At 61.2% G+C, this 114,004-nt stretch carries 103 protein-coding genes and 1 tRNA gene (1 of these 104 cut by a window edge); 58 read left to right on the forward strand and 46 right to left on the reverse strand.

Annotated elements, in window-relative coordinates; all coding sequences use genetic code 11:
• A protein-coding gene (locus tag ACQY1L_RS01435; RefSeq protein ID WP_430242288.1) for a hypothetical protein crosses the window boundary here: on the forward strand, nt 1-389 show its 3' portion. 1,060 nt of this gene lie to the left of the window's left edge; 389 of the gene's 1,449 nt are visible here — the last part of the coding sequence; its start codon lies off the left edge, out of view; it ends in the stop codon at nt 387-389.
• 440 nt (nt 390-829) lie between these two features.
• On the opposite strand, the gene lysS is transcribed toward ACQY1L_RS01435, so the two are convergent.
• The 3 genes from lysS to ACQY1L_RS01450 all read right to left on the reverse strand — a co-directional run bounded on the left by lysS (nt 830) and on the right by ACQY1L_RS01450 (nt 5,912).
• Entirely contained in the window at nt 830-2,329 is a 1,500-nt protein-coding gene (gene lysS / locus ACQY1L_RS01440) for a lysine--tRNA ligase (protein WP_430242290.1), read from the reverse strand.
• 175 nt (nt 2,330-2,504) lie between these two features.
• Nucleotides 2,505-3,962, reverse strand: a complete 1,458-nt coding sequence (gene gltX, locus ACQY1L_RS01445; RefSeq protein ID WP_113167020.1) for a glutamate--tRNA ligase — start codon at nt 3,960-3,962, stop codon at nt 2,505-2,507.
• A gap of 177 nt (nt 3,963-4,139) precedes the next feature.
• Nucleotides 4,140-5,912: an SLC13 family permease gene (locus ACQY1L_RS01450; protein WP_113111912.1), complete on the reverse strand. Its 1,773-nt coding sequence runs from the start codon at nt 5,910-5,912 to the stop codon at nt 4,140-4,142.
• Nucleotides 5,913-6,152: 240 nt separating this feature from the next.
• Here ACQY1L_RS01450 and ACQY1L_RS01455 point away from each other — a divergent pair, with 240 nt between their 5' ends.
• Nucleotides 6,153-6,695, forward strand: coding sequence for a glutathione peroxidase (locus ACQY1L_RS01455; RefSeq protein WP_430242293.1), 543 nt, complete (start codon nt 6,153-6,155; stop codon nt 6,693-6,695).
• A gap of 82 nt (nt 6,696-6,777) precedes the next feature.
• Here the strand turns inward: ACQY1L_RS01455 and ACQY1L_RS01460 are convergent, their stop codons facing one another.
• Together ACQY1L_RS01460 and ACQY1L_RS01465 are read right to left on the reverse strand one after the other, a co-directional pair.
• On the reverse strand, nt 6,778-7,539 hold the full coding sequence (locus tag ACQY1L_RS01460; protein WP_062461215.1) for a TerC family protein: 762 nt from the start codon (nt 7,537-7,539) through the stop codon (nt 6,778-6,780).
• Nucleotides 7,540-7,637: 98 nt separating this feature from the next.
• Nucleotides 7,638-8,342: a TetR/AcrR family transcriptional regulator gene (locus ACQY1L_RS01465; RefSeq protein WP_430242296.1), complete on the reverse strand. Its 705-nt coding sequence runs from the start codon at nt 8,340-8,342 to the stop codon at nt 7,638-7,640.
• Between the two features lie 134 nt (nt 8,343-8,476).
• Here ACQY1L_RS01465 and ACQY1L_RS01470 point away from each other — a divergent pair, with 134 nt between their 5' ends.
• The 22 genes from ACQY1L_RS01470 to ACQY1L_RS01575 all read left to right on the forward strand — a co-directional run bounded on the left by ACQY1L_RS01470 (nt 8,477) and on the right by ACQY1L_RS01575 (nt 33,057).
• Nucleotides 8,477-9,676, forward strand: a complete 1,200-nt coding sequence (locus ACQY1L_RS01470; RefSeq protein WP_062582076.1) for an HlyD family secretion protein — start codon at nt 8,477-8,479, stop codon at nt 9,674-9,676.
• A 58-nt stretch (nt 9,677-9,734) separates the two neighbouring features.
• Nucleotides 9,735-11,348, forward strand: a complete 1,614-nt coding sequence (locus ACQY1L_RS01475) for a DHA2 family efflux MFS transporter permease subunit (RefSeq protein ID WP_174196080.1) — start codon at nt 9,735-9,737, stop codon at nt 11,346-11,348.
• Nucleotides 11,349-11,506: 158 nt separating this feature from the next.
• Nucleotides 11,507-12,532 (forward strand): LacI family DNA-binding transcriptional regulator, encoded by a 1,026-nt coding sequence (locus ACQY1L_RS01480; RefSeq protein ID WP_430242299.1) that lies wholly within the window; start codon nt 11,507-11,509, stop codon nt 12,530-12,532.
• Nucleotides 12,533-12,630: 98 nt separating this feature from the next.
• On the forward strand, nt 12,631-14,085 hold the full coding sequence (gene xylB / locus ACQY1L_RS01485; protein WP_430244034.1) for a xylulokinase: 1,455 nt from the start codon (nt 12,631-12,633) through the stop codon (nt 14,083-14,085).
• Between the two features lie 132 nt (nt 14,086-14,217).
• A complete protein-coding gene (xylA, locus tag ACQY1L_RS01490) occupies nt 14,218-15,528 on the forward strand; it encodes a xylose isomerase (RefSeq protein ID WP_062461195.1) in 1,311 nt (436 codons plus the stop codon).
• Nucleotides 15,529-15,744: 216 nt separating this feature from the next.
• Nucleotides 15,745-15,840 carry a pyrroloquinoline quinone precursor peptide PqqA gene (pqqA, locus tag ACQY1L_RS01495; protein WP_062461193.1) on the forward strand — a complete coding sequence of 32 codons (96 nt, stop codon included), beginning with the start codon at nt 15,745-15,747 and terminating at the stop codon, nt 15,838-15,840.
• A 20-nt stretch (nt 15,841-15,860) separates the two neighbouring features.
• Nucleotides 15,861-16,778, forward strand: a complete 918-nt coding sequence (pqqB, locus tag ACQY1L_RS01500) for a pyrroloquinoline quinone biosynthesis protein PqqB (protein WP_430242303.1) — start codon at nt 15,861-15,863, stop codon at nt 16,776-16,778.
• On the forward strand, nt 16,750-17,574 hold the full coding sequence (pqqC, locus tag ACQY1L_RS01505) for a pyrroloquinoline-quinone synthase PqqC (RefSeq protein WP_430242305.1): 825 nt from the start codon (nt 16,750-16,752) through the stop codon (nt 17,572-17,574). The genes pqqB and pqqC overlap by 29 nt, the downstream gene beginning before the upstream one ends.
• The gene (gene pqqD / locus ACQY1L_RS01510) at nt 17,571-17,870 is read left to right on the forward strand and encodes a pyrroloquinoline quinone biosynthesis peptide chaperone PqqD (RefSeq protein WP_062461184.1); all 300 of its coding nucleotides are present in this window, start codon (nt 17,571-17,573) and stop codon (nt 17,868-17,870) included. Before pqqC ends, pqqD begins: the two co-directional genes overlap by 4 nt.
• A 74-nt stretch (nt 17,871-17,944) precedes the next feature.
• A complete protein-coding gene (pqqE, locus tag ACQY1L_RS01515) occupies nt 17,945-19,036 on the forward strand; it encodes a pyrroloquinoline quinone biosynthesis protein PqqE (protein WP_325263582.1) in 1,092 nt (363 codons plus the stop codon).
• A 191-nt stretch (nt 19,037-19,227) separates the two neighbouring features.
• Nucleotides 19,228-20,757: a sugar ABC transporter ATP-binding protein gene (locus ACQY1L_RS01520; protein WP_430242307.1), complete on the forward strand. Its 1,530-nt coding sequence runs from the start codon at nt 19,228-19,230 to the stop codon at nt 20,755-20,757.
• A complete protein-coding gene (locus ACQY1L_RS01525; RefSeq protein WP_062461179.1) occupies nt 20,754-21,752 on the forward strand; it encodes an ABC transporter permease in 999 nt (332 codons plus the stop codon). Before ACQY1L_RS01520 ends, ACQY1L_RS01525 begins: the two co-directional genes overlap by 4 nt.
• Nucleotides 21,753-21,986: 234 nt before the next feature.
• A complete protein-coding gene (locus ACQY1L_RS01530) occupies nt 21,987-22,952 on the forward strand; it encodes a substrate-binding domain-containing protein (protein WP_430242309.1) in 966 nt (321 codons plus the stop codon).
• 201 nt (nt 22,953-23,153) lie between these two features.
• On the forward strand, nt 23,154-24,209 hold the full coding sequence (locus tag ACQY1L_RS01535; protein ID WP_430242311.1) for a sugar phosphate isomerase/epimerase family protein: 1,056 nt from the start codon (nt 23,154-23,156) through the stop codon (nt 24,207-24,209).
• Between the two features lie 160 nt (nt 24,210-24,369).
• Nucleotides 24,370-25,557, forward strand: coding sequence for a Gfo/Idh/MocA family protein (locus ACQY1L_RS01540; protein ID WP_430242313.1), 1,188 nt, complete (start codon nt 24,370-24,372; stop codon nt 25,555-25,557).
• 290 nt (nt 25,558-25,847) lie between these two features.
• The gene (locus ACQY1L_RS01545) at nt 25,848-26,099 is read left to right on the forward strand and encodes a type II toxin-antitoxin system Phd/YefM family antitoxin (RefSeq protein ID WP_092659709.1); all 252 of its coding nucleotides are present in this window, start codon (nt 25,848-25,850) and stop codon (nt 26,097-26,099) included.
• A 1-nt stretch (nt 26,100) separates the two neighbouring features.
• Nucleotides 26,101-26,373: a Txe/YoeB family addiction module toxin gene (locus ACQY1L_RS01550; protein WP_430242316.1), complete on the forward strand. Its 273-nt coding sequence runs from the start codon at nt 26,101-26,103 to the stop codon at nt 26,371-26,373.
• Nucleotides 26,374-26,532: 159 nt separating this feature from the next.
• Nucleotides 26,533-27,909 (forward strand): GH1 family beta-glucosidase, encoded by a 1,377-nt coding sequence (locus ACQY1L_RS01555; protein ID WP_430242318.1) that lies wholly within the window; start codon nt 26,533-26,535, stop codon nt 27,907-27,909.
• Between the two features lie 295 nt (nt 27,910-28,204).
• A complete protein-coding gene (locus ACQY1L_RS01560) occupies nt 28,205-29,239 on the forward strand; it encodes a methionine ABC transporter ATP-binding protein (protein WP_113167550.1) in 1,035 nt (344 codons plus the stop codon).
• Complete coding sequence (locus ACQY1L_RS01565) at nt 29,229-29,897, forward strand: methionine ABC transporter permease (protein WP_430242320.1); 669 nt, start codon at nt 29,229-29,231, stop codon at nt 29,895-29,897. Before ACQY1L_RS01560 ends, ACQY1L_RS01565 begins: the two co-directional genes overlap by 11 nt.
• A 43-nt stretch (nt 29,898-29,940) precedes the next feature.
• The gene (locus ACQY1L_RS01570; RefSeq protein WP_062461166.1) at nt 29,941-30,717 is read left to right on the forward strand and encodes a MetQ/NlpA family ABC transporter substrate-binding protein; all 777 of its coding nucleotides are present in this window, start codon (nt 29,941-29,943) and stop codon (nt 30,715-30,717) included.
• Nucleotides 30,718-30,867: 150 nt separating this feature from the next.
• Nucleotides 30,868-33,057, forward strand: a complete 2,190-nt coding sequence (locus tag ACQY1L_RS01575; protein WP_430242322.1) for a bifunctional diguanylate cyclase/phosphodiesterase — start codon at nt 30,868-30,870, stop codon at nt 33,055-33,057.
• 12 nt (nt 33,058-33,069) lie between these two features.
• Here the strand turns inward: ACQY1L_RS01575 and ACQY1L_RS01580 are convergent, their stop codons facing one another.
• The 4 genes from ACQY1L_RS01580 to ACQY1L_RS01595 are packed head-to-tail and all read right to left on the reverse strand — an operon-like array spanning nt 33,070 to nt 35,797.
• Nucleotides 33,070-33,390: a low molecular weight protein tyrosine phosphatase family protein gene (locus ACQY1L_RS01580; RefSeq protein WP_113167549.1), complete on the reverse strand. Its 321-nt coding sequence runs from the start codon at nt 33,388-33,390 to the stop codon at nt 33,070-33,072.
• 26 nt (nt 33,391-33,416) lie between these two features.
• Complete coding sequence (locus tag ACQY1L_RS01585; RefSeq protein WP_113167548.1) at nt 33,417-34,361, reverse strand: rhodanese-related sulfurtransferase; 945 nt, start codon at nt 34,359-34,361, stop codon at nt 33,417-33,419.
• A gap of 55 nt (nt 34,362-34,416) precedes the next feature.
• Nucleotides 34,417-35,325 (reverse strand): CHAD domain-containing protein, encoded by a 909-nt coding sequence (locus ACQY1L_RS01590; protein ID WP_430242324.1) that lies wholly within the window; start codon nt 35,323-35,325, stop codon nt 34,417-34,419.
• Complete coding sequence (locus tag ACQY1L_RS01595) at nt 35,300-35,797, reverse strand: CYTH domain-containing protein (RefSeq protein ID WP_430242326.1); 498 nt, start codon at nt 35,795-35,797, stop codon at nt 35,300-35,302. Before ACQY1L_RS01595 ends, ACQY1L_RS01590 begins: the two co-directional genes overlap by 26 nt.
• A gap of 217 nt (nt 35,798-36,014) precedes the next feature.
• On the opposite strand from ACQY1L_RS01595, the gene ACQY1L_RS01600 reads away from it, so the two are divergent.
• From ACQY1L_RS01600 to ACQY1L_RS01620, 5 genes are all read left to right on the forward strand, one after another.
• Nucleotides 36,015-36,677 carry a 2-dehydro-3-deoxy-phosphogluconate aldolase gene (locus ACQY1L_RS01600; protein WP_062582114.1) on the forward strand — a complete coding sequence of 221 codons (663 nt, stop codon included), beginning with the start codon at nt 36,015-36,017 and terminating at the stop codon, nt 36,675-36,677.
• A gap of 98 nt (nt 36,678-36,775) precedes the next feature.
• The gene (locus tag ACQY1L_RS01605; protein WP_113167542.1) at nt 36,776-37,489 is read left to right on the forward strand and encodes a tellurite resistance TerB family protein; all 714 of its coding nucleotides are present in this window, start codon (nt 36,776-36,778) and stop codon (nt 37,487-37,489) included.
• An 11-nt stretch (nt 37,490-37,500) separates the two neighbouring features.
• Complete coding sequence (locus ACQY1L_RS01610) at nt 37,501-37,884, forward strand: ester cyclase (protein ID WP_430242329.1); 384 nt, start codon at nt 37,501-37,503, stop codon at nt 37,882-37,884.
• A gap of 113 nt (nt 37,885-37,997) precedes the next feature.
• Nucleotides 37,998-38,693: a GNAT family N-acetyltransferase gene (locus ACQY1L_RS01615; protein ID WP_430242331.1), complete on the forward strand. Its 696-nt coding sequence runs from the start codon at nt 37,998-38,000 to the stop codon at nt 38,691-38,693.
• The gene (locus ACQY1L_RS01620; RefSeq protein WP_184654425.1) at nt 38,690-38,890 is read left to right on the forward strand and encodes a hypothetical protein; all 201 of its coding nucleotides are present in this window, start codon (nt 38,690-38,692) and stop codon (nt 38,888-38,890) included. Before ACQY1L_RS01615 ends, ACQY1L_RS01620 begins: the two co-directional genes overlap by 4 nt.
• A gap of 88 nt (nt 38,891-38,978) precedes the next feature.
• Here ACQY1L_RS01620 and ACQY1L_RS01625 read toward each other — a convergent pair whose 3' ends face one another.
• Nucleotides 38,979-39,854, reverse strand: a complete 876-nt coding sequence (locus ACQY1L_RS01625; protein ID WP_430242333.1) for an aldo/keto reductase family oxidoreductase — start codon at nt 39,852-39,854, stop codon at nt 38,979-38,981.
• Nucleotides 39,855-39,947: 93 nt separating this feature from the next.
• Here ACQY1L_RS01625 and ACQY1L_RS01630 point away from each other — a divergent pair, with 93 nt between their 5' ends.
• Nucleotides 39,948-40,856, forward strand: coding sequence for a LysR family transcriptional regulator (locus ACQY1L_RS01630; RefSeq protein ID WP_430242335.1), 909 nt, complete (start codon nt 39,948-39,950; stop codon nt 40,854-40,856).
• A 4-nt stretch (nt 40,857-40,860) separates the two neighbouring features.
• Here ACQY1L_RS01630 and ACQY1L_RS01635 read toward each other — a convergent pair whose 3' ends face one another.
• From ACQY1L_RS01635 to ACQY1L_RS01655, 5 genes are all read right to left on the reverse strand, one after another.
• Nucleotides 40,861-41,946: a nickel/cobalt transporter gene (locus ACQY1L_RS01635; RefSeq protein ID WP_430242338.1), complete on the reverse strand. Its 1,086-nt coding sequence runs from the start codon at nt 41,944-41,946 to the stop codon at nt 40,861-40,863.
• Nucleotides 41,940-42,596 carry a DUF1007 family protein gene (locus ACQY1L_RS01640; RefSeq protein WP_062582132.1) on the reverse strand — a complete coding sequence of 219 codons (657 nt, stop codon included), beginning with the start codon at nt 42,594-42,596 and terminating at the stop codon, nt 41,940-41,942. Before ACQY1L_RS01640 ends, ACQY1L_RS01635 begins: the two co-directional genes overlap by 7 nt.
• Before the next feature lie 145 nt (nt 42,597-42,741).
• A complete protein-coding gene (locus ACQY1L_RS01645) occupies nt 42,742-43,635 on the reverse strand; it encodes a LysR family transcriptional regulator (protein ID WP_062461123.1) in 894 nt (297 codons plus the stop codon).
• A 157-nt stretch (nt 43,636-43,792) separates the two neighbouring features.
• Entirely contained in the window at nt 43,793-43,993 is a 201-nt protein-coding gene (locus tag ACQY1L_RS01650; protein WP_430242341.1) for a type II toxin-antitoxin system PemK/MazF family toxin, read from the reverse strand.
• On the reverse strand, nt 43,990-44,214 hold the full coding sequence (locus ACQY1L_RS01655) for a hypothetical protein (protein ID WP_430242343.1): 225 nt from the start codon (nt 44,212-44,214) through the stop codon (nt 43,990-43,992). Before ACQY1L_RS01655 ends, ACQY1L_RS01650 begins: the two co-directional genes overlap by 4 nt.
• 553 nt (nt 44,215-44,767) lie before the next feature.
• On the opposite strand from ACQY1L_RS01655, the gene odc2 reads away from it, so the two are divergent.
• The 3 genes from odc2 (at nt 44,768) to ACQY1L_RS01670 (ending at nt 47,782) form a co-directional block, all read left to right on the forward strand.
• Nucleotides 44,768-45,901 (forward strand): ornithine/lysine decarboxylase, encoded by a 1,134-nt coding sequence (gene odc2, locus ACQY1L_RS01660; RefSeq protein ID WP_062461910.1) that lies wholly within the window; start codon nt 44,768-44,770, stop codon nt 45,899-45,901.
• A gap of 110 nt (nt 45,902-46,011) precedes the next feature.
• On the forward strand, nt 46,012-46,581 hold the full coding sequence (locus ACQY1L_RS01665) for a GNAT family N-acetyltransferase (RefSeq protein WP_062461118.1): 570 nt from the start codon (nt 46,012-46,014) through the stop codon (nt 46,579-46,581).
• A 169-nt stretch (nt 46,582-46,750) separates the two neighbouring features.
• On the forward strand, nt 46,751-47,782 hold the full coding sequence (locus ACQY1L_RS01670; RefSeq protein WP_430242346.1) for a serine hydrolase domain-containing protein: 1,032 nt from the start codon (nt 46,751-46,753) through the stop codon (nt 47,780-47,782).
• A gap of 79 nt (nt 47,783-47,861) precedes the next feature.
• On the opposite strand, the gene ACQY1L_RS01675 is transcribed toward ACQY1L_RS01670, so the two are convergent.
• The 5 genes from ACQY1L_RS01675 to ACQY1L_RS01695 form a co-directional block, all read right to left on the reverse strand.
• Nucleotides 47,862-48,848, reverse strand: a complete 987-nt coding sequence (locus ACQY1L_RS01675; RefSeq protein WP_430242349.1) for a WD40 repeat domain-containing protein — start codon at nt 48,846-48,848, stop codon at nt 47,862-47,864.
• Nucleotides 48,848-49,990: a CobW family GTP-binding protein gene (locus ACQY1L_RS01680; protein WP_430242352.1), complete on the reverse strand. Its 1,143-nt coding sequence runs from the start codon at nt 49,988-49,990 to the stop codon at nt 48,848-48,850. The genes ACQY1L_RS01675 and ACQY1L_RS01680 overlap by 1 nt, the downstream gene beginning before the upstream one ends.
• A 111-nt stretch (nt 49,991-50,101) precedes the next feature.
• Nucleotides 50,102-50,506 (reverse strand): type II toxin-antitoxin system VapC family toxin, encoded by a 405-nt coding sequence (locus tag ACQY1L_RS01685; protein WP_430242354.1) that lies wholly within the window; start codon nt 50,504-50,506, stop codon nt 50,102-50,104.
• 6 nt (nt 50,507-50,512) lie between these two features.
• Nucleotides 50,513-50,758: a type II toxin-antitoxin system VapB family antitoxin gene (locus ACQY1L_RS01690; RefSeq protein WP_062461108.1), complete on the reverse strand. Its 246-nt coding sequence runs from the start codon at nt 50,756-50,758 to the stop codon at nt 50,513-50,515.
• Nucleotides 50,759-50,807: 49 nt separating this feature from the next.
• Nucleotides 50,808-51,608: a creatininase family protein gene (locus ACQY1L_RS01695; RefSeq protein ID WP_430242357.1), complete on the reverse strand. Its 801-nt coding sequence runs from the start codon at nt 51,606-51,608 to the stop codon at nt 50,808-50,810.
• Between the two features lie 83 nt (nt 51,609-51,691).
• On the opposite strand from ACQY1L_RS01695, the gene ACQY1L_RS01700 reads away from it, so the two are divergent.
• The 3 genes from ACQY1L_RS01700 (at nt 51,692) to ACQY1L_RS01710 (ending at nt 54,329) form a co-directional block, all read left to right on the forward strand.
• A complete protein-coding gene (locus ACQY1L_RS01700; RefSeq protein WP_062461102.1) occupies nt 51,692-52,189 on the forward strand; it encodes a MarR family winged helix-turn-helix transcriptional regulator in 498 nt (165 codons plus the stop codon).
• Nucleotides 52,190-52,321: 132 nt separating this feature from the next.
• Nucleotides 52,322-53,341 carry a LacI family DNA-binding transcriptional regulator gene (locus ACQY1L_RS01705; RefSeq protein WP_062461099.1) on the forward strand — a complete coding sequence of 340 codons (1,020 nt, stop codon included), beginning with the start codon at nt 52,322-52,324 and terminating at the stop codon, nt 53,339-53,341.
• Nucleotides 53,342-53,366: 25 nt separating this feature from the next.
• Nucleotides 53,367-54,329, forward strand: a complete 963-nt coding sequence (locus tag ACQY1L_RS01710; RefSeq protein ID WP_430242360.1) for a 2-hydroxyacid dehydrogenase — start codon at nt 53,367-53,369, stop codon at nt 54,327-54,329.
• Between the two features lie 27 nt (nt 54,330-54,356).
• Here the strand turns inward: ACQY1L_RS01710 and ACQY1L_RS01715 are convergent, their stop codons facing one another.
• Complete coding sequence (locus ACQY1L_RS01715) at nt 54,357-55,157, reverse strand: gamma-glutamyl-gamma-aminobutyrate hydrolase family protein (protein WP_430242362.1); 801 nt, start codon at nt 55,155-55,157, stop codon at nt 54,357-54,359.
• A 258-nt stretch (nt 55,158-55,415) separates the two neighbouring features.
• Between ACQY1L_RS01715 and ACQY1L_RS01720 the strand changes: the two genes are divergently transcribed.
• On the forward strand, nt 55,416-56,534 hold the full coding sequence (locus ACQY1L_RS01720; protein WP_062461086.1) for a TRAP transporter substrate-binding protein: 1,119 nt from the start codon (nt 55,416-55,418) through the stop codon (nt 56,532-56,534).
• A 436-nt stretch (nt 56,535-56,970) separates the two neighbouring features.
• Here the strand turns inward: ACQY1L_RS01720 and ACQY1L_RS01725 are convergent, their stop codons facing one another.
• Nucleotides 56,971-58,488, reverse strand: coding sequence for a TRAP transporter large permease (locus tag ACQY1L_RS01725; RefSeq protein WP_062461083.1), 1,518 nt, complete (start codon nt 58,486-58,488; stop codon nt 56,971-56,973).
• Nucleotides 58,489-58,519: 31 nt separating this feature from the next.
• The gene (locus tag ACQY1L_RS01730; RefSeq protein WP_062461080.1) at nt 58,520-59,059 is read right to left on the reverse strand and encodes a TRAP transporter small permease subunit; all 540 of its coding nucleotides are present in this window, start codon (nt 59,057-59,059) and stop codon (nt 58,520-58,522) included.
• A gap of 302 nt (nt 59,060-59,361) precedes the next feature.
• Between ACQY1L_RS01730 and ACQY1L_RS01735 the strand changes: the two genes are divergently transcribed.
• The 4 genes from ACQY1L_RS01735 to ACQY1L_RS01750 all read left to right on the forward strand — a co-directional run bounded on the left by ACQY1L_RS01735 (nt 59,362) and on the right by ACQY1L_RS01750 (nt 64,250).
• The gene (locus tag ACQY1L_RS01735) at nt 59,362-61,686 is read left to right on the forward strand and encodes a putative bifunctional diguanylate cyclase/phosphodiesterase (RefSeq protein ID WP_430242365.1); all 2,325 of its coding nucleotides are present in this window, start codon (nt 59,362-59,364) and stop codon (nt 61,684-61,686) included.
• A gap of 165 nt (nt 61,687-61,851) precedes the next feature.
• On the forward strand, nt 61,852-62,610 hold the full coding sequence (locus tag ACQY1L_RS01740) for an N-acyl amino acid synthase FeeM domain-containing protein (protein WP_180215465.1): 759 nt from the start codon (nt 61,852-61,854) through the stop codon (nt 62,608-62,610).
• 171 nt (nt 62,611-62,781) lie between these two features.
• On the forward strand, nt 62,782-63,006 hold the full coding sequence (locus ACQY1L_RS01745; protein WP_062582159.1) for an aa3-type cytochrome c oxidase subunit IV: 225 nt from the start codon (nt 62,782-62,784) through the stop codon (nt 63,004-63,006).
• A gap of 221 nt (nt 63,007-63,227) precedes the next feature.
• The gene (locus tag ACQY1L_RS01750; RefSeq protein ID WP_062461071.1) at nt 63,228-64,250 is read left to right on the forward strand and encodes an LLM class flavin-dependent oxidoreductase; all 1,023 of its coding nucleotides are present in this window, start codon (nt 63,228-63,230) and stop codon (nt 64,248-64,250) included.
• 6 nt (nt 64,251-64,256) lie between these two features.
• On the opposite strand, the gene ACQY1L_RS01755 is transcribed toward ACQY1L_RS01750, so the two are convergent.
• The 3 genes from ACQY1L_RS01755 to rpsU form a co-directional block, all read right to left on the reverse strand.
• Nucleotides 64,257-65,351, reverse strand: a complete 1,095-nt coding sequence (locus tag ACQY1L_RS01755) for an NAD(P)/FAD-dependent oxidoreductase (RefSeq protein ID WP_430242367.1) — start codon at nt 65,349-65,351, stop codon at nt 64,257-64,259.
• Nucleotides 65,352-65,365: 14 nt separating this feature from the next.
• Nucleotides 65,366-66,253: a tetratricopeptide repeat protein gene (locus tag ACQY1L_RS01760; RefSeq protein ID WP_082472031.1), complete on the reverse strand. Its 888-nt coding sequence runs from the start codon at nt 66,251-66,253 to the stop codon at nt 65,366-65,368.
• A 135-nt stretch (nt 66,254-66,388) separates the two neighbouring features.
• Nucleotides 66,389-66,637 carry a 30S ribosomal protein S21 gene (rpsU, locus tag ACQY1L_RS01765; RefSeq protein ID WP_062461068.1) on the reverse strand — a complete coding sequence of 83 codons (249 nt, stop codon included), beginning with the start codon at nt 66,635-66,637 and terminating at the stop codon, nt 66,389-66,391.
• Between the two features lie 310 nt (nt 66,638-66,947).
• On the opposite strand from rpsU, the gene ACQY1L_RS01770 reads away from it, so the two are divergent.
• The 6 genes from ACQY1L_RS01770 to ACQY1L_RS01795 all read left to right on the forward strand — a co-directional run bounded on the left by ACQY1L_RS01770 (nt 66,948) and on the right by ACQY1L_RS01795 (nt 73,766).
• Nucleotides 66,948-67,922 carry a zinc-binding dehydrogenase gene (locus ACQY1L_RS01770; protein ID WP_174196105.1) on the forward strand — a complete coding sequence of 325 codons (975 nt, stop codon included), beginning with the start codon at nt 66,948-66,950 and terminating at the stop codon, nt 67,920-67,922.
• Between the two features lie 299 nt (nt 67,923-68,221).
• On the forward strand, nt 68,222-69,475 hold the full coding sequence (locus tag ACQY1L_RS01775) for a sarcosine oxidase subunit beta family protein (RefSeq protein WP_430242370.1): 1,254 nt from the start codon (nt 68,222-68,224) through the stop codon (nt 69,473-69,475).
• A 19-nt stretch (nt 69,476-69,494) separates the two neighbouring features.
• Entirely contained in the window at nt 69,495-69,851 is a 357-nt protein-coding gene (locus ACQY1L_RS01780) for a sarcosine oxidase subunit delta (protein ID WP_062461058.1), read from the forward strand.
• On the forward strand, nt 69,848-72,823 hold the full coding sequence (locus tag ACQY1L_RS01785; RefSeq protein ID WP_430242372.1) for a sarcosine oxidase subunit alpha: 2,976 nt from the start codon (nt 69,848-69,850) through the stop codon (nt 72,821-72,823). Before ACQY1L_RS01780 ends, ACQY1L_RS01785 begins: the two co-directional genes overlap by 4 nt.
• A complete protein-coding gene (locus ACQY1L_RS01790) occupies nt 72,816-73,370 on the forward strand; it encodes a sarcosine oxidase subunit gamma (RefSeq protein WP_430242374.1) in 555 nt (184 codons plus the stop codon). Before ACQY1L_RS01785 ends, ACQY1L_RS01790 begins: the two co-directional genes overlap by 8 nt.
• A 75-nt stretch (nt 73,371-73,445) precedes the next feature.
• Nucleotides 73,446-73,766 (forward strand): hypothetical protein, encoded by a 321-nt coding sequence (locus ACQY1L_RS01795; protein WP_113109735.1) that lies wholly within the window; start codon nt 73,446-73,448, stop codon nt 73,764-73,766.
• A 27-nt stretch (nt 73,767-73,793) separates the two neighbouring features.
• Here the strand turns inward: ACQY1L_RS01795 and ACQY1L_RS01800 are convergent, their stop codons facing one another.
• The 14 genes from ACQY1L_RS01800 to ACQY1L_RS01865 all read right to left on the reverse strand — a co-directional run bounded on the left by ACQY1L_RS01800 (nt 73,794) and on the right by ACQY1L_RS01865 (nt 97,263).
• Entirely contained in the window at nt 73,794-74,279 is a 486-nt protein-coding gene (locus tag ACQY1L_RS01800) for a MaoC family dehydratase (RefSeq protein WP_062461045.1), read from the reverse strand.
• Between the two features lie 76 nt (nt 74,280-74,355).
• Nucleotides 74,356-76,299, reverse strand: a complete 1,944-nt coding sequence (gene glgX / locus ACQY1L_RS01805) for a glycogen debranching protein GlgX (RefSeq protein ID WP_430242376.1) — start codon at nt 76,297-76,299, stop codon at nt 74,356-74,358.
• Between the two features lie 204 nt (nt 76,300-76,503).
• The gene (locus ACQY1L_RS01810; protein ID WP_184654408.1) at nt 76,504-78,132 is read right to left on the reverse strand and encodes an alpha-D-glucose phosphate-specific phosphoglucomutase; all 1,629 of its coding nucleotides are present in this window, start codon (nt 78,130-78,132) and stop codon (nt 76,504-76,506) included.
• Between the two features lies 1 nt (nt 78,133).
• Nucleotides 78,134-79,579 (reverse strand): glycogen synthase GlgA, encoded by a 1,446-nt coding sequence (glgA, locus tag ACQY1L_RS01815; protein WP_430242378.1) that lies wholly within the window; start codon nt 79,577-79,579, stop codon nt 78,134-78,136.
• 13 nt (nt 79,580-79,592) lie between these two features.
• Complete coding sequence (gene glgC, locus ACQY1L_RS01820; protein WP_062461037.1) at nt 79,593-80,855, reverse strand: glucose-1-phosphate adenylyltransferase; 1,263 nt, start codon at nt 80,853-80,855, stop codon at nt 79,593-79,595.
• 18 nt (nt 80,856-80,873) lie between these two features.
• Complete coding sequence (gene glgB / locus ACQY1L_RS01825) at nt 80,874-83,081, reverse strand: 1,4-alpha-glucan branching protein GlgB (protein ID WP_209901908.1); 2,208 nt, start codon at nt 83,079-83,081, stop codon at nt 80,874-80,876.
• On the reverse strand, nt 83,081-85,543 hold the full coding sequence (locus ACQY1L_RS01830; RefSeq protein ID WP_062461031.1) for a glycogen/starch/alpha-glucan phosphorylase: 2,463 nt from the start codon (nt 85,541-85,543) through the stop codon (nt 83,081-83,083). The genes glgB and ACQY1L_RS01830 overlap by 1 nt, the downstream gene beginning before the upstream one ends.
• 221 nt (nt 85,544-85,764) lie before the next feature.
• Complete coding sequence (locus tag ACQY1L_RS01835; protein WP_062461028.1) at nt 85,765-86,985, reverse strand: vWA domain-containing protein; 1,221 nt, start codon at nt 86,983-86,985, stop codon at nt 85,765-85,767.
• 136 nt (nt 86,986-87,121) lie between these two features.
• Complete coding sequence (locus ACQY1L_RS01840; RefSeq protein ID WP_430242381.1) at nt 87,122-88,000, reverse strand: transglutaminase family protein; 879 nt, start codon at nt 87,998-88,000, stop codon at nt 87,122-87,124.
• A gap of 17 nt (nt 88,001-88,017) precedes the next feature.
• On the reverse strand, nt 88,018-90,474 hold the full coding sequence (locus ACQY1L_RS01845; protein ID WP_113167163.1) for a circularly permuted type 2 ATP-grasp protein: 2,457 nt from the start codon (nt 90,472-90,474) through the stop codon (nt 88,018-88,020).
• A 39-nt stretch (nt 90,475-90,513) separates the two neighbouring features.
• A complete protein-coding gene (locus tag ACQY1L_RS01850) occupies nt 90,514-93,873 on the reverse strand; it encodes a DUF2126 domain-containing protein (protein WP_430242385.1) in 3,360 nt (1,119 codons plus the stop codon).
• 303 nt (nt 93,874-94,176) lie between these two features.
• Nucleotides 94,177-94,968: an ATP-binding cassette domain-containing protein gene (locus tag ACQY1L_RS01855; protein WP_062461891.1), complete on the reverse strand. Its 792-nt coding sequence runs from the start codon at nt 94,966-94,968 to the stop codon at nt 94,177-94,179.
• Complete coding sequence (locus tag ACQY1L_RS01860; protein WP_062461017.1) at nt 94,968-96,047, reverse strand: ABC transporter permease; 1,080 nt, start codon at nt 96,045-96,047, stop codon at nt 94,968-94,970. Before ACQY1L_RS01860 ends, ACQY1L_RS01855 begins: the two co-directional genes overlap by 1 nt.
• Nucleotides 96,048-96,237: 190 nt before the next feature.
• Nucleotides 96,238-97,263: a sugar ABC transporter substrate-binding protein gene (locus ACQY1L_RS01865; RefSeq protein ID WP_430242387.1), complete on the reverse strand. Its 1,026-nt coding sequence runs from the start codon at nt 97,261-97,263 to the stop codon at nt 96,238-96,240.
• Between the two features lie 243 nt (nt 97,264-97,506).
• Between ACQY1L_RS01865 and ACQY1L_RS01870 the strand changes: the two genes are divergently transcribed.
• From ACQY1L_RS01870 to ACQY1L_RS01890, 5 genes are all read left to right on the forward strand, one after another.
• Entirely contained in the window at nt 97,507-98,730 is a 1,224-nt protein-coding gene (locus tag ACQY1L_RS01870; RefSeq protein WP_062461012.1) for an ROK family transcriptional regulator, read from the forward strand.
• A 137-nt stretch (nt 98,731-98,867) separates the two neighbouring features.
• Nucleotides 98,868-100,673, forward strand: a complete 1,806-nt coding sequence (locus ACQY1L_RS01875) for an ABC transporter ATP-binding protein/permease (RefSeq protein ID WP_092659786.1) — start codon at nt 98,868-98,870, stop codon at nt 100,671-100,673.
• Nucleotides 100,666-101,373, forward strand: a complete 708-nt coding sequence (locus ACQY1L_RS01880) for a DUF1003 domain-containing protein (RefSeq protein WP_092659788.1) — start codon at nt 100,666-100,668, stop codon at nt 101,371-101,373. The genes ACQY1L_RS01875 and ACQY1L_RS01880 overlap by 8 nt, the downstream gene beginning before the upstream one ends.
• Before the next feature lie 83 nt (nt 101,374-101,456).
• Complete coding sequence (locus ACQY1L_RS01885) at nt 101,457-101,711, forward strand: type II toxin-antitoxin system ParD family antitoxin (protein ID WP_062461888.1); 255 nt, start codon at nt 101,457-101,459, stop codon at nt 101,709-101,711.
• 21 nt (nt 101,712-101,732) lie between these two features.
• Nucleotides 101,733-101,846: a type II toxin-antitoxin system RelE/ParE family toxin gene (locus ACQY1L_RS01890; protein WP_280136960.1), complete on the forward strand. Its 114-nt coding sequence runs from the start codon at nt 101,733-101,735 to the stop codon at nt 101,844-101,846.
• A gap of 7 nt (nt 101,847-101,853) precedes the next feature.
• On the opposite strand, the gene ACQY1L_RS01895 is transcribed toward ACQY1L_RS01890, so the two are convergent.
• The 3 genes from ACQY1L_RS01895 to ACQY1L_RS01905 form a co-directional block, all read right to left on the reverse strand.
• Complete coding sequence (locus tag ACQY1L_RS01895) at nt 101,854-102,696, reverse strand: DMT family transporter (RefSeq protein ID WP_062461885.1); 843 nt, start codon at nt 102,694-102,696, stop codon at nt 101,854-101,856.
• Between the two features lie 171 nt (nt 102,697-102,867).
• Nucleotides 102,868-103,608: a pentapeptide repeat-containing protein gene (locus ACQY1L_RS01900; protein ID WP_430242390.1), complete on the reverse strand. Its 741-nt coding sequence runs from the start codon at nt 103,606-103,608 to the stop codon at nt 102,868-102,870.
• 52 nt (nt 103,609-103,660) lie between these two features.
• A complete protein-coding gene (locus ACQY1L_RS01905) occupies nt 103,661-105,730 on the reverse strand; it encodes an ATP-dependent helicase (RefSeq protein WP_430242392.1) in 2,070 nt (689 codons plus the stop codon).
• A gap of 221 nt (nt 105,731-105,951) precedes the next feature.
• Here ACQY1L_RS01905 and ACQY1L_RS01910 point away from each other — a divergent pair, with 221 nt between their 5' ends.
• The 4 genes from ACQY1L_RS01910 to ACQY1L_RS01925 all read left to right on the forward strand — a co-directional run bounded on the left by ACQY1L_RS01910 (nt 105,952) and on the right by ACQY1L_RS01925 (nt 109,887).
• Nucleotides 105,952-106,902, forward strand: coding sequence for an iron ABC transporter substrate-binding protein (locus ACQY1L_RS01910; RefSeq protein ID WP_162238006.1), 951 nt, complete (start codon nt 105,952-105,954; stop codon nt 106,900-106,902).
• A 72-nt stretch (nt 106,903-106,974) separates the two neighbouring features.
• Complete coding sequence (locus ACQY1L_RS01915) at nt 106,975-108,555, forward strand: ABC transporter permease (RefSeq protein ID WP_430261938.1); 1,581 nt, start codon at nt 106,975-106,977, stop codon at nt 108,553-108,555.
• Nucleotides 108,552-109,613: an ABC transporter ATP-binding protein gene (locus tag ACQY1L_RS01920; RefSeq protein WP_325263157.1), complete on the forward strand. Its 1,062-nt coding sequence runs from the start codon at nt 108,552-108,554 to the stop codon at nt 109,611-109,613. The genes ACQY1L_RS01915 and ACQY1L_RS01920 overlap by 4 nt, the downstream gene beginning before the upstream one ends.
• Before the next feature lie 100 nt (nt 109,614-109,713).
• Nucleotides 109,714-109,887, forward strand: coding sequence for a DUF1328 domain-containing protein (locus ACQY1L_RS01925; RefSeq protein ID WP_082471987.1), 174 nt, complete (start codon nt 109,714-109,716; stop codon nt 109,885-109,887).
• 314 nt (nt 109,888-110,201) lie between these two features.
• On the opposite strand, the gene ACQY1L_RS01930 is transcribed toward ACQY1L_RS01925, so the two are convergent.
• Together ACQY1L_RS01930 and cpdR1 are read right to left on the reverse strand one after the other, a co-directional pair.
• Nucleotides 110,202-110,276: transfer RNA gene (locus ACQY1L_RS01930), tRNA-Val, on the reverse strand.
• 97 nt (nt 110,277-110,373) lie between these two features.
• Nucleotides 110,374-110,736, reverse strand: coding sequence for a response regulator CpdR1 (cpdR1, locus tag ACQY1L_RS01935; protein WP_062460988.1), 363 nt, complete (start codon nt 110,734-110,736; stop codon nt 110,374-110,376).
• A gap of 180 nt (nt 110,737-110,916) precedes the next feature.
• On the opposite strand from cpdR1, the gene ACQY1L_RS01940 reads away from it, so the two are divergent.
• Together ACQY1L_RS01940 and hisN are read left to right on the forward strand one after the other, a co-directional pair.
• The gene (locus ACQY1L_RS01940) at nt 110,917-111,804 is read left to right on the forward strand and encodes an N-formylglutamate amidohydrolase (protein WP_325263154.1); all 888 of its coding nucleotides are present in this window, start codon (nt 110,917-110,919) and stop codon (nt 111,802-111,804) included.
• Between the two features lie 377 nt (nt 111,805-112,181).
• Complete coding sequence (gene hisN / locus ACQY1L_RS01945) at nt 112,182-112,958, forward strand: histidinol-phosphatase (protein WP_430242397.1); 777 nt, start codon at nt 112,182-112,184, stop codon at nt 112,956-112,958.
• A gap of 6 nt (nt 112,959-112,964) precedes the next feature.
• On the opposite strand, the gene ACQY1L_RS01950 is transcribed toward hisN, so the two are convergent.
• The gene (locus ACQY1L_RS01950) at nt 112,965-113,954 is read right to left on the reverse strand and encodes an alpha/beta fold hydrolase (RefSeq protein WP_430242399.1); all 990 of its coding nucleotides are present in this window, start codon (nt 113,952-113,954) and stop codon (nt 112,965-112,967) included.
• Nucleotides 113,955-114,004 lie beyond the last annotated feature (50 nt).

The raw sequence follows: 114,004 nt of genomic DNA on the forward strand, positions 1-114,004 counted from the left end.
CACCGACCGAACAGAAGAGTTTTGTCTCTTCCATGAAGGAGATGCTCTTCGGTTCCAGTGACAAGGCTCCGGACGCGGCGCCGGATGCCACACATGACGAAGCCTCGGCAGAGCCGGCTTCCCCAAAGACCGAGCCCGCGCCAGAGCCACGCACCTCTGCCGAGGGCGGCAAGCGCTGGTCGAAGCAGGATGGCAGCGACGAGATCCGTTCCGGCGGGCCTTCAGCAAGCGACGCCGCACATGACGACAAGGCCGCTGAACCAGCCGCTACGGTCGCGTCGGATCAGCCGGGCGCGGCAGCAGGCGGGTCCAATGCCGCGGATGCGGCCGGTGCCGCGTGGCTTGAGAAGCTGCGGGCGCAACAGGCTGGTTCGGCCAGCAAGCCCTAAAAAAAGCAACCTGCCGGTTGCTCCATCGTCCAGAGAGGCCCGTGCCATCGAGCCCCGTTGGCGCGGCGGGCCGGGAACAGCATGGTGGCTGTTGCTGCGTATGGTCGGAACTTGCGAGAAGATCCACTAATCCTCTGCCCGTTTTAGGGAGTGGAGTCAGGCTGCTGACAAAGGTTTTATCAAACAACTCTTGATGTCACTTTGGAACCGATGCGGTTCGCAACCTCCCCTCATCCTCGCCCTTGTGGTGGGGATTTAGTCAGCTCAAGTCCTTAAGCTGGGAGGGTCTTTGACCCGACAGACGTCGTGTCGCTGGATCCCCGCCACAAGGGCGGGGATGAGGGAGCGTGGGGTATCGCTCTCGCCAAGCAAGCTTCTTCAGCGTTTGTCGGCAGTCTGACCCTCTCCCTGTTTCAGGGGAGAGGAGCAGGTCTGTCTGATCAATCCGCCTTGGCGCGGCGGGCCGGGAAGAGGATGACGTCGCGGATCGATGGGGCGTTGGTGAGCAGCATGATCAGGCGGTCGACACCGATGCCGAGGCCGCCGGCGGGGGGCATGCCCTGGTCGATGGCGTCAAGGAATTCGTCGTCCAGCTGCTTGTCTTTTTCGCCGCGGGCGTGGGCCTGTTCGAGCTGCTCGACCATGCGCTTGCGCTGTTCTTCAGGATCGTTCAGCTCGGAGAAGGCATTGCCCAGTTCCCAGGCGTTGCAATAGGTCTCGAAACGTTCGACGAGGCGCGGTTCGCCCGGGACTTCCTTGGCAAAGGGCGAGATGTCCTTAGGGAAATGGGTGACGTGGCTCGGCTGGATCAGCGTGGCCTCGACCTTTTCCTCGAAGATGAAGGCGAGGCATTCGCCCCAGGTCCAGTCCTTCTCGACTTCGAAGCCGGCGGCCTTGGCTGCGGTGCGGGCTTCCTCGTCGGTCTTCATGGCGAGGAAGTCGATGCCGGTGACTTCCTTGACGGCGTCTGGCATGGGCACGCGCTTGAACGGGCCCTTGAACGACAGTTCCTTGTCGCCATAGGCGAATTCGGTGGAGCCGTGGATCTTCATGGCAAGGTCGGCGAACAGGCGTTCGACGAGGTCCATGATGTCCTCGTAGTCGGCATAGGCCCAGTAGCATTCCATCATGGTGAATTCAGGATTGTGCCGGGTGGAGACGCCTTCGTTGCGGAAGTTGCGGTTGATCTCGAACACCTTGTCGGTCAGGCCCGACACCAGCGTGCGCTTCAAGAACAGTTCCGGCGCGATGCGCAGGTACATGTCGAGCTTCAGCGTGTTGTGGTGGGTCTTGAAGGGTTCGGCCGTGGCGCCGCCATAGACGGAATGCAGCATCGGCGTTTCGACTTCCATGAAGCCGTCGTCTTCCATGAAGCGGCGGATGCCCGACACGATCTTCGAGCGCTGCTGGAAGCGCAGCTTGCTTTCCTCGTTGCTGAGGATGTCGAGGTGGCGCTTGCGGTAGCGAATCTCGACATCGGCAATGCCGTTCCACTTTTCCGGCATCGGCAAAAGCGACTTGGTCAGCATGGTGATTTCGCGGGCGCTGATCGACAGTTCGCCGCGCTTGGTGCGGCGCACGATGCCGGTGACGCCGATGATGTCGCCAAGATCGATCATCGACAGCATCGACCTTGCTTCCTCGGGCGTCACGTCCTTGTGGGAGAAGATCTGGATCTTGCCGCCGGCGTCATGGATATCCATGAACATGCCGGAATTGCGCGAGGAAAAGACGCGGCCGGCAACCGTGACGACATCGGTGGTTTCGACGTCAGCCTCGAGATCCTTGTACTTTTCCGCCAGTTCCGCATTGGTCATCGTGCGGTGGAAATGGGCCGGATAGACGTCGCCGACGGTTTCGCGCAGCTTTGCCAGTTTCTGGGCGCGCACTTCTGTCGCGTCGGAGGAGAGGGCGGTTTCGGTCTTGGTGTTCTCGGTCATGGTTTTTGCCTTCGAGGCTGGTTGTTCTGGTTCGCCGATGCGGCGGGCTCGGCTAACCCTCCCCCTTGTGGGGAGGGTCGGAGCGCAGCGACGGGGAGGGGTATCCCGGATTGCGAAAGAAAAGGCCCCTCCCTAACCCTCCCCACACGGGGGAGGGAAGCTGTCGCCGCAGGTATTACTTCTGCGCACCCACCATGGACGACACCACGGCGGCGGCGATCTTCAGGCGCTGGCGCACGACCGAGCGGCCGAGGATTGCCATGCTGTCGAACAGCGGCAGCGAACGCTGCGAGCCGGACATGGCGATAAACAGCGGCGGGGTGACGACGCGCAGCTTCTTTTCGAGCTTGTCGGCAACCGAGCGCAGTTCGGCATCGATCGCCTCGACGTTCCATTCGATCATCTTCTCGATGTCGGCCTGGACCATGGTGATGATCGCGAGCGTGTCTTCCGGTGAGGTCTTCAGACCGGCAAACGAGGCCGGTGTCAGGTTGACGTCGGCGGCGAGCAGGAAGCCTGCGAGGTTCGGCAGGTCGCCGAGCTTGGAAACGCGGCTCTGCGAGTGCTTCAGACCCTCGATCAGGCGCTGGTTTTCCATCGCCCATTCCAGCGTGCGTGACACGAACTCTTCCGGCGACAGCTTTTCGCGCAGCCAGCGGCCGTTCAACCAGTCCAGCTTCTGCAGATCGAAGATGGCGCCGGCCTTGGACAGGGCTTCCGGATCGAAGCTGCTGATCATCTCATCCATGGTCAGAAGCTCTTCGCCTTCGGCGATCTGCACGAAGAACAGGCCGAGGAAGTTCATCAGGGCTTCCGGCAGGTAGCCGAGCGCCGAGTAATAGCTGATCGAGGTCGGGTTCTTGCGCTTGGACAGTTTCGACTTGTCGGCATTTCTCATGAGGGAGAGATGCATGAAGACCGGCGCTTCCCAGCCGAAATAGCGATAGAGAAGAATGTGCTTGGGCACCGATGCCAGCCACTCTTCGCCGCGCGCGACGTGGGTGATTTTCATCAGATGGTCGTCGATGACGTTGGCCATATGATAGGTCGGCATGCCGTCGCCCTTGATCAGGACCTGCATGTCGACCGAATCCCACGGGATCGAGACATCGCCATAGACGCCGTCGGTGAAATCGCACGAACCTTCGGTCGGGATTTTCATGCGCACGACGGACTGTTCGCCGGCCGCCATCTTTTCGGTAACTTCCTCGGCCGAGTATTTCAGGCAGAGACCGTCATACTTCGGCGGCTTGCCGGCAGCGCGCTGGCCTTCGCGCATCTGCTCCAGACGTTCCGGCGTGCAGAAGCAGCGGAAGGCATGGCCCTTGTCGAGCAGATCCTGCGCATGCGGCCAGTACATGTCCTTGCGGTCCGACTGGCGGTAGGGGCCGTAGGGACCGCCGATATCTGGACCTTCCGCCCAGGTAAGCCCGGTCCATTTCAGCGCGTCCAGCACCTTCTGCTCGTATTCGAGCGTCGAGCGGGTCGCGTCGGTATCCTCGATGCGCAGGATGAATTCGCCGCCGTGCTTTTTCGCGAACAGGTAGTTGAAGAGGGCGATATAAGCGGTGCCGACATGGGGCTCGCCGGTGGGCGATGGGGCGATGCGGACGCGAGGGGTCGGATTGATCATGGATACTGCTCTTTCCACGGCGCGCATGGCTGCGCAAAGCCTGTGCCTTTGAATAGGGATTGGCGCAGGCTTAGGCCATATTCAGGCGGGAGCGTCAAGGTTTTTGGCGAAAACGGCCGCCACCCCGTCCCTCATTGAGGGGCGGGGTAAGCCTGGGTCCGTTGAGCGCGGGGAGGACTAATTCACCGGCCAGATATAGAGGAGGGCCGGGACGCTGACGACGATGATCAGGAACGACAAAGGCAGGCCAAGCCGCGGATAATCGGAGAACTTGTAGCCCCCCGGGCCGAACACCAGTGTGTTGCACTGGTGGCCGACGGGGGTGAGGAAATCGCAGCCGGCGCCGATCGCCACCGCCATCAGGAAGGGCTCGGGGCGAAAGCCGAGATTGGTGGCAAAGCTTGCGGCGATCGGCCCCATGACCAGCACGGTTGCTGCGTTGTTGAGGAAGGGGGTGACGGCCATGGCGGTGACGAGGATCAGGCCGATCGCGCCCCAGGCGGGCAAGGTCGCCGCCGCTTGGCCGAGCCATCCGGCGATCAGTTCGCTACCGCCGGAGGTTCGCAGAGAATCCGAAACCGGGATGAGCGCCGCCAGCATGACGAGGATCGGGCCATCAACGGATTTGTAGAAATCGGTCAGCGGAATGGCGCGGAAAACCACCATACCGAGAGCGGCCGCGAAGAAAGCGACCGGCACAGGGGCAAGCCCGACGGCCGTCGTGCCCATCGCCAGTGCCAGGATGATCAGTGGAATGAAGGCCTGCCTCCGCGTGCCGAGCAGCACTTCGCGCTGAGCGAGCGGCAAAAGCGAGAAGTCCTGCATCACCGTCGGCATGTTCTTGCGGCTGCCCTGCAACACGATCACGTCGCCCGCCATCAGGGTAATGGTGCCAAGACGCTGCTTGAGGCGTTCGCCATGCCGGCTGATTGCCAGAAGATTGACGCCACGGGTGTAGGAGAGCGCCAGTTCCTTGGCGGAAAGCCCCTTGAGCGGTGAATCCTGGGTGATGATCGCCTCGATGGAGATGACATCGGCCTGGGCCTGTCCGTTTTCCATCAGCGGCTTGCCGGAGAGCTGCAGCCTGCCGCCGGATACCATCCGGTCGAGCGCCTTTGACGGGCCTTCGAGCAGCACGACATCGTTTTCACGCAGGATGAGGTCCGGGAACGGTGCCATGCGCGACGGACCGCGCAGGACGGCATTGGCAATCACCTCGCCATCGCCGATCTTCAACAGCTCGGCGACCGTTTTTTCAAGAACAGTCGACAGCGGGGTAATCATCACCTCGGACGTATAGTTAGTGATCTCGACTGCTTCCTCGAGGGAATCGTTCTGCTTTGTGCGGCTGGGCACCAGCCAGTGGAAGAACAGAAGAAAGGTGATGCCGACAAAGGCGAGAATCGCACCCATCGGGGTGAAGTCGAACATCGTGAAGGATTCGCCGGTCAGTTCCTGGCGGATCCGCGACACGACGATATTGGGCGAGGTGCCGATCTGCGTCATCAGGCCACCGAGCAGAGCGGCGAAAGCCATCGGCATCAGGTATTTCGACGGCGAGGCACCGGATTTGCGGGCGAACTGGAACGCTACCGGCATCATGATGGCAAGCGCGCCGATATTCTTGATGAAGGCCGACAGCACGGCGACGACGATCATCAGCAGTGCCAGCTGGGTATGCAGCGTGTTGAGGTTGGGGAAGAACTTCTTGATCGCCATGTCGACGATGCCGGAGCGGGCAACGCCTGCCGAAACGACCAGCGCGCTGCCGACGATGATGACGATATCATCCGAGAAGCCGGAAAACGCCTGGTCGACCGGAACGATCCCCACCGTCACCGCCACGACGAGCGCACAGCAGGCGACCACATCGTAGCGGAAGCGATCCCAGATGAAGACGGCCATCATCACAGCGATGACGGAAAAGGCAAGGATCTGCTGGGTTGTCATGTGGCTCCGGGGGCGCTGGAAATGGGATGCAGCGAGAGGCGATGATCGGCGTGGTGATAAGATCGTGCCCTAGAATGCCCCAGTGCCACAAATGTTGCAAAGTCTGATGACGTTTCGCAAAAGGCGTCTATCGCCGCTCAGGGCGTGTCTGCTGGACAAACCGTGGTGGACGCATAAGTAGACGATATCAACTGCAGTTGTTTGCGCCAATTCCCCTGCGCCAAAGCCCCCGGAGCCGTCATGACCGATATCCTTGCCATCCCCGTCAAGCTTGCCGACGGCCGGAATACGACGCTTGCCGAATACCGTGGAAAAGTCATGCTGGTGGTCAACGTCGCGTCCAAATGCGGCCTGACCACGCAGTATGAAGGGTTGGAAAAACTCTACGAGCAAAAGCGGGACCGGGGCTTTGTCATCGCAGCCTTTCCGGCCAACGACTTCATGGGGCAGGAGCCCGGCTCGGATACGGAAATCGTCGAATTCTGCCAGCTGACCTATGACGTGAAGTTTCCGATCTTCTCAAAGATTTCCGTCAAGGGCGATGCCAAGCATCCGCTCTACAAGGCGCTGACCGCAGATCCGGTGTCCACCACCGGCGACGGTCCGATGAAGGCGCGCCTGCGCGGCCGCGGCATGGAGGTCAAGGATGGCGAGATCGTCTGGAATTTCGAAAAGTTTCTGATCGGACGCGATGGCCGGATCAAGGCACGCTTCGCGCCTGACGTGACCGCAGACGATAACCGGCTGCTCGAAGCGCTGGACCGGGAACTGTCCGAGCGGTGATCCGCCGGGACCAGGCGTTTGGACTCAACACAAAAAAGGGCGCCTCGCGGGCGCCCTTTGCGTGTCGATGTCTGTAGCAACGTCAATGCAGCGTACCGGAGGCCTTTTTCTTGGCGCGGGCGCCCTTCGCGAACATGTTGAGGGCCTCGACGCCGGCCGAGAAGGCCATGGCGGCGTAGATATAGCCCTTCGGAACGTGCACGCCAAAACCTTCGACGATCAAGGTGCCGCCGATCATCAGCAGGAAGGCGAGAGCCAGCATGACGATGGTCGGGTTTCTCTCGATGAAGTTGGCAAGCGGGGTTGCTGCCAAAAGCATCACGGTGACAGCGGCGACGACGGCCACGATCATGATCGGCAGATGCGGCGTCATGCCGACTGCGGTGATGATGCTGTCGATCGAGAAAACCAGGTCGAGGATCAGGATCTGCACGATGGCGGCGCTGAAGCTCATCTGCACGACTTCCTTGCCGGCGCCGACCATGTCTTCCTTGTTGTCGACCACATCCACGGAATGGTGGATTTCCTTGGTCGCCTTGTAAACGAGGAACAGACCACCGGCGATCAGGATCATGTCCTTCCAGGAGAAGGGGTGACCGAAGGCTTCAAAGACCGGATTGGTAAGCTGTACAATCCAGGCAACGGTGCCGAGCAGACCAAGACGCATGACCAGCGCCAGGCCGATACCGATCTTGCGTGCCTTTTCCCGATGCTCAGGTGGCAGCTTGTTGGTGAGGATGGAGATGAAGATCAGGTTGTCGATGCCAAGCACCACTTCCATGACCACAAGTGTAACGAGCGCTACCCAGGCCGTCGGGTCTGCTACCAGCGCTGCAATGTCCATCCATCTCTCCTGTTTTCAATCAAAGGGCGCAATTTCCCGCCGCATTTGGGGATCGACCCATTAAAAACAAGAGTAGGTTGAATATGGACCGACCAGAATCAGGCGGAATCAGCCCCATTATTGATCACGGGTTTGTTATGACAACCATAGGCCGCCATGAAAACGCGGACTGCACCTTGGATGGTCCGGTGGATTTCCTCGTCTGACGGGGCGTCTTCCATGGACCCGAACAGACGAACCTTGAAATAGCCGCCGCTGACCAGGTCGATATACTGGCCTGCGGCAAGCTCGATATCGTCGATATTCAGCCTGCCGGCCTCGACGTGGAGGGCGAGAAAGTCGCGCATCACGGTGCGCAGATTTTCGGGTCCGCGGAAAAAGCGCCGACACAGGTCCGGCATACGCTCGCGGACGCCAAGCACGGTGCGCATCGCGGTGATGATTTTCTCTTCCGTCATGTGGCTGAGGAACGAGACGCCAAAATCGTAGAGGCTCTTTTCCACGTTGCCGTTGGTCGACAGAACGGACCGAACAGTGGCGAGGAAGGCGGCGCGCTCCTGTTCCACCATGGCGACGAACAGATCTTCCTTGTTCTGGAAGTAGACGTAGATCGTTCCCTTCGAAACGCCGGCCTCGCGCGTGATGTCGTTCATGCTTGCGGCTTCGAAACCAAGCTTCATGAAAACCCGCGTCGCGCCTTCCATGATCTGGCTGCGCTTGGCCGGATCCTCGCCCGCAGCAAAACGCCCTGCAGTGCGGGGGGACGTGTGTCGCGGCGCGGATCTCTTTAACGGTTTCGGCATTATAATTCAGCATTCCGGTTTTTTTCGAACCGATTGGTTCGATGTGGTCTTGATATGTGTGATCGAAGGCTTTATGTCAACGCTCCGAACTGATCGGTTCGATCGGTTTTCGCTTTTCAAAGATGGTTACGACAATGACGGCCTCCAAGAATGCCGGCGCGCTGCGCACCGTAAAAAACGAAGATGTGAATGCCGATGACACGGCGCGCGACGACGCGTCGCCGGCTGCCGAGAAACCTGCGGCACCTGTTGCAACGCCATCGCCCGAAGCCAAGGCCGACGCACCCGCAAAGAAGGGCAAGCGCGGCCTTATCCTGCCGATCATCGTGCTGGCGCTGCTCGCCGGTGGCGGCTGGTATGGATATCAGTGGTGGACGACGGGCCGGTTCATGGTGTCGACGGACGATGCCTATATCGAAGGCGATATTGCCACGATTTCCCCAAAGGTCACGGCTTTCGTTTCGAAAGTGAATGTCGCCGCCAACCAGCAGGTCAAGGCCGGCGATGTGCTGGCGACGCTCGACAATGGCGATTACCAGAACGCGCTTGATCAGGCCAATGCCGCCATCGAAACCGGCAAGCTGTCGCTGACCCGCATCGACGCACAGGTCGAAGGTGCGCAGGCAACCCTTGCCCAGGCGCAGGCCTCCAAGGTTGCACTGCAGGCAGCGGTCCGCGGTGCCGAGATCACGCTCAAGCGCCAGACCGAGCTTGCCGCAAAGTCGGTCGGCACGACCGCCGATCTCGACAGCGCCACGATTGCGCTCGATCAGGCCAAGGCCAACCTTGTCGGCGGCGATGCGTCGATCAAGTCGGCAGAAGCCAACATCACCATTCTTGAAGCGCAGCGCAAGGAAGCCGAAGGCCAGGTCCGGACGCTGGAACTGCAGCGCGACAAAGCGGCCCGCGACTTGTCCTTTACCGTTCTGAAGGCGCCCTATGACGGGATTGTCGGCAATCGCTCGGTGCAGGAAGGCGATCTCGTTTCGCCGGGACAACGGCTGATGGCGCTGGTGCCGACGCGCCAGCTCTATATCGACGCCAATTTCAAGGAAACGCAGATCCAGCATCTGGAGATCGGCTCCAAGGTGGAAGTGCATGTGGATGCCTATAGCGAGGAGCCGATCATCGGCACGGTGGAATCGCTTGCGCCGGCTTCCGGCTCGGTATTCTCGCTGCTGCCGCCGGAAAACGCGACGGGCAACTTCACCAAGATCATCCAGCGCGTTCCGGTCAGGATCGCCCTGCCGCAGGATGCGCTCGACAGCGGTCGTCTCAGGGCGGGTCTGAGCGTTGTCGTCGACGTGGACATCCGCACCGCACCCAAGAAGTAACACCTTAAGACGTAACTGGGCTTTGGCCTAACAGCCCCATCGGGGCGGAGGTGGTCCCATGGCTGGGAGCGCAACGACAACTGCAGGATCGATATCGTCCGCGGCACAGGCATCGTCTGCTCCCAAGGTGGACGAGAAGATGCCGACCGGCCGGCTGATCGCGTTTTTCGCGATGGTCGTCGGCATGTTCATGTCGATCCTCGACATCCAGATCGTGTCTGCGTCGCTGTCTGAAATTCAGGCGGGTCTTTCGGCCGGTTCGGACGAGATCGGCTGGGTGCAGACGTCGTATCTGATCGCCGAAGTCATCATGATCCCGCTTTCTGGCACCTTGGCGCGCATCGTCTCGACGCGCTATCTGTTTGCGTTCTCGGCTGCCGGCTTTACGGCCGCGAGCGCGCTTGCGGCGACGGCATCCAATATCGACCAGATGATCGTCTACCGCGCGATCCAGGGCTTTATCGGCGGCGGTATGATTCCGTCTGTGTTTGCGGCAGCCTTCACCATTTTCCCGCCATCGAAGCGGGCGTTCGTCTCGCCGATCATCGGGCTGATCGCGACGCTTGCGCCCACGATCGGACCAACGGTCGGCGGTTATCTCTCGAACGCGTTTTCGTGGCACTGGCTGTTTCTGGTCAACATCATTCCCGGCATCTTCGTGACGATCCTGACTTGGCGGTTCATCGACTTCGACAAGCCGGAACTGTCGCTGTTCAAGAAGTTCGACTGGTGGGGTCTTGTAGCGATGGGCGTGTTCCTCGGCGGTCTCGAGTATGTGCTGGAAGAGGGCAACTCCAACGACTGGTTCAACGACCACATGATCGTCATCGGTGCCATCGCATCGGGGCTTGGCTGCCTGGTCTTCTTCTATCGCGCCTTTACCTCGGAATTTCCCGTCGTGGACCTGACGGCGTTTACGAACCGGAACTTCGCGTTCGGCTCGATCTTCTCCTTCGTGATGGGTATCGGGCTCTACGGGCTTACCTATATCTACCCGGTCTATCTCAGCCGCATCCGCGGTTACGACAGCCAGATGATCGGCGAGACGATGTTCGTCTCGGGTCTTGCCATGTTCGTCACGGCGCCGATCGCAGGCAAGCTGTCGACCAAGATGGACCTGAGAGCGATGATGGTGATCGGTTTCATCAGCTTTGCCTCCGGCACCTATATCATGACCGGCATCACCGCCGATTGGGACTTCTACGAGCTTCTGATCCCGCAGATCCTGCGCGGTTTTGGCCTGATGATGTGCATGGTGCCGATCAATAATATCGCGCTTGGCACTTTGTCTCCGGCCCGCATCCGAGGGGCGTCCGGCCTGTTCAACCTGACCCGCAACCTCGGCGGCGCGGTGGGGCTTGCGATCATCAGCACGCTTTTGTCCAACCGCCAGGACGTGCATTACGAGCGGCTGCGCGAGCATCTCGACTGGGGCAACCGGATCGCCTCCGACCAGCTCGACTCGATGGCATCCAACCTGAATACCTACGGGCTGGATGGTGCGACCGGCGCGATCCGGCAGATGGTGCAACTGGTGACCAAGCAGGCCGTGGTGATGTCGTTCTCGGACGTTTTTCTGATCCTGACCGTGCTGTTTGCGATGATGATCCTCGGCGTTGCCGCGATCGAAAAGCCGGCGCCCCAAAGCGGCGGCGGTGGCAGCGGCCACTGATCGCGGATTTAGCGCTTAACATTTCAAAGAACCACCGCCTGCAGAGGGGTCGTCGCAAACCGCGGCGGCCCCTTTGCGATTCGTAAGGCGGAGCGTGATGAAATAAATCTGATTTACGTACCTCAAAAACTTCGTTACGAAGATCGGCGGAGGACCGCATGAAGCCAACCGTACACGATATCGCGCGTAGCGCCGGCGTCAGCCTGGCGACCGTCGACCGTGTGCTGAACGGTCGGCCGGGCGTGCGGCGCATCACCCAGGAGAAGGTCGAGGAGGCGATCGCCGTCCTCGGCTACGTGCGCGACGTGGCGGCGGCGAACCTTGCCAAGGGACGGACTTACGCCTTCACCTTCGTGCTGCCTGAGAACGACAACTCGTTTATGATCGGCTTGCGCGAAGAGGTGGAGCAGGCGGTTGGTCGCTCCGGTGCCGAGCGAACTCGTATCCGCGTCGTCGACGTGCCGCCTTTCGACGGGCAGTCCTTGTCGACCATGCTGGACGGCGTGCTTGCCGACAGGCCTGACGGCGTCGCGTTCGTGGCGGTGGAAAGTAGCGACGTGCAGGCCGCAGTCGCAAGGCTGCGGGAGGCGGGCATCGCCGTCGTGACGCTGGTGTCGGACCTGCCGGGCTCGCAGCGGCACCATTTCGCCGGGATCGACAACCACGCGGCCGGGCGCACCGCTGCCAATCTCCTCGGAAGGTTTCTCAGCGGTCGCGACGGGCGGGTGGCGATGGTTGCCGGATCGATGCTGGTGCGCGATCACCGCGAGCGGCTGGAAGGGTTTCTGTCCGTGCTATCGGAGGATTTTCCGCGGCTTGCCATCCTGCCGGTGATCGAAGCGCGCGACGATCCTGCTATTGCCGAGGAATTGGTGACGGGCCTGTTTCGCCGCTATCCGGATGTGATCGGGCTCTACAGCCTCGGCGCTGGCAATCGCGGGATCCTCAAGGCTGTGCGCAGCCTGCCGGAAGCACGCAGACCTGTGATCATCGCGCATGAGCTGACGCGATCGACGCGGGCAGCGCTGGCCGACGGTGTCGTCGATGCGGTGCTGAACCAGGATGCCGGCCATGAAGTGCGCAGCGCCATAAGGGTGCTGAAGGCGAAGGCGGACGGGCTTCCCGTGATCGCCGCGCAGGAGCGCATTCGTATCGACATATTCTTGAAAGATAACCTGCCCTGACGGGCAAATCGCGCTCCGGAACGTGTTAAGCGGCTCGGACACGACGCGTGGCGAAACAAAGATCTGCCGAAACGCGGCAGCAACAGGAGAAGGCAAGCATGTATCTCGGTCTCGATCTGGGCACTTCCGGCGTCAAGGCGATGCTGATCGACGGCGATCAGACGATCATCGGCTCGGGGAACGGGACGCTCGACGTATCGCGCCCGCATTCCGGTTGGTCGGAACAGGAGCCGGCTCACTGGATCCGCGCCTGCGAAGAGGCGATCGACGGGCTGAAGGCGAAGTTTCCCAAGGAGCTTGCCGCAGTAAAGGGTATCGGCCTTTCCGGCCAGATGCATGGTGCGACCTTGCTCGATGCCGACGACAAGGTGCTGCGGCCCTGCATCCTGTGGAACGACACACGCTCGTTTAAGGAGGCAGCGGCGCTCGATGCGGATCCGCGGTTCCGTGCCATCACCGGCAATATCGTGTTTCCGGGCTTTACTGCGCCGAAGCTTGCCTGGGTGAAGAACAACGAGCCCGAGATTTTTGCGAAGGTCGCCAAGGTTCTGCTGCCCAAGGATTACCTGCGGCTGTGGCTGACGGGTGAGCACATTTCCGAAATGTCCGATTCGGCCGGCACGTCCTGGCTCGATACGGGCGCGCGCAAGTGGTCATCGGAACTCCTGGCGGCGACCGATCTTACCGAGGATCAGATGCCGACGCTGGTCGAGGGCACCGAGGAAGCCGGGCGCCTGCGGGGCGAGCTGAAGTCGAAATGGGGAATTGCCGGCGATGTCGTCGTTGCCGGCGGTGCCGGCGACAATGCGGCGTCTGCCTGCGGCATGGGCACCGTCGCCGAAGGGCATGCGTTCGTCTCGCTTGGCACATCCGGCGTGCTGTTTGCCGCCAACGCCTCCTATCTGCCGAAGCCGGAAAGTGCCGTGCATGCGTTCTGCCACGCGCTGCCGAAGACCTGGCACCAGATGGGCGTCATCCTGTCGGCGACCGATGCCCTGAACTGGCATTCGAAAGTGTCCGGCAAGCCTGCCGCCGATCTGGTCGCCGAACTCGGCGAAGGCCTCAAGGCACCGACGGGCGTCACCTTCCTGCCGTACCTTTCCGGCGAGCGCACGCCGCATAACGATGCCGTCATTCGCGGCGCATTTCTCGGGCTCGAGCACGAGAGCAGCCGTGCGGTGCTGACCCAGGCGGTGCTCGAAGGCGTGACCTTTGCGATCCGCGACAATCTGGAAGCGCTGAAATCCGCGGGAACCTCGATCTCCCGCGTGACCGCGATCGGCGGCGGTTCGCGCTCGCGCTACTGGCTGTCGTCGATTGCCACCTCGCTTGGCGTTCCCGTGGATATTCCGGCCGACGGCGATTTCGGTGCAGCGTTTGGCGCGGCCCGGCTCGGGCTGATCGCGGCAACCGGTGCCGATCCGGTTGCGGTATGCTCCGCTCCCAAAACGGAAGCGGTGATCGAACCGGAAGCTGGCCTTCACGACGCCTATGAGGCGGCATACCAGCGCTACCGGGCTGCCTATCCTGCAATTCGCGGCTTGATGAACTAACCGGCAAAGGGGAGGAGACATCTCCTCCCCCAAGTCGGGCAACTCGAACCACGCTTTACCCGCTACAGTGAGGTACGTACCTCACCGTGGCGCACTTACCAGAACCAAGTTTCTACCAAGGAGGAAACCACCATGAGCACAGGCTTTTTCGGCGATATCACCAAGATCAAGTACGAAGGTCCTGACAGCACCAATCCGCTGGCATTCCGGCACTACAACCCGGATGAAATGGTCGGCGGCAAGCGGATGGAAGAGCATCTGCGGTTTGCCGTTGCCTATTGGCACACGTTCACATGGCCGGGGGGCGATCCCTTCGGCGGCCAGACATTCGAGCGTCCCTGGTTCGACGACAGCATGCAGGCAGCCAAGCTAAAGGCCGATGTTGCATTCGAATTCTTCGATCTGCTCGGGTCGCCTTACTACTGCTTCCACGATGCGGATGTGCGTCCTGAAGGCGCAAACTTTGCGGAAAACACGAAGAACCTCAACGAGATCGTCGACTACTTCGAGAAGAAGCAGGCGGACACCGGCGTCAAGCTTCTTTGGGGCACCGCGAACCTGTTTTCGCATCGCCGCTATATGTCGGGCGCTGCCACCAATCCCGATCCTGACGTGTTCGCGTTTTCCGCGGCGACTGTCAAAACGTGCCTTGATGCCACCAAGCGTCTCGGCGGTGCGAACTATGTCCTGTGGGGCGGTCGCGAGGGTTACGAGACGATCCTCAACACCGATTTCACCCGCGAACTCGACCAGATGGGCCGCTTCCTCAACCTGGTCGTCGAATACAAGTACAAGATCGGCTTTGAGGGCACGATCCTGATCGAGCCGAAGCCGCAGGAGCCGACCAAGCACCAGTACGACTACGACGTTTCCACCGTATACGCCTTCCTGCAGAAGCACGGGCTGGACAAGGAAGTGAAGGTCAATATCGAGCAGGGCCACGCGGTTCTTGCCGGCCATTCCTTCGAGCATGAAATCGCCATGGCGAATACGTTCGGCATTTTCGGCTCGATCGACATGAACCGCAACGACTACCAGTCGGGCTGGGATACGGACCAGTTCCCGAACAACGTGCCGGAAATGGCGCTGGCCTATTACCACGTGCTCGCCGGCGGCGGGTTCAAGAACGGCGGCACCAACTTCGACTCCAAGCTGCGCCGCCAGTCGCTCGATCCGGCAGATCTGCTGATCGGTCATATCGGCGGTATGGATTGCTGCGCCCGTGGCCTGAAGGCTGCTGCGAAGATGATCGATGACGGTGCCCTGAAGACGCCGCTCGATGCACGCTACGAAAAGTGGGACAGCCCCGAGGCTCAAAAGATGCTGCGCGGCGAGTACAAGCTCGACGAAATCGCTGCCCGCGTCGAGAAGGAAGGGATCAATCCCGAGCCGAAGTCCGGACGTCAGGAATATCTCGAAAACGTGATAAACCGCTACGTCTGAGACAAGCAGCCTAGTCCCCTTGTGACAAAGGCGTGAACGGCCCCGGAATGGCGAGAAATCGCGCAACATTTCGGGGCTGGAAACGTTTGATCCTGTGCTTATGTTATGGCTTGGCGAACGGGATTATCCTGTGACCCTTTCAAACGTGAGTTCTGCCGGGGCCTCGGTCGCGAAAGCGTTCGGCTTAAGGCCTCCAACGACACGAAGGAGAATGACATGAAGTGGACTGCACCTAAGTTTGTCGAAGTAAGCTGCGGCATGGAAATCAACCGTTACGCACCTGCAGACGGCAGCGAGCCGGTTCTGTTTTAATTATGAAGAGCACGGGACCCATGACCGGTCTCCGGTTTCTGGTGCTCGGCTCTGCAGCCGGCGGCGGATTACCGCAGTGGAACTGCAATTGTTCCAACTGCGCCGCCGCCCGCGATCCGTCTTCGGGGATCCTGCCGCAGACGCAGTCGTCTCTCGCCGTCAGTATTGACGGAGAGACCTGGGCGATCTTCAACGCCTCGCCGGATATTCGCCAGCAAATCCAGCAGACGCCGCAGCTTCACCCGAAAGCCCTCCGCCACAGCCCGATCGCAAGCGTCGTCATCACCAATGCCGATGTGGACCATATCGGCGGTCTCCTGACGATCCGCGAGAAGCAGGCGTTTTCACTGTTTTCGACGGCCGCGATCGGCTCCGTTCTCGATGCGAGCCCGGTCTTCCGAGTCCTGGATCCTGATTTCGTGGCGCGCAAGACGATCCGTCTCGACGAGGATTTTTCACCGCTCGATGGGCTTGAGGCGCGCATCTTTGCAGTGCCCGGAAAGGTCGCCTTGTTTCTCGAGGATGGCGAACCTGAGCTTGGTCTCGAAGGCGAGCAGACAATCGGCGTCGAGTTCGTGGCAAACGGCAAGCGCGCCTACTATATTCCGGGCTGTGCGACGCTTCCGGACTGGCTTTGCGAGCGCATAAGCGGCGCCGACCTCGTGTTCTTCGATGGCACCGTGTTTACCGACGACGAGATGATCCGCGTCGGCACCGGCATCAAGACCGGCCAGCGAATGGGGCACATGCCGATTACTGGCGACGACGCCGGGGGCGGCGGTAGCCTGGAAGCGCTGTCCAAGCTCGGCATAGGCCGCATGGTCTATGTCCATATCAACAATACGAACCCGATCTGGCGCCAAGGCCCGGAGCGGGACGCTGTTACCGAAGCCGGCTTCGAAGTCGGCCATGACGGCATGGAGATCGAACTTGCCTGACGCCCTGAAGCCTGCCCTGAACAGAACCGATTTTGAAGCCCGGCTGCGCGCCATCGGTGCTGCGCGCTATCACGACAAGCATCCGTTTCACGGCATGCTGCATGGCGGCGGATGCTCGATGACGCAGGTGCGCGCCTGGGTGATCAACCGCTTCTACTACCAGAGCCGTATTCCGCTGAAGGATGCCGCCTTCATGTCGCGCTGCGAGGATATCTCGATCCGGCGCGCCTGGCGCAAGCGTATCGAGGATCATGACGGCGGCCGAGAAGAGGGCGGCGGTATCCGGCGCTGGCTGAAGCTTGCCGAGGCGGTTGGGCTCGATCCGGATTACGTTGCGTCCAACCGCGGCGTTTTGCCGGGCACGCGGTTTGCCTGCGATGCCTATGTGCGTTTTGTGCGCGACATGCCGATGCTCGATGCGGTTGCCGCTTCGCTGACCGAACTGTTCGCGCCGAGCATCCACAAGAACCGCATCGCCGGACTGCTCGAGCACTACGCGTTTGCCAATGAAGACGCGCTCTCCTATTTCCGCAAGCGTCTTGACGAGGCGCCGGTCGATGTCGCCTTCGGGCTCAACTACGTGCTCGACCATGCGGATACGCTGGAAAAGCAGGATGCGGCCGCGGCCGCGCTGACGTTCAAGACGGACGTTCTATGGGCTCAGCTTGATGCGTTGCATAGCGCTTATGTATCGCCGGCTCTGTTGCCGCCGGGTGGCTGGGACGGCAGGGACGGCGTCATCGGCGCTCTCGATCAGCCTGCCCTGAGAGAGCCGGTCCGGGGAGCGGCGGAATGAGCGAACCTTCCGCAGTCACCGTGACCGCGCAGACGGTCGCCAAACTTGCCCGCGGCGTGCGGCTTCGGGAGGACCCGGTGCGCGGCCAGACGGTGCTGCTTGCGCCGGAACGGGCGCTGGCGCTCGATGAGATCGCCGTGATGATCGTCAACGCGCTCGACGGTGTGCGTGATCTGGACGCGATCGCGCAGGAATTCTCCGTAAAATTCGAAGCGCCCAAGGAGCAGATCCTGGTCGACGTGATTGCCTTCGTCGACGAGTTTTCCAAGCGGCGCATGCTGGAGTTGAAATCGTGAATGAGCATGTCAGCATTGCGCGGACAAGTGCCAAGACTACCGACAGAACGAGCGAATGGACCGACCGGGACGGCGTGACGGGTCGTATCCGCATCCCGGCACCGATCGCCATGCTTGCGGAGCTGACGCATCGCTGTCCGCTGGCCTGCCCCTATTGCTCAAATCCGCTGGAGCTCGAAGGCATCAGTACCGAGCTTTCCACGCAGGAATGGATCCGGGTGTTTCAGGAGGCAGCAGCACTTGGCGTGCTGCACCTGCATCTCTCGGGTGGCGAACCGGCGTCGCGGCGCGATCTGGTGGAGCTCACGGCGGCGGCCGCCAAGGCCGGGCTTTATACCAATCTGATCACGTCTGGCATCGGCCTCAATGAGAAGCGTATCGCCGAGCTGTCCGCAGCCGGGCTCGATCATCTGCAGCTTTCCATCCAGGGCGCGACGCCTGTTCTGGCCGACAAGGTGGGTGGTTACAAAGGCGGTTACGATCGCAAGATTGCGGTGGCCGAGTGGACGCATGCGGCCGGCATTCCGCTCACCGTCAACGCCGTTTGCCACAAGCAGAACATGGACGAGCTGGGCGCCATGCTGGATCTTGCCGTCGAACTCGGTGCCCGCCGCATCGAGATCGCCACCGTGCAGTTTCACGGCTGGGCCGAGAAGAACCGCAAAGCGCTGATGCCGACCAAGGAACAGGTGCTGCACGCCAACGCGTTCGTGGAGGAAGCCCGCAAGCGGCTGGAAGGCATTATCGTCATCGATTACGTGCCGGCCGATCACCACTCGACCTTTCCGAAGGCCTGCATGGGCGGCTGGGGACGCACGGGCCTCAATGTGACGCCATCGGGCAAGGTTCTGCCCTGCCATGCGGCGGAAAGCATTCCGTCGCTCAACTTCGAGACCGTGCGCGACATGTCGCTGACCGATATCTGGTATGACAGCCAGGCGTTCAACGCCTACAGGGGCGATAGCTGGATGCCGGATCTCTGCCGGTCCTGCGATCGCAAGGGCGTGGATTTTGGCGGTTGCCGTTGCCAGGCGATGGCTTTGGCCGGCGACGCTGCCACCACCGACCCGGTCTGCATCCTGTCGCCGATGCGCCATCTCCTGGTCGAGCAGGCAGAGATCGACAGCCGCGCCGAGCCGCCAGAATTTGTCTATCGCGGCCGCTAACGCCACTTCCGGTGGTGTCGCGAATGTGAACGAAGCTCATGAGCTGAAACTGCTTTACGTACCTCAAATTCTTCGATAGCCTGAAATTCAGGGAGGAATTTCAGTGCATCACACCACTTGCGAGGAGGCAGGTGTTGTGGGCGTGCCGCGTTGCGGCTGCTTCACGACGCTTCTGATTTTGAGGCCGGTGCATGGTTGATGCGCCCGGGCAAACGGCTGCGCCTCTGCTCGATGCGCGCGGCCTTTCAAAGACGTTCGGCATTGTCGAAGTCCTCAAGGATATCGCGCTCACTGTTCGTGCCGGAGAGGTCCACGCGATCATCGGCGAAAACGGCGCCGGCAAATCCACCTTGATGAAGATCCTTGCCGGCAACCATCAGCCGACAAGCGGCGAACTTGCGATCGACGGGCAGGTCGTCAGCTTTTCGGGGCCGGTCGATGCGGAAAAGCATGGCATCGTGCTGGTGCATCAGGAAATCCTTCTCGCACCGGATCTGACGGTGGCGCAGAACATCTATCTCGGTCGCGAGGTTCGAAAGGGCATCGCGCTGGACGACCGTGCGATGAACACGGGCGCCGCAGAGGCGATCCGCGATCTGGGCGCCGATATCGATCCCGAGACCATCGTCTCGCGGCTTTCGATCGCGCAGCGCCAGCTGGTGCAGATCGCCCGGGTGCTGCTGGTGCCGCACCGCATCGTCATCTTCGACGAGCCGACGGCGTCGCTGACGCCGCATGAAACCGAAGCCCTCCTGAAAGTCATCACCGATGTCAGGGCCAAGGGCGTCGGCGTTCTCTACATCTCGCACCGGCTGCCGGAGGTAAAGGAGATCGCCGACCGCGTGACGGTGCTGCGTGACGGGCGACTGGTCGCTTCGCACCCGACAAGCGAGCTGGAACCGGCCGACATGGCGCGGCTGATGGTGGGTCGCGACGTGGCAAAGCTCTATCCGGACCGGCAGGCGGCCATCGCGCCCGAAACGGTGCTCGAGGTTAAAGGCTTCGACGTGCCGGGCTATGCCCGCAATGCCGGTTTCACCCTGCACAAGGGCGAAATCCTCGGCTTTGCCGGACTGATCGGCGCCGGTCGCACGGAGCTCATGGAAGGGCTTGTCGGGCTTCGACCGGCCAAGGGCAAGGTGACGCTGCGGGGCCGGCCGGTTCAGTTTACCGACGTACATTCGAGCCTCAAGGCGGGCGTCGCCTATCTCTCCGAGGATCGCAAGGGCAAGGGCTTGCTCTTGACCAAGGACCTCACCGTAAACCTGACGCTCGCCTCGCTCGGCAAGTTCATCCGCGGCCTGCAGATCGATCGCAAGCGGGAAGCGCAGGCGCTCGACAAGGCGATCGAGGATTTCGACATTCGCACCGGCACGAAGACGATCCTCGCGGGACAGCTTTCCGGCGGCAACCAGCAGAAGCTGCTGCTTGCCAAGATGATGCTGCTCGATCCGCAGGTTGTCATCATCGACGAGCCGACGCGCGGCATCGATATCGGCAACAAGGAACAGATCTACAAATTCATCGCTGCTCTGGCCGCGGAAGGGCGCTCGATCATCGTCGTCTCGTCCGAAATGCCGGAGCTGATCGGCATCTGCGACCGCATCCTGGTGATGCGCGGCGGCCGGATCGTCGGCGAAGTTCAGGGAGACCACATGACGGAAAACGAGATCGTCCAGCTTGCAACCGGTGTCAATGTCGGCGCGGGGGAGGCGGCATGAGTGCGGTCGTAACCGAGACGAAGGCGCCGAAGACTTCGCGCGACTGGGACATGGCGGCCATCGCGCCGTTTGTTGCGCTGGCGCTGCTTCTGGTGCTCGGCTATTTCGCCAACCCGAATTTCGTGTCGCTGGCCAACCTCACCAACGTCATCACCCGCAGCGCCTTTATCGCCGTGATAGCGCTTGGGGCGACCTATGTGATCTCGGCGGGGGGACTGGATCTCTCGGTCGGGGCGATGGTGGCGTTTGTCGCCAGCCTGATGATCCTGTTCATGAACTCAGGCGTGATTGCCGATCCGATGCTGATGCTGATGGCCGGCATGGCGGTGGCGCTGGTTCTGGGGGCAGCCTGCGGGCTGGCGAACGGGCTTATCACCACGCTCGGGCGGATCGAGCCGTTTATCGCGACGCTCGGCACGATGGGCATCTATCGCGGCCTGACGACCTGGCTTTCCCAGGGCGGCGCGATCACGCTCAAGGACCGGCAGTTGCAGCAGCTCTACCGGCCGGTCTATTTCGGCGACGTGTTCGGCGTGCCGATCCCGATCATCGTGATCTTCGTTACGGCGGCGCTCGCTGCCTTCGTGCTCTACCGCACCCGGTATGGCCGTCATGTGATCGCCGTCGGATCGAACGAGGAAGTGGCGCGCTATTCGGGCATCTCCGTCAACAAGGTGCGCACCATCGCCTATGTGGTGCAGGGCCTCTGCGTTGCCGTCGCTGTCATGATCTACGTGCCGCGGCTGGGATCGACCTCCGCGACGACGGGGATCCTGTGGGAGTTGCAGGCGATCACGGCGGTCGTTGTCGGCGGCACCGCACTTCGCGGCGGGGTGGGTCGTATCTGGGGCACGATCTGCGGCGCCTTCATTCTGGAAATCGTCGGCAACATCATGATCCTGTCGAACTTCGTATCGGAATATCTGATCGGAGCGATCCAGGGAGCGATCATCATCATTGCCATGCTGGTGCAGAGGTCGCTGATGCGGAAATGAGAGGTTGTTATGGGACCACCTCTGGCCTGCCGGCCATCTCCCACACGAGGGGGAAGAAGACTTGCCGCAATCGCCTGCCTCGATCGAGTGTTGGCGATAGATGCCGGGTTAAGCCCTCCCCCTTGTGGGGAGGGTGGGGAGGGGTTTCGGGTCACTGAGACCAATGGTTTGGCCGAGCCTCTGGGGCGGGTTCGGTTTCGGGAGGATGACCCCTAAAACTCTGGGAGAGAGAACATGCATAGAAGAACATTCGGTCTCGGCGTTGCAGGACTTGCAGCGTCGGTTGCGGCCGCACCAAGTCTCGCACTTGCACAGGACGCCAAGAAAGTGACGATCGGCGTGTCGATCCCGGCCGCCGACCATGGCTGGACGGCCGGCGTGGTGTTTCATGCCGAACGCGTCGCGAAACTTTTGATGGCCGAGCACAAGGGGCTCACCATCATCGTGAAAACCTCGGCGGATCCGGCAAGCCAGGCAAACGCGGTACAGGATCTGGCGGTCCAGGGCATCGACGCGCTCGTCATTCTGCCGAGCGATCCGGATCAGCTGGTGACTGCGATCCAGCAGGTGAAGGACGACGGCAAGTTCGTGGCGCTGGTCGACCGTGCACCATCGGTCAACGACAACACGATCCGCAACCTCTACGTAGCCGGCAACAACCCGGCGCTTGGCGAAGTGGCCGGCAAGTATATCGCCGAGAAGACGCCCGAAGCGCAGGTCGTCGTGATCCGCGGCCTGCCGATCCCGATCGACCAGCAGCGCCAGGACGGTTTCGACAAGGGGATCGCCGGTTCCAAGGTGAAGGTGCTGGAGCGTCAATACGGCAACTGGAGCCGCGACGACGCCTTCAAGGTGATGCAGGATTTTCTGACCAAGCATCAGAAGATCGATGTGGTCTGGTGCCAGGACGACGACATGGCCGTCGGCGTGCTGGAAGCGATCGAGCAGGCCAAGCGCACCGACATTCAGTATGTCGTGGGTGGTGCCGGTTCCAAGGACATGATCAAGCGCGTCATGGACGGCGACAAGATGATGCCGGTCGACGTGCTCTATCCGCCGGCGATGGTGGCAACCGCCATGCAGCTGACGGCCGCCAACTTCTACGATCAGGTGCCGGTCAGCGGCAGCTACATCCTCGACGCCACACTGGTGACGAAGGAAAATGCGAAGAATTTCTACTTCGCCGACTCGCCGTTCTAAGGACGGCACGGCAGGAGGGGGCGTTTGTCGGAAGACGCCCTCTCTCCTAGCGGCATCCCTGTGCGCGTCACAGGGATGAAAGTTTCTCTGACCCGACGGACATCGGGTCACTGGATTCCTGTGACGAGCACAGGAATGACGGAGAGTTTGCGGAACGCACCGAGCCCGACATCGAGGGCGGCATATCGGAAAGGAAACACCATGAAGACGATCAAGGGTCCAGGCATTTTTCTCGGTCAGTTTGCCGGAGACAAGGCTCCGTTCGACAGCTGGGACGGCATCACCAAATGGGCGGCCGACAAGGGTTATCTCGGCGTTCAGGTGCCGACCTGGGCTGGCCAGCTGATTGACCTCAAGCAGGCTGCCTCGTCGAAGGACTACTGCGACGAGTTCGCCGGTGTCGCCCGCCAGAACGGCGTCGAAGTCACCGAATTGTCCACCCATCTTCAGGGCCAGTTGGTCGCCGTGCATCCGGCCTATGACGACGCCTTCGACGGCTTTGCCGCGCCTGAAGTGCGCGGTAATCCGAAGGCACGTCAGGAATGGGCGGTCGAGCAGGTGAAGATGGCGATCACAGCCTCGAAGCATCTCGGCATCACGGCGCATGCCACCTTTTCCGGCGCGCTTGCCTGGCCCTACATCTATCCGTGGCCGCAGCGGCCGGCCGGTCTGGTGGAAGCCGCCTTCGACGAGCTTGCCCGCCGCTGGACGCCGATCCTCGACCATGCGGACGAAAACGGCGTCGACGTCTGCTACGAGATCCATCCGGGCGAGGACCTGCATGACGGCGTCACGTTCGAGATGTTCCTGGAGCGGGTGAAGAACCATCCGCGCGCCAACATGCTCTACGATCCGTCGCATTACGTGCTGCAATGCCTGGATTATCTCGATAATATCGACATCTACAAAGACCGGATCAAGATGTTCCACGTCAAGGACGCGGAGTTCAATCCGACCGGGCGGCAGGGCGTCTATGGCGGCTTCCAGAGCTGGGTGAACCGGGCCGGACGGTTCCGTTCGCCGGGCGATGGTCAGGTGGATTTCGGGGCGATCTTTTCCAAGATGGCGGCCAACGATTTCGACGGCTGGGCCGTGGTCGAATGGGAATGCGCCCTGAAGCATCCCGAAGACGGAGCCCGCGAAGGCGCGGAATTCGTCAAGCACCACATCATCCGCGTGACGGAACATGCGTTCGACGACTTTGCGGCGGGCGGAACGGACGAGGCGGCCAACCGGCGCATGCTGGGGCTCTCATAGAAAACCCCTCCCCACCCTCCCCACAAGGGGAGGGCTTAACCTGCCGCACCCTTCGGTCATGACCCGAGACGTTGCGGAGGGGTCTCTCCCCCTTGTGGGGGAGATGGCCTGCAGGCCAGAGGGGACTTTCCCCGCAATGAATTTCCAAGGAGACATCATCGTGACCATCGAAGCCAAGGACGAACAGACACGCGCACCCCGTATCCGGCTCGGCATGGTCGGCGGCGGATCAGGTGCCTTTATCGGCGCGGTGCACCGGATGGCGGCGCGGCTGGATGACCGGTTCGAGCTTGTCGCCGGCGCGCTTTCCTCGACGGCGGAGAAATCGGCGGCATCGGGGCGGGAACTCGGGCTTGATACGGACCGAACCTACGGCTCCTATGAGGAGATGGCGAGCCGCGAGGCGGAGCGTGAGGACGGCATCGAGGCGGTGTCGATCGTCACGCCGAACCATGTTCATTTCGATGCCGCCAAAGCTTTTCTCAAGCGCGGTATCCACGTCATCTGCGACAAGCCGCTGACCTCCAACCTTGCCGACGCGAAGGCGCTGAAGCAGGTAGCCGACGAGAGCGGCGCACTGTTCATCCTCACCCACAACTACACCGGCTATCCGATGGTGCGCCAGGCCCGCGAGATGGTCGAGAGTGGCGTGCTCGGCGATATCCGTATCGTCCAGGCGGAATATCCGCAGGACTGGCTGACCGAGGCGGTCGAACAGACCGGCGCCAAGCAGGCGGTGTGGCGTACCGATCCGGCCCAATCGGGTGCCGGCGGCTCGACCGGCGATATCGGCACGCATGCCTATAACCTTGCCTGCTTCATCACCGGCTTGACGCTCGATAGCCTTGCCGCGGATCTAGACAGTTTCGTTGAGGGCCGCCGGCTCGACGACAATGCCCATGTCATGCTGCGCTTCGCGGCAAGACACGGCGAGAAGCCGGCCAAGGGCATGCTCTGGTGCAGCCAGGTGGCGCCGGGCCACGAGAACGGCCTGAAAATCCGCGTCTACGGCACCAAGGGCGGCATCGAATGGGTGCAGGCCGATCCGAACTACCTGTGGTTCACGCCGTTCGGGCAAGAAAAGCGGCTGATCACCCGCAATGGCGCCGGTTCCGGCGCCGCTGCTGCGCGTGTCTCCCGCATTCCATCGGGTCATCCGGAAGGTTATCTCGAAGCCTTTGCAACGATCTACACGGAGGCGGCACTGGCAATTCACGCCCACCGGACGGGCGCGAAACTGGACGAGGCGGTTATCTATCCAACCGTCGACGACGGCGTGAAGGGCGTCGCCTTTGTCGAGGCCTGCGTGGAGTCGTCTCGGAACAATGGTGCTTGGGTGAAGGTGTAAAGACTTGGTGGGCGGCGTCTGCCCCTCACCCTAACCCTCTCCCCGTAGACGGGGAGAGGGGACGTGGCTCGATCGGGGCAAGGCGCGTGCGGCAAAGGACCTTCTCCCCAACTGCGGAGAGAAGGGTCCGCAGGACGCAGCCGGATGAGGGGCCTGGGGAAGAGGTGGCGGCAGCCGGATAGGCGTTGGAACCCTCGCCGCGGCCGGATCTACCTCCAGTGTCAGGAGCCCAATATTGACATTTCCATTCAATCTGTACAGATATATGTACATTCTGAGAGGAGAGCATTGTGGCCCACGTTCGTTTGACCGAGTTTAGGCAGAACATTGCGACCCACTTCGACAACGTGATCGCCTCTCGCGCTCCTTTGCTGGTCACGCGTCAGGGGTCAGAGGCGTTGGTTCTGATTGCTGAGGGCGAATACGAGAGCATGCAGGAAACTCTGCACCTTCTTTCCACTCCAGCGAATTCTGATCGGCTGCGCGAGAGTATTGCGCAGCTTCGCGGAGAAGAGCTGATCGAAAAAGACCCGACTCTCTGACATGAACCTTCTCTGGACGGGAACCGCCTGGGAAGAGTACCAATACTGGCAAAGCGTCGATCAATCGATGGTCGAGAAAATCAACGAGCTGATCAGGGATACGAAGAGATCGCCCTTAAAGGGGCTTGGAAAACCGGAACCGCTGAAGGGCAGTCTCTCCGGGTTTTGGTCGAGGCGCATTCTTGGGGAGCATCGACTGGTGTATTGTGTGTCGGGTAAAGGAAGCACCCAGCAACTTCAAATCATCCAGTGCCGTTTTCACTATGAGAGATAGTATAGAGCGTACTTAAGACGATAATCGCGAACGAGCTCGTCGCGCTGAACGGGTTTTCGCGCTCCAAAACCTGTACAACGGGCGGGCATTTGGGTACACGTCGCTGCTATGACGGCCGGGGTCATTGTCTCGGTCGCACCTCCATATGGCGGCATCCTCATGACTGATCCCAAAATTCTCGCAGCCCGCTTCCCGGGTGACTTCACGTTCGGTGTTGCGACCGCCGCCTACCAGATCGAGGGATCGACCAAGGCGGATGGCAGGAAACCTTCCATCTGGGATGCGTTTTCCAACATGCCGGGGCGGGTGCATAATCGCGATAATGGCGATATTGCCTGCGATCACTACAATCGCTGGGAAGCGGATCTCGATCTGATCGCGGAGATGGGTGTTTCCGCCTACCGGTTCTCGCTGGCCTGGCCGCGGATCATTCCTGAGGGCACCGGCCGGATCAACGAGCAGGGGCTCGATTTCTATGACAAGCTGATCGACGGATTGAAGGCGCGCGGCATCAAGGCATTTGCGACGCTCTATCACTGGGACCTGCCGCTGGCGCTGATGGGCGACGGCGGATGGGCGGCGCGATCGACCGCTTACGCGTTCCAGCGCTATGCCAAGGTGGTGATGGCGCGTCTTGGGGACCGGCTGGATTCGGTTGCGACATTCAACGAACCCTGGTGCTCGGTGTGGCTGAGCCATCTCTACGGCGAGCATGCGCCGGGCGAGCGCAAAATGGAGGCGGCCCTTGCCGCCATGCACCACACCAATCTTGCGCATGGACTGGCGGTGGAAGCGATCCGGCATGTGACGCCGAACGTGCCTGTTGGTCTCGTCCTCAACGCCCATTCCGTCATTGCAGGTTCCGATAGCGCAGATGATAGCGCTGCTGCCGAGCGTGCCTTCGACTTTCACAACGGCGCGTTTTTCGGCCCGGTGTTCAAGGGCGAATATCCGGCGTCGCTGATGTCGGCGCTCGGCGATCGGATGCCGAAAGTGGAAGACGGCGATCTTGCCGTCATCAACCAGAAACTCGACTGGTGGGGCCTCAATTATTACACGCCGATGCGCGTTCTTGCCGATACCGCTGAGGGTGCGGAATTCCCGGCAACGCAGCCTGCGCCCTTCGTCGAAACGGCGGTGACCGATATCGGCTGGGAGATCTATGCGCCCGCCATGAAATTGCTGGTCGAGGATCTCTACCGTCGCTACGACCTGCCGGAATGCTACGTCACGGAAAACGGTGCCTGCGACAATACCGATCTTGGCGCCGACGGCACAATCGATGACACGATGCGGCTTGACTACTATGTCGAACATCTCGGCGTCGTCGCGGATCTCGCCCGCGACGGTTATCCGATGAAGGGCTATTTCGCGTGGAGCCTGATGGACAATTTCGAGTGGGCCAAGGGCTATCAGATGCGGTTCGGCCTCGTCCATGTCGACTATCAGACGCAGGTTCGCACGATCAAGCAGAGCGGCAAATGGTATCGGGATCTGGCTGCAGAGTTCCCCAAGGGTAACCACGCACCGGCTTAATTTTGCGCTGCGTAGAAGATTTTTTCTCGTGTTCGCCGAATTTGAAATCTCATCCCTGTAAAATGTGGCGCAGGCGGGGCATTGATGCGCCATCAATAACGAGGCCTCCCGGCTTCATTGAAAGCCGATCGAATGCTCCGCAAAGTCACCTGTCATCGAATGTGCCGCTTGGCTGCATGAATTGAGACGGCGACCCTTGTCGCCGGGATGACCTGACTGAACGTGTGAGCTTATCATGACACTTGTTACTGCCGTGGCCGATGCCGCTTCGCCTGACGTGGCGAATGCTGCGCCCATGGTGTCGTTCGAAAAGGTGGTGAAGCGGTTCGGCGGTGCGTCCGGGCAGCCCGAATTCACCGCGCTCGACGGTATCGATTTTTCGGTCGCCCGCGGCTCCATCGCCGGTATCATCGGCCGATCCGGGGCCGGAAAGTCGACTCTGATCCGGCTGGTCAACGGGCTTGAAAAGGCGACGTCCGGCACGGTCGTGGTCGATGGCGTCGAAGTGGGCGGGCTCGGCGAAGATGGTTTGCGTTCGCTGCGCCGCCAGGTCGGCATGATCTTCCAGCATTTCAATCTGCTGTCCTCGCGAACCGCGTTCGACAATGTGGCGCTGCCGCTCGAGATTGCCGGTGTGGACAAGGCGGCGATCAAGGCCAAGGTCGGGCCTCTGCTCGATCTCGTCGGTCTCGGCGACAAGGCCGGGCGTTACCCGTCCGAGCTGTCGGGTGGGCAAAAGCAGCGCGTCGGCATTGCCCGCGCGCTGGCGACCGATCCGAAACTGCTGCTCTCAGACGAAGCCACCTCGGCGCTCGATCCGGAGACCACGCATTCGATCCTTGATCTTCTGAAGCGCATCAACGCCGAACTCGGGCTGACGGTGCTTCTGATCACGCACGAAATGGAAGTGGTGAAAACGGTCGCCAGCCATGTGGCGGTGATCGATGCGGGTCGCATCGTCGAGGCCGGGCGCACGTTCGAGGTTTACGCCGACCCCAGGCACGAGACGACGCGCACGCTGCTTGCCTCTTCGCTCAACCTGCCGGAATGGCTGCGCAACGGCATCAAACGTCAACCATCGGCGGGGGACAGGGCGCTGGTGCGGCTGGTGTTTTTCGGCGACACGGCCTTCAAGCCGCTGACGGGACGTCTGGTTGCCGAACTGGGCGCCGACGTCAACATTCTGGCGGGCGCGATCGAGGAGATCGCCGGCGAGCCGTTCGGATCGCTGGTCGTTTCCTATTCCGCCGACCCGGCCGTGATGGCGCGGGCGCAACAATTCTATGCCGAGACCGGCCTGAAGACGGAGGTGCTCGGCTATGTCGCTTGAGATGCTCATCAGCCTTCTCACCAAGGCACTGACCCAGACGCTGCAGATGGTGGCGATCGCCGGTCTGATCGGCTCGGCCATCGGGCTGCCGATCGGCATCTTCCTCGCCACCAGCGGCCGTGGCGAGCTGTTTCCGGCGCCGACCGCCAATCGCGTCATCGGCCTCATCGTCAACGCCGCCCGCTCGACGCCGTTCATCATTCTGGTCGTTGCGATCATACCGTTTACCCGGTTGATCACGGGAACCTCTATCGGCACCAATGCGGCGATCGTGCCTTTGACGATCGCCACCATTCCGTTCTTTGCGCGGCTTGTGGAGGCGGCGATCCGCGAGATCGACAGCGGTCTCATCGAGGCGGCCCGCGCCATGGGGGCTTCGCCGATGCAGATCGTCTTCAAGGTGCTGCTCGCGGAAGCCCGGCCCGGCCTGATCCTCGCGCTCACCATGACCATGGTCAGCCTGATCGGCTATTCGGCGATGGTCGGTGCGGTCGGCGGCGGTGGTCTCGGCGATCTCGGGATCCGCTACGGTTACCAGCGCTTCATGCCGGAAGTCATGCTTGCCGTCGTCGTGGTGCTGATCGTTCTCGTTCAGCTGGTCCAGAGCGCCGGCGACAGTCTTGCCCGACGGTTCGACAGGCGCAACCGCAAGACCTGATCAAGAACAAGCCATTCATTCTTTCAAATCCAAGGAGACAGACATGAAGAACATCATTCTCGCGGCCGCCTTCAGTGCGCTCACTGCCGCATCGGCCTTTGCCGAAGACATCAAGATCGGCGTGACGCCCGGTCCGCACGCGCAGATCATGGAAAAGGTCAAGGAAATCGCAGCCCCCAAGGGCCTCAACATCGATATCCTCGAATTCTCCGACTATGTCGTTCCGAACCAGGCGCTGGCTGATGGCGAACTTCAGGCCAATTCCTTCCAGCACAAGCCGTATCTCGACAATCAGGTAACCGACCGCAAGTTCGACCTGATCGCCGTCGGCACAACCGTCAACTTCCCGATGGGTGTCTATTCCAAGAAGGTGAAGAGCCTCGACGAACTGAAGGAAGGTGCTACGGTTTCGATCCCCAACGACCCGACCAATGGCGGCCGCGCGCTGCTGATCCTGGCCGACAAGGGTCTCATCAAGCTCAATGCCGACAAGGGCCTCAAGGTCACGCCGGCCGACGTCACCGAAAACCCGAAGAAGATCGAATTTGCCGAGCTCGACGCAGCTCAGCTTCCGCGTTCGCTCGATGACGTCGACGCGGCCGTGATCAACACCAACTTCGCGGTCGAGGGCGGTCTCAACCCGGCCAAGGACACGATCGCCAAGGAAGGCGAAAAGGCACCTTACATCAACATCATCGCGATCAACGCGAAGGACAAGGATGCCGCCTGGGTGAAGACGCTGGTCGACAGCTATCACAGCCCTGAGGTGAAGCAGTTCGTGCTCGACACGTTCAAGGGCGTCGTCATTCCGTCCTGGTAACACGTCGAAAGACGATAGGATCTCAGAGTGAAGTGATCTAATCGAGGCCGGTCTCCGCGGAGACCGGCTTTTCTTATTGAAGTTAACGATATCTGAAGAGATCGCCGTCCAATGTGGCCCCCTTAATGAAGGGGCGGGCTATTGTTGTTCATGCCGTCACATTTCCGGCGTTCCGTTCCGGCCGGCCGTCGGTCTGTCGTGGCGATGCAACTTGTCCTGTTCGCAGTCGTCGTCACGCTCGTGACCGTCTTCATTCTGACGGCCGTCGGCCGCATTGCAGATTATGCCAACCGGTATGACGACAGCCGCTCGATGCAGACCACCGAAGGCGCGCTGCAGACCTTCCGAACCCAGCTTCAGGCCACCCTCAACGATTATTCGGCATGGGATGATGCTGCCCAGTTCGTCTATGCCCCGGATGGCCAGGATTGGGTTGTCAGCAATTACGGCGATATGACGTCCAACAGCGGCCTGTTCGATATCGCGATCGTGATGGACACCGAGCGCAACGTGCTGATGTCCTATCAGGAGGGACGTCCGGCGGAATGGAACCCGCGCGAGTATTTCGATACGTCGCTCTGGACCTTGTTCGATCGGGTCCTGTCCACGGGTCGCGACGGTCTGCCGGAAGCCACGGGCTTTGTTCAGACACGCGACGGCGTTGCGGCTGTCGGCGTCGCCTTGGTGCGCGAAAAATCCGGCGCGCTCGACAAGCCGCTCTCGGAGAGACGGTTTCTCGTCTTTGCCCGCCAGCTGGACGAAAAGAAGGTGGCGGAACTTGCAAGGACCTATGTTGTCGAGGGTTTGCGGTTCATCGACAAGACCGATCAGACCAGCAACAGTGTCGAACTTCGCAACCTGCACGGCAAGCTTTTGGTCAAGCTTTCGTGGCAGCCGCGGCGTCCGGGCGACCTCGGCTTCTCCCAGGTGCAGCCTCTGGTCTATGGCGCGCTTGCCATGGTCGGGCTGTTTTTCCTGCTGCTCGTGGTCAGTGGCAGCATCACCCTAAATCAGCTCAAGCGCGACGAAGCTGATGCGAGACGGCTCGCGATGTGCGACCGGTTGAGCGGACTTTTGAACCGTTCAGGTTTCTTTACCGCTCTCGACGCCCTTGTTCTCGAAAGCCGGGCGCAGGGCGCGCATGTTTTGCTTCTCTATCTGGATCTCGATGGCTTCAAGGAAGTCAACGATGCCTATGGTCACGGGACCGGCGACAAGCTGATCCGCGGCGTGGCGGCCGGGTTGAAGACGCTTGTTGGCAGCGAGGCGATCCTGGCGCGCGTCGGCGGCGACGAATTCGCCATCGCTCTGCCGGTGATGGGGGCATCTCCGGTGGCACCTATTCTCTGCGACCGCATTCTCGGCTTCTTCGGCGAGCCCTTCGTCATCGGCGAACGGGTGGCTGTGATCGGAACCAGTATCGGTGTCGCCATCTCGCCGCGCGGCAACGTGCCGGGAGAAGAGCTTGTCCGTCGGGCCGACATGGCGATGTACCGTGCCAAGGAAACCGGCCGCGGCCGCTATGAGAATTACCGGCCGGAAATGGATGCCGAGCGCGAGGAGCGCAACCGGCTGGAAGTGGACCTGCGTATCGCCATCGAGCGGCGCGAAATCAACATCGTCTACCAGCCCGTGGTGGATGCAACGAACTGGCGGCTGATCGGCGTCGAGGCGCTGGCCCGCTGGACCCGCAAGGGTTACGGACCGGTGCCGCCGGACGTTTTCATTCCGATTGCGGAATCAAGCGGATTGATCGACCAGCTGGGTCTGTTCGTCATGCACCGGGCCTGCGAGCGCATCGCCGACTGGCCCGGCATCAAGCTTGCCGTCAATATCTCGCCCGGTCAGTTCCGCGACCCTGAGTTTTCGCAGCATGTGGCCTCGATGTTCCGCAAGACCGGCACCGATCCGTCGCGCATCACGCTGGAAATGACCGAGGGGTATTTCATTCAGAACCCAGACCGCGCTCGCGCAGCGATTGCCAGGCTGAAAAAGCTCGGTGTCGAAATTGCTCTGGACGATTTCGGCGCTGGTTTTTCGAGCGTCGGATATCTGCGGCAGTTCGGTTTCGACCGGATGAAGATCGATCGCTCGCTGGTGCATGCGATGTCCGAGGGTGACCACGCGGTTCAGACGTTGCAGGCGACCGTGGCGCTTGCCCGTTCGCTCGGCATGCCGGTGACGGCGGAAGGCGTCGAGAGCGAGGACCAGGCGCTGAAGTTGCGGATGACGGGCTGTGATGAATTGCAGGGCTATTTCTTCGGTCGGCCGATGGAATCCCATGAGATCGACGTCATCTACCGCACCGACCGGGGACGGGACGGAAAGCGGATTGCCTGAAAACGTCTCAGGCTAAAGATGCCGCGGCACCTTTGTCTTCAGGATTGCAATCAGGCCCGCATCCATGAACCCGTAGTCGTCGGGGATATCGAGACAGATCAGCCGCTTGCTTTTGAGCTGCGAGCGATATTTCTGCTGGATCTTTGCCCGGTGGGTCCGTTCCATGACGAACAGGATGTCGGCCCATTCGATCAATTCGGCTGAGAGAGGGTTTTCGGCATCATTGTTGGTGCCGGCGGACGACACCTCGATGCCGGGCCATTCTGCAAAAACCTGCTCGGCCGTCGGGCTGCGCAGCTTGTTCTGGCTGCAGACGAAAAGGATGTTTTTCAGGTTACTCCATCCTTCTCGTGGACGCTTTAGCTGCCGATATGCTTGACGCCGCGCTGTTTGGCGAGGGCGATCTGGAGCTGCCGCTGACGGTAGCGCAACCGGTCTTCCTCGGTGCGGCTGTCGTAGCAATGGGAACAGGAGACGCCTTCCTCATACTTGGGCGAGGTGATCTCTTCGGCGGTGATCGGGTTGCGGCAGGCGTGGCAGAGCTTGTGGTTGCCTTCCTTCAGGCCGTGCTCAACGGAGACGCGCTCGTCGAACACGAAACACGCGCCTTCCCAGAGGCTTTCTTCTTCCGGCACCTGTTCGAGATATTTCAGGATGCCGCCCTTCAGGTGGTAGACGTCCTCGAAACCCTGCTGCTTCATGAAGGCTGTCGCCTTTTCGCAGCGGATGCCGCCGGTGCAGTACATGGCGATCTTTGGCTTGTTGTGCAGGCCGGTATTGTTCTTCACCCAGTCCGGGAATTCGCGAAACGTCTTGGTGTTGGGGTCGACTGCGCCCTTGAAAATCCCGATCGCGGTCTCGTAATCGTTGCGGGTATCGATGACGATGGTCTCGGGATCCGAGATCAGCGCGTTCCAGTCCTTGGCCTCGACATAGGTGCCGACGATTCTGTTGGGATCGATATCCTCGACCCCCATCGTGACGATTTCCTTCTTGAGCTTTACCTTCATGCGCACGAAGGGCATTTTCGATGCGCGGCTTTCCTTGTGCTCCAGACTGGTGAATTCGGGCTGGGCGCGCAGAAATGTCAGAAGCTCGGCGATGTCACTGTCGGAACCCGCCACCGTACCGTTGATGCCTTCGCGCGCGATCAGCAGCGTGCCTTTGATGCCGCGCGCGTCGCAGAAGGCCTGCAGCGGCGTCTGGAAATCCGCAAAACGTTCGAACCGCGCAAAGTGATAGAGCGCGGCAACGAGAAATGCGCCCGTGGCTTCGGGGCGGGGGAGAAGGTGGCTTTCGGTCATGCCGGTCCCATACAACCAGATGCGCTGTTGCGCAATGGATCGGGCGTCGTCGTCGTCACGACGCCGCGTGTTTCCAGAGGAGTGCGACAAGCTTGCTTTCCGTGGCGGCACTGTCGGAAAACACCGATTGGGCGATCGGCAGTGCTTCTTTCCGGAGTGCCTGCTGGCGGGCGATGATGGCGGCGAGTAGCCGCGCCAGCGTGTCGCTGTCGCCGAACAGGTCGGGGCTTTCGTTGACGAGGCCCGAGAGAACGGAAAGATCGTGCTCGTGACCTAAAAGATCGACCAGTGATTTCGCCTCGGCCTGTTTGGCGCGCATCGCCGACGGCCAGATGTCGCGCAGGAGGGCAAGATGCATCCAGTAGGTCTGGCCGCTCTTGCGCAGTTCGTGGAATGCCTCGGCATGGGCATTGCCCTCGCATTCCTTGATCGCGGCAAGCGCCTGCAGGCGCTGTTTCTTCCAGACCTTGGCAAGCCGGTTGGCGGTCTTTTCCGGCCGGTCGTCGAGGGAGAGGCCGTGCAATGCGTCGATGGCTTCGTGGCAGATGATCACCGCCGTCGCCATGCGGGCGGGCAAGTCTTCCTGGTGCTTGGCAATCTCGTCGCGGCGTTTGGAAAGAGCGTCGCGGGCAAATGCAAGGGCTGCCTGTTCTTCCGGCAGGGTGGACTGGCCGGCGAGATAATCGACCGTTTCGACAAGTGCCGTTGCATCGCGCACGGCAGAGAGGCTGCGGGCCATGTCGCCGATCCGGGTGTTTTCCCGGCTTCTGAATTCCTTGGCATCCGGCTGGATCAGGCGGTACAGCGCCCGCACGCGCTTGAACCGCTTGCGCGCATCGTGGATCGCCGTGTGAGCCCCATCGGGCTTGTCGGCGAGATAGCGGACCGCCTTCGACAGCTGCTGCTCGGCAACCGCAACGAATTCGGCGGTAAACGGCTTATCGGGTCGCAGGTGGTAGGCCATCGAGAAGCTCCCTGCTCAGATCCTGGTTGGCCATGACGGCGTTGGAATAGCGGCGATCACCGGTGACGTCGTCACCGATCCAGTCCGGTATCGGCGGATTATCGGTTTCGCTTTGAAGTTCGACCTCGGCGACAACCAGGCCGTTATAGACGCCCTCATAGACATCCACTTCCCAGGTATAGCCCTGATGCTCGACATTGAAGCGGGTCTTGTCGAGCACGATGCCGGTCGCGCCCTCAGCCATGTCCTTGGCATCGGCCAGCGGGATTTCGTATTCGAACTCCGAGCGCGAGAACATCTCCGAGCCGATCTTGATGGTCAGCTTGGCCTTCTCGTCATCCATGATACGGACGCGAACCGAGCGATCGTCGGCCACGGCGATATAGGCCTGAAGGAACCGCGAGGAGGATGCGATCTCGTGCCGCCAGGCATCGTTCTTGACCAGATACTTGCGCTCGATTTCCTGTCCCATAGGTCCCGTCTTGGTTGTTGAGATGTACCGTAGCGCAAAGATGCACAAGGGCAAGAGTATCGGCAAGAGCATGGTAAAGCGGTGCTTCGGCCGGGTCCTCAAGAGAAGCACGTAAGGGGCGATAGGTTGCGTCGATCGGGGGATTTGTCCTCGACAATGACGTGATCGACCGTTATTTCCGGGCAAGGGATTTCAATCGTTTTAGGGAGTGTTCTTCATGGCTGACCAGAATCCGGGCCAGAACCCAAGCAAGACTGAAAAGCTGCTGACCATCCTGAAATTGCAGCCCGTCGTTCCGGTGCTGATCGTTGACGATGCGAAGTCTGCTGTCGGGCTTGCGCGGGCGCTGGTCGCCGGCGGGCTTCGGGCAATCGAGATCACCATGCGCACGCCGGCAGCGCTCGACGCCGTGAAGGCGGTTGCAGCCGAAGTCGAAGGCGCCAATGTCGGTGCCGGCACGATCCTCAACGCGAAAGACTGGGAAGCCGCCGTGAAGGCGGGCTCCACCTTTATCGTGTCGCCGGGCGTTTCTCCGGGCGTGCTGTCGGCCGCCAAGGATTCGCCGGTTCCGCTTTTGCCGGGTGCAGCGACTGCCAGCGAAGTGATGACGCTCCGGGAAGCCGGTTACAACGTGATGAAGTTCTTTCCTGCCGAACAGGCCGGTGGCGCCGCCTATCTGAAGGCCCTGTCGTCGCCACTCGCAGGCACGCTGTTTTGCCCGACCGGCGGCATTTCGCTGAAGAATGCCAACGACTACCTGTCGCTCCCCAACGTCATCTGCGTCGGCGGTTCCTGGGTAGCCCCGAAGGAACTCGTCGCAGCCGGCGACTGGGCCGCGATCACCAAGCTCGCCTCCGAGGCTTTCGCGCTCAGGGCTTAAATCCGTTCTGACATTTTCGTTATCGGCAGCGCGGGAAAATTGTTTTCCTGTGTTGCCGTTCCTATCTCCGTGTTCGAATTCAACAGTAGGAGATACGGATGTTCGACGCAAAGAAGCTTCTTGACCAGTTCCTGGGCTCGCAGGTTCCCGGTCTTTCGGGAAGCGTGAAGGGCCGGGCTGGGCAGTTCGGCGATATGGCGAAGAACAATCCGTTGAAGTCTGCCGGCATTGCCGCAGCACTTCTCGGCACCAAGACCGGCCGCAAGATTGCAGGCAATGTGGTGACGGTGGGTGGCATCGCAGCTGTCGCGGGTCTCGGCTATCTCGCCTACAAGAATTACAAATCCGGCCAGTCGCCGCAGGCAGCGCTGCAGCCGGCTCCGTCTGCTGCCGAGCCGATCGCGCTGCCGCCGCCGGACAGCCCGTTTTCGCTGCAGTCGCCTGAGCTTACCAACGATTTTGCCCTGACCCTGGTGCGCGCCATGATCGCCGCCGCCAAGGCAGACGGTCATATCGATGCGGCCGAGCGGGCCAACATCATGAACAAGGTGCATGAAGTCGATCTCGGCGACGAGGCGGAAGCCTTTATCCGCGACGAGCTTGCCAACCCTGTCGATATCGACGATCTGGTCGCTGCTGCCCGCACGGAGGAGCAGAAGGTGGAGCTCTATACCGCCACCCGCATGACGATCGATCCGGATACGCGGGCCGAGCGCGGTTACCTCGATCTTCTCGCCGGACGCCTCGGCCTGCCCGATGCCTTGCTCGAGCACATCGATGCGACGGTCACCGCGGCAAAAGTGCCCGCTTAAAGGGCGAGAACATGGGTAACGATCTCGGTGACATCTACCGCGATTACATCCATTGCCTGAACCGGCAGGACTGGGGGCGGCTCGGGCAGTTTGTGGATGACGATGTCATCCATAACGACCGGCCGCTCGGGCTGTCCGGCTACCGCGACATGCTCGTCGGAAATTTCAGCGATATTCCCGACCTTCGCTTCAGCATTGATCTGCTGGTCGTCGATCCGCCGCATGTGGCCAGCCGGTTGCTGTTCGAGTGCTCGCCTCGGGCCGATTTTCTCGGGCTTCCGGTCAATGGGCGCCGGGTGTCGTTTAGTGAAAACGTCTTTTATCGGTTCCGCGACGGCAAGATCGTGCAGGTCTGGTCGATAGTCGACAAGGCCGCCATCGAAGCGCAGCTGTGAGCTCCATCGATCGTCTCCGCCGGTTGCCTTTCGACAGGTGCTGGCCTAAGCCTTGATGCCTCATCTGCAGCGGTTGCGACGCAGCCGCTGCGCATCTTGCTGGACCTGCCCGAATGCGCGATCTTTCCAATTACAAAGTTTCCGCCCCCAGCCCCGTCACCCTGACCGGACGGTTTGTGACGCTCGAGCCCTATGACCGTGAAAAGCATCTGGCTGATCTCTGGGGGGCGCTGGGCGGTGCCGAGGGGATCAACGAGCTGATCCGCTATTTTCCGAACGATCAATATTCGACCGCCGAAGAGTTCGGCGCGTGGCTGGACAATGTGAATGCGAACCTCGGCTTCGTAACGCTGGTTGCGCGTGAAAACGCCTCTGGCGCGGTTGTCGGCATGGCGAGCTATATGCGGCCGGACCCGAAAAACGGTGTGATCGAGGTGGGGTCCGTCGCGCACGGCGTTGCGATGAAGCGGTCGCCGATGTCGACGGAGCTGCATTACCTGATGGCTCGCCACGTGTTCGATACGCTCGATTATCGTCGCTACGAATGGAAATGCCACAACGAGAACGAGCCTTCCAAGGTGACCGCGCTGCGTTACGGCTTTACCTTCGAAGGCGTGTTCCGGCAGCACATCATCTCGCGCGGTGCCAACCGCGATACGGCCTGGTTCTCGATGATTGACAGTGAGTGGCCGGGGATCAAGGCAGGGTTCGAGGCCTGGCTCTCGCCCGACAATTTCGATGAAGACGGCCGGCAGAAAAAGCGGCTGGAAGATCTGAGGGCCGAATTTGCCGGCGGAAAAACCACATGACGCCAGAAGCGAAATCACAGGCAATCGCTGCTGCCGCCATTCTCTTCGGCGCGGCGCTGGTCATCTATCTCATGCCGACCATCGTGCTGTGGATCGGCAATTACTCGCCGCTGCTGGCGTTTTTCGTCGGCGCGCTGCTGGTTCTCGGCTTCTTCCTGATCTTCTGGCTGCGAGCAAGGTATCAGCGGCGGAAGTAATTGCAGGGTATGGTCGGGCGCAAGCGTGAAGACGTTCTCATCCCTGTGCCTGTCACAGGGATGAGTGTGGAAAGCTAGCCGCTCGCCCTTAAGCCGGTTTGGCGCCGATCGCTTCCAGCTCCGCCATCACATCTTCCGGCAGTTCGATGTCTGCGACGGCGAGGTTTTCGCGCAGGTGCCCGCGCGACGACGTGCCCGGGATCAGCAGGATGTTCGGCGAGCGCTTCAGCAGCCATGCAAGTGCCACCTGCATCGGCGTTGCATCAAGCCTTGCCGCAACATCCGACAGCGTCGACGATTGCAGGGGCGAGAAGCCGCCGAGGGGGAAGAAGGGGACGTAGGCCGTGCCTTCTGCCGCCAGATGATCGATGAGGTCATCGTCGTCGCGGTGCGCGAGATTGTACTGGTTCTGGACGCAGACGATCTCGGTGATCTTGCGGCCATCCTCAACCTGCTTTCGCGTCACGTTCGACAGGCCGATATGCTTGATGAGGCCCTCGCGCTGGAGTTCGGCAAGGATCGTCAGCGGTTCTTCGAGCGAGCCTTCGGCCGGGCCATGGACATCCAGCATGGAGCGTAGGTTGACCACCTCCATCGCATCGAGACCGAGGTTCCTGAGGTTATCGTGGACGGCCTTCGTGAGTGCTTTTTTCGAAAAGGCCGGGTTCCACGATGCGTCGTCGCCCCTGATGGCGCCGACCTTGGTGACGATGACGAGATCGTCGCTATAGGGATGCAGCGCTTCGCGGATGATCTCGTTCGTAATATGCGGACCGTAGAAGTCGCTGGTGTCGATATGGTCGACGCCGGCTTCGATGGCCTCGCGCAGCACCGCAACGGCTTCCGCGCGGTCTTTCGGCGGGCCGAACACGCCCTTGCCGGCTAGCTGCATGGCGCCGTAGCCGAGACGCTTTACGGCGCGGTCGCCGAGTTTATAGGTGCCGGCTTTTTCAAGATTGGTCATGGTTTTACTCCCTATCGGTGAGGCAGAGATAGGGCTATCCAGCCCGCGCGATAATCGGTTACAATTCGAACGGGCTGTACGGCAGGGCGGACAATGAAATACGACGCTGGTGATCTCGGAGCATTCGTCGCGGTGGCGAGGACCAGAGGGTTCCGCGATGCGGCCCGGCTGACCGGTGGCAGCGCTTCGGGATTGAGCGACGCGGTTCGTCGTCTGGAGGAGAAGATCGGCGTCCGGCTTCTCAACCGCACGACCCGCAGCGTGACGCCGACGGAAGCGGGGAGGGCGCTGCTCGACCGGCTGGGACCGGCGCTATCGGAAATGGAAGCGGCGCTCGACATGGCGGCCGGGTTTCGGGGCCGGCAGGCCGGGCTGTTGACGCTGAATGTGCCGGCCAGTGCGGCGCGGATTGTCCTGCCGCAGATCGTGCCGGCGTTTCTGGCGGCCTATCCGGATATCCGTCTCGACATCATGACTGACGAGAGCTTCGTCGATATCATCGCTGCCGGCTGCGATGCCGGCATTCGCTATGACGAACGGCTGGAGCAGGACATGATCGCCGTGCCGATCGGTCCGCGCGTGCAGCGTTTCGCGCTCGCGGCATCGCCGGCCTATCTTGCCGCGCGGGGCTATCCGGACCATCCGCGCGATCTGTTGGCGCATTCCTGCATCCGGAGCCGGTTCAGGGACCGTCCGGTCACGCCCTGGGAGTTCGAACGCTATGGCGAGGAGGTGGTGGTGGATCCGCCGGCGCAGCTGATCGTGCAGGCGGGTGGCGGGTCCGATCTCGGTGTGGACGCGGCGATTGCCGGCACCGGTATCGTCGCGCTGTTCGAGGACTGGCTGAAGCCGCATTTTGACAGTGGTGCGCTGGAACCGGTGCTCGAGCCGTGGTGGCCCTCATTCTCAGGGCCGTTTCTCTATTATCCCGGGCGACGACTGGTACCGGCTCCGCTGCGCACCTTCATCGATTTTATCAAGGCGATGCCGCAGCCGGGTTGAGCGTTCAGCCCTGCAGCGAGGCGCCGAGCAGGGAAAGGCCGATCAGCAGGATGAACAGGGCGCCGCCGATCTCGATCGCATGGCCGATGCGTCGTCCGCTGCGCGAGCCGGGGCCTGCGAATTTCAGCGCGATATCCTTGGCGCCGACGGCTAGCGTTGCAAGGATCGTCACCGTGATCGCCGTGCCGATCGACATGGCGAGGACAGACAGCACGCCGCCAAGGTAAAGCCCGTTCAGAAGCGAGAAGCTCATGACAAGAATGGCGCCCGAACAGGGACGAAGTCCAACGGCGATAATCGCCGACCAGGCTTCCTTGAGGTTGAAGTTGCGGGCGCCGAGCGTCGACGGGTCCGGCATGTGGCTGATGCCGCAGGCCTCGCAGGTGTCGCTGTCTCCCTGAAATGCGTGGTCGTCGATCTCGACTGCCTGGAATTTGAGACCGGTCGCGCGTCGTCCGTTGGAAGAGCCGTCGAACAGCATGGCGGTCGATCCGCCGGCTGAAGTCGTCGCTGCCGCTGTCCGGCCGCGGTCTGGAGCGCGCACGACCCGCATACGGAGTGCCCGGATCTTCTTGACCAAAAGCCAGGCGCCGAACAGGGAGACCATGGCAAAGCTTGCAACCTCCATGGTCCAGGTGGCCTGGGTCATGGTGATGCCGGTGCCGCGGAGCAAGACGAAGGCAGCGCCGACCACGAGGATCGCCACCAGGCCCTGCAAAAGCGCGGAGATGAAGGAGATCGTGACGCCGCGGCGCAGTTCGACTTCGTTGGCGATCATGTAGGAGGAAATCACCGCCTTGCCGTGGCCGGGGCCGGCGGCGTGGAAGACGCCATAGGCAAAAGACAGGCCGATCAGGCCGACAAGTGCAGACGGATCCTCGCGCATCGCCCGCAGTGCGCCGGTCAGAGAGCGGTAGAAGCCCTGCTGGTAGGCGTTGATCCACTGGAAAAAGGGGGCGAGCGGCCCGCCTACCGAGAAGGAGGGTTCTGCTGCACCGACGCCGAGCGGCGACTGGGCGTGGGCGGCGGTGGCGACCAGCGCCGCCGCGAGAGCGGCAAACAGCAGGCCGGTCGACGCTTTCCTCAGCATGTCACTTCCATGCGGGTGGCAAAGAGCTTGGTCATGTCGGTCCCCGTCGGATCGTTGAAGAAAGCATCAGTCAGAGACGCGCTGTTTTGCGAAATCACGTCGTCTGGATCGGGCCGTACGACCTTGTGCTGGCACTTCTCGAAGCCCGCACCCTTCAGCACCAGATCCTTGTCGGTGGGGAAGTCGATCGCCGTGTACATGGTGGGGTCGTAGATGCCGAAGGTGAGCTTGCCCTTGAGAGGGACCGGCTTTTCAGGCTTCACCGCAAAGATCAGCATCAACTGCTTGTCCTGCATCGTGGTGTGAAAGACGTCCGGCTTCTGGATGCCGATCTGTGCGCCATCCAGCGTCACGGTGGAGAAGTAGTGGTAGTCGGCAAGCGAGGTGCGGATGGTTTCGCCGAGTTCGGCGAGTTCATGCGGATCGAGCTTGAGATCGCCGTTCTTGTCGAAATCCAGGATGACGCTCGAGGAGAACACTTCATCGAAGCGCCAGACATTGCGCAGTTCCTGCACGGTGCCATCGGCGCCTGCGACAATTTCCAGCCGCGCCTCGGCGAAGATATGCGGATGGGCAAGAGCCGGTGCGGGAACGGCCAGGGGTGCAGCCAGGGCCGCTGCCGTCAGAATTGTCGCAAGTCTGTTTCGCATATCCGAGCAGGTCCAGCATAGTTGCGCAGCGGCATTGCGTCCGGACCTGCGCCAAATCAAAAGGGGTGTCGTTCGTCCGTCCGCAAGCTGTGGTCTGGCCCCGAAATGGGACGGAATTTCGACTGCGGCGTTACAGCATTACAGGTCAGCGCGGCTGGCGGAACCAGTTGGCGAGGAAATCCACGAAGCTTCTCACCTTGGCCGGGAGGTAACGGCGATGCGGATAGACCGCATAGATGCCGCGTTCACGGGTGATGTATTCGTCGAACAGATTGACGAGTTCGCCCGACTGGATCGAGGCCATGGCGACGAAGTCGGGAATGATCGCGACGCCGAGACCGGCGCGGGCCGCGCGCAAGGTTGCCTGCGGGCTGTTGACCTCGATCGGGCCCGAGACCGCGACTGAAATCATCGAGCCATCAGGATCGACGAAGCGGATATTGTTGTGCCAGCGCGAATTGGTGTCGATAATGAACGGCACCTTGTTCAGCTGCTGCGGATGCGTGAGGGGCCCGTATTGCGCCACGACATCGGGCGTCGCGACCGCATGGACCCGGAAATCGGCAAGCTTCTTGGCGATCAGGCCGGAATCCTCCAGCCGGGTGATTCGGATCGCCAGGTCGAAATTTTCCTCGATCAGGTCGACAAACCGGTCATCGGCGACGATTTCCAACTGGACGTCCGGATGCGCCTTGGCGAAATCGATGAACGACTGGCCGACATCCGCATCGATGAAGGTGCGCGGCACGGAGATGCGAAGGCGGCCCTTGAGGTCGGCATTGTTCTCGCGCACGAGGTCCGCGAGATTGTCGATCTCCTTCAGGATATCGGCAGCGGTGCGATAATAGGTGTGGCCCGCCTCCGTCATCGAGAACTGGCGGGTGGTGCGGTTGAGAAGAAGCGCGCCGAGATCGTCTTCCAGTTCGCGGACATATTTCGACAGCAGCGCCTTGGAACGGCCGGTGCGACGGGCGGCGGCCGAAAAGCCCTCGGCCTCGACCACGTCGATGAAGGCGCGCATGCGGGTGAGTGTGTCCATGGGCGAAGGGTGCTCCCGATCTCAGAAGTCTTCTGTCTCCGCCAGGGAAAGCAGAAATACAAGCGCTGTGCTGAGCCGACGCATGTCTTTCTGGCTGACGGCGCCGATCTGCTGCCAATTTCAAGCAAGCGACGCCGATGAACTTGTCCGTCATGACCTATGACGGATGCCGCAGGCCATTTTCCGGATCGGGTTCGACAAGGATGCCGAAGTCGAGATCAAGACGTGTCGATGTCATCGGGCAGACGACGACCGAAGGACAGGTATCGGACAAATCGTTCGTCTGGATCACGATGGCCGGGCGCGGCTTCCCGTAGTCGCCGGAGATGGAAACGGTGACGATGTCGCCTCGTTTCATTCTTGCCGCGTCCCGCCTGGCTCGTCCTCATTCCAATCCGCAACCCTCTCCATCCATTCGAGGATCTCACGTTCCTCTTCCGGACCAAGGCTTGCGATCACGGCTGCCAGCCGAGCCTGGGCCTCGGGGCTTTTCAGCTCCAGAAGCTGCTCCCGAATTTCAGGCGAGATCACCGTTGAGGACGGTGATCCATGTGTGGTCTGCTTCCTAACCGTCGGCATCCAGTATCTTCAACGCTGGCCTGTTTCACCAGTCGAATCGTGCGCGTGCCCTCGCGGAAATTCTACCGGGGGCTGCCTTTTGATTATTTTCCCCCCGGCCCAAAATACCGCTTGATTATGACCGCGAATATTCTTATCTCCCGTGCAGCCCAAAGTCGCACGTGCCCGTGGGTGTCCGCCGACCCTCTATTTGGTGAGGTCATCGGTAAGGTACCTGGAACTAACCCCTCCAGTCGCTATTCCGGCCATCCGGGAAATGCGAGGACATCTAAAGCAACGACGGTGCGGGCCTTTTTGTTCTCTCCCGGCTTTCCAACAGCCGGGGTTACTGAAGAGGCACACCATCATTGCCGGAAGTGCGGTAGGGACCTCCCTCCAATCCATGGCAGACAAAGCCGGATTTTCGTTCTTGGCAGAACGTTGATCCACTTACCGCGCGTTTGAGCGTGTCAGGGAACCGGTGTCTCCACCGACTGGATCCTGGCGCATGTTCATCCGTCCTTTGTCCTCCGGTTCGCAAGCCGGAGCCTTTGAGATTTGGAAGGGATTGACCATGACCACTGCCCGCATCCTCGACTTCATCAAGACCCAGCGTCCCGATGGTCCCTACCTCGTGGTCGATCTCGATGTCGTGCGCGACAATTTCAACGCCTTCCGTCATGCCCTGCCGGACAGCGCGATCTACTACGCCGTGAAGGCCAATCCCGAGCCGGCAATCCTCAAGCTTCTTGCTTCGATGGGTTCCAACTTCGACTGCGCCTCCGTCGCCGAAATCCAGATGGCACTCGATGCCGGTGCAAACGCATCGCGCATCTCGTTCGGCAACACGATCAAGAAGGAACGCGACATTGCGCGTGCTTTCGCGCTCGGCGTTGGCCTCTATGCCGTCGACAGCCATGAGGAAGTCGAAAAGATTTCCCGTGCAGCTCCCGGTGCAAAGGTGTTCTGCCGCGTGCTGACAGATGGCGAAGGCGCCGAATGGCCGCTGTCGCGCAAGTTCGGCTGCGTGCCGCAGATGGCCGTCGACGTTCTCGTCTACGCACACCAGCTTGGTCTCGAAAGCTACGGCGTCTCGTTCCATGTCGGTTCGCAGATGACGAAGGTCGATGCCTGGGATGCGGCTCTGGCCGATGCCAAGCGCGTGTTCAGCCAGCTCGCAAAGCAGGGTATCGTTCTGCAGATGGTCAACATGGGCGGCGGTTTCCCGACCAAGTATCTGCGCGACGTGCCGAAGGCAGAAGAATACGGCCAGGCGATCTTTGCTTCGCTGCGCAAGCATTTCGGCAACAACCTGCCGAAGACGATCATCGAGCCGGGTCGCGGCATGGTCGGCAATGCAGGCGTTATCAAGGCTGAAGTCGTTCTCGTGTCGAAGAAGTCGGACAACGACAACCACCGTTGGGTCTTCCTCGACATCGGCAAGTTCGGTGGTCTCGCCGAAACCATGGACGAGGCTATCCGTTACCCGATCCGCACCGAGCGCGACGGCGACGCGATGGAGCCTTGCGTTCTGGCCGGCCCGACCTGCGATTCGGCCGACGTGATGTACGAGAAGAACATGTACCCGCTGCCGATCTCGCTTTCGATCGGCGACGAGGTTCTGATCGAGGGCACCGGCGCCTACACGACCACCTATTCGGCGGTTGCGTTCAACGGCTTCGATCCGCTCAAGGCCTACGTCATCTAAGGCGTTACAAGCCTTTCTACTTTCGCGGTTCCCGACCTCCAGACGGGAGCCGCAAATTCACAATGATCGTCCGATACCGTTTGAAACGGTTTTAAGTGCGGGAGGCCAAGATGGCCACTGTTCTTGATTCTGTCCGTGCGCTGTTTGCGCCCGCGTCCACATTCACCATCACTGCCGAAACTCCGGCCGACGTGGTGGCTCGTGAAACTCTGCTCGATCGCGCCATGGGCGCCGACCGACGCTTGAAGTCGTCCGAAAAGATCCGCCAGAACCGCGTGCCGGCCGAAGGCCTGGCGCTCGTTGCGCGCGACGAGGACGGTCATGTCATCGGCACCGTGCGTCTGTGGAACATCGAGGCCGGCATTTCGCCAGAAGGTAACGCCATCGACGCGCTTCTGCTTGGACCGCTTGCCGTCTGCTCGTCGCATGAGGGCAAGGGCATCGGTGCGGCTCTGATGCGTGCGGCGATCGGCCAGGCGCATGATCGTGGCCATGGTGCCGTGCTTCTGGTCGGTGACGCCGCCTATTACGAGCGCTTCGGCTTCTTCGGTGGCAAGACCCAGCATCTGGTGATGCCCGGCCCCTGCGACCGTGCGCGCTTCCTGGCGCTGGAGCTGAAAGCCGGTTGGCTCGAAGGTGCAGCCGGCATGATCGTTGCAAGTGGGCGCAAGCTCGCCTGAGCCGCTGCTGATCGAAATAACCATAGACCCCGTCTTCTTATAGAGGAGGCGGGGTTTTTCGTTTTCCGGCCGGCGACGGGTGGCGCAATGGTCTCACGCTCCGTCACCTTCGCGTGAATCTCGGGGCTCGGCCATAGTCGCGTGCGGGTCTCGACCTAGATTGGCATCCATGATCACACGCCGCACAGCTCTTCTTGCCACTCCCTTCGTCCTCACATCCATGCGGGCCTTCGCGCAGCAAACCGGCGGGACTGGCGTGGCGCAGGCGCCGCAGACGCTGAAGGCCGTGCTCGGCCGGGCGGCTGACCTCGAGCCGTTGAAGGTCGTGATGGTGTCGCGCAAGGGCGAGACGATCGCGAGGGAAGCGTTCAACGGCAGCGGCCTCAACGCCTCGACCAACATCAAGTCGGCGTCGAAATCGATCATCTCCTGCCTTGTCGGCATCGCGATCGATCGCAAGCTGCTTGAAGGGCCGGACCAGAAGATTGCCTCGATCCTGAAGGCCGATCTGCCGCGCGATGCGGATCCGCGTCTCTCCGAGGTCACCATCGGCAATCTTCTCTCCATGCAGGCCGGTCTGTCTCGGATGTCCGGTCCGAATTACGGGCGCTGGGTGGCCAGTTCCAACTGGGTGCGGTTTGCCTTGTCGGAACCGTTCGACGGCGAGCCGGGCGGTCAGATGCTCTATTCGACGGCCTCCACGCATCTTCTGTCGGCCATCCTCACCCGCGTCGGCAAACGGCCGACGCTTACGCTGGCGCGCGACTGGCTGGAGCCGGTCGACGGGTTTCGCATCGGGGCCTGGGAGCGCGATCCGCAGGGCATCTATCTCGGCGGCAACCAGATGGCGATGACGGCTGCGTCCCTGCTGGCATTTGGCGATCTCTACCGCAACGGCGGGAAAACCAAGAGCGGCCGTCAGGTGGTCTCTCAGAGCTGGATCGACCAGTCCTGGTCCCAGCGCACGAACTCGCGCTTTTCCGGCGATGGCTATGGCTACGGATGGTTTCTGCGTGAGATGGGCGGACACGATGTGAAGTTCGGTTGGGGTTATGGCGGGCAGATGGTCTACGTGGTTCCGTCGCTCGATATGACCGTGGTGATGACATCAAGGGAAAGCGGTCCGTCTGCCCGAAACGGCTACCGCGACCAGTTGCACGACCTTCTCGCCGAGATTATCGGCGCTGTCGCGTCGGCGTAAGCGCCAAGCTCCGCCGTGATATGGGGGACTAGCATGCGGGGCAGGCCCCGCATGTTTTATTGGAAATAGAACTGTCAGCTCAGCCAGAAATGTCGATCACGCCGCAATCGCCGGCTTCCGACGAGAATGCGAGCAGCTTGCCGCTGGCGCTCCAGCTAAGGCCCGTGATGGCGCCCTTACCGGGTCGGCGCAGCAGTGCTTCCTTGCCGTCGGCAATGCGCACACCGAGGATCATACCGTCGATAAAGCCGATGGCGAGCACTTCTTCCAGTGGATGAAACGCCACCTGCGTCACCATGATATTGGCGCGCGTGCCGAGTTCCATCGGTGCCTTGCCCATCGGGCCGTCCTTGGCCGAAAACGGCCAGACGATCGCGGCCGGTGCGCCGGAGGAGGCGAGCCACTTTCCCTTGACCGACCAGGACAGCGATTTCACCTTGGCCGGATAGCCGGTCATGCGCATGTGGCGGCTTTCGCCCGACTTGCTGTCGAGCTTCCAGCCGTGCAGGGCGTTTTCCTGCATCATGGTCACGAGGAAGCGGCCGTCAGGCGAGAAGGTGACGCCGGTATGGGCACCCTTCCAGTCGAGATCCTGCATCGGACTGTTGGTGCCGACCCAATGCAAGGATACGCCGTTATAACGTGCGGCCGCAATCCGCAGGCCCTTGGGTGCGAAGGCGATCGCTTCGACGCTGCGCTCTTCCTTCACTTCCTTGACGGTGCCGTCGGAGAGCTTCACGAAACTGGACTTGCCTTGCGCCCAGGCGACCGCACCCTGAGGGCCACCGGCGACGACGGAGATCCACTTACGCGGCGTTTCCGAAATCGTGCTGACCGTGCCGTCATGGGAAATGCGCTGCACCCGGCCGTCTTCGCCGCCACTCAATAGCGTGGCGCTGAAGGGATCGCGGATACAGGTCAACAGGCCATGATGCGCGTCCGTTACCTTTTCACCGCCGTCGAGGCGGTGAATGGTGCCGGCTGCGGTAGCAAAGATCGGGATATCGCCGAGAAAGTGAGCCGCGACGACATGACCGTCGATATCAAGAGGTGCAACGGTTGGCATCAGGCGACAACAACCTCAGCCTGGCAAGCCATGAAGCTCTTCTGGATCTTGTCGAAATCGAGCTCGCGGCCGATGAAGACAAGGCGGCTTTCACGCTTTTCGCCATCCTTCCACGGACGCTGGTGATCGCCTTCGACGATCATGTGGACGCCCTGGATGACATAGCGTTCCTCGTCGCCCTTGAAGGCGATGATGCCCTTGAGGCGCAGGATGTTCGGACCTTCCGCCTGGGTGATCTTCTGGATCCACGGGAAGAAACGATCCGGGTTCATCTCGCCGCCGCGCAGGGAGACAGACTTCACCGTGATATCGTGGATCGGCGACATCGCATCGTGATGCGCATGATGGCCGTGGTCATGATGCTTGTGATCATGATGATCGTGGTCGTGCGCGTGATGGTCATGCCCGTGGTCGTGGTGATCGTGGCTATGGTCGTGACCGCAATCGGGGCCGCAGACATGGTCTCCGTGGTCGTGGTCGAGGAAATGCGGATCGTTTTCCAGCGCCCGTTCCAGATTGAAGGCGCCCTGATCGAGCACGCGGGCGAGATCGATCCCCGAACGGCTGGTGTTGTAGATACGGGCAGTCGGGTTGATGGCGCGAACCACGTCTTCGACGATCGCCAGCTCTTCCGGCGTCACGAGATCGGTCTTGTTGATCAGAACGACGTCGGCGAACGCGATCTGGTCTTCGGCCTCGCGGGAATCCTTGAGGCGCAGCGGCAGATGCTTGGCATCGACCAGAGCGATGACGGCGTCGAGTTCGGTCTTTGCGCGAACATCGTCGTCCATGAAGAAGGTCTGGGCGACAGGAACCGGATCGGCCAGGCCCGTCGTCTCGACGATAATGCCGTCAAAGCGGCCCGGGCGGCGCATCAGGCCCTCGACGACACGGATCAGGTCGCCACGAACCGTGCAGCAGACGCAGCCGTTGTTCATCTCGTAGATCTCTTCGTCGGACTCGACGATCAGATCGTTGTCGATGCCGATTTCGCCGAATTCGTTGACGATCACGGCGTATTTCTTGCCGTGGCTCTCCGACAGGATGCGGTTGAGCAAGGTCGTCTTGCCGGCGCCGAGATAGCCGGTCAGCACGGTCACAGGAATTGGCTTTGCAGCGACGGGAGCGGTGTTTTCAGTCATGGGAAACCTCTAAGGGTTCTGGAGCGCTCGGGGGAGCGCGGAAGCGTGTTGGCCTCATATAAGGGCAAGGCCGCGCGAGTTCAAAGGGGTTTTGAATGTTATATGATCACATCAAGGCAATGTCGACGCGTCGGTTTGCCGAAGAAGCTGGTCGAGCGTGAGAAGCGGCTCGCCGGCCACTTTCGCATGCGCGTAATGGAAACAGTCGAAGTTGCTCAAGTGCCGCTTACCGATGCCATGTTTCTGAGCCACCGCGACAGCAAAGCTTAAGAGCGCACGCGGCGAGCCCGCCTCACGGATATCAATGCCGCGCGCGTCGAGCCATTCCATGACAGCGCTTTCTGCCTGGCCGTAGGCGCAGTCTAATTGGTCGGGCCGAGAAAGGACGATAATTGCTTCCCAGGCAGCGAGAGGAGACGTGAATGGCAGTGTCGATTTTGCCAACGCCCTTTCATAGGCTTCCGCGGTATCTTCGCCAGCCATCAACGATACGATCGCACAAGCATCGACAAACATGTGCGATCAATCCAGGTCGTGGTCGAGATCGTGATAGGCGGAAGCTGGGGGCACGGGTCGAGTCTGTTTGAAGGAAAGCCCGTGCTTTGCAAGGATGCGGCTGGCTGTCTCGCCTGGCGTCTCCTGCTGCGCGCGCTTGTCGATGGTTTCCCGCAGTGCGGTGACCACCGCTTGCGTGATTGTCGTTCCATCTATCTGCGCGAGCTCTTTTGCAAGTGCCTGAGCTTCTTCACTGCTAATGTTGAGGGTCATGAGACACCACCTTCGTGTGCGCAAGTCTCGCACATTATGCGGCTCAGCGCTACTTCAACGCGTCAACATCAAACCGTGCCACATCCCGTAGCAACTCGATGATGCCGTTCACCGCGTGCTTCACCAGGTGCTCGCCCCGTTCTGCGGTGGCAGCGGTTGCGTTGCCGGCGGCGCCCTTTTCGTTTAGGTCCGACATTTTCCACCCGAACGCATGTGGGCCGTACGCGCGCAGGTGGCGAAAGTCTTTCGCGAAATCTGTCTGGCGCGATGGGAAGTTTTCGGCCCTTTCCATGCTCACACGGTCCGGCCACAGTGCCAGCATGACGGAGGTCTCGATATCGCCGCCGTGGATATCGATTGCCTTGTCCTCCGGAGCGATCCAGCCTTCGGGCTGGCCGAAGCGGGTCCAGCTTGTTGCGACCGCCAGCATGTTGAAACGGACGCGGGCCTCTGTCGTGACGATCGTCAGCAGCGGCGCGTTGCCGCCATGGGCGTTCAGCATCACCAGTTTGCGGATGCCCTGCTGGTGGAGATCCTCAGCGATCCCGAGCCAGCGGTGGACAGCCTCGTCGAAGGCAAGCGTCTTCGTTCCCGCCACATCCATGTGCTCGATCGAGTAGCCGACCGGCTCCACCGGGAGGAAGGTGACCGGAAGATCAGCCGGAAGGGCAGGGATAATGCGGTCGACAAGGCCCTGTGCGATCAGCGTATCGGTCTCGAAAGGCAGGTGCGGACCGTGCTGTTCGTGGGCGCCGAGCGGCAGAACGGCGATCCAGTCGCCTCTTTTAGCGCTTTCTGTGGACGGGGGCGTAACATCGTTGTCATGATAGCGCGGCAAGGGATGCGGCATCTGGCGGTCAATTCCGGGTTTCGATAAGGGTGGCGTGGTATAGTTATAGCGCCGACTTCCATGACGCAAAACGGGCGGAGCCTATGAGCAAGAAAAAAGGCGACAAGAAATCCAAGTCGGGCAAGAAGAAGGACGGCGCTGGTCTTTCCGCAACCGACCTTGCGCCTGTCATTACACAGACCGCCCGGTCGATGCGCACCGCGTTGTCCCGCAGTCTGGTCGAAAGCGGCCTTTATGCCGGGCAGGACGGGGTGATCCTGGCGCTTTCCGAGGAAGACGGCATGACGCCGGGTCATCTTGCCAACCGCATGGGCGTCAAGGCTCCCACCATGACCCGCACGATCGGACGCATGGAAGCGCAGGGTTTTCTGGAGCGCCGGTCGGATGGAACGGATGGTCGCCTGACCAAGGTGCATCTGACGGAGACTGGTCTGAAGAGCGTCGAGCAGATCGGCCGCGCGGTGGCCGAGTGCGGCGAACTGGCGGTCAAAGGTCTTTCGGACAAGGAAGTTCGCACCCTTCTCAAACTTCTCAAAGCCGTCGAGCATAATCTTCAGTCGGATGAGGGCGATCGCGACTGAGGGTTGCGTTTGCCAACCTGCTCGTCCGAAAAATCCCGTCACAGGATTGTCGCATGGAATTAAATTGTTTATTTAAACTTTAATTCGGGTGCTCTGCGTGGGAATGCAGGCTGCATGGGAACGCGGGGGTAGATGGCGCAGAAAATCAAACTGTCGACGATTGCCGAAAGTCTCGGTCTTTCTACAGCCACGATTTCGCTTGCACTCAGGGACAGTCCGCTCGTGGCTTCCGATACCCGCGAGAAGATCAAGGAACAGGCGCGGGCGCTTGGCTACATCTACAATCGCCGTGCCGCCAGCCTGCGCACCTCGCGCTCCGGGATCATCGGTGTCGTCGTGCATGACGTGATGAACCCGTTCTACGGTGAAATTCTGAAAGCGATCGAGAGCGAGCTCGACCGCAGCCGGCATACGTTCATTCTCTCCAACCATTACGATTCGGTCGAAAAGCAGCGCACGTTCATCGAGACGCTGCTGCAGCTGGGTGGCGACGGCGTGATCATGTCGCCGGCGATCGGGACGCCGATCGAGGACATGAAGCTTGCCGAAGAAAACGGCATGCCGGCCATTCTTGTCGCCCGCTCGATGGAAGGCCTCGACCTGCCGACCTATCGTGGCGACGATGCTTACGGCATTTCGCTTGCCACCAACCATCTGATTGGCCTCGGCCACCGGGCGATCGCCATGATCGGCGGCACCGACCAGACATCGACCGGTCGCGACCGTTACCAGGGCTACGTCAACGCGCTGCTGAAAGCCAATATCGAGGTCGATCCGAACCTGCGCATTCCGGGACCCCGTTCGATGCAGGGCGGGTTCGAGGCGGCGGTGCATTTCCTGTCCCTGCCGCAAAAGCCGACGGCTGCGGTCTGCTGGAACGATCTGGTGGCGATCGGCCTGATGAACGGCATCGCGCGGGCCGGGTTGACACCGGGCGTCGATATTTCCGTCACCGGCTATGACGATCTGGAACAGGCGTCGATCTCGACGCCGTCTCTGACCACCGTTTCCAACGGACAGGCCGATGTCGGGCGCTTAGCGGCGCGGGCACTGCTCGATCGTCTTGCCGGGAGCCATGAGCCTGACGGTCTCCATCTGATCAAGCCGGAAATGCGTCTGCGCCAGTCGACCGGCGTCTTTCGTCCACGCTGATTATTCTTCATAAAGAGGTTGCTGCATGTCTGAGAATCCTGCCACCATCTTCGTGCCGGGCCGTATCCATCCGCGCGTTCTGGAGCGTCTGAACGACAGTTTCGAGGTCATCTCGGCTCCGCATGCCGAACTGGCATCCGTCGACGCCGAGACGAGGGCGCGGGTGCGTGGCATCGCGGTTTCCGGCAAATGCGATGCTGCCATCATCGATGCGTTTCCCAATCTCGAAGTCATCTCCAGCTTCGGTGTCGGTTACGACGGGACCGATACGAAGAAAGCTGCCGAGCGCGGCATCATCGTTACCAACACGCCTGACGTTCTGAACGACGAAGTGGCTGATACTGCCATTGCGCTGCTCCTCAACACGCTGCGCCAGTTTCCGAAGGCGGAAACCTATCTGCGCGAGGGACGCTGGGCGAGCGAAGGCCCGTTTCCGCTGTCGCCGTTTTCACTGAAGGGCCGCAGCATCGGCATTCTCGGCCTTGGCCGCATCGGTCTCGAGATCGCAAAGCGGCTTGAGCCGTTCAAGGTGACGATCGGCTATTACAGCCGCAGCCAGCGCTCGGATGTCGGCTATATCTACTATCCGTCCTTAAAGGAGATGGCTGAGGCCGTCGATACGCTGATCTGCATCGCGCCCGGGACGCCGGATACGTTCAAGATCATCAATGCGGAGATCTTCGAAGCGCTTGGGCCGGGCGGCGTGTTTATCAATGTCGGACGTGGATCGAGCGTTGACGAGGAGGCAATGATTGCCGCCCTCAGCGACAAGACGATTGCCGCAGCCGGCCTTGACGTGTTCTTCGACGAGCCGAACGTACCGGCGGAGCTGATCGCTCTCGATAATACCTGCCTTCTGCCGCATGTCGCATCCGCGTCGGTTCAGACCCGCAATGCGATGGCCGATCTTGTCGTCGACAACCTGATCGGCTGGTTCAAGGATGGCCGCGTGCTGACCCCGGTTCCGGAAACCCCCGTCAAAGGATAACTGGCAAACACGGCGAGGGCGTTTGCTTCACGCGGTGCGGGCAACCGTTGGGCTGGTCGCACCGCTTGTCGATGCCGCATAGGCGCGGGCCGCATCGCCGAACGCCCGGAACAGGGCGCCCGACGGTGCGTCGGTTTCGGCCCAGTATTCCGGATGCCACTGGACGCCAACGGCGAAATTCTTCGCGTCGATCACCGACACCGCCTCGATCGTGCCGTCTGCAGCCGTCGCCTCCACCTTCAGGCGGGGAGCGGTCTTTGCAATCGCCTGGCGGTGGAGCGAATTCACCTGGACTTCGCCGGCAAATCCGAGGAAATCCGCGATGCAGGAGCCTTCCTTGACGAAGACCGGCTGGCGGATCGCGTACATCGCGTCGCGGTCTGGCACGTCGGGCTTGCGGTGGTCCCAGTTGCCCGGCTGATCCTGGATCTCGCTTGCCAGCGTGCCACCCAGCGCGACATTCAGCTCCTGGATGCCGCGACAGATGGCGAGAAGAGGAATGCCGCGCTCGATCGCGCGGCGGATCATCGGCAGCGAGGTGGCGTCGCGGCCGTGATCGAACGGGCCGTCTGCCTCGGTCGCTTCGCGGCCGTAGAGCGATGGGTGGACGTTGCTGACGGCGCCGGAAACCAGCACGCCGTCGACCCGGTCGAGGATCGTGTCGACATCGTTGCCCTCTTCGAAGGCGGGAACGATGAAGCTCATGACGTCTGCCACTTTCAGCGCCGCATTGACATACTGGTTGGGTGTAGCGTGCCAGAGGGCGCCTTCGAATTGCCTGAGATCGGCGGGAACGGCGACGATGGGCTTGCGGCACGAGACGGGCATGAACAATCTCCAGGCGGGGCAGTGGTTCTCATCCCGTATTGCTGCCGGAGGCGGGGTGAAGTCAAGCCGTGGCGACGCCGTGCAGCGTGAACCACGACGATCGCGGAAGACGAAAGTATAATGCGGTTTAACCTTGGCCCGCCGTCATTGTTACATGGTATGCTTGCAAGCTTTCAAGCAACATGATTACCTCATCTAGGACTGGCGAGGTATGGGAGGAGACATCTTCGCGGTCTGTTCAACCCGGGAGGATTTTTGATGGATCGTCGTTCATTCCTGAAAAAGACGGCAGTCGGCGGCGCGGGAGCCGCTGCAGCCACAGTGCTTGCTGTTCCGCTTTCGACACCTGCCATTGCCCAGCAGAACCCGAAGATCAACTGGCGCCTGACATCGTCATTTCCGAAATCGCTGGACACGATTTATGGCGGCGCCGACGATATCGCGAAGCATGTTGCAGCCGCCACCGACGGCAATTTCACGATCCAGCCGTTTGCAGGTGGTGAGATCGTCCCGGGTCTGCAGGCGGCCGATGCGGTCTCCGCTGGCACGGTCGAGATGTGCCATACCTGCTCCTACTATTTTGTCGGCAAGGACCCGACCTTTGCGATCGGCACGGCGATCCCCTTCGGCATGAATGCGCGCCTGACGAACTCGTGGTTCTACCAGGGCAACGGCAATACGCTGATGAACGAGTTCTATGCCAAGCATCAGATCTACGGCATGCCGGCCGGCAATACCGGCGCCCAGATGGGCGGCTGGTTCCGCAAGGAAATCAACACCGTCGACGACTTTAAGGGCGTGAAGATGCGCATTGCCGGCATTGCCGGGAAGGTGCTCGAAAAGCTCGGCGCCGTACCGCAGCAGATCGCCGGAGGCGATATCTATCCGGCGCTGGAAAAGGGCACGATCGATGCGGCGGAGTGGGTCGGTCCCTATGACGACCACAAGCTCGGCTTCTACAAGGTGGCCAAGTATTACTACTATCCGGCTTTCTGGGAAGGCGGGCCGACAATCCATGCCTTCATCAACCTCGACAAGTGGAACAGCCTGCCAAAGCATTATCAGTCGGCGCTGACCGATGCCTGCGCTTTCGCCAATACCAACATGATGGCGAAATACGATCTGAAGAACCCGATGGCGATCAAGCAGATCGTATCGCAGGGGACGACGTTGCGGCCATTCAGCCAGGATATCCTCGAGGCCTGCTACACGGCTGCAATGGACGTCTACAAAGGTATTTCCGCAACCAACGCGGATTTCAAGAAGGTCTACGACGACCAGGTCGCATTCAAGAAGGAAGGTTACCTCTGGATGCAGCTTTCGGAGTACACATTCGACACGTTCATGATGATCCAGCAGCGAAACGGCAAGATCTGATCTTTCCATAGCGTTGCTACGACACGTACCCCGGATCGCAAGGTCCGGGGTTTTGTTTTGCAGCTGAGGGATGGCGCCGGACTGGATTCACGCAATAGACGCGCTGCACGTATGCCCGGTTGCGTCGGCTCGACAATCACACGCTGTTATCTATGATGGCAGTGTTCGGAAGCAGAAGCAGAGCACTCCGTGGCCAGCCGGAGTATCGGAGAAGACGGGCTTCCCCGACTTTTAGGCAAAAGCCTTGCCGTCGAACAGGAGGTGATGCGATGTGGTTTCCACTGAGCATTACGTTGCTGGTTAGGAAATACCGGACGGGCTGGTCAGTGTCCGTCCGGCTCAATTTCCTAGTCAAATAACAAACGGAGGGCAGAGTTCGCGCTTTGCTCTCCACTCCAATGTACTACTGCACCGGTTTTCTGGCAAGACGAAGCCGTTACGGGTTGATCTTGGGTGGCTCGCCGAAGTTGGGCATGCCGGGTAGTCCGGGGGCAGGTTGCGCGCCGCCGCCCTGACCGGGCGCACCATCCATCGGCGGCAGGCCGAAATTGGGCATCTGGTTGTTGCCGCTATCATTGCCGAAGCCGGGGATTTCGATCTTGATCGTATTGAGATCGACGTCTGGAGCCTTGTCCAGCCAGTAGGTGACGGATTCCGGCCAGAAGATGATGATGGCGACGAGGATCAGCTGCATCCCGAGCCACGGAATGGCGCCGAGATAGATGTCCTTCGTCTTCACAGTCTTCGGCGCGATCGAGCGCAGGTAGAAGAGTGCGAAGCCGAATGGCGGGTGCATGAACGAGGTCTGCATGTTGACGCAGAGCAGCACGCCGAACCAGATCAGGTCGATGCCGAGCGCGGTTGCGACCGGTGCCAGCATCGGCAGGACGATAAAGGCGATCTCGAAGAAATCCAGGAAGAAGGCCAGGAAGAAAATGAAGATGTTGACGAAGATCAGGAAGCCGAGGGCGCCGCCCGGAATATGAGACAGCAGGAATTCGATCCAGAGCCCGCCGTTCATGCCCTGAAAGACGAGGCTGAAGCAGGTGGCACCGACGAGGATGAAGACGACCATCGAGGTGATCGTCATGGTCGAATGCATGGCCTGCTTGACGAGGTCCCAGGTCAGGCGGCGGTGCATGGCAGCAAGCGCCATGGCGCCGACGACGCCGAGCGCGCCGGCTTCCGTCGGTGTGGCAAGTCCCATGAACAGGGTGCCGAGGACAAGGAAGATCAGCACGACCGAAGGGACCATGCCCCACAGCACTCTCAACACCAGCGCGGCATTGAGTTCGCCGCGGGCCTCCGGCGGCAGCGCCGGAACATCCTGGGGGCGGACGATCGAGGTGAAGAGAATGAACAGCAGGAAGATCACGACCTGCAGGATCGAAGGACCGATGGCGCCGAGATACATGTCGCCGACCGAACGGCCGAGCTGATCGGCCAGAACGATGAGGACGAGCGACGGCGGAATGACCTGGGTGATCGTGCCGGAGGCTGCGATTACGCCGGTCGCCAGCCGCGGATTGTAGCCGTATTTCAGCATGATCGGCAGGGAAATCACACCCATGGTGATGACGGATGCGGCAACCGTGCCGGTGATGGCGCCGAGGATCGCGCCCACGATGATCACCGCATAGGCAAGGCCGCCGGGAATTGCGCCGAACAGTTTTCCGGTGCCTTCGAGCAGGTCCTCGGCAAGACCGCAGCGTTCAAGAATGGCACCCATGAAGGTGAAGAAGGGAATGGCGAGAAGCAGGTCGTTGGAGACGATGCCGAAAATGCGCAGCGGCAGGGCCTGCATGAACGCATATTCGAAATGACCGGTGTAGATACCCAGGAAGCCGAAAAACAGCCCGACCGCGGAAAGGGAAAAGGCGACCGGAAAGCCGTAGAGCATGAAAATGATCATGCCCAGAAACATGGCCGGTGGCATTACGCCGTATTCAAACATGAGCTTGGTTTCCCCCCGGAATGGCGCGGTCTTATTGCAGTGGCTTTTCGTAGGTCGTGTCGACCTGGAGGGTGCCTGTAAGGCCGGCGATCCGCTTGATCAGCTCGGACAGGCCCTGAAAGGCAAGGAGCACGAACCCCGAGACGATGATGAATTTGACGGGCCAGCGGATCAGGCCGCCGGCATTCGAAGACACTTCACCTTGCATGAAAGACAGGGAGAAGAACGGCCAGGACAGCCATGCCAGAAAGAGGCATGCCGGGATCAGAAAGATCACCAGGCCGATCGCATCGATCCACAACCGCTTGCGATCCGAGACGGCGCCGTAGATCAGATCGACGCGGACGTGTTCATTGAGACGAAGCGTATGGGATGCGCCCAAGAGAACGATAAACGCGAACAGATACCACTGGATTTCCAGCCAGCCATTCGAGCTGTAGTTGAACGCATAGCGAATGCAGGCATTACCGGCACTGATCAGGCAGCAGGCCAGAACGAGATAACCCGCAAATTTTCCGACGATTTCGCTGACACGGTCAATTAACGCGCTGAATTTCAACAGGCCCGCCATACTCACTCGCTCCCCAGCAGGTCTTTACCTCTGCCCGAATGAGGCGATGTAAACGAACGCTTATTAAAAGAAAAGACCCCCATAGGTCGCATAAATGCCGTTTCCAGGCATTCCGCGAAATATTATTGCGAAGGTGGTCGCGAGAGCGCATAATTGAGTTTGGAGAGTTTTAGCAATCCCTGTTACCGTTCATTGATCGCTTTTCGACGAACCCCCACAATCCAAGGGGTCGCACTCCGACAACAATCAATTTTTAAAACGTTTTCTCCATTGTCGGTCTGATGGCAAGGGAATGTGCCCCTATGAAGAATGCGGAAGCGCAAACGCTGCCGACAGAAGTGTATCTGTCGTTCGTCGAATCGCTGTTTAGAAATCGTGGAACGCTGTGGACTGGAATGGTGGTCCATATCCTGTCGTGCGCAGTGATTTTTGCGACGACGGGCTCTACCTTCTATATCATGCTGATTGCGGTGTTCTTGGCCGTCTTCACGTTCCGGGTCATCTCGTTCCGCCGCTTCGACAGTCTCGACCGTGCGGTTCTTTCCCGCGACGAGATCGAAAGCTGGGAAACACGCTACGTCTACGGCGCCGCGGCGACTGCTTTCCTTCTCGGTATCAGCAGCGCCTACGCGGTTCTTGTCCTGCGGGACATGATGGCCGCCTTCATGTGCATCGCGGTCACCATGGCGTCGATGGTGTCGATCGTCGGCCGCAACTACGGGTCTGCTCGCGCGGTTGCGCTGCAGACGACCGGCTGCTGCCTGCCGCTGATCATTGCCTGCGTGCTGACCGGCGAAATCAATCTTGCGCTGATGGCGCTCTTTCTCGTGCCGTTCGGGTTGACCACCCAGTCGATGGCGACGGGGGTGCGGGAATTTCTCTACAAGAACGTCATCGTTTCGCGCGAGATGAAGACGGTTGCCGACCAGCTCGACAGTGCGCTCAGCACCATGACGCATGCGCTGATCATGCTGGACGCCGTTGGCCGGGTGCAGGTCGTCAACCGGCGCGCGCACGAATTGCTGGGACTGGGCGATGCCGAAGACCTGATGGGCGCGAGTTTCATTGCCGCCCTGCGCGACCGCGAAAACGCGTTTCCGGACGAGATCCTGACGCAGATCGGCGGCTTGCTGGAAGGGCAGGCGGGCAAGACGCTGCTGCGTCTCAATGACGACACCTATCTGGAATTCTCGCTCAGCCGCCGTTCCGAGGGCGGTCTCGTGATGATCTTCGAGGATGTCAGCGCAAGGGTCGCTGCCGAAGAGAAAATCCTTCACCTTGTTCGTTTCGACACGCTGACCGGCCTGCCGACGCGGGGACATTTCACCGAACAGGTCAAACGGCGGCTGGCAAATGCAGGTCCGGAGATGTGGGCCGGGCTTGCTATTCTTGATGTCGACGGGTTCAAGCATGTCAACGACATGCGCGGCCACGTGGTGGGCGACAAGCTTCTTGCAGCAATTGCCGAACGGGCAGCGGCGTTTGCGAGCGACGAGGTTCTGATCGGCCGGCTGGTCGGCGACGAGTTCGTTCTGCTGGTGACCGGCAAAGACGGTTCTTGCGCGATCGAGGCGCGTATCCGCGAGATTCATCGGACATTCGAGGGGGATTACCGGGTCGACGGGCTTAGTCTTTCGGTATCGCTCAACAGCGGTTGCGTCATTCTGCCCGCTGAAGATTTCGACATGGAATCCTGGCAGATCAAGGCCGACCTTGCCCTCAACGAGGCAAAGTCGACCGGCAACGGCACGGTTCGAACCTTCAGGCCGGAAATGGATGGTCGGTATGTGGCCGAGCAGCGTCTGCGGACCGATCTGCGCCATGCCATCGAAAACGGCCATCTGTCCGTCGTCTACCAGCCGATGTACCGGCCGGACGGGTCCGAGATGGAATGCTGCGAGGCACTGGTGAGATGGTCGCATCCCGAGCGCGGCTGGATCGGCCCCAACATCTTCATCCCGCTTGCCGAAAGCATGGGCCTGATTTCGGACGTCACCCGGTTCGTGCTGGACAAGGCATGCGCCGACTGCGCCGAATGGTCGGGCGGCATGGCGGTCTCCGTCAATCTCTCGGTCAAGGATCTTCGTGGCGGTGCGATCACGGCTATGGTGGCCGAGACTTTGGCGCGCTACAGTCTGCCTGCGGCACGGCTGCATCTGGAAGTAACCGAAAGCTGCTTCATGGAGGAGCCTGTCGCCGTGAGTGCGACGCTCAGCCGGTTGCGCGCCAACGGCGTGACGATCGCAATCGACGATTTCGGCACCGGGTTCTCGAGCCTCAGCTATCTGGATTCCCTGCCGATCGATATCGTCAAGATCGACCGCGCCTTCGTGCGCGACATCGGTACCGATCCGCGCCGCATGAAGCTTTTGAGCGGCATCGTGCATCTTTCACGCGAGCTCGATCTCCGCATCGTTCTCGAAGGCGTCGAAACCCAGGAACAGCTGGATCTCGTGCGCAAGCACAATTTTGCGGACCTGGTTCAGGGCTACATCTTCTCGCCGCCGGTGCCGGTCGATGCGTTGGAGAGTCTGCGCGTTAACGGCGTTGCTCTCAGCAAGGCGGGTAGTCGTGCCGTATCGGGCCGCAAGAACGACGCGCCGCGGTCACTGAGCGCGGCTGGCTAGACGCGTTTCCCCATATCTTCACGGGCTATTTTTTGCACCCGCGGCATAAGGTTACCGTTGGCGGTTAACTATTTCTGTTTAAAGTTTGTTAAACATAATTTCGGCGATTGCGATCAAGGCTCAGTTCACGGTTAATCCTGGGTTAACGTCCCATGGATAATTCACATGCCGATAAAGCAATCTGTTCCTGAAGCACCATTTTCCGAAAAGCTCCTCGCATCTCTCGACCACATCGAATACCGCCGCATTCAGAGCGCCGAAGATTTCGAAGATATCGCCAGATTAAGATACAAAGCCTACAAGGCGCAGGATGTTCTCCCCGTCGGTGCGGTGGACATGCTCGATGAGATCGATTTCGACCGCAACGCCTATGTCTTCGGCATTCATCATTACGAAGAACTCATCGCGACGATCCGCGTCCATTACGTGACGCCGGACCATCGTGTGTGCCAGTCGACTGGCGTGTTTCCCGATGCGGTCCACGCTTTCCTCGATGCCGGGATGACGTTGATCGATCCGGCCCGGTTTGCGGTCGATCCGGCTGTCGTCGCCGAATTGCCGACGATCCCTTATATCACGCTGCGGCCCAGCATCATGGCTGCGATCCATTTCGATGCCGACCGGGTGTTGCAGCATATCCGCCCGCCGCATGCCTCGTTTTACAAGCGCATCTTCCTGGCGGATATCGTCGTGCCGCCAACGATGGCCGGCATCTACGGCTTCGAGCTCACGCTTCTTGCGTCACGCGTCAAGGAGGTAAGGCCGCAGTTGATGCGGCGGTTCCCGTTGTTCCGGTCGGAGGCCTATGAACGGCGGATGATGTTCGGCAACGAAGCGCAGTTCGACAGTCCGCCACTCACCGTTCTGCCGACCGCGAGGATCGCGGGAAGGCCGACCTCTCAGGAAATGGCGTTCGCCGAGTAGGTGTTAAAGCACCAGCCGCGGCGTGGCGCGATTGCGCTTTGAAGCGGTGTGTGTAATCTGGATCGAGAGGCGCTTTTCGGTGATCTGCCAAGGATTCGAAGAGCGAGGAGGAGGCTACCGCGCCACCCCGCCGTGATCGGCTCGTGGGCGCGGCGTTGAAGGAGATCGATGATGGACAATCACCAGAGCGGACCTATGGAGACCGGTGCTCCCATGGATTATCGCGAGCACGAGAAAACCTACGAGGGTTTTCTGGCCGCTGCAAAATGGGGCACGATGTCTACCGTCGTTCTGATGATCGCCATGGCGGCCGGCTTCTTCGGCGGCGCCGGACTTCTCGGCGGCCTCATCGTTTTCATCATCCTGAATATCGCTGGCGTCTTCCTGCTGCGCTAAGCCGGATCTGTTTCTGTCGGAGCGCGGGTGTGACGTTGCACCCGCGCGACCCTGCCGACAGGTACTCCAGACGCTATTTCATTCCATCTTCACAACACTCGTTCGCAATCTGCGAACAATCCGTCTGCGCCCAATTCGCGGCAGGGCCCTAACGGATGCTGTCCGGCATGCCATGTAGGGGGCAACACCTCTTCTCATGCGCATATTGCCGGAGCCCTATTATGAAGAAAATCGGTTTCCTATCATTCGGCCACTGGACGCCGTCGCCACAATCGCAGACGCGCTCTGCGGGCGACGTGCTGTTGCAGTCGATCGATCTTGCCGTCGCTGCCGAAGAACTCGGTGCCGACGGCGCCTATTTCCGCGTTCACCATTTCGCCCGCCAGCTGGCTTCGCCGTTTCCGCTTCTGGCCGCCGTCGGTGCGCGCACGTCGAAGATCGAGATCGGCACCGGCGTCATCGATATGCGCTATGAAAACCCCCTCTACATGGCGGAGGACGCGGGATCCGCGGATCTGATTTCGAAAGGACGCCTGCAGCTCGGCATCAGCCGCGGTTCGCCGGAACAGGTGATCGAAGGCTGGCGCTATTTTGGCTACGAGCCGGGCGAGGGGATGACGGATGCCGATATGGGCCGCCGCCACGCCGAAGTCTTTCTCGACGTGCTGAAGGGCGAGGGTTTTGCCAAACCCAACCCGCGCCCGATGTTTCCGAACCCGCCGGGCATGCTGCGTCTGGAGCCGCATTCGGAAGGGCTGCGAGACCGCATCTGGTGGGGCGCAAGCTCCGATGCAACGGCAGTCTGGGCGGCCGGGAAGGGCATGCATCTGCAGAGCTCGACCCTGAAGAACGACGAGACGGGCGAGCCTTTCCACATCCAGCAGGCAAAGCAGATCCGCGCCTATCGCGACGCCTGGAAAGCGGCCGGCCATCAGCGCGAACCGCGGGTATCGGTCAGCCGCTCAATCTTCGCGCTGACGGACGATCGCGACCGGGCCTATTTCGGCCGCGGCGGCAAGGAGCAGGACTCGGTCGGATATATCGACGACAGCACGCGGGCGATCTTTGGTCGTTCCTATGCGGCAGAACCGGAAGCCCTGATCGAGGAGCTGCGCCAGGATGAGGGCATTGCCGAGGCCGATACGCTGCTTCTGACCGTGCCGAACCAGCTTGGCGTCGACTACAACGCCCATGTCATCGAGTCGATCCTGAAGCATGTGGCGCCAGCGCTCGGCTGGCGCTGAGGGCTGTCAGCTAAAGCGCGACAGACGGTAGGGGGCGAGAAGCGGTTCTTGCGCCCCTTCCAGGATTTCGGTGGCGGCGAACAGGCCGATCGCCGGAGCGAGCGTGATGCCCGAATGGGTGACGGCAATGTAGAGGCCGGTGAGGGTTTGACCGGTCTGATCTTCGGCACGTCCGATGATCGGAAAGCCGTCCTTTGGCGTGGGGCGATAACCGACGGTGTAGAAGTCCATGACCAGGCTGTCGCCGCCTTTGACGAACCGCTTCAGTTTGCCGAACAGCTCGTCAGCCGCGCCATCCGGATCGGTACCCGGATCCATGCCGCCGAAATCGGTCCCGGCGACGAGCCGACCCTCGGCGGTTTGCCGGACATGCAGTTCCGGCGCAATGACGAGGCCGTTGAGCATCGGTGCGACCGGCGTCGAGTGGACGAGGAGACCCGGTGGTGTTTCGACCGGAACGTCTATTCCGACAGAAGCGGTAAGGGTCGTGGTGCCGGCGCCGGCGGCGAGCACGATTTCACCGGCTGTGAATTCGCCGCTGTCGGTGACCACAGTTGCAACATGGCCTTCGCCATTGCGCCTGAGGGCAGTAACCCGGACGCCTCCGGTGAGGAGCATGCCGCGTCTTTGGGCGTCTGCGATGAGGATCTCGGCGCTCGCCTGCGGCTCGGCTACACCTTCCATCGCAGCGAAAAGCGCGGTGTTAGGCACGTCGTTCAAGGCAGGTTCGATGGCGGCAATCCTGACGGCATCGACCTCAGCGATATCGTAGCCCCAGCCGGAATGCTGGCTGGCGTAGGTCGTCAGGTCAGCCTGCGACATGTCCCAGCATAGGCCGCCCGCGAAAGATAGGGGCAGGGTGGGGACGTCCTTCGCAAGGCGTTTCCATTCGGCGATGGAGCGCATGCGCAGGTCGAAATAGGCGCGCGGATTGCCCCAGCTGGCGTTGATCCAGGCGAAGGAATTCGGCGTCGCTATGCCGCCTGGTTTTTCAGATAGAAAATGGACTTTGGCGCCTGACACCGTGAGGTGCCAGGCAATCGAGGCGCCGACAATCCCGCCGCCGATGACGATGATATCATGGCGACCGGACTGCTGCATCGTCATGGCTCCGCTTAGCTATTGCCGCCGCGCGTACGTGCTGCGCCGTCCTGGGCCGGCTTGTAGTTCGGGTCCAGGCGGACGGCATGCGAGAACGAACGGTTGGCGCGGGCACGGTCGCCGCGATGCTCATACACCAGTGCCTGGTTGGCCCAGGATTCGGCAAGCTTGTCGTTCAGCTCGATGGCACGGTTGAAGTCGGCAAACGCATTCTCGTCGTCGTTCATGGCGAGATAGGAAATACCGCGACCGTTATAAGGCTCGGCCGAGCTGGAGGAGAGCGAGATCGCCTTGGAGAAGTCGTCGATCGCCTGCGCGTGCTGATTGCGGGCCTGATAGATCAGGCCGCGGTTGTGGTAAGCGCGACCATCGGTCGTATCGAGATCGATGGCCTTGTTGAAGTCACTGAAGGCTTCGTTGAGGCGGCCGGCCTGGCGATAGATATTGCCGCGGCCGATCAGGGCGACGTCGTAATTGGCATTGATCTGGAGCGCGCGATTGTAGTCGTTCGCGGCTTCGACAGGTTTGCCCATATTGCGATAGACGAGCGCCCGGTTCGCGTAGGCCTGATAGAACTGCGGATTGATCTGGAGAGCGCGGTTGAAGTCTTCCAGCGCCCGCTTGAATTCGCCGGCGCGGCCGTAGGCCGACCCGCGAATGTTGTAGCCTTCCGGATCAGACGGGTTGGAGCTGATGACGGAGGACAGGGATGAGATGTTCTGTTCCGACCCCTGGGCGCGATCGACGCTGATCATGTCCGTCGACGTGGTCGTCGAGCAGCCGGCCAGCGCGAGCACTGCCACGATACCGATCGGAGCGAGGGCCTTGCGAATTGGGGCGACGGTCAAGGAATGGCCGGAGTTTCGGGTTCCATCGGAAAAAACGGCAGTCTTGGCGGCCATCAGGCGCTTGTCCTCGTATCGGGCTGTCAGGATCGGCAGAACGTGTCGGAATGTCGACTGTTCCGAATCAAAAAAGCGGCGGCGCCCATGTCGCCACCGCTCATAATCACATGAAAACGTCGAAAAAACGACCGATCAACGAGCAGCCGGACGGGCGGTTGCCGGGCGCGGCGTTGCCGGAAGAAGACCTTCGCGCTGCATGCGCTTGCGGGCCAGCTTCCGGACGCGGCGAACGGCTTCAGCCTTTTCGCGGGCGCGCTTTTCCGAAGGCTTTTCGTAGTAATCACGCATCTTCATTTCACGGAAAATGCCTTCGCGCTGCATCTTCTTCTTGAGAGCGCGAAGAGCCTGATCAACGTTGTTGTCCCGGACAAGTACCTGCACGTGAAATCCCGTTCCTTTGGTTTGTTATCGCCAGGGAATCTGCAGGATTCGAGGCGAAAGAATGTCGGAGCCCGGCGGATAGCCGAAGCGATTGGTGAAGGCACTTAACAGAGGAGATGTCAAAAGTCTACCCGCGGCTGCGGGCTTCTCAAGAATTTTACAGCCGCTGCTCCGCGCGGGGTTATATCGGCCTAGCGATGTCCTATATCCGCCACCAAGCCATAGTCGATTTGCGCCCATGCGGGAACCTGTTCCCAACCGGCCCAAGCCTTGTCCTGCCGAGCCACGCGGGACCGAACGGAGAAATCTCATGCGTAGTGCCATTCATTCCAGTTTCGGCGATCCGTCTTCCGTCCTGTCGATCGAGGATCGCCCAATTCCGCAGCCCGGCCCCGGCCAGATCCGGATCCGCATGTCGATGGCGGCGATCCACAACCACGATCTTCTGACGGTTTCCGGCGATTACGGCTACAAGCCCGACCTGCCCGCCGTCGCCGGCACCGAAGGAACCGGTGTCGTTGATGCGCTGGGCGAGGGTGTCTCGCACCTGAAGGTCGGGCAGCGTGTGGCGGCCTCAGGGCAGGGCACCTGGGCGGAGTATTATATCGCGTCGGCCATGGCGGCCGTGCCGCTTCCCGATTCGATTTCCGATGAGGCCGGCGCGCAGCTGATCTCGATGCCGCTCAGCGCCCTGACACTGCTCGATTTTGCGGGTGTCGAAAAAGGTGACTGGATCATCCAGAACGCGGCCAATGGTGCGGTCGGCAAGACGCTCGCGATGTTTGCCAAGCCGCGTCAGATCAATGTCATCAACCTCGTCCGACGTGACGAGGCGGTGCGCGAACTGGCGGATCTCGGCATCCAGAATGTCGTCTCGACGTCGCAGACCGGATGGCGCGAGACGGTCAATGCGCTCTCGGGCGGATCCTCGATCAAGGCGGGGGTTGATGGCGTCGGCGGCCCGGCCTCCGGAGACCTGCTGTCGGTGCTTGGCGAAAACGGACTGCTGATCTCGTTCGGATTGATGTCGGGAACGCCGATGCAGCTTTCAGCCAGCGACATGATTTTCAAGCAGGCTGTGGTCAAGGGTTTCTGGCTCGCCAAGATCGCGCCCAAGCTTCCTGCGGAAAAGATGAAGAGCCATATCAGCGAGATTGTCGAGGCGGTCGCCAACGGCACCGTGACCCTTACCGTCTCCGAGGTCTTTGGTCTCGATGACATCGCCAAGGCGGCAAAGGCAGCCGGCGAGCACGGCCGCACCGGCAAGGTGTTGCTCCGGGCCTGATTTCGCCTCTCCATGACAAACCGGGGAAACTTTCCCCGGTTTCTGTCTGTCCAAATTTCAAAGGAGGCCTGCGGCCGCGTCAACGGCCGGTCGCTCTAAAGTCACGACCCCATCTTCCCTCCGCCGTCGTCACATGAACGTCGGCCGGGCCTTTCGTCCGAGGTTCCCGGGCCTGTTTTCCGCGTGTGTCGAAACAATCCTCTGAGGCGTCGCAAAACGGCCATTGCGGCGCATATTGATTTGCGATGGGTATGGTTCTACCCAAGAGCCTTACCGGCGGATCAAGGAGAAGCGGCCTCATGCGCAAATATTCGGTTTTCGCCATAGCCCGCGAGGCACTGCGCGCCCACAAGGGATGGGAGGCGCAGTGGACCTCTCCCGAGCCGCGCAGCTCTTACGACGTCATCATCGTCGGTGCCGGCGGTCATGGTCTGGGTGCCGCCTATTATCTCGCCAAGGAACACGGCATCACCAATGTCGCGGTGATCGAGAAGGGCTGGCTCGGCGGCGGCAATACCGGCCGCAACACGACCATCATCCGCTCGAACTATCTCTATGAAGAGAGCATGGACATCTACGAGCATTCCCTCAAGCTGTGGGAAGGCCTGAGCCAGGAGCTCAACTACAACGTCATGTATTCGCCGCGCGGCGTGATGATGCTGTCGCACAACATCCATGACCAGCAGTCGTTCAAACGCCATATCAATGCCAACAGGCTTTATGGCATCGACAACGAGTGGCTGACGCCGGAACAGGCCAAGGCCTTCGTTCCGGTTCTCGATATTTCGAAGACGGCGCGCTACGCCATCAATGGTGCTGCCCTGCAGCGCCGCGGCGGCACAGCCCGCCACGATGCCGTCGCCTGGGGCTATGCGCGCGCGGCGGCCGATCGCGGCGTCCATATCATTCAGAACTGCGAAGTCACCGGCATCCGCCGCGGACCGGGTGGCGAAGTTCAGGGCGTCGAGACTTCCAAAGGCTTTATCGGTGCCAACAAGGTCGGCGTATCGGCGGCCGGCCATTCGTCGGTCGTCATGGAAATGGCAGGTGTTCGCGTGCCCCTGCATTCCAACCCGCTGCAGGCGCTGGTGTCGGAACCGCTGAAACCGATCTTCCCCTGCGTCGTCATGTCGAACACGGTTCATGCCTATATCTCGCAGTCCGACAAGGGCGAGCTGGTGATCGGCGCCGGTACCGACCAGTATAATTCATACTCGCAGACCGGCGGCCTGCAGATCATCACCCATACGCTCGATGCGATCTGCGAACTGTTTCCGATCTTCCGCAGGGTCAAGATGATGCGGCAGTGGGGCGGCATTACCGACAACACGCCGGACAGGTCGCCGATCCAGGGTGTCACGCCGGTTCCGGGACTGTTCGTCAACTGCGGCTGGGGAACCGGCGGGTTCAAGGCGACGCCCGGCTCGGCCAACCTGTTTGCGCATCTGATCGCCAAGGGCGAACCGCATAAACTGGCGTCGGGTCTCAATCTCGACCGGTTCCGCACGGGCCGCCTGATCGACGAGGCAGCTGCTGCTGCCGTCGCGCACTGATAGTGAGGGGATAGACCAGATGCTTTTGATCCACTGCCCCTATTGCGAAGAAGATCGCTCGGAACTGGAGTTCCGCTGGGCCGGCGAGGCGCATATCGCCCGGCCGGAGAATATCGCGGCAATTTCCGACGAGGAGTTCGCGGAGTTCTTCTTCCTGCGCAACAACGAGAAGGGTCTCACCTATGAACGGTGGCGGCATATTCACGGCTGCGGCCGCTTCTTCAACGCGGCCCGCGATACGGTGAGCGACAGGTTCCTGATGACCTACAAGGCAGGTCTGCCGAAACAGCCGATCCCGGTCGCAAGCAAGGCGGCGGCGATTGCCGAGGAAAAGACCGTCGAAACCTGGGAAGCTACGGAAGGAGACGCAAGATGAGTTCTTCCTCCAACTCGGGCGAATTCCGCATCAAGGGCGCCGGCCGTCATACGCCGGCCCGCACCGCGCGCTTCACCTTCGACGGCAAAAGTTACACGGCGCTGGAGGGCGATACGGTCGCGTCAGCGCTTCTGGCGCATGGCGTGCATCTGCTCGGCCGCTCGTTCAAATACCACCGCCCGCGCGGCATCCTGACCTCAGGTCCGGAAGAGCCGAATGCGCTGCTCGACGTTTCGCGCGATGCCGCCCGGCGTCAGCCGAACGTTCGGGCCACGGTGCAGGAAGTGTTCGATGGCGCAAAGATCGCCTCGCAGAACCGCTGGCCGTCGCTCAAATACGATATCGGCGCGTTCAATGACATGCTGTCGCCGTTCTTTGCCGCGGGTTTCTACTACAAGACCTTCATGTGGCCGCGGGAAGCCTGGCACAAACTCTACGAGCCGATCATCCGTCGCGCCGCGGGTCTGGGCGAAGCGCCGAAGGAAGCCGATCCCGATCATTACGCCAGCCGCTACGTGCATTGCGACGTGCTGATCGCGGGCGCCGGTGTCGCCGGCCTGACGGCGGCACTTTCGGCGGCTGCGACGGGCAAAAAGGTCATTCTCGTCGACGAGCAGCCGGAAGTCGGCGGTGCGCTGCATTTCGACAGTTCCACGGTGATCGACGGCCAAAACGGTTTCGACTGGGCACAGGCCAGGGCTGCAAAGCTGAAGGCGATGGACAATGTCACTGTGCTGACCCGCACCACCGTGTTCGGCTATTACAATCACGGTTTCCTCGGCCTTGTGGAACGGGTGACCGACCATGTGGCACTTCCGGGCCGGGATCTGCCGCGCGAGCGTCTCTGGCAGGTGCGTGCGAAAAAGGTCGTGCTGGCGACCGGCTCGATCGAACGGCATATGGTATTCGCCAACAACGACCGGCCGGGCATCATGCTGGCGTCTGCCGCGCGCAGCTTCCTCAACCATCACGGCGTTGCCGTCGGCCGCAATGTCGGCGTCTATACCGCGCATGACAGCGCCTATGAGGCGGCCTTCGACCTGAAGCGGGCGGGTGTGTCGATCGCGGCGATCATCGACAGCCGCAGCCATCCGGGCGATGCGGTGCTGGCCGAGGCACGTGCGCTCGGGATCGACGTGCTGACAGGCCATGCCGTGACCGACACGTCCGGCCGGCTGCGGATCAACTCCATTACCGTCACCCGCAATGGCGGCGCCAATGCGCGCAAGATCAAGGTTGACGCGCTGCTCATCTCGGCAGGCTGGACTCCGTCAGTGCATCTGTTCTCGCAGTCTCGCGGAAAACTGCGCTTCGACGAGGCAAACCAGCGGTTCCTGCCGGATATCTACGCCCAGAACTGCATCTCGGTCGGGGCCTGCAACGGAACCGACGATCTGGCCGATCTGATCGACGAGGCGATTGCCGCAGGCGGCGGTGCAGCTGTTGTCTCGGGCGAAAACCGGTTCGAATGGACCGGCGGCATGATCGGTGCGGCCGAAGGCGCGGGACCTGATGATGCGGTCAAGGCCTTCGTCGATTTCCAGCATGACGTGACCGCCAAGGACATCCGTCTTGCGGTGCGCGAGGGCATGCATTCGATCGAGCATATCAAGCGCTTCACCACCAATGGCATGGCGTCCGATCAGGGCAAGCTTTCCAACATGCATGGCCTCGCCATCGCGTCGGAAATGCTCGACCGGCCGATCCCGCAAGTGGGTCTCACCACGTTCCGCGCGCCCTACACGCCTGTCACCTACGGCACGCTGATCGCCCATTCGCGCGGCGACCTGTTCGATCCGGCCCGCAAGACGCCGATGCATGCGCTGGAAGCGTCGGAAGGCGCCGAGTTCGAGGATGTGGGCAACTGGAAACGCGCCTGGTATTTCCCCAAGCGCGGCGAAGACATGCACGCAGCCGTCAACCGCGAGTGCAGAACCGTGCGTGAGGTCGGCGGCGTGTTTGATGCCTCGACGCTCGGCAAGATCGAGGTGGTCGGCCCGGATGCGGCGAAATTTCTCAACCTGCTCTACACCAATGCCTGGGATACGCTGAAACCCGGCAAGAGCCGTTATGGGATCATGACAAGGGAAGACGGGTTCATCTATGACGACGGTGTCGTCGGGCGCCTGGCGGAAGACCGTTTCCATGTGACGACCACGACCGGCGGTGCGCCGCGGGTGCTGCAGCATATGGAAGACTATCTGCAGACGGAATTCCCGCATCTCAACGTGTGGCTGACATCGACAACCGAACAATGGGCAGTGATTGCGGTTCAGGGTCCCAAGGCACGCGAGATCATCGCTCCCTTCATCGAAGGGCTCGATATTGCCAACGAAGCCTTTCCGCATATGAGCGTTGCCGAGTGCACGATCATGGGCGTGCCGGGGCGGCTGTTCCGCATGTCGTTTACCGGCGAACTCGGGTTCGAGGTCAATGTCCCCGCCGATTTCGGGGCGGCCGTGTGGAAAGCGATCTGGGAGCAGGCGCAGACGATGGGCGCCTGCCTCTACGGCACGGAAACCATGCACGTTCTTCGCGCCGAAAAGGGCTATATCATCGTCGGCCAGGATACGGACGGCACGGTCACGCCCGACGATTCCGGCTATGGCTGGGCTGTCTCGAAGAAGAAGACCGATTTCGTCGGCATCAGAGGGTTGAAGCGTCCCGACCTCGTGCGCGAGGGACGCAAGCAGCTGGTCGGCCTGTTCACCAAGGATCCGAAGGATGTGCTGGAAGAGGGCGCGCAGATTGTTGCCGATCCGAACCAGCCGAAGCCGATGACCATGCTCGGTCATGTGACGTCGTCCTACTGGTCGGAAACTCTCGGCCGATCGATCGCGATCGCGCTGGTTGCCGGCGGACGGGCGAGGATGGGCAGCACGCTCTACGTGCCGATGGCGGACAGGACGATCTCGGTCGAGGTGACCGACATGGTGTTCTTCGACAAGGAAGGAGGCCGAATCAATGGCTGATTTTGCAATGGCTCAGCGTGCACTTCCGATGACTGGTTTCCACGGCGGTTCTTCCGTCGTCAGGCTCGAACCGGCAGGTCCGGCTGGCCGCATTTCGCTGCGGGCGAAGGCGGAGGATGTCGCCGCACTTTCAGGCTCGCTCGGCGTCGATCTGCCGGTCAGGCCGAAGACGTCCGCATCCGCCAATGGCCGCACCGCGCTATGGCTCGGACCGGACGAGTGGCTGGTGATCGACGAAAGCGAAAGCGGGTTGATGACGGCTGCCGCCAATTCCGGCGTGCTGCATTCGGCGACCGACGTGTCTCACCGCAACACCGCGATCCTGATTTCGGGTCCGGGTGCGGAGGCCGCGATCAACACGGGTTGCCCGCAGGATCTGTCGCTTTCAGTCTTTCCGGTCGGTGCCTGCTCGCGCACGCTGTTTGGCAAGGTGGAAGTGGTGCTTCTGCGCACGGGCGAGGAGGCGTTCCGAATGGAAGTCTGGCGGTCGTTTTCCGACTACGCCTTCGGCCTTCTCTCGGAAAGCGCGAAAGACGCTGCGCTCTAGCTCTTCGACCATCGCCTGACTTGAATTGGGTTCGACAATACCGCACCCTCCCATTGCAGAATGGGAGGGTTTTTTATGGTGGACGCTGGTTGGCCGGATATTCAGTGGGTCTTGCTCGGGATCGCTGCCGCCATCGCCGGGGGCGCGGTAGCGGCGAAGTTGTCCGGTGTCGAGCTGTGGAAGGGCATTCTGGTCGGCGGAGTAGCGGTCATTGCGGCGCTACTGGCTTCGCTCGTGCCGGGGATCGACCGCAGTCTGTCGATGCCGATCGCCGGGTTGATCGCGGCCGGGATTTCCGGTTCTGCGCTGGGGCTGACGGCATCCCGGACGGCGCCCCTTCTGATCGGTGCCGCCTTGCCGCCACTCATCGGGTTGCTGATGATGGAATTGGGATGACGCGACAGGAGATGAACGGGAGGTAACTCAGGCGTCTTCCGGCCGATCCTTCGGGTCGAACTGGACGATAGTGATCCAGGTGGCGGTCAGTGCCGGCTTTTTCTCGTTCTCGATCTCGATCGAAACCTCGTATGTGGTCATCAGCATGCCGGCGCCGCGGAAGCGGCTGTCGGCCAGCGTGAAGTGGCCGCGGACCCGCGCGCCACTTTTGACGGGCGACATGAAGCGGACCTTGTCGAACCCGTAGTTGATCCCCATCGTCTGTTCGCGGATTTTCGGCATGGTCTCGTAGTTCATGGCCGACAGCAGCGACAGCGACAGAAAGCCGTGGGCGATGGTGCCGCCGAATGGGCTTTCGGCCTTGGCGCGCTCTGGATCCACGTGGATAAACTGGTGATCGAGGGTCGCATCGGCGAACTGGTCGATCATTGTCTGGTTGACGGTAATCCAGTCGGAAACACCCAGTTCCTGACCGACCAGTCCTGCAACATCGGCGAGGGAAATTTCACGCATGCGCTGCTCTTTCCGTTGGTTGTGATGCGGACTCTTACAGGCTTTGAAGGACTTGGCGACAGGTTTTTGCAGTGCATCAATTTTCGATGCAAAAGCTGACCGACCGGGGGGCAAGTGCCGTATCCCACGGCTGGTTATCAGGATAACAACGCCAGTTCGGGCCGGGAAGGGCGAAGGTTTGCGGGGTGTGGCCGCGGTTGATGATGATGGCGAGCCGCGTGGCTTTTCCGGTCGTTGCATCGTCGGTTTTCAGCATGAAACCGAGGACCGGATTGGCGGGGTTTTCCCAGTCGGACACCTGCATCGGCTGGCCGCTTGGCGAGATCCATTCGATATCGCCATCGCCCGTGAGCAGGCTGGTTTCGAAGAATACGGAGAACCGTTTGCGGAGGGCTGAAAGCATTGCCGTGTGCTCGACCAGCGCCTCATCGAGCGTTGCCCAGTCCATCCAGGTGATCTCGTTATCCTGCGCATAGGCGTTGTTGTTGCCGCGCTGGGAGCGGCCGGCCTCGTCGCCCATCGTCAGCATGATCGTGCCTCGGCTGGCAAACAGCGTCGAGAGCAGGGCTTCGGCGTCCCTTCGACGGTCGGCGAGGATATCGCGGTCGCGGGTCACGCCTTCGGTGCCGTTGTTCCAGGACATGTTGTCGCCGTGACCGTCGCGGTTGTCTTCGCCGTTCGCCTCATTGTGCTTGTGCTCGTTGGACACGAGATCCATCAGCGTGAAGCCGTCATGGGCGGCGAGGAAATTGACCGTGCGCGTGTGTCCGGAGAACAGATCCGACGAGCCGGCAAGCCGGGTGGCGAGCGTGCCTGTCGTCCACTCGTCGCCGCGCCAGTAACGGCGGATGTCGTCGCGGGCGCGGTCGTTCCACTCGAGGAATTTTTCCGGAAAATTGCCGAGCTGATAGCCGCCGGGGCCGATATCCCAAGGTTCGGCGATCATGACGCGGTCTTTCAGGACCTCGTCTTCGAGCATCGCGGTCAGCGTTTCGCTATCGGCGTCGAAACCGTTCGAGGTGCGACCGAGGATCGGTGCAAGATCGAAGCGGAAGCCGTCGACGCCTGCATGAATGACGAAATGGCGCAGCGTATCGACGATCAGGCGCCGGACTTCGGGATGGTCGCAGGCGAGCGTGTTGCCGGTACCGGTGTCGTTGATGAGAAGGCCGGGCTCACCCTGCGCGTGACGATAATAGGAGAGGTTGTCGATCCCGCGCATCGACAGGGTTGCGCCGTAGCGATCGCTTTCGCCCGAATGGTTGAACACGAGATCGAGGATGACGCCGATGCCGGCCTCGTGCAGGGTGGCGACGGTGTCGCGCAGTTCCTCAACCCCGCCCGGGCAAAGGCGCGGGTCGAGCGCCATGAAGGCGATGGGATTGTAGCCCCAGCCATTGGTGAGACCCAGCGACGGGAGGTGCCGTTCGTCGATCCAGGCGGTGATTGGCATCAGCTCGATCGCGTCGACGCCGATCCTTTTGAGATGGGCGATGATCGCTGGATGCGCGAGCGCCGCGACCGTGCCGCGGATATCTTCCGGCACGTCGGGGTGGAGAATGGTGAAGGGTTTTACGGCGACTTCGTAGATCAGTCCGCCGGCGTTAAACCGCGGCGCCTCGATCTTGGCTGCGACGTGCTCCGTGACGATTGCCTTGGGCACCAGGCCGGCCGTGTCGAAGTTGAACTGCGAGAGGTTCGGATCGTAGACGAAGGGGCGGTCGAGTTCTTTGGCGTAGGGGTCGACAAGCAGTTTCGACGGGTCGAACCAGAGGCCTTTATCCGGATCGTAGATGCCATGCGCACGAAAACCATAGCGCTGGCGGGGTCTGATCGAGGGAAGGTCGATGCGGTAAAGGTTGTCGTCGCCGCGCGTCATCGGGTGGCGGGCGGTTTCCGTCTCGCCATCGGCATCGAACAGGCAGAGTTCGATCTTTTCCGCATGCTGCGACCAGACCGAGAATTCCGCCATCTTATCCAGGAGAACAGCGCCGCGTCTTTGAGCGTGTGCGTGAGACATATCGGGTTCCTTATCGCTCATCCATTTCGCCAGCGACCGTGCGTTCGCGGCTGACAATCAGCCTGCCTTCTCTCCGCTTGGTGGGAAGAAGAGACGTGTCCTATGGAAGTAGGGTCCCGTGTCGCTGCGGCAAATCCTTCTCCCCGATTGCGGGGAGAAGGTTGCTGTCGCCGGATGAGGGGCAATGTCACCCGGCAGCCTCGATCAGGTGATCACCGTCGGGGCATCCCGGCCGGAGCGCTTCTTGAGATCCGAAATCTCGTCTGCCACCGCGATCAGGTCGGCAAGCGCCGTCTGGGTCTCGATGTCGTGGCGGCTGGCATCGGGTTCGTAGCGCTCGACATAGACGCGGATCGTCGCACCCGACGTGCCGGTGCCCGAGAGGCGGAATACGACGCGTGAGCCACCTTCGAACAGGATGCGGATGCCCTGGTTCTTCGAAACGGATCCGTCGATCGGGTCGAGATAGGCGAAATCGTCAGCAAATTCGACCTTGAGTGCGCCGAAGGTCTGGCCGGGGAGCGTCGGGAGCTTTTCGCGCAGGGCCGCCACGAGAGCGTTCGCTGCATCCGAATCCACTTCCTCGTAGTCGTGGCGGGAATAGTAGTTGCGGCCGTATTCGGCCCAATGCGACTTGACGATTTCAGCGACGCTCTCGTTTCTGGCTGCCATGATATTCAGCCAGAACAGAACCGCCCAGAGGCCGTCCTTTTCGCGCACGTGGTCGGAACCGGTGCCGAAGCTTTCCTCGCCGCAGACGGTGGCCTTGCCGGCATCGAGCAGATTGCCGAAGAACTTCCAGCCGGTCGGTGTTTCGTACATGCCGATCTTCAGCTTTTCAGCCACGCGGTCGGCAGCGGCACTTGTCGGCATCGAGCGTGCAATGCCTGCAATACCCTTGGCGTAGCCCGGTGCAAGCGTCGCGTTTGCGGCGATGATCGCCAGACTGTCCGACGGTGTCACGAACATGCCCTTGCCGACGACCATGTTGCGGTCGCCGTCGCCATCGGAGGCGGCACCGAAATGCGGGCCGCTCTTGCTCATCACGTCGTCATAGAGTTCCTTGGCATGGACAAGGTTCGGGTCCGGATGATGACCGCCGAAGTCGGGAAGCGGGGTCGCGTTGCGTACCGAGCCCTCGGGCGCGCCAAGCCGGTTCTCGAAAATTTCCACGGCATAGGGGCCTGTGACGGCGCCCATCGAATCGATCGCAATGCGGACGCCGCTCGCAAGCAGGGCGCGGATTGCCACGAAGTCAAACAGCTGCTCCATCAGTTCGGCATAGTCAGCGACCGGATCGATGACCTGGACTTCCATTCCGGAGATCTTGAACGTTCCGACTTCGTCGAGGTCGATATCGGCGGAGTCGACGATCTTGTAGGTGTCGATCACCTTGGTGCGGGCATAGATCGCGTCGGTGATCTTTTCAGGCGCCGGGCCGCCGTTGCCGGTGTTGTACTTGATGCCGAAATCTTCGTTCGGGCCGCCGGGATTGTGGCTGGCCGACAGGATCAGGCCGCCGAAGGCGTGGTATTTGCGAATGATGTTGGAGGCGGCCGGCGTCGACAGGATACCGCCCTGGCCGACCATGACCTTGCCGAAGCCGGAGGCCGCGGCCATCTTGATCGCCTTCTGGATGACTTCGCGGTTGTAATAGCGGCCGTCGCCGCCGATCACCAGCGTCTTGCCGGCAAATCCCTCGAGACTGTCGAAGATCGCCTGGATGAAGTTTTCGGCGTAGTTTTCCTGGGCGAAGACGGGCACCTTCTTGCGCAGGCCGGAGGTTCCAGGCTTCTGATCCTGATAGGGCGTGGTCGATACGGTTTTGATCATCTCAAATGCCTTTTCTTGCAAGTAGGTCGGAATAGAGCGCGGCATAGAGGCCAGCACTCCTGTCCCAGGAAACGTCGGATTTCATGCCCTGCTTCTGCATTTCCGTCCAGACATCAGGGTCTTTGTAGAGACGGATGGCGCGGCGCAGGGCGCGGCCAAGATTGTCGGCTGTTGCCGGGCCGAAGGAGACACCGGTTGCGGCCTTCGCAGCGAGTGCGGCGGGGCTGGCGTCGATGACCGTGTCGTTGAGGCCACCGGTGCGGGCAACGACCGGGATGCAGCCGTAACGCAGACCGTAGAGCTGGGTGAGGCCACACGGCTCGAACCGGGAGGGGATAATGATGGCATCGGAGCCGCCCTGAAGCAGGTGAGACAGCGGCTCGTCATAGGTAGTCAGAACCGAAACGCTGCCCGGATGGCGGCCTGCAGCGGCGTGAAATGCGGTTTCGAGCGCCTGATCGCCGGAGCCGAGCACCGCCAGCCTGCCGCCGGCTTCGACAAGGTTGTCGATCTCCTGCGCCAGCAGATCCATGCCCTTCTGCGAGGTGAGGCGGGAGATGACGCAAAACAGCGGACCGTCGCTTTCGACGAGGCCGAACCGCTCCTCGATCGCCCGCTTGTTGCCGGCGCGGCTTGCAAGGCTTTCGGCACCGTAGCGGGTGTGCAGGTTGATGTCGGTTTCCGGGTCCCAGATTTCAGCGTCGATGCCGTTGACGATACCCGTCAGATCCACGGAGCGGCGGGAGAGCAGACCCTCGAGCCCCATGCCGTATTCGCCGCTCAGAATTTCCTCGGCATAGGAGGGAGAAACGGTAGAGATTGCCCAGCTCGTCTCCAGCCCGGCTTTCAAATAGCTGATGCCGCCGAAATATTCGATCCCGTCCATCGCAAAGGCATGGTCCGGCAGACCGAGAAAGGGGAAGATATCGGCGCCGAACATGCCCTGGAACGCGATGTTGTGAATGGTGATCAGCGTCGGGATTTCGGGCGTTTCCGAGTAGCGCATAAAGGCCGGAAGCATGGCCGCCTGCCAGTCATGGACATGTGCGATGTCGGGCCGCCAGCCCGCGATACCGTCCTGCGCGATGATCGCACCCGCCTTGGACAGTGCCGCGAAGCGTCTCCAGTTGTCGGGATGGTCCTTGCCCGTCTGATCGAGATAGGGGCCGCCCGGCCTGTCGAAGAACATGGTGCAGTCGAGCACCAGGAGGTCTAGCCCCTGGTGCGTGACTTCGAGGATATCGGCACTGGCACCGAGAAGGTCGTCGAAACTCATGACGAGTTTTGCATCCTTCAGCACCCGCATGACAGCCGGATAGCCCGGCATCAGGGTCTTCATCGAGACGCCCTGGCTCTTGAGTGCCAGCGGCAGTGCGCCGGCCACATCGGCGAGGCCGCCGGTTTTTACCAGCGGAAAGACTTCGGACGCGACCGACAGAACATTCATCGGAGGATCCCGTTCACAGCTCGAGCTTGTCGATCATCGCCTGGGTGATCAGGCAGATACCGCTCTCGGTGCGGCGGAAGCGCTTGGCATCGAGTTCGGGATCCTCTCCGACGATCAGGCCTTCCGGAATGGTCACGCCGTGGTCGATGATGACGTCGCGAAGCTGGGCGCGTCGTCCGATCCGCACGTTCGGCAGCACAACCGCGCCTTCGAGCTTGGAATAGGAATTGGCACGCACGCCGGTAAACAGCAGGCTTCGGTTGAGCGACGAACCGGAAATGATGCAGTCGCCGGAAATGACCGAGGATGTTGCCGAACCGCGGCGGTTTTCGTCGTCATGCACAAACTTTGCCGGTGGGGTAATTTCACCGAAGGTCCAGATCGGCCAGGACTTGTCGTAGAGATCAAGGCCGGGCACGATTTCTGTCAGGTCGATATTGGCTTGCCAGTATGCGTCCACCGTCCCTGCATCGCGCCAGTAGGGCTCGCGCTCGAAATCGGACCGGACGCAGCTATCGGCAAAGCGGTGGGCGACGGCCTTACCGTGCTCGACGATATAGGGAATGATATCCTTGCCGAAGTCCCGGCTGGAGCCTTCAGCTTCCGCGTCGCGCTTCAGCGCTTCGATCAGGAATTTGGTGTGGAAGACGTAGATGCCCATCGAGGCCAGCGCGAAATCGGGATTGCCGGGAATTCCCGGTGGGTCGGCCGGCTTTTCGACGAAATCGATGATCTCGTCCTTCTCGTTGACATGCATGACGCCGAAGCCCGTGGCTTCCATGCGCGGAACCTCGAGGCAACCGACGGTGACGTCGGCGCCGGAGTTCACGTGCTGCTGCAGCATGTACTCGTAGTCCATCTTGTAGACGTGGTCGCCGGCAAGGATGACCATGTATTCCGGCGCGTAGCCTTCGATGATGTCGATGTTCTGGAACACCGCGTCGGCCGTGCCTTCATACCATTGCGTTTCCGAAACGCGCTGGGAGGCGGGCAGGATGTCGAAGCTTTCATTGCGCTCTGAACGCAGGAAGTTCCAGCCGCGCTGCATGTGGCGGATCAGCGAATGCGCCTTGTACTGGGTCGCAACGCCGATGCGGCGGATGCCGGAATTCAGCGCGTTCGACAGCGCGAAATCGATGATGCGCGCCTTGCCGCCGAAGTAGACCGCTGGCTTGGCGCGGCGATCCGTCAGTTCCTTCAGGCGACTGCCGCGGCCGCCGGCCAGGACATAGGCCATCGCGTCGCGTGAGAGTGGCTGTATGCGTTTGTCGTTCATGGTTCTCCCTCCCGGTCGTTATTGCAATTCCAGCATGATCGTCGCCAGAGGCGGCAACGTGATGTCGGCGGTGATCGTTCCTCCCGCATTCACCGCCTGCACGCGTCCGCCATTCCCCTTGCCGGTGCCGCCATAGATCTCGGCATCGGTGTTGAGGATTTCCCGCCATCTGCCCTCGCTTGGCAAGGGAATACGGTAATTTTCCCGGTAGACCGGGGTGAAATTCGTGATCACCGCCACCGGCTTTTCCCCCGGCGCCATACGCAGCCAGGCAAACACGGAGTTTTCGGCATCATCGGCAATCAGCCAGCGGAACCCTTCGCTCTCGCAATCGCGGGCATGCAGGGCGGGCTTGGAGCGGTAGCAGAAGTTCAGATCGCGGACGAGACGGCGCATGCCTTCGTGCGGGCTGTATTGCAGCAGATTCCAGTCCAGCGACCGCTCCTCGCTCCATTCGCTCCACTGGGCAAATTCCTGGCCCATGAACAGCAGCTTCTTGCCCGGATAACCCCACATGAACCCGTAATAGGCGCGCAGATTGGCGAATTTCTGCCAGTCGTCGCCGGCCATCTTGGCGATCAGCGACCCCTTGCCGTGCACGACTTCGTCATGACTGAGGGGCAGGACAAAGTTTTCGGAATAGGCGTAGACCATGCCGAAGGTGATGGCGCTGTGGTGATGCTTGCGGTGAACAGGCTCGCGCGCGAGATAGCTCAGCGTGTCGTGCATGAAACCCATGTTCCACTTGAACCCGAAGCCGAGACCGCCTTCGTGGACCGGCGCCGAGACTTTGGGCCAGGATGTGGATTCTTCGGCAATGGTCATCACACCGGGATGATTGCCGTAGGAAAGCGAGTTCATCTTCTGCAGGAAGCGGACAGATTCCAGGTTCTCGCGGCCGCCATATTCGTTCGGCACCCATTCGCCCTCGCGGCGGGAATAGTCGAGATAGAGCATCGAGGCAACCGCATCGACACGCAGGCCATCGAGGTGGAATTTCTCCGACCAGTAGAGCGCGTTGTTGACGAGGTAGGACAGGACTTCCAGTCGGCCGAAATTGTAGATCGCCGTGTTCCAGTCGGGGTGGAAACCCTGGCGCGGATCTTCATGCTCGTAGAGTGCTGTGCCGTCGAAATGGCGCAGCCCGTGCGCGTCGACCGGGAAGTGGGCGGGCACCCAGTCGAGGATGACGCCGATGCCGACCTTGTGGCAGCCATTGACGAAGCGGGCAAAGCCTTCCGGCTCCCCGAAACGGGCCGACGGCGCGTAGAGACCGGTGGTCTGGTAGCCCCACGACGGATCATAGGGATGTTCGGTGATGGGAAGGAATTCGATATGGGTAAAGCCCATGTCGGTGCAGTAGGGGATGAGTTCGGCGGCAAGCTCGTCCCAGGAGAGGAACGAACCGTCCTGCTTGCGGCGCCACGAGCCGGCGTGAACTTCGTAGATCGAGATCGCCTGACGGCGATGATCGGCCTTTTCCCAGAATTCGCGGTGCGCCTCGTCATCCCATTTCTGCACCAGTTCCGGCGTGGTGACGGACGCTGTCTTGGGGCGCATTTCGGCGCGCCGGGCGTAAGGGTCGGCCTTGAGGGGCAGAACTTCGCCGTCGCTGCCGACGATCTCGAACTTGTAGGGGGTGCCAGCCAGGATATCGGGCGCGAAGATTTCCCAGATGCCGGTGTCTTGACGCAGCCGCATGATGTGGCGGCGGCCATCCCAGGTGTTGAAATCGCCAACGACAGAAACGCGCTTGGCATTCGGTGCCCAGACGGCGAAATGATATCCCTCGACGCCCTCGTGCTTGAGGGGATGGGCGCCCATCTTGTCGAACAGGCGCAGATGCGATCCCTCGCGGACGAAATAATCGTCCATCGGTCCCAGAACCGGGCCGAACGAGTAGGGGTCCGTCACCGCCCACTCGTCATCACCGCGGCGGGCGCGGTAACGGACGGGCTGGCGTTGCGAGGCGGAGACGATGCCTTCGAAATAACCGGCTTCGTGGCGGCAGGTGAGTTCGCCCAGTTCCGTGCCGTTCAGCGCCGTGGCCGTGACGGCCTCGGCGCCGGGGATGAAACAGCGGACCCTGTAGACGTCCCCGACCTTGTGCAGGCCGAGAACGGCAAAGAGGTTTGTATGCCTGCCTTCCAAAATCGCCTCGATCTCGGATAACGGGATTTCTCCAGGAGCTCTCCCGTCATCGAGCGTACGCGGCGCTTTTGTCATCAGGCTCTCCAGATTTCCGACGCGTATTGGCGAATGGTTCTATCGGAGGAGAACCAACCCATGCGGGCGGTGTTGAGAATAGTCTTCGAATACCATGATTTAGGGTCCGACCAGATTTGGTCAACGCTGCGCTGCGCTGCTGCATAGGCATCGAAGTCGGCGGCAACCATGAACCAGTCGTGATTGTAGATCCCGTCCATCAGGACCGTGAAACGCGACCGGTCATCCGGAGAGAACACGCCTGTCGCGATGGCATTCAGGGCCTGTGCAAGTTCCGGAGACTGGTCGATAACGGCGCGGGGATCGTGGCCCTCGTCGCGGACCTTCTGCACCTCGTCCGCTTTCAGGCCGAAGATGACGATGTTGTCTTCCCCGACATGGTCGCGCATTTCGACATTGGCGCCGTCGAGCGTGCCGATCGTCAGTGCCCCGTTCAGGGCAAACTTCATGTTGCCGGTTCCCGACGCTTCCATGCCGGCCGTCGAGATCTGCTCGGAAAGATCGGCCGCGGGGACCATGATCTCGGCGAGAGACACGTTGTAGTTCGGTATGAAGACGATCTTCAGGAGACCGCGCACCGATGGGTCGTTGTTGATGACGCGAGCGACGTCGTTGGCCAGCTTGATGATCAGCTTGGCGTTGTGGTAGCTCGGCGCCGCCTTGCCGGCGAACAGTTTGACACGCGGCACCCAATCGAGTTCCGGATGCGAGCGGATCTGGTCGTAAAGCGCTACCGCCTCGATGATGTTGAGGAGCTGGCGCTTGTATTCGTGGATGCGCTTGATCTGGATGTCGAACATGGCCGACGGATCGAGCCTGATGCCCATGCGGCTGCCGACCAGATTGGCGAGTGCGATCTTGTTGGTGCGCTTGATCGCTGCAAACTTGTCCTGGAACGAGCTGTCGCTTGAGAATTTCTCAAGATCTGTCAGCGCCTCGGTGTCATCAAGGAATTTGTCGCCGATGGCGTCCTGGATCAACGATGTGAGGCCCGGATTGCACTGCATCAGCCAGCGGCGAGGGGTGATGCCGTTGGTCTTGTTGTTGATGCGTGTGGGATAGAGCGTGTGCAGGTCCTGGAACACAGTGACCTTCATCAGGTCCGTATGCAGGGCCGAGACGCCGTTGATCGAATGCGAGCCGACGAAGGCAAGGTTGCCCATGCGCACGCGGCGCTCGCCGCCCTCGTCGATCAGCGAGATCGAACGGATCTGGGTTTCGGAGAAATTCTTCAGCTTGCGCGCTTCGAGCAAGATCTTGGTGTTGATCGCATAAACGAGCTGCATGTGGCGCGGCAGCAGGCGCTCGAACAACGGTACCGGCCAGCTTTCCAGCGCCTCGGGCAGAAGCGTGTGGTTGGTGTAGGAGAAGGTCTTGCGGACGATTTCCCAGCTCTCGTCGAAATCCACGCCGTGGATGTCGACCAGAAGGCGCATCAGTTCTCCGATCGAGATCGCCGGGTGGGTGTCGTTGAGCTGGATCGCGACCTTGTCGGGAAGATTGGTGAAGTCCGGATACTGCTGCAGGTGGCGGCGCAGGATGTCCTGGAGCGAGGCGGACGAGAAGAAGAATTCCTGGCGCAGGCGCAGTTCCTGGCCGGCCGGGTTGGCATCGGCCGGGTAGAGAACGCGGGTCAGGCTTTCGGCCTTGTTGCTCTCGCGCAGCGCACCGATGTGGTCGCCGGCGTTGAAGGCATCGAGCAGGATCGGATCGATCGGCTGGGCCGACCAGAGGCGCAGCGTGTTGACGCGCTTGCCGCGCCAGCCGACGATCGGCGTGTCGTAGGCCATGGCGATGACGCGCTCGGCTGGCTTCCAGACGTAGCGCGGCGCATCGTCGTAACCGCCGACGGTGTCCACCGTGCCGCCGAAGCCGATTTCGTAGGAGCTTTCGCGGCGCTCGAATTCCCAGGGGTTGCCGTGGGCGAGCCAGGTTTCCGGCAGTTCCACCTGCCAGCCATCGGCCATCTGCTGACGGAACAGGCCGTGGACGTAGCGGATACCGTAGCCATAGGCCGGGATCTCGACGGTTGCCATGCTCTCCATGAAACAGGCGGCGAGACGGCCGAGGCCGCCGTTGCCGAGGGCTGCATCGGGTTCGAGGCCGGCAATGACAGCCACATCGACGCCGAGCGATGTCAGCGCATCGCGAATTTCCGACATCAGGCCGAGATTGCTGACGGCATCGCGCATCAGGCGGCCGATTAGGAATTCCAGCGATAGATAGTAAACGCGCTTCTCGCCTGTCTTGTAGACCTTGCGGGTCGAATCCATCCACCGGTCGATAATGCGGTCGCGCACCACGAGGATCGTTGCGGTCAGCCAGTCATGCGGCTTGGCGACCTGCGCATCCTTGCCGATCCGGTAGGTCAGGCGCTCGATGATCTCCTCTGCCATGATTTCAGGCCGGGAGCTGCGTGGTGCCGGAAAGGGGAGTTCGACGTTAGAAGAGGTCTTGTCCATGTCGCGCTAACTTTCTGGTTAAGCGTGAGAATTGCGTCCGATTCGGACCCTCGTTGAAGATCTGGGAAACCAGTTATGCACCGTTACGAAACGCTTGCAACGGGCAATGATATTGGTCTTGAAATATGTCATGGGCATGTAAAATCGCAAAAAAGCAAAACCCCGCCGGTTGGACGGGGTTCTGCAAATAATCAAACGTTCCGAGAGACTTAGACTGCCGCCTAGTTGGTGAGGCGAACCGCGGATTTTGCCGCCTTGTTGGCGATATCGCCGAACGCGTTGACGAGATCGGTCATGTCTTCAGGCTCGTAATAGTAGTCGCTGGCGCTTGCGCAGGTGCTCAGCAGCGACTTGCCCTTGTCCGGCGCCATGAAGGCAACGGTGAAGATCTTGATGCCATCGGCCTTGGCGGTTTCGCACTGGCTGCGCACTGTTCTGTCCAGCGCCGGATTCCAGTTGGCGCTTTTGCCGGTCATTTCGCCATCCGTCATCAGCACGATGTAGCGGTTGAAGGTGGCATTGCCCTTGGCCGTATGCGCCGTTGCCTCGGTCGTGTTGCTCGATTTCAGCGCATTCAGTGCGAGGGTCATCGCGCCGCTGGCATCGGTGCCGCCGGTCGGAACACTTGGAAGCGCCGCCACGTACTTGGCAGCCTCGGTCGTGCCCCATGTCATCGGTGTCGGAGACTGCGTCTCATCGGTGTAGGAAACCGCACCGACACGGATCAGCGTATTTTTCGGGTCGGACGTCTTCAGCGACGTGAACAGCCCCGTTGCCGCCGTCTGCAGGGCCTCGATCTTGCGGATGTAGCAGGGCCAGTAGAAGGCGACCGACGGCCAGTCAGCGTTGGTGTAGTTGTCACAGTAGGACCGCAGTGTATTCCTGTCGCTGGTGACAAAGGACATCGAGCCGGACCGGTCAAGCGCCAGGTACATCGAGATGCCGTTGGTCGTTTCCGAACTGCTGGATGCCGTGGCCGCAATATTCAGCGTGATGGACTGGCCGCCGATCATGCTGGTGATCGGGTTCAGCTTCATCGTGTACTTGGTGTTGAGCGCCACCGTATAGCCCTTGCTGGAAGCGCTGTTGTTGGTGGTCTTGGCGCTGACGGCGGTGGCCTTGCGGATCGCCTCCTGCTGCGCTGCCTTTTCTTCAGGTGTGGCGTTCGCGTCTATGCCATTGGCAAGGATCTGGCCGGCGAGGTAGTCGGTCGCCAGTTCCTGGGCGTCCTTCTCGTTCATGCCTTTCTGGGCCATCGATGAGGCAGCTGCCAGTGCCGCGGAATCCGCCAGACCCTGCATCTTGCTCTTGATCTGCATGGCATTGGTGAAATCAAGCGCGACGCCCGCCGAACCCAGGAGGATGGGCAGGAGCACCGCTGTCATAAGGCCGAAATTTCCGTCGCGGTTCTTGGCAAACCGCGTCCAAATTGATGCTGTCATCGCACTTACCCCCGTGCCGTAACCGCGCAACTCATTTGCACTAACACGTGGTCTTGATACCGCGGAGCGGGTGGAGGAACCGCTAAATCAACCCTTAAAAATTGAACCAACACGACGATTCAGCGCCAAAACGGGTCTATCTGACCGGTATCACATCAACCGCCTGGATGATCTTTCGATTTCCGTAACCTTTGAGCACGCCGATGACAGGTGCGATATCGGAATAGTCACGGCCGTAGGCAACCACGATATGGTCGGTGCCGGCCATGATGTCGTTGGTGGGGTCCAGTTCGACATAGCCGACCGCCTCGCCGCACCAGACCTTGACCCAGGCATGCATTGCGTCGGCGCCTTCCAGCCGCTCCTTGCCCGGGGGCGGGAGAGTGCGCAGAAAACCCGAAACATAGCCTGCGGGAATGCCGAGGCTGCGCAGCGCGGTGATCATGATATGGGCGAAGTCTTGGCAGACGCCGCGCTTCAGCTTGAAGGCCTCGCGCGGGGTTGTGTCGACCTTGGTCGCCTTGGAGTCATACTTGAAGTCGTCGTAGATGCGGGTGCAGAGCTCCTTTGCGATCTCCAGCACCGTCTGGCCCGGCTTGACGACGTCGCGGGCATAGGCGGCAATCTGCGGATCTTCGGGCAGGCGAGGGCTTGCGCCGGTCAGGTTGTGCGGCGAGCTGCCGTCGACGCTAAGATACGCTGCAAGCTCCCGCCTCAAGCCATCGAGCCGTGGCGACAGATCCGCGGAGATCGTCGGGGTCTCGACCATGACGCGCGCCTGCATACGGATGTCGAACCGCTCATGCGACGCGCGCAGCAGGATTGAGGTCGCCTGCTGGCCGAAGAAATCGATGAAGGTGGATTTCTCCTCTGCGTTCGGCGTGACGGTGATCGTGCCTGCAATCAGCCGCTGGCGGCCGGGCAGCGACAGCGGCAGGACGCGGATCACGTGCCGTGCGATCGAGGCCGGCTGGTCATAGACATAGCCCATGTGCATGGAGAGGTCGTAAAGCATGGCGTGTCCTCTCCCGCTCAGTTGAAATAGGTTCGGGCGAGAATATCGGAAAGCCGTTCAAGCTCCTGCTCGAGCTTGCGGTAAACCTCCACATCCATGCCCTCGGGGGTCATGACCGCAAGGCCCGAATGCAGCCGCATCGCTTCCCTGTAGAAGGGCGACATCTGGCCGTTGAAAACGGCATTGGGCAGTTGCTCGACCTCGGTGCGGATCTCGGCCAGCTGGAACAGGATGGAGCGCGGGTTGAGCGGATCGAGCGCCAGGAGGTCGGCGACCGTCAGCCGCGCGGTGTTGACGTTGTAGCGGCGCCGGTGGGTCATGACGCTGTCGCCGATTTCGAGCAGCATGTCCAGCGAACCGTCCGGGGCGTCCGGGCCGGACATGTGGGCGAGCAGCCGCGTCATATGAAGGCCGCGTTCGAGGTAGCGACCGATGGAAAGAAAGCGCCAGCCGGTGAAGCGATACATGTTTTCATGCACGAGACCGGCAAAACCCGCCAGCTTGCGCAGAAGGATGGTGCTGGCATGGGCGGCATCGTCGCCCGGTTGTGCGGTTTCATGAAAGCGCTTGGTGGTCTTGGCAAGATCCGTGAGGGCCAGCCAGCCATCCGGCGAAAAGCGGTCGCGGATGTTGCTGGCCGAATAGATGGCGCTGTTGAGGTGGGACAGAAGCGGCGCCGGCACGGCCTTCGCCATGTCCATATCGATCGATTTCAGATAACCGGCGACGTCGACCAGAAGCGGCGCGTCCGGATCTGCGGATTCCGCATATCGCAGGTGCCAGGAGCGCAGGATGCGCAACGCACCTTCGGAGCGCTCGATATAGCGGCCGAGCCAGAAGAGATTGTCGGCGGCGCGCGACGGTAGCGAACCCGGCATGTTGCGGGTAAAGCTTTCTTCGGGCGGCAGCAGGGTCGGCTTGTCGACGGGCTTGTCGGAAACGATCCAGACATCGGCCGCGGTGCCGCCGGCCTGCATGGCGATTGCGGCCACGTCGTCGCCGGAGCCGATACGGGCAAAACCGCCGGGCATAAGCTGCCAGCCATCTTCGGTGCGGGCGGCAAAGACGCGCAGCGACATCGGACGCGGCACCAGCTTGCCTTCGACATAGGCAGGCGTGGTCGACAGTGTCACGACTTCCTGTCCGACGAGCTTGGCGCCTTCGCTCGACAGCCATTCGCCGATCGATTCCTTTGCGGTCTCCCTCAGGGCTGATCCGAGGACGGACTGGCCGTTGTCGTCGAAGAAGGGCAGGCCGGAATAGGCCGGACCGATCACCATCCGACCGATATTCTTGGCCACATGGTCCCGCTCGGCCTTCTGGCCGCACCACCAGGTCGCGATCGACGGCATGATCGGCGCTTCGCCGAGAAGGCGGCGGCAGATGGCGGGCATGAAGGCGAGCAGCGCCCGGGTTTCGAGAATGCCGGAGCCGAGCGCATTGACGAGTGTCAGCGACCCGGACCGCAGCGCCTGCACCATGCCGGGCGTGCCGATATGGGAGCTCTGGTTCAATTCCATCGGATCGGCGTAGGATGCGTCGAGGCGGCGCCAGAGAACGCCGATGGGTTTCAGACCCGCAGCAGTGCGGACCATGACGCGGTTGTTGAGAACGGTCAGGTCCTCGCCTTCCAGCAGCATGAAACCGAGATAGCGGGCGATATAGGCGTGTTCGAAATAGGTTTCGTTGGCGGGGCCGGGGGAAAGAACCGCGATCCGGTCGTCGGGATATTGCTTGTGGCTCTGCAGCGCATCGCGGAACGCGCCGAAGAAGGAGGCGAGGCGGTGGACATGGCTTTCGGCATAGATATCCGACAGCGCGCGTGTGGTGGCGACGCGGTTTTCGAGAGCAAAGCCTGCGCCTGACGGGGCCTGCGTGCGGTCTGCCAGAACCCACCAGTCGCCATCCGGGCCGCGGCCGATTTCGAACGAACAGAAATGCAGGTAGTGGCCGCTGACCGGCTTTATGCCCACCAGCGGACGCAGAAACTCCGGGTTGCCGGCGACGAGCTGCGGCGGCAGGAAGCCTTCCTCGACCAGCTTGTTGTCGCCATAGATATCGGCAAGCATCGCTTCCAGAAGGTCGGCGCGTTGCTTGAGGCCGCGGGAAATTTCTTCCCATTCCTTTTCCGCGATCAGGACCGGAATATGGCTGATCGGCCAGGCACGTTCGCCGCTGCCGCTTCCGGCCGTGGAGCCGGGTGCGGCATAGGTTCGGTAGAACACGCCGGCATCGCGCAGGTAGCGGTCGGCGCGGGCAAAGCGTTCATGCAGCTCGGCTTCCGAGAGACGGCTCAGATGCGCGATCAGGTTCTCCCAGACCGGCTTGATGCGACCTTCGGCGTCCAGCATCTCGTCGGTGACGCCGGCCAAGGCCGCGTAGCCGAGGATCGGGTCAATGCCGATCTCGCCAACGCCTGTCTCGCCAATGGCGGCTTCCGCCTTGGCGTGCTCTGTTGCCGGTCCGTTGGACATGGCTTGCTGTCAACTCCAGTTAAAACCCAGGTGGTCCGTTTAAATCCCGGGTGGCCGGCGCAGGTCGAGTGTCAGCGGAAATTCGGGCGACGGCATTTCCTGCATCAAAGCATAACTGCCCGCCGTGTGTCCCCACGGTTCGAACCGTGCGAGCCTTCGCGCTTCCGCTTCGTTGCCATTGACCGGAAAGGTCTCATAGTTGCGACCGCCCGGATGGGCAACATGATAGATGCAGCCACCGATCGAGCGGCTGGACCATGTATCATAGATATCGAATGTCAGCGGTGTATTGACCGGCAGAACCGGATGCAGGCCAGACGAAGGCTGCCAGGCCTTGAAGCGCACGCCGGCGACCGAAACACCGGATATGCCCGTCGGCGTCAAGGGGACGGCGCGACCGTTGCAGGCGACGGTATAGCGCTGCGGATTGCTGGTTTCGAGCCGCACCTGCAGGCGCTCCACGGAACTGTCGACATAGCGCACCGTGCCGCCGATCGCGCCCTGTTCGCCCATCACATGCCAGGGTTCCAGCGCCTGGCGTAGTTCGAGCTTTGCGCCCTCGTATTCCACCTCGCCGAAGAACGGGAAGCGGAACTCGAGCTGTGCCTCGAACCATTCGGGCCGGAGGTCGAAGCCGTTTTCGCGAAGGTCCGCCAGCACGTCCATGAAATCGGCCCAGATGTAATGGGACAGCATGAACCGGTCCGCGAGCGCCGTGCCCCAGCGGGTAAACCTGCCCTGAACAGGGTTTTTCCAGAAACGGGCAATGAGCGCGCGCACGAGCAGCTGCTGGGCGAGCGACATGCGCGCATTCGGCGGCATTTCGAAACCGCGGAATTCCACAAGGCCGAGGCGACCGGTGGGTCCATCAGGCGAAAACAGCTTGTCGATGCAGATTTCCGAACGGTGCGTGTTGCCGGTGACGTCGGTCAGAAGGTTGCGGAACAGCCGGTCGACGAGCCATGGCAGCGGGGCTGCACCCTGGCCCGGCATCGGCACCTGCGCCATCGCGATTTCGAGCTCGTACATCGAATCGTGACGGGCCTCGTCAAGACGCGGTGCCTGGCTGGTCGGTCCGATGAACAGGCCGGAGAACAGGTAGGACAGTGCCGGATGGCGCTGCCAGTGCAGGACGAGGCTTTTCAGTAGGTCCGGGCGCCGCAGGAACGGGCTGTCGTTCGGGTTGGCGCCACCGACCACGACATGGTTGCCACCGCCGGTGCCCGTATGGCGGCCGTCGATCATGAACTTGTCTGCGCCGAGACGGCTCTGGCGGGCCTCTTCATAGATCGCCGTTGTGGTCTCGACCGTCTCCTTCCAGCTTGCAGCCGGATGGATGTTGACCTCGATGACGCCAGGATCGGGCGCGACGCGGATGACGTTGATGCGCTCGTCATGCGGCGGCGCGTAGCCTTCGATATGGACCGCGAGACCGAGCTTCGTCGCAGCGTTTTCGGCGGCTGCGATCAGTTCGAGATAGTCCTCGATCTTTTCGACCGGCGGCATGAAGACGCAAAGCCGGCCATCGCGCGGCTCGACGGAAATTGCCGTGCGCACAGCGCCGCCAATTTCACCGAGCGTCTGTTCGACGCGGCCGGGATTGACCGGGTCGCCTGCCGTGAACGACTGCTCCGGCATCGCGCGGCCTTCGGTCGCTTCGTGACCGGGCGGGACGATCACGTCGGGCAGGGCAGTGCGGGGGATCGAGGGATCGGCTTCGTGGATGTATGGGAATTGCGATGGCGGGATATAGGGAAGCGTGCCGAGCGGCAGACGGTAGCCGACGGGGCTGTCGCCGGGCACAAGGAAGATCTTGCCGCGACGGGTGCTCCATTTTTCGCTGATCCAGCGCTTTGCGCCCATGCTGCCGCCTCGCGCGTGCGACTGCCAGGCCTGAACAGGCAGGATATAACCGGACGGGTTGGTCAGGCCGCGTTCGAAGACGCGGGCAATGCGGTTGCGCTCTTCCGGATCCTTGAGTTTCGAATTGGACGGATCGACATTATCAGGCAGCGAGCCCTCCTTGATGATCCACTCGGCCGGATCCTCATAGGCTGGCACGACCATCTCTGCGCCGATATCCAGTTCCGCTGCGAGTGCGGTCAGGAACTCATGCGAGTCCTGTTCGCCGCTGCCATAGTCGCGGCCCTCTTCGGCGACGAGATCCGGGTTGCTCCAGATCGGCTTGCCGTCCTTGCGCCAGTAGAGCGAGAAGGTCCAGCGCGGCAGGCTTTCGCCCGGATACCATTTACCCTGGCCGTAATGCAGGAAGCCGCCAGGCGCGAATTTTTCGCGCAGCTTGCGGATGAGGACGTCGGCCTTTTCGCGCTTGGTAGGGCCGACGGCGCCGGTGTTCCATTCGTCGGATTCGAAGTCGTCGATCGACACGAAGGTCGGTTCGCCGCCCATGGTGAGGCGCACGTCCTGGGCTTCCAGCACGCGGTCCACCTGTTCGCCGAGATCGTTCAGCGCGTCCCAGCTGTCATCCGAGAAGGGCTTGGTGATGCGCGGATGCTCGGCAACGCGGGTGACGTTCATGGCAAAGTCGAACGAGGTGTTGGCCTCGCCGAAGTAACCGCCGGAAATCGGCGCGGCGTTGCGGTAATGCGGCGTGGCGGCCAGCGGAATGTGGCTTTCGCCGGTCAGCAGGCCCGATGTCGGATCAAGGCCGATCCAGCCGGCGCCTGGCAGATAGACTTCGCACCAGGCATGCAGATCGGTGAAATCGACTTCGGTGCCGGAGGGGCCGTCGAGCGCCTTCAGGTCCGGCGTCAGCTGGATCAGGTAGCCGGAGACGAAGCGGGCGGCAAAGCCGAGATGGCGCAGGATCTGCACCAGCAGCCAGCTCGAATCGCGGCAGGAGCCCATTGCCGAGGTCAGCGTCTGCTCGGGCGTCTGGACGCCGGGTTCCATGCGGATGACATAGCCGATCGCCTGCTGCAGGCGGGCGTTGATGCCGACGACCATGTCCACGGTCGGCTGGCCGGGCGACATGTCCAGCGTCTTCAGGTATTCGACGAGGGCAGGTTCCGGCGGCTCGGGCGTGCGGTAGATCGACAGGTCTTCGATGAGATCGGCCGGGTAGGTGAACGGCCAGGCCTGCGCCTCTTCCTCGACGAAGAAGTCGAAGGGATTGTAGACCGTCATGTCGGCGACGAGGTCGACCTCGATCTTGAATTCGGTCACCGGTTCGGGAAACACGAAGCGGGCGAGGTAGTTGCCGTAGGGGTCCTGCTGCAGGTTGACGAAGTGATTCTCCGGCGTGACCTTCAGGGAATGCGACAGCACTTTTGTGCGGGAATGGGCGGCGGGCTTCAGCCGGATGATCTGCGGCCCCATGCGGACCGGCCTGTCATAGCTGTAATGGGTGAGGTGGTAGATGCTCGCCTTGATCGACATTATGCCCCTTGCCGGCCTTGTTGAACGGGCCGTTACGTCATCGTTGCCGCGAGTTTGTGCAATGCATGAAAAGAATGCAAGGCGGGGCAGGCTGTTTTCCCGCTCACGTCGAAAGGTGAGCTTCGTTCGGTTTTCGATCGTTGTGCCGGGTAAGGGTCATCCGGCTGAGATTGCCCCTCATCCGCCTACCGGCACCTTCTCCCCGCGGGCGGGGAGAAGGACGCAGGCTGCGCGCTCAGAGTCAGATCAGGGTACGTGCCCACTCCCCGCGAGCGGGGAGTGGGGAATTCCCAGGTATTTCCGTTAGGCCGCGACGGCTTCCGTCGGGACCTTGGCGCCGGTCATGAAGGCGACTGCGTCCGACATCGTGTAGTCTTTCGGGTTGATGACGGTCAGTCGTTTTCCGAGCCGGTGGATGTGGATACGGTCGGCGACTTCAAAGACATGCGGCATGTTGTGGCTGATCAGCACGATCGGAATGCCGCGCGAGCGCACGTCGAGGATCAGCTCCAGCACCTTGCGGCTTTCCTTGACGCCAAGCGCCGCCGTCGGTTCGTCGAGAATGATGACCTTGGAACCGAAGGCCGCAGCGCGCGCCACCGCCACACCCTGGCGCTGACCGCCCGAGAGTGTCTCGACCGCCTGGTTGATGTTCTGGATGGTCATCAGGCCGAGTTCGGAGAGCTTGCCGCGGGCAAACTTCTCCATGGCGCCATGATCGAGCTTGCGCAGGTATTTGCCCATGAAGCCCTTGCTGCGGATTTCACGGCCGAGGAACATGTTGTCTGCGATGGAGAGCGCCGGCGAGAGTGCGAGGTTCTGGTAGACGGTCTCGATGCCCGCATCGCGGGCCTCGATCGGCGAGCGGAACTGGACCGGCTTGCCTTCGAGCGTGATCTCGCCCTCGTCTGGACGGATCGCGCCGGAGATCGCCTTGATCAGCGACGACTTGCCGGCGCCGTTATCGCCGATGACGGCGAGGATTTCGCCCGGATAGAGGTCGAAATCGGCGTTGTCGAGGGCGGTCACGCGGCCGTAGCGCTTGACCAGGCCGCGGGCGGCCAGGATGGGTTGAGTGTTCGGATCGCGTGCCATCAGCCGGCTGCCTTTCTGATCCATTGATCGATTGCGACGGCGGCGATGATCAGCACGCCGATCAGGAGGTAGGTCCACTGCACGTCGGTGCCGAGCATTCGAAGGCCGAACGAGAACACGCCGACGATGAGGGCGCCGAACACCATGCCGAGGATCGAGCCGCGGCCGCCGAACAGCGATATGCCGCCGATCACCACGGCGGTGATCGATTCGATGTTGGCGAACTGGCCGACCGTCGGGGAAACCGAGCCGTTGCGGCCGATCGAGACCCAGCCGGCAAGCGCGCAGATGGTGCCGGCCAGAACGTAGACCGAAATCAGCATGCGCTTGACGTTGACGCCGGAAAGCTCTGCCGCTTCGGGATCGTCGCCGACCGCGTAGAGATGGCGGCCCCAGGCGGTCTGGTTGAGCACGTACCAGAGCACGGCGACCAGCAGCACCATCGCGACGACACCGAAGGTGAACACCGCACCGCCGACCTTGAACGTCGTGCCGAGGAACTGCAGAAGCGGAGCCGTCGCCTCGATTTCCTGCGAGCGAATCGTCTCGTTGGAGGAATAGAGGAAGTTGGTGGCAAGCACGATCTGCCACATGCCGAGCGTGACGATGAAGGGCGGCAGTTTCACACGGGCGATAAGGAAGCCGTTGATGAAGCCGCAAATCGCGCCGACCGCGAAGCCGCAGGGAATGGCGATTTCAACAGGAACCCCGTAGCGGAAGACCATCTGGCCCATGACCACAGAGGAGAGGACCATGATGGCGCCGACCGAAAGATCGATGCCGGCGGTCATGATGACAAGCGTCTGTGCCGCGCCGATAATGCCGGTGATTGCCACCTGCTGCAGGATCAGCGTCAGGGAGAAGGCGTTGAAGAATTTTCCGCCGAGAAGGATGCCGAACACCAGCAGGGCTGCGACGAGGACGATCAGCGAAACCGCCGACGGACTGGTGTGCAGGAAGTGCTGGAATTTCTGGACTGGCGTTTTCTTGTCGCCGTCGAAGGACGCGACGTCGGTCGAACTGTCCTTCAGAACCTTTTCGTAGTCATGATGCGGCGATGCCGCCGTTGGCTCGGTCATGGATGTTCCTCCGAGAAATTCCGTTGTCGCTCGACAGTGAGAGACCCTCTCCGGCCTGCCGGCCATCTCTCCCACCCCGGTGGGAGAAGACTTGCGGCAAACGCAGGGATTGTCTGAGCGGTTGCCGCCGGATCAAGCCCTCCCCGTTGCGGGGAGGGTAGTGGTTTGATCTTTCAAATGCAGGTGGGGATCAGCCCCAGCACTTGTTCAGACCTTCCTTGGTGTCGATCGACTTGATCGCCGGAACCGGCTTGTCGGTCACGAGCGTCACGCCTGTGTCGAAGAAGTCCTTGCCGGCAGTCGGCTTCGGCTTTTCACCGGTATCGGCGAACTTCTTGATCGCCTCGATGCCGAGTGCTGCCATCTGCAGCGGATACTGCTGCGAGGTTGCACCGATGACACCGCCGGCAACGTTCTTGACGCCTGGGCAGCCGCCGTCGACGGAGACCAGAAGCACGTCCTTCTCGCGACCGACGGCCTTCAGCGCTTCATAGGCGCCGGCTGCTGCCGGTTCGTTGATCGTGTGAACGACGTTGATGGTCGGATCCTTCTGGAGAAGGTTTTCCATCGCGGTGCGGCCGCCTTCTTCGTTGCCGTTGGTGACGTCATGGCCGACGATGCGCGGATCGGTCTCGTCACCGATCTTGTTCGGATCCTTCGGATCGATGCCGAAGCCGATCATGAAGCCCTGGTCGCGCAGGATGTCGACGGAAGGCTGCGACGGCGTGAGGTCGAGGAAGGCCACCTTGGCATCCTTGGCCTTGTCGCCGAGCGTATCCTTGGCCCACTGGCCTATCAGCTTGCCGGCGAGAAGGTTGTCGGTCGCAAAGGTCATGTCGGCAGCGTTGATCGGCTCAAGCGGGGTGTCGAGCGCGATGATCAGCAGTCCGGCGTCGCGGGCCTTCTTGAGGTTCGGCACGATGCCCTTGGTGTCGGACGCGGTGATCAGAATACCTTTGGCGCCATCGGCGATGCAGGTTTCGATCGCGGCAACCTGGCTTTCGGAATCGCCATCGATCTTGCCGGCATAGGATTTCAGCGTGACGCCGAGTTCCTTGGCTTTCGCAGTCGCACCGTCCTTCATCTTCACGAAGAACGGATTGGTATCTGTCTTGGTGATGAGGCAGGCGGAGACGCCGGCTGCGTGCGCCGGAGCGGAAAACGCAACGCCGAGGACAAGCGCCGCAAAGGCGCCAGAAAGCACAGTCTTTTTCATGATATCTCCTCCCGAGAGATCTTTTCCCCAAGCTTGGGGCGATTGATGCAAATGTTCAGAAACACCGGGTGCCATCGAATTCGACGAGCGCCGTCTCCAAGCCTCCCATGTCCTCTGCAGCCCGGATTAAGACCAGTTTTCCATGAGCTGTCAATAATTAATTCCGATTGAATTATTTATCCACGGTGGCATATTCGGCATGCGTGGAGCGACGATCCACGGCGAGTTTCGGGAGGAGTTCCAATGTCGATCGCGGGAAGTACCGCGACAGGGTCGATGCCGCTCGGCAGTTTTTCGGGCGGATCGAACCAGGTTCGCGTGCGTGCCTATAACGAGAGGCTGGTCCTTTCGCTTGTTCGCATGCACGGCGAAATGTCGAAGGCGGACATTACCCGCGCCAGCGGACTGTCGGCGCAGACTGTGTCGGTGATCATGCGATCGCTCGAAAAGGACGGGCTTCTGCTGCGCGGCGAACCGATCCGCGGCCGGGTGGGGCAGCCGTCGGTACCGATGCGGCTCAATCCCGATGCCGTGTTTTCCTTCGGGGTGAAAATCGGCCGGCGCAGCGCCGATCTGGTGCTGATGGATTTCGTCGGGCAGATCCGGATGCATCATCACGAAACCTATGCCTACCCAGTGCCGCAGAAGATCATCGAGATCATCGGCAAGGGGATCGGCAGGCTCGAGGGCCAGCTCAGCATGGTCGAGCGTGAGCGGATAGCCGGCATCGGGATCTCGGCGCCGTTCGAACTGTGGAACTGGGCAGATGAGGTCGGCGCGCCTGCGGGCGCGATGGACCTCTGGCGCGATTTCGACCTGCAGCAGGAGGTCTCCGCCTCGACCAAGCATGCCGTCTACCTGCAGAACGACGCGACCAGCGCCTGCGGTGCGGAGCTGGTGTTCGGGATCGGTCCATCCTATCCGGACTTCGTCTATTTCTTCATCGGGTCATTTATCGGCGGCGGCATCGTTCTGAACTCCGCCGTGTTTTCCGGCCGAACCGGGACTGCCGGCGCCGTCGCGCCACTTCCGGTGCGCGGCAGGGACGGTTCAACCCGGCAGTTGCTCGACGTCGCTTCGATTTTCGTTCTCGAGAACATGCTGAAGGAAAAGGGGATCGATCCGGAGCCGCTCTGGTATTCGGCCGACGAATGGATCGATTTCGGGGCGCCGCTCGATCTGTGGATCGGCGAGACGGCGGCAGCGCTTGCCCAGGCGATCATTGCCAGCGCCTCGATCATCGATTTCGGGGCTGCCGTGATCGATGGCGGATTTCCGTCATGGGTGCGCAAGCGGATCGTCACCGAGACGATCGAGGCCGTCAAGCGGCTCGATCTGCAAGGTGTCATCATCCCCGATATCATCGAGGGCAAGGTCGGCAGCCACGCCCGCGCCATCGGCGGCGCCAGCCTGCCGATCTTTGCGAAATACCTCACCGATCCGAGTGTGCTGTTCAAGGCGATGTGACGAGCGGACGTCCGCATTCGATCGTGGGACGCTCGACGCTGTTCCCAGTCAGCCGTCAACGGCACGCCTTTCTCGCACCTTCGCAATTCCCTTGTGGTAGTTAGGACTCGACACAGACAGGCAGGAGCCGGCGGCAGATGGTGAATTCGCAAGATAAGGCGGAGCCCTATGAACTTCCTCTGTCTGGCCAGCTCAAAATGATGACAGGGGCGTTCTGGGCGTCCCCGGTGCGCAATCCCGTTCTCGCGCTCACGGCCGCGCTGCTCTGCGTCATCTTTGCGACCACCTACGCCACCTATCGGCTGAACGAGTGGAACGGACCGTTCTACGATGCCTTGGCGCGGCGCGACATGCCCGAATTCCTCCACCAGCTTGTGGTGTTCGGAGTCCTCGCCTCGCTCCTGACACTGCTCAACGTCATCCAGCAATGGCTGAACCAGATCGCCGCGATGCGGATGCGAGAAGGGCTGGCCCGCGATCTCGCCGATGTCTGGCTGACGCCGGGGCGGGCCCTGAAGCTTGCCGGTGCCGGCGCGATCGCCGACAATCCGGACCAGAGACTGCATGAGGACACCCGCATCCTGGCCGAAAACACGACGTCACTGTCGATCGGTCTCGTCAATTCGACCATTCTTCTTGCAAGTTTCATCGGCGTGCTATGGGCGATCTCGACCGATTTCGGCCTGCAGATCGGCGGTCGCACCATCGTCATTCCCGGCTATATGCTGTGGGCGACGATTCTCTACGCCCTTTTCGGATCCGTCATGAGCAACGTTGTCGGCAGCCGGCTGGCGCGGCTGAATGCGCAGCGCTATGCCCGCGAGGCTGATCTGCGCGCGACCCTTGTCCGGGCGAACGAGAACATGAAGCCGATCACGCTTGCGCGTGGCGAGGAAAGCGAGCTTTTCCGCGTTCACGCCGCAATCGATGGCGTGCTCGGCATGCTGCGCAAGCTTGCCTGGGCGCTTACCAACCTGACCTGGGTGTCGGCCGGTTTCGGTTGGCTGGCGTTGGTGGCGCCGATCATCATTGCCTCGCCGATGTATTTTTCCGGCAATCTTTCGTTCGGCGGTCTGATGATGGCGGTCGGCGCCTTCAACCAGGTCAACCAGGCACTGCGCTGGTATGTGGCGAATTTCAGCGTCATCGCCGACTGGCGGGCGACGCTCGGCCGTGTCTCCTCGTTCCGCAATGCCCTGGTTTCGATGGATACGCCGGCGATGGAAGGCTCCGTCCTCACCTACCGGAAAAGCGATGGGGAGGACGTGCTGTCCGTCACCGACCTTGCGGTCTTCGGCGAACCCGACAAGGGCGGGGACGGCCATGGCATCAGGGTCGCGGAAGGCGCCTTCACCATCCGACCCGGCGAGCGCGTGCTGATCAACGGCAATCCGGGGACAGACCGGCATCTTCTGTTCCAGGCACTGTCCGGTATCTGGCCCTGGGGCAAGGGCGAGATCCGACTGCCGGCCGCAGATCGGATGATCATGATGCCGCAGGAAGGTTATCTGCCGACCGCATCACTGCGCGAGGTCATGACCTATCCGGCGACTGGGCCTGCTGGCATGCGCGATGGCATTCCCGACATGACCGACGCGGCGCTGGCGCAAGCGTTGGAGAAAGTCGGTCTGCATCGGCTCGTCGATAAACTCGACGAGGTGGAGCGATGGGACCGGCTGCTCGACAAGGACGAGGAAGTGGCGCTGCAGATCGCCAATGCCGTGCTTCGAAAGCCGGACTGGCTGATCATGGACGACGTCCTGGAAGGGCTCGAACCGGAGACGCAGGCGCTGTTGCTGGACGTGCTGGCCGGGCTTACCGGCTCGACACTCCTCTATATCGGCCGCTCTGACGTGTTTTCGGACAGATTTTCACCAAAGGTATTCCATCTGGCGCCGCTCCTGGCTGTCGATACGAAGAACGAGGCTTCAGACAATGGGTAAGCATGCTTCTCAAACGACCGGGAGAACCGGGCAATGCCTCATCTGCGGTCGCACGTTTGCGGTATCGAAGCTTCACAAGGCGGGCACTCTCAGGCCGCATCTCTTCGAGATGATCGCGGAGGAGGTAAAGACCTGTAGCGCCGACAGTCTGATCTGCGACGAGGATCTGGCGCGCTTCAGGCGGCGCTACGTGGAGGCACTGCTGGAAGAGGAGCGGGGCGAGATCACCGAGCTTGACGCCCGCGTGCTCGACAGTTTCGAAAAGGGAACGCTGACGGTTCAGGCGGGCGCGCCCGCCGCAATCGACCAGGCGGAAACGTTCGGGGAAAGGGTCGCCGACAGGGTCGCCGCCTTCGGAGGCTCCTGGACCTTCATCCTGTCCTTTTTAGCCGTGCTGGTTCTGTGGATGGCGCTTAACGTGGTTGGTTTGTCCGCCGATCCGTTCGACCCCTATCCGTTCATCCTGCTCAATCTCGTCCTGTCCTCGCTTGCCGCCCTGCAGGCACCCGTCATCATGATGAGCCAGAGGCGGCAGGAGGACAAGGACCGGCTGCGCAGCGAAAACGACTACATGGTCAACCTCCGAGCCGAACTCGAAATCCGCCAGCTGCATGAAAAGATCGATCACCAGATGGCCAAGCAGTGGGAACGGCTCGCGGAACTCCAGCAGATCCAGATCGAGTTGCTGGAGAAACGATGATTAGTCGGGGTGAGGGGTGAGAGGGGACACGCTCTACGTGGATCTCGAAGATTGATAATTTCGAAACAACAAGAGTGGATCTTGTGCCTTCCAGTTATGAACTCGGCCCCCGTTACGAAAGCTTCGTGCGCAGGCTGGTGGAAAGCGGACGCTATGCAAGCGAAAGCGAAGTCATGCGCGATAGCCTTCGCCTGCTCGAAGAGATGGAGGAGCATGGCAAGGCCGGCTTCGACGCACTGAAGGCGGATATACGCACCGGGATCGAGAGTGGGCCGGGCATTCCGGCGGATGACGTCTTCGATCGGCTTGAAGCCAGATATGGCGGGCGCCGCTCCTGATGCGCGACCGGGCTTCGTTGCATCCACTTCAAACGGTACGTGATGTTCTACACCGTGTCCCAGGATGGTGTGAGAATTGAGCGCATCCTGCACGGCGCGCGCGATATCCCCGCAGCATTCAAGGAACAAGACTAAACCGATCTCACGGCGGCGTCTGTTGGATTCTTCCGGCGTTCGGGCGTCGGAGGTTGAAGAGGTTGCCGGCGAGGATGAGGATTGCGCCGGCGGCGGTCAGGCCGTCGATGGCTTCGGCGTAGAGAAGGTAGCCGATGAGGGCCGAGGCCGGCACGCGGAGATAATCCATCGGCATCGCCACCGTCGCATCGGCATAAGACAGCGCCTTTGCCATGCAGTAATGCGCGAATGTCCCGGTGAACGCGATCAGGAAGATCCACGGCCAGATCCCCGCGGACGGCCAGGTCCATACCCGGAGCGCCGGGATCAGCCCGATGATCGACTGGATGATCAGCATCCAGAAGATGATCTTGGTGGCGCTGTCGGTGCGCGTCAGGAGCTTGGTGGTGATGAAGGAGATGGCGAAGAAGAAGGCAGCGCCGAGCACGATCAGGTGGCCGGGGTTGAGCGGGGCGGCGCCTGGCCGCAGGATCAGAAGCACGCCGGCGAGCCCGAAGCCGATCGCCGCACCCTTGCGCCATGTCAGCTTCTCCCCGAGGAAAGCCGCTGCCATCAGCGCCGCCCAGATCGGGGCGGTGAATTCGATGGCGATCACCTGCGCGAGCGGGATCAGCGTCAGGCCCATCAGCCAGGCGAACTGGCCGATATAGTGGGCGACGTTGCGGCCGATATGGGCCGGCAGGATGGTCGTGCGCATGGCTTTGAAGCCACCCTCACGAAACACCAGCGGCAAAAGCATGAAGAAGGCGATGATCGAGCGCATTTCCATCACCTGGAAGACGTCGATCTCGCGGGTGATGATCCGGCCGGAAATCGCCATCAGCAGCAGTAGGCTGATCGACGTCAGCATCCACGCTGCAGCCTTCTTCGTCGACGGGGCCGGCTGGGCTGACGACGTCGCCCGCGAGGCCCTTGCCGATTGATTGCTGTCCACTTCAGTCTCCTTCGACGCAGAACGGTCGCTCTAATGCTTTTTCGGTTTGAAAGGAAAGCCTTTCCGCCCACCGGTTGTGTCTGCTGCTTATCCCGACGTCAGAATTCCCATCGAGCGGAGCAGGTTTTCGTGCTGGTCGCGGCTGACAGTCATGCCCTTGAACGACGCCATGGCTGCAAGATCCATCTCGTCGAAGGTTGCCTGCGACAGGTTGGCGAAATTCAGCGTCGCGCCGGTGAAATCGATATTGTTGAGGCTCGATCCCATCAGGCTGACGCGGCTGAGATTGCTGTCGACAAACGAGCAGTCTCTGAGATCGCAGCTCTCGAACCGGCTCTCTTCGTAGCTCGAAGCGGCAAACACCGCGTATTGCAGCTTGCAACGCTGTAAGACGACGCCGCCAAACATCATGCGCTTGCTGATCTTGCGATGAACCTCGGCGTCGAACTGCAGACCGACAGCCGACGAGTCGGTGATCTCGAGCAGGAAGGCTTCGCATTTGACGATGCGGTTGTTGGAAAGGTTGCAGGCCTTAAACTTCGCCTCGTTGAGGTCGCAGTAATTCCACGCAGATCCTGCCTGCGTTTCGCGATCGACGAAGATGCAGTTGAAAAACTCGGCTTCCTTGAAGGAGCAGTTGGAAAAGCTGCAGCCGATGAACTCGCATTCTCTGATCTTCGCGCCGTCGAAGATGCAATCGTTGAACCGGCAATCTGCGAATTTCGATTCGGACGTGATGAAATCGGTCAGGTCTTCGGATGCAAATCGGCGGCCGATGACGGGTTCCTTCATCGAGAATGCGGCTTCCAGCGACGATATTTCCAACACGCAATCTCCATTGTCAGGCAGCTTGCCTATACGTTCGCGCAACTTGTGACGGTCAGCGCCACATGCCGCGCATTCTTGCGGTTACGTCGATGCGGATCTGGTGGCGGGCTTGGCGTTCGGCTTCGGTCATTTGCGCCACCACCGGCCAGGCGGTGCTTTCGAAGAACTGCAGCAGCGTTGCCGGGATAAAGCGGGAGCGTGAGGCGTAGACGTGCCTGTCGCCTTGGGAATGCTGGCCGTGGGTAAAGAAACGCTGCGGCGTGATCAGGTGAAGGTGATCCTTCGCGCGCGTCATCGCCACGTAGAGCAGCCGCCGTTCCTCCTCGATTTCGGCTGTCGTGCCGGTGCCGAGATCGGAGGGAATGCAGCCGTCGACACAGTTGAGCAGGAAAACCGAGCGCCATTCCTGGCCCTTGGCGGAATGGATGGTCGAGAGGATCAGGTAATCCTCGTCGAGCAGCGGCACACCGGCCTGGTCGCTCGTCGCATCCGGCGGATCGAGCGTCAGTTCGGTGAGGAAGCGTTCGCGCGACGCGTAGCCGGAAGCGATCTGCTCCAGTTGCAGAAGGTCGGCCTTGCGGGTGTCGGCATCTTCGTGGATGCGGCTAAGATGCGGTTCGTACCATTGGCGGGCGAGCCCGATTTCGGAAGGCCAGCCTTCGCTTTTCCTGACGGCGCCGAGCATCTCGACAAAGGCCGGCCAGTCTTCTCCGGACCTCGGAGGCGAGGGGATTTCCTGGAGTGCCGCCAGCGGTTCCGGATCAGCTGCGATCGCATCGAGGATCTTTGCCGCTGTCTGCGGGCCGATGCCCGGAATGAGCTGCAGCAGGCGGAACCCCGCAACCCGGTCACGCGGGTTCTGGGCAAAGCGCAGGGCCGCCAGCATGTCCTTGACATGGGCGCTATCGAGGAATTTCAGGCCGCCGAACTTGACGAAGGGAATGTTGCGGCGGGTCAGTTCCACTTCCAGCGGACCGGAGTGGTGCGAGGCGCGAAAAAGCACGGCCTGCTGCTTCAGCAGCATTCCGGTTTCGCGGTTCTCGAGGATTTTTTCCACGATATAGCTCGCCTGCTCGGTCTCGTCCTTGACGGTAACCAGACGGGGCCGCTCCTCCGACTGTCGGTCGGTCCACAGGTTTTTGGTGAACCGCTCGCGGGCAAGTTCGATGACGCCATTGGCGGCTGCCAGAATGGTGGTGGTCGAGCGGTAATTGCGGTCGAGCGTGACGATGTTGGCCGGCGGGTCGAAGGTCGCGGGAAAATCGAGGATGTTGCGGATCGTGGCGGCACGGAACGAATAGATCGACTGGGCGTCGTCGCCCACCACCGTCAGGCCGCGGCCGCCGGGTTTCATCGCCATCAGGATCGAGGATTGTAGCCGGTTGGTGTCCTGGTATTCGTCGACCATGACGTGATCGAATCGTTCGCCGACATCCTGTGCGATCAGCGGCTCGCTCATCATCTGCGCCCAGTAGAGCAGGAGATCGTCGTAATCGAGCACGTTCTGCGCCTGCTTGGCCTCGACATAGGAGGCAAACAGATCGCGCAGCTGCGGTTCCCAGGCAAGGCACCACGGGAAGGAGGTCTTCAGCACCTCGTCCAGCGGCGTCTCGGAATTGACGGCGCGCGAATAGATCGCAAGGCAGGTGCCCTTGGTCGGAAACCGGCTTTCCATCTTGGAGAAGCCGAGCTCGTGGCGAACAAGGTTCATCAGGTCTGCGGAATCCTCACGGTCGTGGATGGTGAATTCCTGGTCGAGGCCGATCTGTTCGGCATAGATCCGCAACAGCCTTGCGCCGATGCCGTGAAACGTGCCGGCCCAGGCGAGCGCATCGGTCATGACGCCGGACTTCGCCCCCATCACTTCGCGACAGATACGCTGGACGCGACGGCCCATTTCGGAGGCCGCACGGCGGGAAAACGTCATTAGCAGCAGGCGGCGCGGATCGGCACCCGACACGATCAGGTGGGCGACGCGATGGGCAAGTGTGTTGGTCTTGCCGGAGCCTGCGCCTGCAATCACCAGAAGCGGTCCCGCAGCGCCGCCATCCGGCACGTCCGAACCATGTTCGACCGCGCGGCGCTGGGCCTCGTTCAATTTTTCCAGATAAGCAACCGACATTCAGCTTCCGCGGCTTGTTCTTGATGTGTTCGTTTCAGCTCTACCTGATTCGCCGGCATTTGCCGCAATCGGTCTCCATCCCCGTTCGATTCTTAAACTTGACTACGCAGGTCGGCTTTGGCTATCGATGCGATGACGCTTATAAATTGGAGGCAAACTTGAAAATTCTGTCTGCTCTTTCGGCCGGAGCTTCGCTCGCCGTTTCGCTACTCGCTCTGTCCATGCCGGCCAACGCGCAGGTCGCCGACAGCCTGACGATCTACAATGCCCAGCACGAGGGCCTGACCAAGGAATGGGTCGAGGCGTTCAAGGAAGAGACCGGCATCGTCATTACGGTGCGCAACGGATCCGACCTCGAAATGGCAAACCAGATCGTCCAGGAAGGCGCCAACTCGCCGGCCGACCTGTTTCTGACGGAAAATTCGCCGGCCATGGCGCTTGTCGATGGCAAGGGGCTGTTTGAGCCTGTCGACAAGGCAACGCTCGATCTCGTTCCCGAGCAGTTCCGCCCGGCCAACGGTCACTGGACCGGAATTGCCGCGCGCTCCACCGTGTTTGCCTATGACAAGACCAAGCTTACTGAGGACAAGCTGCCGAAATCGATGCTCGATCTCGCCAAGCCCGAATGGAAGGGCCGTTGGGCCGCATCTCCGTCGGGTGCCGATTTCCAAGCGATCGTCGGCGCGTTTCTGCAGCTGAAGGGTGAGCCGGAAACCGCTGCCTGGCTGAAGGGCATGAAAGAGAATTTCACCGCCGTGCGTGGCAATTCCACCGCCATGAAAGCCGTCAATGCGGGCCAGTTCGAAGGCGCGCTGATCTATCACTACTACTATTTCGGCGATCAGGCGAAGACCGGCGAAAACAGCAAGAACGTTGCGCTGCATTACTTCAAGAACCAGGATCCGGGTGCCTTCGTGTCGATCTCCGGCGGTGGCATTCTGGCCTCTTCCAAGCACAAGGAGCAGGCGCAGGCATTTCTGAAATGGCTTGCCGGCAAGGGCGGCCAGAAGATTCTGCGTGACGGCACCTCGTTCGAATACGCCGTCGGCAAGGACGAGGCTTCCAACAAGGCGCTCGTTCCGATTGCCGACCTTCAGGCGCCGAAGGTCGAGCCTTCGAGCCTCAACAATGCCAAGGTCACCGACATGATGACAGCCGCCGGCATTCTCTAAACACCATCGAATCCTGTTGCGCACGGACATCGCAGGGCGTACCTGCGATGTCTCTTCTTTCTTGAGCACGCGATGACGTTTACCACCGAGAGCATGGTTGCCAGCCGGCCGCGCCGGAAGCCTGCGGGGAAACCCCTTGCCGGATCGTCTTGGACGCTGGCAATCGCCGTTGCGATTGCCGCCCTGACGCTGACGCCGCTCGGGTTCGTGTTCTGGGCAACGCTTGCGACCGGCTGGGAAACGGCATCGCAGCTGATCTTCCGTTCCCGTGTCGGCGACCTCCTGTTCAATACCGTTGCGCTGATCGTCTTCACGGTGCCGGTCGCGACGGTTCTTGCAACAGCGCTTGCATGGCTGACGGAGCGCACCGACCTGCCGGGCGCAAAGCTATGGGCCTGGCTTGCCATCGTGCCGCTTGCCATTCCCGCTTTCGTGCAGTCCTATGCCTGGATCGGTATGTGGCCGCGGCTCAACGGGCTTGGTGCGGGCGTCGCGATCTCGGTCGTGACCTACTTTCCCTTCGTCTACCTGCCCGTTTCGGCGGCCCTTCGGCTGATCGATCCGGCGCTCGAGGATCAGGCGGCCTCTCTCGGTCTTTCGCCTGCTGCGGTCTTGCGGCGCGTCGTGTTGCCGCAACTCAGACTGTCGCTGTGCGGCGGGGCGCTGCTGATCAGCCTGCATCTCCTGTCGGAATACGGGCTCTATGCGATGATCCGGTTCGACACGTTCACGACGGCAATTCTTGACCAGTTCCAATCCACCTACAACGGCGTTGCAGCGCATATGCTGGCGCTGGTGCTGGTGGCCTGCTGCTTCGTGCTGATCGGTGTCGATGCCGCTATGCGGGGCCGCCGTCGCTATGCCCGGCTGGGCTCGGGCGTTGCCCGCCATCCGGTGCGCGCCTCGCTTGGCGTCTGGCGATATCCCTGCCTGCTGCTGCCGGTCGTGACCACCGCGGTTTCGCTCGGCGTGCCTGTCATGACGCTCGGGCGCTGGCTGATCGCGGGTGGTGCTGATATCTGGCAATTCAGCGAGATCGGGTTGGCCCTTTCCCAGACGCTGACGATCTGCGTGATCGGCGGTGTGGCGACGGCTGCTGCCGCCGTGCCGATCGCCTGGCTTTCGGTGCGCCGCCCGACGCGTTCCAGTCGGTTTCTCGAAGGCTGCTATTATCTCGCAAGCTCGATGCCGGGCGTGGTTGTCGCGCTCGCTCTGGTGACGATCTCGATCCGGGTGATGCTGCCGCTTTACCAGACGGTGGCGACGATCGTCATCGCTTACGTCATCATGTTTCTGCCGCGGGCGCTGGTCAGCCTGCGCGCCAGCATCGCGCAGGTGCCGGCAGAGCTGGAACAGGCGGCCGAAAGTCTCGGACGTTCGCCCGCGCGGGCGCTCTGGTCCACCACAGTGCGGCTGGCGGCGCCCGGCGCTGCATCTGCCATGGCGCTTTCCTCGCTCGGCATCATGAACGAGCTGACCGCGACCCAGATGCTTGCGCCCAACGGCACGCGCACGCTTGCCATGGCATTCTGGGCGCTGACCAGCGAGATCGACTATGCGGGAGCCGCACCGTATGCGCTGCTGATGATCCTGTTTTCGCTTCCGCTCACCCTTCTCCTTCACCACCAGTCAAAAAAGATCGCCGGGCGATGACGCTGCTTACCCTTTCCTCCGTTGCCAAGAGCTACGGTTCCGTCGCAGCCGTTGCCGGTGTCGACCTTGCAGCCCAAAGCGGAAGCCGCACGGCCATCGTCGGCCCTTCCGGCTGCGGCAAGACCACGCTTTTGCGGCTGATTGCCGGGTTCGAGGTTCCTGACGCCGGCTCGATCACGCTTGGCGGCGAGATCATGTCCAATGCGGACGCACATGTTGCTGCCTACCGACGTAATATCGGCATCGTGGCGCAGGACGGCTGCCTGTTTCCGCATCTTTCGGTGCTCGACAATATCGGTTTCGGCATGGACGCGGATCGCGACGCCAAACAGGCAAGGGCTGCGGAACTGATGGAGATGGTCGGGCTTGACGGGGCGATGCTTGCCCGCAAGCCGGATCAGCTTTCCGGCGGCCAGCAGCAGCGCGTGGCGCTGGCAAGGGCGCTTGCCCGCAGGCCGCGGCTGATGCTGCTGGACGAACCCTTCTCGGCGCTCGACATGGGCCTGAGGACCGCCACCCGAAAGGCTGTGGCCGACGTACTGTCTGCTGCCGGCGTCACCACCATTCTCGTTACCCATGACCAGGCGGAAGCGCTTGCCTTCGCCGATGAGCTGGTCGTGATGCGGGCGGGAAAATTCGCCCAGGTCGGCACGCCGCGCGAGGTCTATCTTAAACCCGTCGACCGGGCGACGGCCACCTTCCTCGGAGAAGCGGTCGTGCTGCCGGCCATGGTGAGCGACGGGATAGCAGACAGCCCGATCGGCCGGCTAGAGGTTGCGGACGTCACCTATCGCGGCCGGGCGCAGATCATGATCCGGCCTGAGCAGTTTACCGTCAGCCGGATCGAATACGCGCCGGACAACGGGGTCTCGGCTGTGGTCAGCGACGTGGTTTTCTGCGGGCCATCGCTTGATGCGAGGATAACACTCGCCGGAGACGGTATCGCCGAGGGCGAGATTTCCTTCCGCCTGGATATCCCCGGCCGCGAGCTGCTTGCGTCAGGCGACCGGGTGTCGATCGGCATCTCGGGACGAGTGCATCTGCTTGCCGACGCGTAGTTCACATTTTTGCCGGAATATTTCTTCGCGGCCATCACGGCGCTGGAACCTGGAACCTTTTGTCACGTTGTTCCCGCATCAAATATGAAGGAATAATACCATGCTGAAATGGGCTCTCATCTTTCTCGTCATCTCCGTGATTTCAGGCTTCCTCGGCTTCTCCGGCGTCTCCTCTGCCACCGCGGGCATCGCGAAAATCCTGTTCTTTATCGCTATCGTGATCTTCCTTATCTTCCTGGTTCTGGCACTGACGGCAGGCGCCGTGGTCTTCTAAGAAAGACCCCATGGATCAAAACAGCAAAGCCGCCCTGGAGCTTCCACGGGCGGCTTTTGTTTGCGGTAAATTCGGGAAGTGAAGCGCTATTGAAGCGGCCGGAGCCCCACACGACCCCGGCCGCCTGAGTGCCACTGGCCGAGAGGCCAGCCACAAACTCAGACCCACAAGCTCCCGCATCCGCAAGCCTCGCGCTATTGGTATTGTTACGGATGGAAGAATGGTGACGGGACGTTATGCGGTCGGTTAACGGCTTGAAACGAAAAAGGCTTCCGGTTTCCCAGAAGCCTTTCGTGCCTTGCGGCTAATCAGGATGGTGGGCGTAACAGGGATTGAACCTGTGACCCCTACGATGTCAACGTAGTGCTCTCCCGCTGAGCTATACGCCCATCCGATGGGCGGCTTAAGACCACAGAAACCGATGTGCCGTCAATAGGCTTTTTCCGGTTTTGTGAAGTCTTTTTGACAGCCGCCGGAAAACCGGGCTTACGCGGCCAGAAGCTTGTTCACTTCGTCCACAAGATCGCGCAGGTGGAAGGGCTTGGAGAGAACCTTTGCATCCTTCGGGGCCTTCGAATCAGAATTCAGAGCGACGGCGGCAAACCCTGTGATGAACATGACCTTGAGATCGGGGTCGAGTTCGGTCGCGCGGCGGGCGAGCTCGATGCCGTCCATCTCGGGCATGACGATGTCGGTCAGGAGCAGCGAGAAAGGCTCTTCGCGGAGCCGGTCGTAGGCGCTGGCGCCGTTGTCGAAGGAAATGACCTTGTAGCCCGCCTTTTCCAACGCTTTCACCAGGAACCGGCGCATGTCGTTGTCATCTTCGGCGAGAAGGATTTTTGGAAGCATCTCGGGGACCGCTATCTGTCTATGAGTCGTGGCTGTATGGCCGTCTACACTCTCAATTGACGGTAAACATCCGTTTAATAAGAGCCGAAGCAGCCTTGGTGGGATTACATAGTATGGACTTCCCGCCGGGCAACTGGCAACATACCTCATCCGACTTGTTCATGACATGGTAAAAACGGAATGGATTTCAACGCCGGCGATCCTGAGCATTTCGAAGTAAGGGAACCCGCCAGGCAAACCATTCCCTTCGTGTACAACTCTCCCCATAGCGGCCGGTGCTACCCGGAAAGCTTTCTTGCCGACAGCAATCTCGACTCGATGTCGATTCGCCGTTCGGCAGATCATTATGTCGACGATCTCTTCGCCGATGCGCCGGAACTTGGCGCGCCTCTGCTTGCCGCGCATTTTCCCAGGGCCTATCTCGACGTCAATCGCGAGCCGTTCGAACTAGATCCGCGTATGTTCGATGGTCCGTTGCCGCCTTACGCCAATATCGGATCGATGCGCGTTGCCGGTGGGCTTGGCACCATTCCGCGCATCGTCGCCGAGAACATGGATATCTACCGGCGCAAGCTTTCGGTGGCGGAGGGCCTGTCCCGGATCGAGGCAATCTACAAGCCATACCATGCCTGCCTGCGCCGGCTGATCGCGGCCACGCATGCCCGGTTCGGCATCTGCGTGCTGATTGATTGTCACTCGATGCCTGGCAATATCCGGCTTTCGGGTTCGAACGTGAAGCCCGACTTCATCATCGGCGATCGTTACGGCACAAGCGCGTCTGCCGAAATTTCGCGCGCGGCGCTCAGCTTCCTGAGCGAGATGGGTTTTGCCGCCGTGCGCAACAAACCCTATGCTGGCGGCTTCATCACCGAACATTACGGCCGGCCCGTGCGCGGCCTGCACGCGCTGCAGATCGAGATCAACCGCGGGCTTTACGTGGATGAGGGGACGCTTTCGAAGCGGCCGGAATTTGATGCGATCGCCGCCGCACTCTCGCTGTTCATGCGCCAGATGGCCGACTTCGTCGCTGATTTCTCGGCCAGCGACACTGCGCTCGCAGCGGAATAGTATCCCCGCATCAGGCTGACTTCGATCGCCGAGGTAGCCGACTTCCCTGACAGAGCGCATTCGATGCCGCAGCATGCAGACATCTGCGTGCTCATCGCGATACCCTTCCACCCCTGTATTTCGGACAAAAAAAACCGCGCTTACAGCGCGGCTAAGTCTAGGGAGGAAACACCCAAGGAGGGTATTTACAGTCAAAGACTGTAGGAAGACGCTACGTCCGTTATGCACATTTGTCAATCAATTAATTTGCGTGATGAAAATTGCATCATTATTTGGCGAAGTGACCGCGTTTTGGTCAGTCCAAGAACGGTTCAGGCCTTTCTAAGCGCCAAGACCTGCTTTAGAACGGGGGCAGCTTTTCTGGGACGGAGTTGTTGATGCTGCCTGATCGCGCCTTTTTCGATACGCTTGCCGATGCCGCCCGCGAGCAGACGCTGCCGCGCTTCCGCACCGGTGTCTCCGTCGTCAACAAGCTGGCCGGCGGGTTCGATCCGGTGACCGAGGGCGACAGGGCGGCGGAAACCGCCATCCGGGCCCTGATCGAGGCGCGGTTTCCCGAACACGGCATCCTGGGCGAAGAGCATGGCAATGTCGGGCTCGACCGCGAGCATGTCTGGGTCATCGATCCGATCGACGGGACGCGGGCCTTTATCTCAGGCGTGCCGCTGTGGGGCACGCTGATCGGCTTGCAGTCGAATGGTCGGGCCACGATGGGCATGATGGACCAGCCGTTTACCGGCGAACGCTATCTTGCCGATGGCAAGGTCGCAACCTATCGCGGCCCGGGTGGTGAGGCCGTCCTTGCCGTGCGTGACTGCGGACAGCTGTCCGATGCGGTTCTCTTCACCACGTCACCGCATATTTTCGAGGGCGAGGATCTGGCACTTTACCGCTCGATCGAAGAGAAGGTGCGGCTGTTCCGCTATGGCTGCGATTGCTACGCCTATTGCCTTCTGGCGGGCGGTCATATCGATCTCGTGGTTGAGAACAATCTTCAGCCCTATGATGTCGGTGCGCTGATCCCGATCATCGAGCAGGCGGGCGGCATCATCACCGACTGGGACGGTGGCCGGCCGGAGAACGGCGGCAATATCATCGCCGCCGGTTCGCGTAGCGTGCACGCCGAAGCGCTTGCGCTGCTGGCGCGCCGATAAGACGGGTCAGGCCGCGGATTCGCTGAGGTCTATGCCGCCATCGAGCCCAGGCATGAAGGCCTCGAGCGCCGCCATCACCTGGGCGCGGTAGATATTCTTTTCCTGCAGCAACTCATGGCGGCCGCCGGTGATGGTGATGAGCTGTGCCGCCCGGAAATTGCGCGAGAGTTCCTCCTGGGCCGAATAGGGCACGACGCCATCGAGGACAGGCGCGATGATCAGCGTCGGAATGGTGATCCGTGTCAGATGCGCCTGCGACGAGACGCGCCGGCCTGCGCGAAGGGTCTCGTGAACCCAGCCGGCCGTCGGTGCGCCGACCGTCAGTTCCGGATATGCAGCGTAGAGGCCGAGATTTCGCTCGAAGCGGGTGCGATCGCCGGTCAGGCCGTTTCGTTCGAAGGGTATGAAGCGCTTGTCTCCGCCAAGCTGGATCTTGCCGAGCCCGGTCCAGCGCATGACCGTCGAAAGCGGCCAGACGATGCGTTCCGGCAGGGCCTGGCCCTGAAAGCCGATATAGGGCGACAGCAGCGCCATGCGGCTGATCCGGTTGGCGAGTTTCGGCGCCGACGACAGTGCGATCAGTGCGCCGGTGGAATGGGCGATCAGAAAAAAAGGCAGGCGTGCATCCGGAAGCACGATCTGCTCGAGAAAGATGTCGAGGTCTTTCTGGTAGTCGGAGAAATGTCTGACATGGCCTTTTTTCAGATGCCGTGTCTCGCGGTCGGAACCGCCCTGGCCGCGCAGATCGTAGGTCGCGACCCACAGGCCCATCGCGTTGAGCTCGCGGATAGTCTCGAAATATTTCTCGATGAACTCATTGCGCCCCTGCAGCAGCACGATCGTGCCGCGGGCCGGTGAGACCGGTGAGCGGAAAAGCGCGTAACGCAGCTTCGTGCCGCGGTGACCGGTGAAATGGCCAGCGGTGTAATCGGCCGGCGCCGGATTTTCCGGGGTCGATCGCAACAGGGTCTGTGAGGCGTGGGGCGTGTCAGTCATGCCGACAGGGTCAAGCGATCCGGGCCGCCACGTCAAGTGAAATCATCTGA

The organism is Neorhizobium sp. DAR64862/K0K3 (assembly GCF_050500185.1).
Lineage (GTDB): Bacteria > Pseudomonadota > Alphaproteobacteria > Rhizobiales > Rhizobiaceae > Neorhizobium > Neorhizobium soli.

Coding starts and splice junctions, on each gene's coding strand:
- ACQY1L_RS01905 (WP_430242392.1), bottom strand. CDS start 105,730: ATGTCGGTTGCTTATCTGGAAAAATTGAACGAGGCCCAGCGCCGCGCG.
- hisN (WP_430242397.1), top strand. CDS start 112,182: ATGCTGCCTGATCGCGCCTTTTTCGATACGCTTGCCGATGCCGCCCGC.
- ACQY1L_RS01800 (WP_062461045.1), bottom strand. CDS start 74,279: ATGCGTGAAATTTCCCTCGCCGATGTTGCAGGACTGGTCGGTCAGGAA.
- ACQY1L_RS01610 (WP_430242329.1), top strand. CDS start 37,501: ATGGGTAACGATCTCGGTGACATCTACCGCGATTACATCCATTGCCTG.
- ACQY1L_RS01640 (WP_062582132.1), bottom strand. CDS start 42,596: ATGCGAAACAGACTTGCGACAATTCTGACGGCAGCGGCCCTGGCTGCA.
- ACQY1L_RS01590 (WP_430242324.1), bottom strand. CDS start 35,325: ATGGCCTACCACCTGCGACCCGATAAGCCGTTTACCGCCGAATTCGTT.
- glgA (WP_430242378.1), bottom strand. CDS start 79,579: ATGAATGTTCTGTCGGTCGCGTCCGAAGTCTTTCCGCTGGTAAAAACC.
- ACQY1L_RS01595 (WP_430242326.1), bottom strand. CDS start 35,797: ATGGGACAGGAAATCGAGCGCAAGTATCTGGTCAAGAACGATGCCTGG.
- ACQY1L_RS01770 (WP_174196105.1), top strand. CDS start 66,948: ATGCGTAGTGCCATTCATTCCAGTTTCGGCGATCCGTCTTCCGTCCTG.
- ACQY1L_RS01870 (WP_062461012.1), top strand. CDS start 97,507: ATGTCGATCGCGGGAAGTACCGCGACAGGGTCGATGCCGCTCGGCAGT.
- ACQY1L_RS01705 (WP_062461099.1), top strand. CDS start 52,322: ATGGCGCAGAAAATCAAACTGTCGACGATTGCCGAAAGTCTCGGTCTT.
- glgC (WP_062461037.1), bottom strand. CDS start 80,855: ATGAACGACAAACGCATACAGCCACTCTCACGCGACGCGATGGCCTAT.
- ACQY1L_RS01850 (WP_430242385.1), bottom strand. CDS start 93,873: ATGTCGATCAAGGCGAGCATCTACCACCTCACCCATTACAGCTATGAC.
- ACQY1L_RS01475 (WP_174196080.1), top strand. CDS start 9,735: ATGGCTGGGAGCGCAACGACAACTGCAGGATCGATATCGTCCGCGGCA.
- ACQY1L_RS01550 (WP_430242316.1), top strand. CDS start 26,101: ATGAACCTTCTCTGGACGGGAACCGCCTGGGAAGAGTACCAATACTGG.
- ACQY1L_RS01760 (WP_082472031.1), bottom strand. CDS start 66,253: ATGGCCGCCAAGACTGCCGTTTTTTCCGATGGAACCCGAAACTCCGGC.
- ACQY1L_RS01865 (WP_430242387.1), bottom strand. CDS start 97,263: ATGAAAAAGACTGTGCTTTCTGGCGCCTTTGCGGCGCTTGTCCTCGGC.
- ACQY1L_RS01645 (WP_062461123.1), bottom strand. CDS start 43,635: ATGGACACACTCACCCGCATGCGCGCCTTCATCGACGTGGTCGAGGCC.
- ACQY1L_RS01690 (WP_062461108.1), bottom strand. CDS start 50,758: ATGACCCTCAACATTAGCAGTGAAGAAGCTCAGGCACTTGCAAAAGAG.
- ACQY1L_RS01700 (WP_062461102.1), top strand. CDS start 51,692: ATGAGCAAGAAAAAAGGCGACAAGAAATCCAAGTCGGGCAAGAAGAAG.
- ACQY1L_RS01630 (WP_430242335.1), top strand. CDS start 39,948: ATGAAATACGACGCTGGTGATCTCGGAGCATTCGTCGCGGTGGCGAGG.
- gltX (WP_113167020.1), bottom strand. CDS start 3,962: ATGATCAATCCGACCCCTCGCGTCCGCATCGCCCCATCGCCCACCGGC.
- ACQY1L_RS01855 (WP_062461891.1), bottom strand. CDS start 94,968: ATGGCACGCGATCCGAACACTCAACCCATCCTGGCCGCCCGCGGCCTG.
- ACQY1L_RS01810 (WP_184654408.1), bottom strand. CDS start 78,132: ATGATCAAAACCGTATCGACCACGCCCTATCAGGATCAGAAGCCTGGA.
- lysS (WP_430242290.1), bottom strand. CDS start 2,329: ATGACCGAGAACACCAAGACCGAAACCGCCCTCTCCTCCGACGCGACA.
- ACQY1L_RS01480 (WP_430242299.1), top strand. CDS start 11,507: ATGAAGCCAACCGTACACGATATCGCGCGTAGCGCCGGCGTCAGCCTG.
- ACQY1L_RS01710 (WP_430242360.1), top strand. CDS start 53,367: ATGTCTGAGAATCCTGCCACCATCTTCGTGCCGGGCCGTATCCATCCG.
- ACQY1L_RS01655 (WP_430242343.1), bottom strand. CDS start 44,214: ATGCCGACGGTTAGGAAGCAGACCACACATGGATCACCGTCCTCAACG.
- ACQY1L_RS01840 (WP_430242381.1), bottom strand. CDS start 88,000: ATGCTTTACGACCTCTCCATGCACATGGGCTATGTCTATGACCAGCCG.
- ACQY1L_RS01535 (WP_430242311.1), top strand. CDS start 23,154: ATGAAGACGATCAAGGGTCCAGGCATTTTTCTCGGTCAGTTTGCCGGA.
- ACQY1L_RS01530 (WP_430242309.1), top strand. CDS start 21,987: ATGCATAGAAGAACATTCGGTCTCGGCGTTGCAGGACTTGCAGCGTCG.
- ACQY1L_RS01925 (WP_082471987.1), top strand. CDS start 109,714: ATGCTGAAATGGGCTCTCATCTTTCTCGTCATCTCCGTGATTTCAGGC.
- ACQY1L_RS01555 (WP_430242318.1), top strand. CDS start 26,533: ATGACTGATCCCAAAATTCTCGCAGCCCGCTTCCCGGGTGACTTCACG.
- ACQY1L_RS01940 (WP_325263154.1), top strand. CDS start 110,917: ATGGATTTCAACGCCGGCGATCCTGAGCATTTCGAAGTAAGGGAACCC.
- ACQY1L_RS01625 (WP_430242333.1), bottom strand. CDS start 39,854: ATGACCAATCTTGAAAAAGCCGGCACCTATAAACTCGGCGACCGCGCC.
- ACQY1L_RS01920 (WP_325263157.1), top strand. CDS start 108,552: ATGACGCTGCTTACCCTTTCCTCCGTTGCCAAGAGCTACGGTTCCGTC.
- ACQY1L_RS01730 (WP_062461080.1), bottom strand. CDS start 59,059: ATGGCGGGCCTGTTGAAATTCAGCGCGTTAATTGACCGTGTCAGCGAA.
- ACQY1L_RS01460 (WP_062461215.1), bottom strand. CDS start 7,539: ATGGACATTGCAGCGCTGGTAGCAGACCCGACGGCCTGGGTAGCGCTC.
- ACQY1L_RS01740 (WP_180215465.1), top strand. CDS start 61,852: ATGCCGATAAAGCAATCTGTTCCTGAAGCACCATTTTCCGAAAAGCTC.
- ACQY1L_RS01455 (WP_430242293.1), top strand. CDS start 6,153: ATGACCGATATCCTTGCCATCCCCGTCAAGCTTGCCGACGGCCGGAAT.
- ACQY1L_RS01755 (WP_430242367.1), bottom strand. CDS start 65,351: ATGCAGCAGTCCGGTCGCCATGATATCATCGTCATCGGCGGCGGGATT.
- ACQY1L_RS01790 (WP_430242374.1), top strand. CDS start 72,816: ATGGCTGATTTTGCAATGGCTCAGCGTGCACTTCCGATGACTGGTTTC.
- ACQY1L_RS01605 (WP_113167542.1), top strand. CDS start 36,776: ATGTTCGACGCAAAGAAGCTTCTTGACCAGTTCCTGGGCTCGCAGGTT.
- cpdR1 (WP_062460988.1), bottom strand. CDS start 110,736: ATGCTTCCAAAAATCCTTCTCGCCGAAGATGACAACGACATGCGCCGG.
- ACQY1L_RS01735 (WP_430242365.1), top strand. CDS start 59,362: ATGAAGAATGCGGAAGCGCAAACGCTGCCGACAGAAGTGTATCTGTCG.
- ACQY1L_RS01525 (WP_062461179.1), top strand. CDS start 20,754: ATGAGTGCGGTCGTAACCGAGACGAAGGCGCCGAAGACTTCGCGCGAC.
- ACQY1L_RS01880 (WP_092659788.1), top strand. CDS start 100,666: ATGGGTAAGCATGCTTCTCAAACGACCGGGAGAACCGGGCAATGCCTC.
- ACQY1L_RS01670 (WP_430242346.1), top strand. CDS start 46,751: ATGATCACACGCCGCACAGCTCTTCTTGCCACTCCCTTCGTCCTCACA.
- ACQY1L_RS01560 (WP_113167550.1), top strand. CDS start 28,205: ATGGTGTCGTTCGAAAAGGTGGTGAAGCGGTTCGGCGGTGCGTCCGGG.
- ACQY1L_RS01620 (WP_184654425.1), top strand. CDS start 38,690: ATGACGCCAGAAGCGAAATCACAGGCAATCGCTGCTGCCGCCATTCTC.
- ACQY1L_RS01795 (WP_113109735.1), top strand. CDS start 73,446: ATGGTGGACGCTGGTTGGCCGGATATTCAGTGGGTCTTGCTCGGGATC.
- ACQY1L_RS01465 (WP_430242296.1), bottom strand. CDS start 8,342: ATGCCGAAACCGTTAAAGAGATCCGCGCCGCGACACACGTCCCCCCGC.
- ACQY1L_RS01750 (WP_062461071.1), top strand. CDS start 63,228: ATGAAGAAAATCGGTTTCCTATCATTCGGCCACTGGACGCCGTCGCCA.
- xylB (WP_430244034.1), top strand. CDS start 12,631: ATGTATCTCGGTCTCGATCTGGGCACTTCCGGCGTCAAGGCGATGCTG.
- ACQY1L_RS01775 (WP_430242370.1), top strand. CDS start 68,222: ATGCGCAAATATTCGGTTTTCGCCATAGCCCGCGAGGCACTGCGCGCC.
- pqqC (WP_430242305.1), top strand. CDS start 16,750: ATGACGGCATGGAGATCGAACTTGCCTGACGCCCTGAAGCCTGCCCTG.
- glgX (WP_430242376.1), bottom strand. CDS start 76,299: ATGTCTCACGCACACGCTCAAAGACGCGGCGCTGTTCTCCTGGATAAG.
- ACQY1L_RS01875 (WP_092659786.1), top strand. CDS start 98,868: ATGGTGAATTCGCAAGATAAGGCGGAGCCCTATGAACTTCCTCTGTCT.
- ACQY1L_RS01565 (WP_430242320.1), top strand. CDS start 29,229: ATGTCGCTTGAGATGCTCATCAGCCTTCTCACCAAGGCACTGACCCAG.
- ACQY1L_RS01570 (WP_062461166.1), top strand. CDS start 29,941: ATGAAGAACATCATTCTCGCGGCCGCCTTCAGTGCGCTCACTGCCGCA.
- ACQY1L_RS01780 (WP_062461058.1), top strand. CDS start 69,495: ATGCTTTTGATCCACTGCCCCTATTGCGAAGAAGATCGCTCGGAACTG.
- ACQY1L_RS01450 (WP_113111912.1), bottom strand. CDS start 5,912: ATGACAACCCAGCAGATCCTTGCCTTTTCCGTCATCGCTGTGATGATG.
- ACQY1L_RS01695 (WP_430242357.1), bottom strand. CDS start 51,608: ATGCCGCATCCCTTGCCGCGCTATCATGACAACGATGTTACGCCCCCG.
- ACQY1L_RS01860 (WP_062461017.1), bottom strand. CDS start 96,047: ATGACCGAGCCAACGGCGGCATCGCCGCATCATGACTACGAAAAGGTT.
- ACQY1L_RS01895 (WP_062461885.1), bottom strand. CDS start 102,696: ATGCTGACGTCGATCAGCCTACTGCTGCTGATGGCGATTTCCGGCCGG.
- ACQY1L_RS01830 (WP_062461031.1), bottom strand. CDS start 85,543: ATGGACAAGACCTCTTCTAACGTCGAACTCCCCTTTCCGGCACCACGC.
- pqqD (WP_062461184.1), top strand. CDS start 17,571: ATGAGCGAACCTTCCGCAGTCACCGTGACCGCGCAGACGGTCGCCAAA.
- ACQY1L_RS01725 (WP_062461083.1), bottom strand. CDS start 58,488: ATGTTTGAATACGGCGTAATGCCACCGGCCATGTTTCTGGGCATGATC.
- pqqA (WP_062461193.1), top strand. CDS start 15,745: ATGAAGTGGACTGCACCTAAGTTTGTCGAAGTAAGCTGCGGCATGGAA.
- ACQY1L_RS01745 (WP_062582159.1), top strand. CDS start 62,782: ATGGACAATCACCAGAGCGGACCTATGGAGACCGGTGCTCCCATGGAT.
- ACQY1L_RS01715 (WP_430242362.1), bottom strand. CDS start 55,157: ATGCCCGTCTCGTGCCGCAAGCCCATCGTCGCCGTTCCCGCCGATCTC.
- odc2 (WP_062461910.1), top strand. CDS start 44,768: ATGACCACTGCCCGCATCCTCGACTTCATCAAGACCCAGCGTCCCGAT.
- ACQY1L_RS01785 (WP_430242372.1), top strand. CDS start 69,848: ATGAGTTCTTCCTCCAACTCGGGCGAATTCCGCATCAAGGGCGCCGGC.
- ACQY1L_RS01650 (WP_430242341.1), bottom strand. CDS start 43,993: ATGAAACGAGGCGACATCGTCACCGTTTCCATCTCCGGCGACTACGGG.
- ACQY1L_RS01470 (WP_062582076.1), top strand. CDS start 8,477: ATGACGGCCTCCAAGAATGCCGGCGCGCTGCGCACCGTAAAAAACGAA.
- ACQY1L_RS01950 (WP_430242399.1), bottom strand. CDS start 113,954: ATGACTGACACGCCCCACGCCTCACAGACCCTGTTGCGATCGACCCCG.
- ACQY1L_RS01675 (WP_430242349.1), bottom strand. CDS start 48,848: ATGCCAACCGTTGCACCTCTTGATATCGACGGTCATGTCGTCGCGGCT.
- ACQY1L_RS01575 (WP_430242322.1), top strand. CDS start 30,868: ATGCCGTCACATTTCCGGCGTTCCGTTCCGGCCGGCCGTCGGTCTGTC.
- glgB (WP_209901908.1), bottom strand. CDS start 83,081: ATGACAAAAGCGCCGCGTACGCTCGATGACGGGAGAGCTCCTGGAGAA.
- ACQY1L_RS01585 (WP_113167548.1), bottom strand. CDS start 34,361: ATGACCGAAAGCCACCTTCTCCCCCGCCCCGAAGCCACGGGCGCATTT.
- ACQY1L_RS01910 (WP_162238006.1), top strand. CDS start 105,952: ATGCCGGCCAACGCGCAGGTCGCCGACAGCCTGACGATCTACAATGCC.
- ACQY1L_RS01665 (WP_062461118.1), top strand. CDS start 46,012: ATGGCCACTGTTCTTGATTCTGTCCGTGCGCTGTTTGCGCCCGCGTCC.
- ACQY1L_RS01915 (WP_430261938.1), top strand. CDS start 106,975: ATGACGTTTACCACCGAGAGCATGGTTGCCAGCCGGCCGCGCCGGAAG.
- ACQY1L_RS01685 (WP_430242354.1), bottom strand. CDS start 50,506: ATGTTTGTCGATGCTTGTGCGATCGTATCGTTGATGGCTGGCGAAGAT.
- ACQY1L_RS01720 (WP_062461086.1), top strand. CDS start 55,416: ATGGATCGTCGTTCATTCCTGAAAAAGACGGCAGTCGGCGGCGCGGGA.
- ACQY1L_RS01635 (WP_430242338.1), bottom strand. CDS start 41,946: ATGCTGAGGAAAGCGTCGACCGGCCTGCTGTTTGCCGCTCTCGCGGCG.
- ACQY1L_RS01615 (WP_430242331.1), top strand. CDS start 37,998: ATGCGCGATCTTTCCAATTACAAAGTTTCCGCCCCCAGCCCCGTCACC.
- ACQY1L_RS01600 (WP_062582114.1), top strand. CDS start 36,015: ATGGCTGACCAGAATCCGGGCCAGAACCCAAGCAAGACTGAAAAGCTG.
- ACQY1L_RS01845 (WP_113167163.1), bottom strand. CDS start 90,474: ATGTCCAACGGACCGGCAACAGAGCACGCCAAGGCGGAAGCCGCCATT.
- ACQY1L_RS01680 (WP_430242352.1), bottom strand. CDS start 49,990: ATGACTGAAAACACCGCTCCCGTCGCTGCAAAGCCAATTCCTGTGACC.
- xylA (WP_062461195.1), top strand. CDS start 14,218: ATGAGCACAGGCTTTTTCGGCGATATCACCAAGATCAAGTACGAAGGT.
- ACQY1L_RS01835 (WP_062461028.1), bottom strand. CDS start 86,985: ATGACAGCATCAATTTGGACGCGGTTTGCCAAGAACCGCGACGGAAAT.
- pqqB (WP_430242303.1), top strand. CDS start 15,861: ATGACCGGTCTCCGGTTTCTGGTGCTCGGCTCTGCAGCCGGCGGCGGA.
- ACQY1L_RS01520 (WP_430242307.1), top strand. CDS start 19,228: ATGGTTGATGCGCCCGGGCAAACGGCTGCGCCTCTGCTCGATGCGCGC.